We start from the raw sequence: 113,528 nt of genomic DNA on the forward strand, positions 1-113,528 counted from the left end.
TTGCCCGGAGCAGAGATGGCGAGGAAAGTGCATAGAGTCTGGTCACGACGAAGAACCGTGTGGCCACCCAGAGCTACGGGTGCGGCGGAATTGTTCGGATGCTTCCAACTCGGCGACTGTCGTCATGTAGGGGGTCGTGCTGCGCGGGCGGCTTCGCGGAGGAAGGGATCGGGGTCCGTCGACGTAGCTGAGCACTGTGATCTGCGAGCACGGCGGGTTGAGTCTGTCAAAGATCTCGAACAGTTCCCCTACCTCGCTGACGGTTGGTATTGCCGACATTCCCTATTGGGCGAGAGGATCGAAAACAAGCGGAACAACACTCTACGCGAAGCGACTGCCCTCGGTTTCTAAGATAGGCCGGGGGCAGCCTCTGTGTTCCAACGGTTGTATCAACTGATCTCGACACCTCCGCAGAATGTGACGAACAGCCATTTGACGAAGGCTGCGAAGGCCGATGGCGCACTCTAGATGCATGACGGCGACGAAGATCGTGCGGCGGATTCCACTCCCCACGCCCACGCTTCCGAAGTAGTTGCCGTGCAGCAGTTCACGCCCGGGTTTACCCGCGAGCGGGTGCCTGCCAGGCATTGATGCACCGAGAGAGGTTCACGATGCCCCGACGTTATCCGCCCGAGTTTCGCCGGAAAGTCCTCGATTTGTTGAAGTCAGGACGCACGGTCGCCGAGGTCGCCGCAGGTCTCGATGTCACCGAACAAACCATCTACAACTGGCGTAACCAGGAGCTCATCGATACCGGCCAGAAGCCGGGGCTGAGCTCGATCGAGAGCGCCGAACTCGCCGCCGCCCGTCGTCGTATCGCCGAGCTGGAGACTGAGCTCGCCATAGCCAAACGCTCCACGGAACTGCTGAAGTCGGTGGTGCTCCCAAAAGGCGGTTCGAAGCGATCGAAGTGATGGCCAAGGAAGGACTACCAGTACAGACCTCATGTCGCGTTCTGGAGGTGTCGGAGTCCGGCTTCTACGAGTGGCGCAATCGCCCACCCTCTGAACGCTCACTGCGACATGCCTGGCTGACCCAACTGATCACCGAGGTTCACACCGCCTCGCATGGCACCTACGGTGCGCGGCGCATCCACGCCGAACTCACCCTTGGCCACGGCATTGCCGTGGGACACGGCTGCATCGAAATGTTGATGAGAGTTGCTGGCGTGAAAGGACTTCCGGGAAACAAACGTGCACGTTCCAAGCATCAAACCCCGACCGCGAGCGATCTCGTCGACCGTAAATTCACCCGCGACGAGCCGAACAAGCTGTGGGTCACAGATATCACGGAACATCCCACCCGTGAAGGCAAAATATATTGCGCTGTTGTCCTGGATACGTTTTCGAGGCGAGTCGTCGGTTGGTCGATCGACAGCTCGCAGACTGCGACATTGGTGACAAACGCTCTGGGAATGGCCATTTCGAATCGAGGCCCAACGCCCGGTACTTTGATTCATTCCGACCATGGAGTGCAGTTCACATCGTGGGCATTCACCCGCCGGGCACACGACTCAGGACTGGTCCCGTCGATGGGATCGATCGGTGATTGCTATGACAACGCCGTGATCGAATCTTTCTGGGGCAGAATGCAAACCGAACTCTTGAGCCGGAAACGATGGAAAACGAGGATCGAATTGGCCAACGCCATGTTCGAGTATCTCGAGATCTTCCACAACCGGCAACGCCGGCACAGTGCCCTCGGGATGCTGACACCGATCGAGTTCGAGAACGTACACTTCACACGTCAACCCGTAGCCTGAAGTCAAATATGACGACTCCACGAAACTCGGGGAACATCAGGACCCCGAGTACAAGGGCATGGTCGAACGGCACAACGGTTACCTCGAGACCTCATTTCTGCCTGGCCGCCGGTTCGCTTCCCCCGAGGACTTCAACGACCAACTCGGAGACTGGCTCGAACGCGCCAACTCTCGGATGGTTCGCTCGGCCGGGGGACGGCCAATCGATCTGCTCGACACGGACTATTCAGCGATGCTTCCATTGCCGCCGGTGAACCCCGATCGGACTGCACCACCGAATCCGTTTGGCCCGTGACTATTACGTCAGGATGGACGCGGTCGACTATTCCGTCGACCCGCGAGTGATCGGCAGGTTCGTCGACGTCGCTGCATCACCGAACGAGGTGGTGGTCACCTGTGAGGGACAGGTCGTCGCGTCCCATAGGCGGTCCTGGGCGAAGCATGCCGTGGTCACCGATCCGGCTCACGTCGCGGCGGCCGCGCAGTTGCGGCAACAGTTCACCGCCGCTCTGCCTGACTACGACGCCCTCTTCGGGGTCGATTTCACTATTTCCACAACGAAAGCGAGAACGTAAGTGGCTACCTCCACCAATTCGAAGACCGCAACACCAACCAAACGGGCAGGGCCATCCGATGGGTTGCCGTCGATGATCGCCTACCTCACCCGCGTACTGAAAACGCCGACGATCGGAGCAACCTGGGAAGACCTCGCCGCCCAGGCGCGGGACGAGAACTGGTCCCACGCGGAATACCTCGCTGCGCTGCTGCAACGCCAGGTCGCTGACCGCGAATCAAAGGGTGCCATCATGCGGATCCGGACCGCCCATTTTCCGGCGGTGAAAACGCTCGAGGACTTCAACCTCGACCACCTGCCGTCATTACGTCGTGATGTGTTGGCGCACTTGGCTACCGGAACTTTCGTCGCGAAGGCAGAGAACGTGATTCTGCTCGGCCCGCCCGGCATCGGCAAAACACACATCGCGATCGGACTCGGCGTCAAAGCGACCCATGCTGGATACTCCGTCCTCTTCGACACGGCATCGAACTGGATTGCCCGCCTCGGTGCCGCGCATCATGCTGGGCGACTCGAAGCGGAACTGAAGAAGATTCGCCGCTACAAACTGATCATCATCGACGAGGTCGGTTACATTCCGTTCGATCAGGACGCGGCGAATTTGTTCTTCCAACTTGTCGCATCCCGATACGAGTTGGGTTCGATCATGGTCACCTCGAATCTGCCGTTCGGGAAAGCGCACATGTTCGCGCGAATCTGTGCGTAGTCGCGCCGAAGTTTCACGGGTTCGGCAGTCGGGTGGGGTCGACGAAGTCTGCCAGGTAGATCATGGCGGCCTCGGCGGTCATGCCGAATGCCGCGGCGACGAGCTTCGGATCCATGGTGTTGACCAGATCGATAAGGCGAGTGCAGCGGATCATCCGCGGGCCGAACCCGCAATCGTCGAGCACATGACTCAGATAGGCGACCGATGCGGGTGACCGTCCGGCCTTGGTCCCTTTGGTGACGATGACGTGCGGATTGGCGGTGCGCCAGGAGGCGCGCTGGGCCAAACAGCGCTGCACGATCGTCCAGCTCGCCGGGTCCATCGGGACCGGATGCGGTCGCTCGCCAAGCCTGACGGTCTGTCGAAGCGGATCGACATCGTCGCAGGTCAGCAGCCGGACTTCGCGACTGGAAGCGCCATGCAGCAAGGCGAGGATGCCGACCAGGGATTCATGCGGATGCACCAGCAGGTCGGTGGTCCACCGCTGGAACAACCGGCGTTGTTGCTCGAGAGTGAGCGTCCGGCCACGAAAACCCTTGGCTTCTTTCCTGTCCAGGCTCTTCGTCGGATCGACAAGGACCAGACGGTGACTGCGCGCGAATCGGAAAAACTGGCGCAGCACGGTGAGTCTTCGCTGGCGCGACTTCGGCAGGGAAACTAGGAACGCCTCGACGTCGCCGAGCTCGACGGTCGCCCAATCTTGTTTCCCGCGTTCACTGTTCAAGAACGAAGCGAAATCTCGAACGGCCGCCAGTGCGGCCTCTATGGTCGAATCGCTGCGGGGCAGTGTTCCGGCCCGGCGAGCACGGGCCTTGGCGGTAAGCATGAACTCGGCGAATCCTGCGATTGCCGGTCGCAGCGGTTCAGGGGCCGCTTCGATCCGCCGTTGCCGGCGGCCGGCGGCGAGTCGCTCGTTGTGGTCGGTCGGCATCGCCAGCCCGTGTTCGGTGAAGAAATCTTGCATCGATCTGGCCAGCGGACCCATGGAACGGCCTGAGCGGCGTGCCCTGTCGAGCAGGGACGGCGGATGATTGGAGTGCTCGTCGTCGAGCAGTCGCCCCAGCTCGGTGACCGCCACACACGCACGGCCTGGCGAATAGCCGTCGGCGAGACAGGTGATCAGGCCGGGCAGCCAATCCGGCGGGTCGGCAAGACGTGCTAGGAGATGTTCGCCGGCCACATGCGGCCGATCCGGATGGCGCTGCCAGCATCGCGAGCACATGCCGCGGCCGGCATGGCGACGCAACACGCCACAGGCGACGCAGACGCGCGGGGGCTTCTTCGAAGGGCGCGGCCTCGAACAGTGACCGCACCAGCCGGTGTCCACGCGCAGATACCCGGGTTTGCCGCACCGCGGACAGTCCTGTTGCCGAGCTTGCAGGTCGGCTTTGCGTTGGCAGCCCCGGCACAACACGGTCTCCGCGAAGCGGACCTTGTGACCGCACTGCGCGCACCGGCGGGAACAAATCACGCAACGACCTGTCTCGACGACCAGCACCCTACTGCGGCTGCAGTCAGGGCACGGCTGCTTGGCGGCCGCGTCCTTGGCGCGGGCGGTGCACCGGCAGCACAGGTCGCGGCCGATGATGCCCACCGGTCCGCCGCACTCGGCACAGTCACGCTGGCGTTTACCCATGTTCTGCAATGACTTCCAGGTCGAAGCGTCACATCGGCGGAAGCGAGCGGCCGCGGGCGTTGACGGCTTGGCGCTGCGTCGGCGCCGGTCGAATTGGCGGATCGGCAGGACGCTCGACGGGAGTGGCGTCGATCTCGAACAAGTCGTCCGGAGTGCATTGCAAGGCAGTGCACAACGCGATCAGCGTCGTCATCTTGATCTGGGTGGGTTCCTTGGTGAACAGCGCCGACACCGACGCCGCCGACATCTCCAGCCCGGCTTTGTCTGCCAGCAGCCTGCGCAGCTCGGTCCCGGTCCACACTTCGCGTTGGGCCGCGGCCATCCGCAGTCGCCACTTGATCCTCACGCTCGCTCGTCCTCTCCGCTGAGCTCGGCCAGGGTGGTGGTCACCGCGCGCCGATACGCGTCCTCGATGAAGGTCGCCGATGGCCGGACATACCGCATCGTCGATCCGACGGTCCAGTGACCCAGAAGCTGTTGGATCGCAACCAGATCCACGCCACGCTCATAGTTGTGGGTCGCGCACGCACGTCGCAGCGCATGCGGGCTGAACCGCTCCGAACGCGGGCGCCCTTCGAGCTCCATCAGATATCGCAGCCGGTTGCGGATCGTTCCACGATGCAGCGGCCCGCCGGACTCGTCGGCGAACAACACCGGCGAGTCCGGGAACTTGGGCCGCACGTCGGTCAGGAACCAGCGCAGCACCAGGTCCAGACCGTCGAGCATCGGAACCCATCGCGGCCGAGGACCGGACATCCTGGCGCCCTTACCGAAGCGGACATGAAGTTTGCCGAACGGACCACGATCGAAATGCACATCCGGAAGGTCGAGCAGCGCAGCCTCTTCCGAGCGCAGTCCGGCATGATAGAGCGTCCGGAACAGCGCGTAGTCCCGAGCTGCCGGCCCATATTTTCGGGCGGTGATGATGCGCGCCTTCATGAACTCGAAGAACTCCCGCACGCGCTCCGGAGTCGGAGGCGGCACCAGCGCCGGCGAATCGTCGCCGACATGGCGGGAGGCGTTGAACTCATCCACCGGACAGACCAGCTTCACCCCGAACACGGCCTCGATCTCGGCTGCCTTGCGAACCTGGAGGAACCAGTGGAATCCCTTGAAGATCTGCACATACTCCCGCCGAGTCGACGGAGCACGGCCCGCGACTGCGAGGCTGCCGACGACTCGGTCGATGTCCTCGGCGGTGACTTCCCACGCCGGCCGGCCCAGTGCCGTCAGCGTCCGCTCGAGTAGCCCGATGTCGTTGTCGATAGTGACTGGGCTGAAGCCCCGAGCTCGCCAGGACGCGACGAAGGCGTCCACGCAGTTGCGTTGGAACACAACAGGATCTGACTCGATCGACTCTATCGGAACGACGTTGCCCGGGATCAGCCGCAGACCTTCGGTCATCAGCACACCTTCTTCACACCTGAACGATTAAGGTAGCACCTAATATAGACCGCTCACAGCTTGAAGAAGGCTAGAACGCGAAAACATGCTGAAGTCCCAGCGAGCTGCGGGTTTCCACGGAGACGAACAAGTGCCAACCCCAGATCGGTGGGGTGAGACGTTCTCCGACGATGTCGTCGCGGCAGCGATGATCGATCGACTGGTGCATCATGCCGAGGTTCTCACGCTGACGGGTGATTCTTACCGGACTCGGCAACGACGTGAATTGCTCAGTAAGAACAACCGGGCTGGCAGCGACTAACCAAAGCCAGCGGGGTCAATTCCAATCCGTCGGTAAGGGGTCAATTCCAAGGTTCTGGCCCAATTTCCGTGATCGATTCTGAATACGTCAGTTGCTGAGGAGTATTCGTTTGCGGAGGAGGTCGAATCCGGCGCGCCCGTACATTTGCCGTTTGAGCATCTTGATAGTTACGTGGAATCTGAATTGTCAAGGACATGCTCGTCTGCGCTGGCTGACGGAAACGATCGGAAGCAGGGTGGCGGTCCCCGGAACCTCGATTTCGCGTGGCGTCGTGCCGGTCGGCGTCGGGACGTCGAGCAGCCGGTCGAGGAGGTTGTCGAGGGCGCGCTGACCGTCCTCGACGGCTGCGCGTTCGTCGTCGTTGAGTGGGATCGCGATGAGCATGCGCTGCAGGTTGTCCTTGGCTTCGAGCAGCTGTGCTTTGCCGGATGCCTTGGGGGCGTAGAAGTCACAGCGGGCGCACGCCATCCTGTGTGGGCATTGCTCGAAGAAAGTGTAGGTGCAATACCCGTGCCCGAGATCGTAGTACTGCCATGGTGTTTCATCTCCGACCGTATTGGAGGTGACGGCGTCGCGGTCTATGAGGACCTCGATGGTGCGGACGTTGCGGGAGAAGTACCCCGCGTCGGTGTAAGCCCGTGTCAGCGTGGTCGGGGTGATCTTCGCGTAGTACTGCGTCGATTGTGGAGAGCGGTGGCCAAGCCAGGCTTGCAGCTCGAACAGGGTCATAGGCTCTTTGGCGTTGTAGAGCTGGCTAGCGATCGTGGACCGGGCTCGGTGGCTGGTGATGCTGCCTCGGACGTCGACGGCCGGGACACCTGCCTTGCGGCAGAGCATCTGGATGACCGTGTTGTTGATGTAGGACAAGGAGACTCGGCGGGCGCGAAGGGCGAACAGCAGGTCGACTCGCTCGCCTGTGCGACGATCGTGAAACTGCGGTTGGGAGGGGCGCATCGCCTGCCAAGTGTCGAGGGCCTGGCCGAGGATCGGATCGACCGGCTTGGTGAACGCTGTGCCGGTCTTGTGCGTCGGAACATCGAGCAGGCAGACCGCATCACGTGCCAGGACCTGATCGGAGTTGCCGGAAAGGGATTTGTCGTCGTGCTGCCAGCGAATGCAGCCGACTCGCAGGCGGGCGATCTCATCGCTGCGCAGACCGGAAAACAACCAGGTCAGTGTGATCGCATGGACCAGTTCGAACGGGTAGAAGTGACCGGACCTCGTCTCGGGGAGATCGGCCCGCGACAAATTCAGTCCCGCCCACAGCAGCTTGGCTCAGATATCGTCGGCGATCACCCGAGGGTTCGGGCCGAGGAGTGCGGTGATGCTGCGTGGAGTGGCCAGTGCCCTCCCTGGATCGAAACGCCGTGGTAGCCATTCCCATTCCTGACAGTCGGTAAAGAACCTTCGGATCGACGACAGGTGAACATCTTTGGTCGAGGCCTGCAGAGGCTTACCCACGCGCTCTTCGAGTCCGGTGGTGCGGTGCACGTAGTCCCCGACGTTCATCCGGTCAACCGCGGCGACCCAGGCCGCACACGTCTGCCGCGTCCACGCAGCCGGATCGGCGGCATCGGGATGCTCGGCTGCGATCCAGCGGCCCACCTTGAGCAGACGTGACCGGACGTTGCCGCGTGCTCGCGGCGTCAATGTCGACGTCGCGTACCAGCGGTCGACCCACTGCTGCCAGATCTGCGCACCGCCGACTGCCCGAGCCGAGCGACGATCGTGGCTGCGTGGCGGAGGGGCACAGAATCCCAGAGCATTCACCGCCCGCTGCACGGCATGGACAGCGTTGAGTCGGGCCCCGCCGAGCAGTCCGTCATGGCGGACACGATCGAACACTTCGGTGCCGAGGTCCTCGAGATGTGGGCTGCTGTTGAGCAGGAACAGTTGACTGAGCACCATCGGCAGCAGTGTGTCGCCATCACGGCCGAGTCGATAGCCCCACTCGGCGAGAACTTCACGGAGCCGGTCGATTTCGCCGTTGACCCGGTCGCGACCAAAGATTCGCCACGACAGGGTGAGTCGTTGGAAGCTGCCGAGTCGGTGGAACTCGGTGAAGGAACCGAGCAGATAGGCGTGCGCGGCGAGGTACGGGCGGACCTCGTCGCCGGCCCAATCGGGTGTGTTCCGGCGGAACTCTGCCTGATCGCGGCCGAGTAGATGTATCCATTCTTCGGTGCTCCAACCCCAAAAGGTCTGCCCCACTTCGGCACAACGCGTCAGCAGCACTGCGATTGCATCGTCCATGGCGCGCCTCCGATGCGCAGTGGGCGGCGAATCCAGCCCTGCATTGACTGCCTCCAGCGGTCGCAGCAGCCGTCCGATCACACGCCAACCCGGCGCGGTCGGATCGTGATACTGCAGCCGCCGCAGGTTGCGGGCGCCGAGTTCACCGATGGCCCGGGACTCCTCCACGCGGACCGCAACAGTGGTATCGAATTCCTTCCCGACAATCGGTGAGCACCAACGAGATTCAGGATCAATATCGAAGTCGGACTTCAATATCGCGGTCACCGTGGTGTTCCTGCCGCCGCGAGCATCGCGATGCGTTGGGCGTGGATATGGTCCATGCTGCGGCCGAACTTGTCGGCGAGATCCCGCCCAGAGAGGTGGATATATCGCAGCGTCGAGTCAGTATGGCGATGCCCGGCGAAGGTCGCGATCGTATGCAATTCCCAACCCATCCGGGCCAGATCCGTCAGACACAGGTGCCGGGTTGTGTGGGTGGAAAATTTCGGAACATCGGCGGCAAGGGCGATCCGGCGCACCACTTTCGACCAGGTCCACAGGCTCAACGGTTGCGCATGGTTACGGCGGGACTCCGACAGGAACAGCGGTCCACGTGACCTGCTCAAACTTGCCCGGTGCACGAGATAGCCCGATAGCAGCACGCCGGTCGTAGCCGAGTACGGCACAATCCGCTCGAGCCGGTTCTTCGTCGTCTCCGCCCGGATTCTCAGGGTGCGGTGGGCGGGGTCGAGATCGTCGGTGCGCAGCGAGCACAGTTCCTCACGGCGCAATGCTGCGTCGTAGGCCAGGGCGAGCATCACCTTGTTTCGGACCGGTTCCGCGGCGGCGACTTCGAGGATGTCCGCCCACTGCTGTTCGGTGGGGATCCACGGCAGCTTCGTCAATCGGGGCACAAGCCCACGCTGGCGCCCACTGCCGCGCCGACCGGGCGTATATCGGCCCCGGCCAACGGGATTGGAGTCGCGGAGTCCCTCCTCCATGAGGTAGTCGTAGAACAGTCGCACCGACACCAGTCGCTGCTGGATCGTGGCATTCGCCAGCCCGGCACTGGAGTCGATGGACACGACGTTCGGGCCTCTGAGGCTGGGACGTTCGGTCAACTCCCGCACATAAATCCCGATATGGGCGCGGGTGGCGGTGAGCGGATCGACACTTTCCCGCTCACACACCTGCAGATACTCGGCAAGTCCCCGCGCGTAGGCGTCGATCGTTCGGGGAGCCCGCCCGAGATCGGTCCATAGCCGAAGCCAGTCGGTCGCCTGCGCATGCCGGCCCAGTACCGGCCACTTGTTCTCCAGTGTCACCGTGCCGCTCATATCGTCTCCTCAGTTCCGTGGTCAACCCCGAGGAGAACATGATCGTCCGCGTGGTCAGATTCCACAGAATGATTCGGTTCACGTGCCCTTCGACAGCACCGGAACTGTACGGCAGAGTCAGTCCATTCAGGACCGCAGCGTGGTCGGTGTCGAGCCCTCGGACGAAACGATGCAGCTGCGGCAGATCATCAGCCGAGACGGCCGCCATCCACGAGTTCAATTGTTTCCCAAGGCGTTCGGTGAGCATCTCCGCAAACGATGCGACATGTCCTGCAGTTGCTTCGAGATGTGGACAGCCGGCGAGAACCTGCTTGAGTCCGATCTGCTCGTCGTCGGTGAGGTTGTCGGGGTGACGCAACATCCAGGAAGTGATTCGTCGGACCTTCGGAATTTGTTTTCTGGCTGGCGCCGCGCCGATGGTGCGCAGCGGTTTCAAATAGTCGCGGACGGAGCTGTAGCTGCCGCGATACCCCAATGCTCGAAGTTCTTCGTAAAGTGCAGCGGCGGAGGTGCATCCGTCGTTGAAACGCTCGTGCAGGTGGACGGCGAACCTGTCCAGCATAGTTAGCCGGCCGGCCCGCGGCGCTCCCAACAATTCATCGACACTGCTTGCGTAGTAGAAACGGCGGACGGTCTCCCTAGCCAGTCCGAGTTGCCGTGCGATCGTTCTGATTCCTATGCCTTCGTTCTTGAGAGTTGTGACCGTCTCGAAGCGATTCTTCGTGCGAACGGCGAGTATCGAACTCTCCTGACGGGTGGCGTGTACCTGTTCGGCGGCCATCCTCAGTTGCTCCGACGCGGTGCGTTCGATCGAAGGTTCAGGCTCTAACTCGGACTCCTTCTTCAGGCAATGGTGATGGGCTGCAACAGTTTTCTCCACTGCTTCGGCGAGGTTGTGCCATAGGTGCCAGCGGTCGGCGACCTCGATCGCATCCGGCGCTCCAGCACGGGCGGCTTCGGCATACGCGCCGGCGCGATCACGGCAGATCACCTGTGTTCCCGGATGTTCGGTGAGCCATTTGGTAACTGTTTCGGCTTTCCGGTTGGCCAGAACATCGACCGGACGGTGAGTATCCATATCGATCAGAATTGTGCCGTACCGATGCCGCCGACGGAGAGCGAAGTCGTCGATGCCAAGCACCGTCACCACACCGGCTGGAGGGTCGGGCAACGCTCGGACCAGCCTCAACAAGGTAGAGCGTCCGACGGAAACTCCCAGCGTGGACGCCAACCTCGATCCGGCTCGTCCGGCCAGCGCAAGCGCGATCTTCTCGAGGATTTCGCGCAGCAGCGGAGTGGTTCGTGCGTAAGCCTTGGTCAGTCCGTCGATCTGCTCGACAAATGTGCGTCGGTCACAGCCGGTGTTCGAGCACAGAAACCGACGCACCTGCAAGACAACGTAACTTGATCGGTCAGCTATAGCGGTATCGGCGAGCGTGCGCTCGTAGCGACTGTGGACCCCCTTCGACGAAGCGTCGCACGTCGGACAGCTCGCCGAAGTCGACAACGGCGACGCCCGAATACGGACTCCACCGGCGGTCACATCTACCGAATCGATTTCGACACCCGCCAGATGCGGAAGGAGGGCACGCAGATCACAACAGTTCTCAGAACACCAGAACGATCATCTCTCGCCGATTTCTACTCCTGCCGGAACGACACGCGGCGCGAGGCAAGCCATCACGGAAAGTGGGCCAGAACCAATTCCAACCCGTCGTTGACACGATGGGCTGGACGCGAACAAGCTACACGACCTAGTGATGTAGAGCCCAATGAATCAGTCATCGCAGAAGGCAGTTTCGCTCAAGATCGACGTAGATCACCTGTGTCTGCGGGGACCGACACAGGTGATCGGCAAGTCCGTAAGCCGCCAAGAAGACCGCCGAATCTTGACTGGTCAGGGGCATTACGTCGACGATAGCAGGGTGCCCGGTGCGCTCTACGCACGATTCGTCCGTAGTCCGATTGCGCATGGCCGTCTGCTGTCGGTCGACACGCAAGCTGCTAAGTCTTCCCCTGGTGTGCATGGCGTCTTCACCGGCACCGACCTGAATCTGAGAAAGATCGTGCCTCCACTGACCACCCCGGGCGTGGTACGTCTGGGCCGACCGATTCTTCCGACCGATTCTTCCGACCGATTCTCAGGTGAGGCGTACGCAGTCGTCGTGGCGGAAAGCCAATACGAAGCCGAAGATGCTGCGCAAGCAGCTGCCGCGGCTTTGACGCAAAGAATTTGACGCAAAGAACGAGACCATCTCATCGTGGAGTAGGAGCGCCAGCGCCAATCGCGGCGCCTCTCGGCCCAATGGCCGATCAGTTGCCGGCGCGGTATCCGGAACGTCTGGGCCGCTACCGCTCTCGGGCGGCACCTGCCATGGCGGTGGCCGTACCTGGGTGTGGCGGGCCCTCGGCGACCCGGCCGCCGCCAACTTCTCGTCCCTCAAGTCGGGACCGCTACTCAAACACGAGGTGCTTTGGGAGACGGGAGCCGGCCTGGCAACCTCGATAGATCCTGCTCGTTTGTGGTTCTCATACTGAGCTCGCCGGCGGCTGGGCGGTCATTCTCCGGTGATACCGACCCAGCCTCAAGCGAATTCAGTTGCTACTCACCTGTGAAGGAACCCGGACGCTTCTCCAAGAACGCACTGATGGCCTCCTGGTGGTCGGCGGTGTGATGGGACAGCGCTTGCATAGCAGCGGACAACTCGAGCAAACTATCGAGACTCAGATGCTGGGATTCACGCAAAAGCTTTTTTGCCATCCGCACCGAGTTCGGCGGATTGACCGCCACGCGCTCGGCCAGCCCGCGCGCCTCGTCGAGCAGCTGCTCCGGGGCAACGACCCGGGAGACCAGCCCCCATTCCAGTGCAGTCGCCGCGTCGACGCGGTCCCCGGTCAACGTCATCTCGGCAGCGCGGGCCGCACCGATCGCGCGTGGCAGCAACCACGCTCCACCGTCCCCAGGAATAATGCCCAGCTTGACGAAGCTTTCTGCGAAGAAGGCCGTGTCGGAGGCGATCCGCATGTCACACATGAGCGCGAGATCGCAGCCGGCGCCCACTGCGGGGCCATTCACCGCCGCAATCAGGGGGACGTCGCAGTTGTACATCGCCCGAGGTATACGTTGAATTCCTTTCCGATAGCCCTCGCGCTGCTGGTGAGGCTTGCCTCCGAATAGCCCGCGGCCTTCCGCCATGTCCTTCACGTTACCGCCGGCCGAGAACGCGGAACCTGCGCCCGTCACGATGACTGCTCTGGTCTCATGGCTGGCATTGACAGCGGCCACGCACGCTACGAGCGCATCGATCACGTCCTCACCGGAGATCGGGTTGCGTTCTTCGGGCAGATTGATTGTCCAGGTCTCGATAACACCGTCGCGCTGGACGAGAACGGGATCATCCATGAAAGTTGCTCCTTGTGTGAAGGTCAATCAGTCACGATGACTGACTTATTAGTTGTCGGTCCCGACTTCGGCTGCCGTCCGCAGACCTGCAGTATCCATACGGCCGAGATCTCGGAATCAAGGACGGCAACGCCGACTGCGCCGTTTCCGCAACATTGATGGCTTCGACGAGTTTCGCGCGTACCCGACACATCCCGACCACGTGAGTTTTGCCGAGGAGTTCGTCTCGGCGATGGCTGAGACCTACTCATCGGTTCAGCTCGAATTCTCCACCTAGATCCAGGCCACAGTGGCAGCCCGCCGAGTTTGTTGTGGTGCCCTCCGCTCAGCAGGTGAGCGGAGGGCACCACATCCAGTTGATCGGGGGCGGCCGACGTTCAGTGAGAACCGAGGGTGGGTTCCGGCCTTTCGCGCGACCGAGGTGGCCGAACGAGAAGTCGGAGTCGCTCGCCGAACGTCGGTCAGGCCGGCTTCGAGGCTCGTTCGGTCAGAGTCTCACCGCCGATGGCCCAATCGTCCTTCGACACTTCTTCGATCGTCACCCAGACGCTTGCCGGTTTCGCTCCTGTCGCTTCCACGTATGCGGCGGTCAGCTTTTTCAATAGTTCACGCTTCGCTTCGGCGGATTGGCCGGGGGTCTGCGTCACATGCAACAGCGGCATAGCGTGCTCCTTGAGGGTTTCTGTTGGGAAAGGCACTCGACAAACAACTTCGCTAATCGAGATCAATTGATCGGCGGGAACCGTGCCACGGCTAAGGGTAACAGCCTTGAGTATCGATTAAAAGCGTTGGGGTGCAACGAGTTTCGTGTGTCGTGTCACTTTAGCTTGGAGTCAAGTAAGTGTCAGATAGCCATTCTTTATTGTGGATAAGATCATCTGTGTATGACCGCGTTAATGGCGCGTCGCCAGTACAGTGCCTGGAAGCCGAGCCCTCCGGGGCCTTCAGAGTTGATGGGCGAAAGCGCTCCGTACGAACATGAGTTGTTTGAGCAATTGTGAAACACCACTACGAGATTGGCGTGAATCTCTGATCGAACTCGATCGACGGCGCGAGTTCTGGGAGTCGACGGGCTCGGGCGGGTTCGTCTCACGGAGAAGCATGTGCTGCTGGAACCGGCTTCCGGCCGCTACTTCGAGCCTTCAGAGCATGCGGTGCTGCTCGGTGTCTTCGACGGGGACCACGAATGGGCGGTGCGGGGCGACGAAGGTTTCAATGATTGCTTACTTCCAGGCCGGTGCGATGGCTCGCTTGGATCGAGTTGGACAAGGCGTTCGCGCTGTGGGGTGGACCGCCGCTGGTGTTGCGGATGGACAACGGACCGGATTTCATATCCATTGTGCTGCAACAGTTCTGCCGGGATCGGATCGGTATCTCTTAGATCTCGCCAGGGACACCGTGGAACAACGGACACATCGAATCCTTATGCAACCGACTGCGGAAGGAATGCCTCAACCGCAATCACTGGACGAGTCTACTCGAAGCGACGGTCGTGATCGGAGACTTCAAGGACGACCGCAACAGTCGGCACCGACACTCATCGCTGGGCTACCTCACCCCGGCCGTGTGCGCTGCCCAATGCACCCACACCCACCAACCCGTGGGTTGCGAGATTGACTGAACTCACGCAACCGGACTCTAGAACACGGTGGTCCGACTATCGGGGACCTGCCATCGGTATGCCGTCCTCGGAACGCTCCCGAATGACGGAATTCACGGGTGTTGCTGCGCACCGGCGCTAGGACCACTAGGGCGGCGATCATGTCAGTGAAGCCCACCGGCCCTGCAAGCTCGCCGGTGGGGCCCGCATTGGGGAACAGTGTCAGGCGGTGCTCCCCTCGTCGAGTGATCGGCCCCGTTATTCCGGCAATGCCCCGGAGTCGCGTAGACACGCAACCTCGTTCTCGGAAAGTCCGAGCTCGGCGAGAACAGTGTTGGTGTCGGCGCCGCGGTGGCGAGGGCCGAATCGCACTGAACCGGGGGAGTCGGACAGCTTTACTGGTACGCCGACACCTCGGTACCCGTCGCATTCGATCACCATCTTTCGGTGCCGCACCTGCGGAAGGTTGAGTGCCTCTCCGACGTTGTTTACTGCCCCCGAGGGAACGCCGGCCAGTCGAAGTGCGGCGGCCAGGGCCTCGCGTTGCCAACCGCCGATGAGTCCGCCGAGGATCTTGCGCAGCTGTACTGTGTTCGCCATACGATCGGTATTCGTGGTGAACCGTGGGTCCTCGGCGAGCTCGGGCGCGTCCAACGCGGTGGCGAGCGACCGGAACTGTCGGTCGTTGCCGGCACCAATGAAGAACGGTCCGTCACTGCAGATGAACGTCTCGTAAGGGCAGATGGTGGGATGGGCGACGCCGGTGCGTTCCGGCGCGACGCCGGTAGCGAACCATTTGCCGGCGTGTGGGTGCAGGATCGACACCGCGTTGTCGAGGAGCGCGAGGTCGACAAGCTGCCCGCGTCCGGTCTCGCGCCGGACGTGCAGCGCCATGAGGATGCCGTTCATCGCATTGAGGCCGGTGATGATATCCACCAGCGGGATCCCGATTCGCATCGCCTCGCCGTCAGCTTCGCCGTTGATACTCATCAGCCCGGACAGTGCCTGAAGCACTGCGTCGTACCCCGGCGCGCCACCAAGCGGCCCGTCGGTACCGTACCCGGTGATCCGGCAGTGTACGAGACGCGGAAACTCCGCGGCGAGTACGTCGTCTCCCAGGCCCCACCTCTCGAGCGTCCCGGCCTTGAAATTCTCGATCACGACGTCGGCCTCGGCGAGCATTCGGCGCAGAAGTTGCTGTCCTTCTTCGATTCGTAGGTCGACGCTGATGTTGCGCTTGTTGCGGTTGAGCCCGTCGAAGTACGTGCTGTGGTCTTCTCTGACGAACGGCGGGCCCCAACCGCGGGTTTCGTCGCCGGCTGGTGGCTCTACTTTCGTTACGTCCGCACCGTGGTCAGCGAGCATCTGCCCGCACAGTGGTCCGGCGAGCACCCGAGACAGGTCGACGACGCGAATGTCTGTGAGCGCGCCAGTCCGCGGAGGCAGCGCGGCTGAATTGGAAGAGGCGTCCCAGGCGGCTGAATTGGAAGAGGCGTCCCAGACGTCGGCCGAAAGGGCGTTGACTGTCGAGTCGGTCATGGCTGCTCATTCTGGTGGGTATTGAAGGGTCGGGCCGGCCGAGGGGGAAGGTAAATCATGGAGCCTTTAGGCATACAATTGAACAGGGAGTGGGGTCGGAAGGCTCCGAGGCGACTAGACATAGATGGACCTGTATTCAAGATAGTAATCCAGCGCCTCAGGGCCGAATTCTCGCCCAATTCCGCTGTGCTTCACGCCACCAAAGGGGGAGCCGATGTCCATCGAATAATAATTGATCCCCATTGTGCCAGACCTGATACGTGACGCGATATCCAGGCCATGCTCGTGATCCTCAGTAAATACGACCCCGCCCAAACCGAAGGCGGTGTCATTTGCTATACGAACGGCCTCATCCTCGGACCTATACGGGATAACGGAGATGACAGGACCGAATATCTCCTCCTGTGCCAGTCGACTGTTATTGTCCACGCTTCCAAAAATAGTAGGCGAAACAAACCACCCTCGCGTTAGGCCATCAGGCGGTTCGGCGCCGCCACGGACAAGCTGGAATCCCTCAGACTCCCCAAGCCGGATATAGTTTCTAACTCGCTCTCGGTGTTGATCGCTCACCATCGGGCCCAAAGTGACCGTGTCGTCAAGCGGGTCCCCCATCACCAGATCATCCACATAGGCAGCCAGGACATCTAGAACTTCCCGGGAACGACCATGGGGAACCAAGATACGGGAGTTTGTGGTGCACGTCTGCCCCCCGTTCTTAAATATGGCGTCGTCGAGGCTCCTAGCGAAGACATCCAGATCCGCATCAGGGAGCACGACGGCCGCCGACTTGCCGCCGAGCTCAAGCGATACCCTCTTAAGGGACCGGCCTGCCACCTCGCCTATCGCCTGCCCTGCAGCCGTTGAACCGGTAAATGCAATCTTGTCCACACCCGGATGGGCGACAAGGGCCTCGCCCGCGCGAACGCCACCAGCAACAATGTTGAGGACTCCAGGCGGCAGACCTGCATCTTCGGCTGCTTCCCCGAGCACATAGGCGTCAAGTGCAGTTTCGGGGGCAGGTTTCAAAACGACAGTGCACCCAGCGGCGAGAGCAGGAGCGATCTTGGCCATAGCCAGCAACTGAGGATAGTTCCACGCAACGATTGCACCAACGACACCGACTGGTTCTCGCCGCACAATGGTGTGCCCCTTCTTGCTGGGACGGCGAGTCTCAAAAGTCCGTACCTCGGCGAGCTCTGCCATTGACCGCAGTATCGCTGCCGGGGCCGCAGCGTTACTGATAATCGATAAAGGCTTAATCATGCCATTCTGCTGACTGACCAAGCTCGCGGTGGATTCTCCTCGGCGCTCGAGGCTATCGGCGAACCGCCGCATAGCCTCGGCCCGTTCGTGCGGGGTGGAACGCCCCCAGGGGCCTTTGTCGAGTGCTGCCCGTGCGGCCAGAACAGCTTCGTCAATCTCCGAAGGACCACCCATTGCGGCAACGCCTAGCGGCCGCTCGGTTGCTGCTTCTGCAATAGTGAATAATTCTGGTTCGACAGCCTCTCGCCACTGTCCGTTAATATAGAACTTTCTGCGGTCGGCGCCACCGGCTGGGGGCATAATGTCACCTCTCCAAAATGGTCATATACCTTGTCTGCCAAGGTTTCTTGCGAAGAACAATTGCGGTCAATACACTGCCGCAGTCAAAAGAAGGGCAAAGCGTTGGAGCGTCTACAGTTGAAGCGAACGACTAGATGACTACTCGCCCCCATACCGATCGGTCCGTCTCGGGCCCTATCGAACTCCGTACGGACGACCCACATCTAGGAAGTCAGGCCCGCCAGGCTACTGTGCGACGCCACGTCGATTCACCTGCGCGGTGCGGACGGTGCCTTGTGACTTACCTTCACCGAACTGCTCAAGCGTGGTCGCATTGCAAAACATGTACAGCACATCCAGGTCCGATCCGCCAAACGTGCACGCAACAGCCCAGGCGTCAGGCACGAGAACGGAATCGGTGATCTCGCCGCCCTCCACAACGCGGTAGAAGCCGCTCTCCGGACCGTTGGTCAGGCCATTGCCAAACCAGACGCCGCCCTCGGTGTCTAGTGCAATCCCGTCAGGGTGCATGCTCTCATCGAGTTGCGCCCACACTCGGAAATTAGTCAAAGAACCATCGACGTTTACGTCAAAAGCATCGATCCGGTGACCGAAAGTCTCCGCGAGGAGCAAAGTTCGACCGTCCGCACTAAGAGCAGCTCCGTTCGGGAATATCACATCGCCTTCAACTTTGCTTACATTTCCCTCGGGTGTCACGTGGGCCAAAGTTGTTGCCTTCGGATCCTCAGCCCCAAGGTCAAAGCCAAAGTTACCAATGTAGGCATGTCCGGACGGCGATACCAGCATGTCGTTTGCCATTCCGCGGGCGATATGCGCGATATCGGCATACTCGCTGACGGATCCGTCGGACGAGATTCGCACAACCTCTTTCTTCGTCGGATCCAAGAGGACCACTAAGACCGATCCATCCTGCAGGAAACCAAGCCCGGACGGTGACTCTTCGAACGTCGCGAATGCAGTGTGGCTGCCGTCCTCTTCGAAAAGAAGAACGTGCTTGCCAAAAAAGTCGCTAGCCCATAGTCGACCATCGTGCCAGCGTGGCGCTTCGAGGTAGCCATGCCCACTTGATATTGTCTGCAGTGAATGGTTCTTCATTGCCTGTCCTTTCGGTGGTAGATATGGCGATTGCAGCTTCGAGTTAAACGCATCCTAGGCGCTAGTCAGGCCTCAAATTGCACCACGGTGTATTTCGCCGCGAACTCGGAGAGCAGCTCCTTTGCGCGAATATGAGCAGGATGCACGTCGTACTCGGCGTAGCCTGTTGGATCATGAAACGTAGCGGAAATCCCGTAGTCGCTACTCACGTCGCGCGAACTGACGTCTCTTCCATGCGCATAGGCATGTAGCAGCTCTGCACATTCGACAGACAGCTGATCAAGCGCTTCTGAAAACGCCGATATATTCGATTCGTCGATTGACTGCGTCCAGGTGATTGCTACCAGGTGATGGAAAGTCATGACACGGTCAGCCCGTCAGTGTAGCCGGACTCCTTCTCGGCCTGCCAGAATCCCATGTATGTCGGGTAGCCATTCAGGTACTGCAGCATTTGCATTTTCTTGCCCGGAATATTGCCCCCGTTGTACCAAGACTTCGTTCCATGGAATATCGCCTTGGCATCGGTCTCGTTGATGTGCTTAGTCCAAGCCTTGTCCGCGTCAACCGTCGATTCGAAACGGGTGAGTCCGTTCGACCGAAGGTATTCAAAAAGCTCGATCATGACCTCGCCTTGACGCTCGGCGTTCGTGGACCCGTTCCCAAAGGCAGCAGGACTCTGGGGGCCGTAGACGAAAATGGCGTTCGGGAAACCGGCTGTGACTGCTCCGAGGTACGCGTCTACGCCCTGGCTCCATTTGTCACGTAGAGTGACGCCATCCGCGTTCCGTACGTCGATCGAGGTTAGTGCGCCGGTGTTGTTGTCGAATCCTGTAGCGAGAACGATAATGTCAAACTCGCCGTGCTCGGCTCCGTCGGCTGTGCGGATCCCAGTTTCGGTGAATCCGACGATCGGGGTCTCTTTGCTGGAGACAAGCGAGACGTTCGTCTGATTCATCACCTCATAATAGTTTTGATGAAGGGCCGGCCGCTTGGCTCCGAATGGATGAGGGGCGACTTCTGGAGCCAGCAGCTCTGATTTGAGGGGGTCTTTGATCTGGGGCTTGATCTTGTTCTTCCAGAATTCATATGCCAGCGCATTTGTCTTCTCATTGAATAGATAGTCCGAGAAATTTCCCAGCCAGAATGCGAATCCGCCTTGATTCCACAGGCGCTCAAATACAGCATTGCGCTCTGCTTCAGGGGTTTCGACGCCGCTCCGGGGGTCAAAGTCGTAGTCGATCGCCGCGTGTGTTTCACGAGATTTCGCGGCGACGTCGGGCATTGTCTTCTTGATCGCAGCCTGTTCCTCGTCGTCGAAGTACTTCTGCTGCATGGGCAACGAAAGGTTAGGAGTGCGCTGGAAGACTGTGAGGTGGTCGACTACTGGGCCTGCTTCCTGCACAACCTGAACAGCGCTTGCGCCAGTTCCGATAATCGCGACGCGTTTCCCCGCCATATCCAGGTCGGATCGCCATCGTGCAGTGTGAACGAGTTCTCCTTGGTACGCATCCATATCTGGGATGGACGGTATGTAGGGCTCTGTAGTCGATCCTGTTGCGAACACCACGAACCTCGCCCGAAAAGCGGCCCCGTCCTGCGCTTCGAGCGTCCACATCCGCTGGTCTTCATCGAACGTGGCGCTCACAACTTTAGTGTTGAAGCGACTGTCCTTGCTCAGGTCCAGTTTGGAGTCAACATAATTGAAGTAGCTGCGCATCTCCTCATGATCGGGGAACCTTTGTGAGAAGTCCCAATCCTGCCAGAGGTATTCGTCGGTGAACTGATACACCTGTGCGTGACTGTCGACCCTTGCTCCCGGGTAGCGATTGAGGCTCCAAGCCCCGCCGAAGCCGCCACTAGCTTCAAGGAGGATCACAGAGAACCCTCGGTCTCGAAGATGGCGCAGTTGATAGATGCCACCGAAACCACCACCGACAACGATGACGTCATAGGTAGGTGTTTCGGCAGACTGTTCCAGGTCGTTCTTTGGAGCGTGGGTTGTGGTCATCGATTTGGACCTTTCGAACGCTGAGTTGGGGGAGGGTCGCCGCTCGCTGTAAGCCTCTGATTAGAGGGTGGAAGGTGCGGGAGGGGTGAGACCTGGAACGTGTGCTGCTGCGACCAAGGTCTCCGTTGGGTGTGGTGTACACCATAGATAGGAGGCTCGAATTACGCAACTAAAAATAAAAATTCATAATTACGAAATTTTTTGACTTCAATTTGCGTTTTGCTGCGTGACCGCGCGGCATGAAGGGGCTGTGGCTGGAGCGGCGAGCATGATGGTCAGGTACGCCTCGATCGTCTCGTAGGTGGAAGGCCGGCGGGCCTTCAGTGCGCATGTGGCGAGGTAGCAGAACTGGTCGACTTTCCGAGGGATTCGCATTCGCGACTGCCTTTCGGGACATCGCGGCCGGCTCGAGTGATGCATATGTTTGGCGACCTTGACGAATTGTTACGTTCATAGTGGTTCTGCCCGGTCGTCTACGTACGGTCGATCTAGGCGTTCGCGATCGGGCCGGTCGCGTTGGGTGCGCTGCTACTTTCAGTGCCACCACCCCGCGGTTACGCACGTCAGGGTCTGGCCCATCGAGTCGACTCCGCGGTGTTGCCTTCGGCGATAGTGTTACCATGCGACCGAAGTGGCCTTCCGGTTCCTTGGCCTGGAGAGTTGGGAGGCGACGATAAACGACAGCCCTGCTGGTGGGCGTTGATCGCGTTTCCGCGGGGAGCTGCCGGTCACGACGAGTTTGCTGCTCCGCTCGATTAGTTGATTAGTCGGGCGCACACCAGCGACTCTGAAGGTCTTCTCATCGATCTGATCGAACCCCCAGCGGCTAGTGCATCCCGGTCAGATCCGCCCACGGGTGCTCGCTGGAGTTGCCAGCGCGCCCGAATCCCGTACGCGCGGACCTGCGACTCCAACCCCAGTTCGAGTCGCATCTGATCATCGTCGATCCTGCCCTTGCCGCCGCGGTCAATATCGAGATCGGTATGAACGAACCCACTCGGTGTGAAGGGCAAAGAAACTGCTGCGGGAGTCCTAGCACTAGAGTCACTGCTCTCAAGCTGTCGGCCGCTCTGTGGGCACTCGCGCATCACGCCGAGGCCGACCGTGAGGCGCTGGCGGCGTTCGCGGGCAAGTATCAGGGGCATTGACACGAGGGATCGTGGTCGCCCTCCATGGTGTGAGAAGCTTCGAGCACCGGAATTCGCACGTAGTCGCGCCCCTAGCGGGTCAGCGAAAGCCCCACTCCTCGGCGTGCTGGAGGCAGATCCTAGCGAGCTCGTCGCGCCGCTCTACAATCTTCTCGCGAACGCCAACCACACCGAGTGTGGCTATGGTTCGGCCGCGTTCCCGGAGCGCTACCGACACGCCGTCACCACGTTCGACAGCCACGCCCGGGGCGGCACACACGCCGGTGGCCCGTAGCGCATCCAAGGAGTAGAGGAACTGCTCGATGTAGTCGGCGTCGGCCGCCGGGCGGGAGTTGAGGTATGCCCAGATGTCACGCTGCTCGCGGTCAGCCAATAGCAGCCACCCCGCGGACGTGCGCAGCAGGGAGCGCCGCAATCGGTTCTCCGCTAGGTACGCGTACTCCGGGTCGGAGGAGACGTGGTCGACGTAGAACAGGTCGTCGCCCACCGAGGTGGACAGCGCGATGGTCAGTCCAGCCTCGGCGTGCACTTGCTGAAGCTGTTCGTGACTTATCGACGTGACCGGGGGGCGTCCCGCGATGACGTTGAGCAGGTAGGGCGCTGTACCGAGGGTGTAGATACGGTCGCGTTCGTCGAGGTAGCCGACGGCGACGAGACCGTTGAGCAGCCCATGCACCGAACTCACCGGGGCGTTGAGAGCCTTTGCCACGGCCGTGAGGGTGAGACCGGCACCGGAGCGTGCGACGAGTTCGAGGATTGCTGCGACCCGGTCGATCATGCGATGGTGGGGACGCTCGGGAACTTGCTCGAAAGGTATGGCTCCGGCGGGCGGATGAGTGTCCGTCATTGCGACAGCGTAGCAACGACATCCCCACGCGCAGATTTCGTATATAGGTAATGAAATTCACTATTGTGTATCAATGGCATTTCTGGGAGACTTTCCAATTGATGAGGGGCATCCTCCGCGGCAGCGCGACCCGCGGTCTGGACTGCCCCTTGATTTGACTGTGCGCACTCCCTGAACAGCGGCACAGTCGACCCGATCGTCCGGGCGCCGCCCGGGCAGGACTCATCAGGAGGCTCCATGAGTTCGACTCTCGCGCCACCGACCACGGTGGCGACCGATGAGATGAACGCCCTGCGTGCCGAGGTGCGCGCGTTTCTCGCCGAGGAGGTTGCCGCCGGGCGTCTCGTACCCTGGGTCGACACCTGGCTCACCCGCTGGGACGAGGACTTCACCCGACGCCTCGCCGAACGCGGCTGGGTCGGGATGACGATCCCCACGGAGTTCGGTGGCCGTGGTCGAACCCACCTCGAGCGTTTCGTCGTCACTGAGGAACTGCTCTCCGTGGGCGCCCCCGTCGCCGCGCAGTGGGTTGCCGACCGACAGATCGCCCCCTCCCTGCTTCGCTACGGTACCGAGGAGCAGAAGCACCAGTATCTACCCCGCATCGCCGCCGGCGAGTGCTGTTTCGGTATCGGCATGTCCGAACCGGACTCCGGCTCCGACCTGGCCAGTGTCCGCACCAAGGGCGTTCAGGTCGACGGCGGCTGGCGGATCACCGGGACCAAGGTGTGGACCTCCGGGGCCCAACACGCGGAGGCGTTCATCGCCCTGTGCCGCACCGAACCGCTCGACATCTCGTACCGTCACGCGGGTCTGAGTCAGTTCATCGTCGACCTGCGCAGCGAGGGCGTCACCGTCCGGCCGATCGTCTCCCTCTCAGGGGACCATCACTTCAACGAGGTCGTCCTCGAGGACGTTTTTGTGGCGGACTCAATGGTCTTCGGCGCCCTCGGCAACGGGTGGGAACAGGTCAACTCCGAGCTCGCCTTCGAGCGTAGCGGCCCTGAACGGTTCCTCTCCTCGTTCCGCCTGTTCGCAGCGGAGATCGGTGCGATCTCCACAGGAGCCTTACCCGAGCGCAGCGACCTCGGCCGGACCGTGGCCCGGATGGCCGCACTGCACAACCTCAGCCAGAACATCGCCGGCGCGCTGCAGCGAGGTGAACCCGCCGACATCCCGGCAGCCCTCGTCAAGCTGCTCGGCACCGCCACCGAGGGTGACATCGTCGACGCCGTCTCCACCCGGTTCGGCGACGAGCTGGCGCCAGGTTTTGTCGGCACAAACGGCACCGCCGCGGTCGCCGAGATCCACGGCCTGCTGCGCGCGGGCCTCCACCAGCGCCCGGGCTTCACGCTCCGCGGCGGCACCAACGAGATTCTGCGCGGCGTCATCGCGCGGGGACTGGGGATGCGCTGATGACCACCACCACCACGACCGTCGACCTCTCAGTCGACGAGGACCTGCAGGCGATGCTCTCCGACGTCGTCTCCGGTTTCTCCGGCCCGGACGTCAGGCCCGACGCCGGCGCCGTGTGGTCGACACTGCGGGAGGTCGGCGTCGCCAGGCTCACCGCGCCCGAGGACGGCGGTGGCAGCGGAGCCGGCTGGGCCGAGGCCGCCGCGCTCCTGCGCACCGCGGCTGCCGCCGGGGTGGCCGTCCCGTACGCCGAGACTGACCTGCTGGCCGGGCCGCTCCGGCGCGCCGCCGGGATCGACGACTCGTCCGACTCCACCGCGACCGTCGCGCTGCTCGATTCCTCCGGGACCGCACATGGTGTCCAGTGGGCCGGTGCCACCTCCACTGTAGTGTGCGTGCGCCCCGCCGGCGATACCCACGAGCTCGCGGACGTGCCCACCGACCGGTTGACGATCACTTCCCTTGAGGGCATCTCGGTAGTGCCGGCCGGCTCTGTCATCGTCGGTGAGGGCATCTCCTGGTCACCTGTCCCCACGGCGGCCGTCGAGGCGTACGTCCTGCGCGGCGCGCTCGCCCGTGCAGTGCAGTGTGTCGGGGCAATGGACGGCATGCTCGCCTCGGCGATTGAGCACACCACTGCCCGCAGCCAGTTCGGTCGCGCCCTGGCAAAGTTCCAGTCCGTGCAGAACCTCGTCGTCGACATCGCCGCCGAGTCCGTGCTGGCCCGCGCTGCCGTGGACGCCGCGCTCGCCGACGCCCTCGGCGGCGAGCTGTCCCAGTTTCGCGTTGCGGTCGCGCGCAGCGTCGTTTCGCAGGCTCTGGCCGTGGCGGTGCGCAACGTCCATCAGGTGCACGGCGCGATCGGGACCACCCACGAGCACACCCTGCACCGGGTCACCCTTCCCGCCCTGCAGTGGCGTGGCGAGTTCGGGTCACCGGCGTTCTGGGAGGGGGTCCTCTCCCGCGTGGCCATCGTCGGCGGCATGGACGGCGTTTGGCCGATGGTCGTCGATGGCGCCTGCGTCGAGGGTGCCGCGAGCCGGTACCTCGAAGCCGTGATCGCAAGGTCCGTGTGATGCATACGGAACCGCCACGATCTCCTCCGCGGTCGAGCCTTCACCTCCCTGCTTGAGGTCGAATGCAGAAGCCGACCACAGTCGACAGTCCTACACAGCAACAGCGTTGGCACCAACACATGCGTTCCCGTGCATACCCCCAACCGGCGAGCATCTCGGAGGGGCGCGATGGACCAGGTGCGGTGGAAGCCTGTGCTGAACGCGTTTGCGAGCGAGTTCGTTGGCCGGGATCGGAGACTCACTGATGGAAACCAGCCGAATCATGAGCCTCATTTTTTTGCCGGGCGCACGTAAAGCTTTGCCCACGGGCGCTCGCACTTTGACACATTCGAGTCGGACTAGTGCTAGTGCGGTGCCTGGAAGCGGAGTCCTCCGGCGCCTTCAGAGTTGATGCGGAAAAGCACGCGGTATGAACATAAATTGTCTGAGCAATTCTGAAGCGCCATTACGATATTGGGAGTGAATCCATGATCGATCCCCATCGCGCCTGGCCGCCGCTTTCACGTGGTGGTCTCGACCGCGCCGCTGCACTGCGCGACGACACGGAGGCACTGCGGGAGGGGTGGCCGACGGCGCGACTTCTGCGAGTCAACGGGCTCGGGCAAGTTCGTCTCATGGAGAAGCATGTGCTGCTGGAACCGGCTTCCGACCGTTACTTCGAGCCTCCGGAGCACGCGGTGCTGCTCGGTGTCTTCGACGGGGACCACGAATGGGCAGTGCGGGGCGACGAAGGTTTCAATGATCGCTTACTTCCAAGCCGATGTAATGGCTCGCTTGGATCAAGAGGTGCTGTCGAGTTCGGCGACCTCCGTTCCCATGGTGCACTCCTCGATACCACCGACGCCGAAAGATGTGCCGTAGCTCTGGCACTGCTGAACTGGCACGACGACGCGGGCTTCTGTTCGCGCGATGGACATCCGACAACGATGGCATCGGCCGGATGGGTGCGGGTATGCACGAAATGCGGCCGTGAGGAGTATCCACGCACCGATCCTGCAGTAATTTGCCTGGTGCACGATGGCGCCGACCGAGTACTGCTTGCGCGCCAATCGATGTGGCCAACCCGGAGGTTTTCCATCCTGGCCGGATTCGTCGAGGCCGGGGAGTCACTGGAGAGTTGCGTGGCGCGGGAAGTCGCCGAAGAGGTCGGTCTCACGGTCTCCGATGTGCAGTACTTCGGGAGTCAGCCATGGCCATTCCCTCGATCGGCAATGCTCGGCTTCCACGCCGTGGCCGATCCGATGCAAAAGCTCGTCTTCGTGGACGGTGAGATCGCCGAAGCGATCTGGCTTACCCGTGCGGAGGTGCGTGCACTCCTGGCTGTGGGGGACTGGACGAGCCGTGCAGAGACTCAGCTGTTATTGCCCGGGCCGTCTCGATCGCACGAAGCATGCTCGAGGCCTGGGCTGCGGACGAGCCTGGATAGTGCAAACATTTGGATGGTGATCCGAGGGCGACAGGTGGGTTAGTTCCACCAGTGATGGAGGTTGTTGGGGCCTTCCAAGAGGAAGATTCCCACCTCACGGCGTGAGCTCGAACGCCGAGAAACATAACGCATAGTGTTGCCCTACGTCGAAGAAATCAGGGCAACTTCACCGCCATCTGTCGCTGCTGCGGCATCAGTTGAACAAGCGGCCGAGGCCTCTTCAGTGTCCCGCCGATCACTGCTGTATGGACGAAAATGTGACCCATGTAAATCGAACTGCTCTCGCCGGCAACGAAACCCGGCGTGGGCAATGGTCGTCGAGTGACTAATCCAACTGCGCATGGTCAAGCGCAAAATGGCAGTTACGGGACCGCGCGAGACCATAGCCGCCGTCAAAGCCTAAGCCGGCCACAAGGTAGTCGGAGAAACGCCGCATGGACCGTATCCGTGTTCGAGGAAGCTTGGTCGGATCGAGCATTGTCGTGCGAGCATCCATGCACGGGCTTCGTGGTGCCTGGGCGCATCTCCGCCACGCTCAGGGGATGTCTGCGAAAAGGAAAAGTAGGTGCACCGGCTTCATTCCGTATACAGGCAGGCGTCAGTTCGACGGGGCTGCTGAAGTTTGGTTTGATTCCCAACTTCTGAGGATTGAACTGCTCTTCGGCGTAATGAGACCTATGCCCAGGCCCAATCTCGCGGAGTTCTGCCGCGACGCGGTCACGGTCCCTTGCAAGAACGAAGCCCCGCTTTTCCAGATCGCGAAAGACTTCTGGCAGGTCACCGAGGTGGGAACCTCGATCGGGGTGCCGGTCACGGCCAGGTTGCGTACCAGCTAATACAGGGTACATCGGCTTATTGGCAAGTTGGCCTGCGAGAGATACGCCGCGACTCGGCGCAGTTCTTCGTTTTCCTGTTCTCGAGTAGGCCAATCGACGTTTCATCGAACGGATCTCGGAGGATGCGTCGTCAGTTGCGCAGGGCGGATGTCGTCCTCGTCGTGAGCTTTGTTGAGTCAACTGCGCAGTGCGACTTCACTACCGCCGCCAGCGCAACACTGCTGATGAGTTCATTCAGATTCTCACGAGGGTATGGGATTCGTGAGTCTTCCGGGGTGGTTGTTGGACTGGTCGATCATTGCACGATGCGGCAGGATCTTGCCCCGATTTGAGTTAGTAATGATTGACATATGGTTTGAATGCGTTCTACGCTACAAAGGAATCCCGGCGGTTTCCGTTCGTTGATAGATGAGTCTCAATGGACGTTTGAATCCCCATCCTTGATGTGCCTCGGCACTACACAGACAGGACGGTCATGACATGGCTCAGTTTGAGTTCATCGACTGGCAGGAGAACGGCACGACCGCGACTGTGTGGTTGAACCGACCTCCGGCGAACGCGGTAAACCAGGCGATGTACGTCGAGATGAAGGAGTTCTTCGACAACGTCGACGTGCACCTGCCGGAGGCGCGGGTCCTGGTCCTCGCCGGCCGGGGCAAGCACTTTTGCGGTGGCAATGACCTGGAGGAGTTCAAGACGCTGGATCCGGAGAACTCGCCGGCACGGATGAAGCAGGTGCGTGAGGCGTTCTTCGCCATCTACGACAGCACCAAGCCGGTCATCGCCGCGGTTCAAGGCGCTGCGGTCGGTACCGGGCTGGCCATCGCTGGTTCCTGCGACCTGGTGGTGGCCGCCGAGAGTGCCCGGTTCGCGCTGCCAGAGGTGAAGGTCGGTGTGATGGGTGGCGCCAAGCACCTGTCCCGGATGGTGCCCCAGGGTGTGGTCCGGCTGATGCACCTGAGTGGCGATCTGATTCCAGCGGCCAAGCTCCTCCAGTATGGGGGGATCGTGGATGTCGTTCCCGACGAGGAGCTGTATGCGAGGGCGCAGTCCTTGGCCGAGTCGCTGGCGCGGCACAGCCCGGCTGCTTTGCGGTTCGCCAAGCAGAGCCTGAACGCCATCGAGTACACGGACCTGAAGAGCGGCTACGAGTTTGAGCAGTCCTTGACGGGTGAGCTGTCGGGTTACGAGGACTCCAAGGAGGCGCTTAGCGCGTTCTTGGAGCGCCGCACGCCCGTGTACACGGGGCGGTGAACGTCGTGTCGACGGTGGAACTGGAGGGCTATCGTGTCCTGGCGCGGGAATGGCTGGCCGCGGCCGACGTTCCGCATGTGCCGCTGGACCTGGATGAGCGGTTCGCTGTGCTACGCGAGTGGCAGCACACGTTGTTCGACGCCGGTTGGATCGGTATCAGCTGGAGTCGGGAGGCCGGTGGACAGGGCCTGACGCCGATGCATCAACTGGTGTTCGCCGAGGAGTTGGCGCGGGCACGGGCGCCGATGCCGATCGGCCTGATCGGGCTCGATGTGGTCGGCCCGTCCATCGACCATCACGGTCAGTCGTGGCAGCGTGAAGAGCTGTTGCCCGCGCTGTTGTCCGGCGAGCACATCTGGTGTCAGGGATTCTCCGAACCGAATGCAGGCTCCGACCTCGCCTCGTTGCGGACCCGTGCGGTGATCGATGGCAACGACTTCGTGATCTCGGGCCAGAAGGTGTGGACGAGCTGGGCGCACAAGTCGCAGTGGTGCGCGTTGTTGGTGCGCACCGATCCGGGCGCTCACAAGAATGCCGGTATCAGCTATGTCCTGGTGGACATGAGCTCACCGGGGATCACTGTGCGTCCGCTGGAGCAGATGACCGGTGATCGCGAGTTCTGCGAGGTGTTCTTCGACGAGGTGCGGGTTCCGCGCCGGAATCTGGTCGGTGAGTTGAACCAGGGCTGGACGGTGGCCACGCACACGCTGGGCATAGAGCGGGCCGCCTACACGGTGCGCCGGCGCGTCGACTACGAGGTCGCGTTCGAGGATGCCGTGGCCGCCTTGCGGGAATCTGACCTGCCGGGGCCGGAGACTGCCCTCGGGCGGCGTGTTCGCGTGGCGCTCGGACGGGTGCAGATCGCGTTGCGAGTCTTGGGCGCCCAGACTCGCCAGACTGTCAAGCGTTTGGACGCAGGCGAGGTTCCGACTCCCGAGGACTCCGTGGACAAGTTGCTCCTCAACGGCATTGAGCAGACCGTGTTCGGGTCGATCGCCGAGCTGCTTGGCCCGTCGCGGGCGCTGTCGGGGTCGACGCCTCTCGGGCTGGAGGCCGACCGGTGGGTGCATGACCACCTCTACTCGCGGTCAGCCTCGATCTATGGGGGCACGTCGCAGGTCCAGCGCAACATCATCTCCGAGCGACTTTTAGGACTTCCCCGTGGCTGACAACGACACCATCGCCTACCTGGCGGCAACCGTCGACGACTTCCTGCGGTCCGTGTACGACGCTGATGCTCGCCGGCGCATCCTTTCGTCGCCCGACGAGCGTTCGAGCCTGGTTCCCGCTCTGGCTGAACTCGGCGTGTTTGCCGTGGTCTGGGGGGAGGAGCATGGTGGGCTCGGGCTTCCGCTCTCGGCATTGGGGCCGCTCTTCATCCAGTATGGCCGTCACCTTCTCGCCGGCCCGATGCTGGAGAACTCGCTCTTGCCCGGCGCCGTGTACGAGCATGCCTCCGCAGAGGGTCGCAAGCTTTTGGCGGACGCTGCGGAGAACGGGTCGGTGCTGGCGTTCCTCGATCCTGCCGTGACTGACCATTGGTCGGGACGATTCGGCTCGGTTACGAACGTGGACAGCAAGTTGTACGGGACGTTCGAGGCGGTTCGCTTCGGTAGTGAGGCGTTGGCCCTTCTTGTCGTGGCCGACCGGGGCGGCAACCCTGTGCTGCACCTGATCGAGCCGACAGCTCCGGGAGTGCGGATCGAGGCTGTCGGCAGCGCTGACCCGGCTGTAAACTTCAGCCGGGTCACGCTCGACGGGGCCGAAGGGGCTCCGGTGGGCGATGCGGCGACGGCGCCGGAAGTTCTGGCGCGAATTCGGCGGTGGAGCCGGGTGCTCATCGCTTGTGAGCTGAGTGGGATTGCCACCAGCTGCGTCGAGTTGGCGGTCGAGTACGCGAAACAGCGGGAGCAGTTCGGAAGGGTCATCGGCTCCTTCCAGGCGATCAAGCACATGCTGGCGGACATGCACACCGAGGCGGTCTCCCTGCACAACTTCTGTGAGGCCGTCGCCGGCGAGTTGGACGAACTACCCCACACCGAGGCTGAACTGAGCGCCGCGGCATTGAAGGCCCATGCCGCCACTGTCGCCGTCTCTGTCTGCGAAGGCGCGATCCAGGTACATGGGGGCATCGGCTTCACCGCGGAGGCCGACATCCACTGGTACTACAAGCGTGCGCTCGCGTTGCGGGCTTGGTACGGCGACAGTACGGAACTCGAGGAAGAAGTCGGAGCGCTCGTGCTGGACCAGGCGACGGCACGGACGGTCGAAAGGGTCTGAACGGTGGTCACCACACATCTGAACGCGGACTTCATCGCGGAGTCCACCGCATCGGAGGCTTGGCAGGGGAACTTTATCGACGCCTATCTGTCAGACGCTGCCCAGATGGTCCCCGACCGCACCGCTGTCGTCGACCGCGGACGAACGTGGACCTTCGCACAGTTCGACGCCATCGTCGACGCTCTCGGCGCGGCACTCCAGCGCCACGGCATCGGACACGGCGATGTCGTCTCGTGGCAGTTGCCGAACTGGGCCGAGGCGTGTGCGGTCCATCTTGCCGCGATTCGGATCGGCGCGATCAGCAATCCGATCATGCCGATCTTCCGGCACTCGGAGACGCGATTCATCCTGGAGCAGGCGAAGTCCAAGATCGCGTTCATCCCGGCGACGTTCCGCAACTTCGACTTCCCCGAGATGTTCGCGGAGATCTCGTCGGACTTGTCGGCGTTGCAGACGGTCGTGATCGTGGGCAAGGCGCAACGCGATCACGAGGTTCTCTTCGAGGACTTCCTCGACGGCTTCCACGGCAGCAAGCCGGCCTCGGTCCCTCGCGACGCCAACGACTTGGCGCTCTTGCTGTACACCTCCGGCACGACCTCGGCCCCGAAGGGTGCGTTGCACACGCACAACACGCTCGACTACGAGAACCGAAGCATTATCGAACTGCTCGGCCTGACCCAGGAAGACGTCGTGTTCATGCCATCTCCTGTAGGGCACATCACCGGCATCCTGTACGGCATCCAGATGCCGCCGATGCTGCGAAGCAGTGTCGTTCTGATGGACGTCTGGGAGCCCACGGCCGGCCTGGAACTGATCCAAGAACACCAGTGCACCTTCATGCTCGCGGCCACGCCGTTCCTATACGGGCTGGTCCACCACCAGTCGCTCGGCGAGTACGATGTCTCATCGCTGAGAAGCTTCCTGTGCGGAGGCGCAGATGTCCCGCCGGATCTGATCCTCAACGCCACGACCGCGTTGGACTGCATGGTCGCCCGGGTATACGGATCGACCGAGTATCCAACCGCCACAAGCGGCAGCGCCGGCGACCCGCTGGAGAAGCGCGCCAACACAGACGGCCGTGCCATCGGTCTGGCCCGCATCAGGATCGTCGATGAGCACGAGAACGACCTCGGCGAAGGCAAGGACGGCGAACTGCTCGCACGAGGGCCCGAGATGTTCGTCGGCTACCTCGACGCAGAGTTGAACAAGTCCGCGTTCACTGACGACGGCTGGTTCCGCACCGGAGATCTCGGCCGTATCGACGATGAGGGTCACCTGGAGATCACTGGCCGCAAGAAGGACATCATCATCCGCGGCGGCGAGAACCTCAGCGCGAAGGAGGTCGAGGACCACCTCTTCGCCCACCCGAGGGTTGCCGAGGTTGCCGTCGTGGGCTCACCCGATCCGGTGCTGGGCGAGCGGGTCTGCGCAGTCATCGTCCCCGAGCCGGATGCGACTGTGGAGCTCGCCGAACTCATCGAGTGGCTGCTTGAGCGCAAGATCGCCAAGCAGAAGCTTCCCGAGAGTCTGATCGTGCTCGACCAGATGCCCCGTACAGCTAGCGGAAAGATCCAGAAGTTCAGGCTGCGTGACCTAGCCAAGGACGGGGTCGAGCACGAGGCGTCCTCCTGAGCATCAGACGCGGGCGACTGCCCATCGACCATGTCCACCCTTCGATCAAGCCACCCCACCACCTAAACGACGGCCGTAGGTCGGCGTGGAACGGAATGTCATGTACGAGCACGAGCTGACCATTTTCTCCACGGGCCACCAGTTCCTGGAGGCTCCCGCTGGCGGGACGAAAGTTTGTGGGCCAGCGACTTCTTCGCCAAGACGGTCAAGCGTTTCGCAGCCGACGGCTCCTACCAGACCGTCGTAGAGGTCGAGGGCGCCCCCTCCGGCCTAGGCTTCCTCCCAGACGGCTCAGCGCTCGTGGTCTCCCAGGCCGACAAGTGCATCCTGAAGGTCTCGCCCGACGGCACACAGAGCATGCACGCGGACTTCAGCCAGTTCGCCGGAGGCATCGGCAACGACATGCTCGTCACCAAGGTCGGCCACGCCTACGTGGGCAACTTCGGGTTCGCGCTCGGTGAGGAAGACCCCAAGACGACCCGCCTGGTCCACGTCGATCCCAGCGGCAAGGGCCACCAAGTCGGCGGCGAGCTGCTCTTCCCCAACGGCATGGCGATTCAGAACGGCTCGGTCCTGCTCGTCGCCGAGACCTGGAACCACCGGATCACCGCGTTCGACATCGCCGCCGACGGCTCGCTGAGCAACCAGCGGGCTTGGGCGCAGCTCGACGGCGCCTACCACCCGGACGGTATCGCGCTCGACGCCGAAGGCGGCGTGTGGTTCGGCAATGCTCTGACCCTTGAGGAGGACAGCGGCTTCTACCGTGTAGTCGAAGGCGGCGAGATCACCGACAAGGTGAGCAACCCCGGCGCCTGGTCCGTCGCCTGTGCCTTCGGCGGCGACAACCTCGACACGCTCTACATGACCTGCAACACCACGACGCTGGAGGAGTTCCACGTCGGCAAGTCCTCGGCCGCGATCGCCACGGCCAAGGTCGGACGCAATGGCGCGCCTGCGGCCTGAGTGCGAGTATTCTTTTAGACTGAGCGGGGTCCCGGCAACCCTGTCGCGGCCCCTCGGCTGATCCCTCGGCTGATCCCTCCCCCGATGAGCGCCCTCGTAGTGATATCACCGTGTAGCAACGCTGCGCGGCCCCTGAGGTGTAGTACTGTTCTGCTCGGTCGGGCTGCAATGCGACGTGCGGCCGCCTGTCCGACCGGGAGGGCCGGGGAGTGTCTGAGAGGAGCCACGGGATGGGCGGTGCGTCTCCTGTAAAGGACTTGACGCGGCGTCCGCGCGACCGCGGGCTACAGATCGCTCTCAACGCGCGTGAGCTGTTCACCGCGCACGGCTATCACTCGGTCAGGATGGACCAGATCGCCGAAGCGAGCGGGATCACGGCACGAGCCCTCTATCGTCACTACGCCAACAAGCAGGCCCTCCTGTCCCACGTGATCCGTGAGGACCAACAGCGATTGGTGGCCGCCCTTGAGCAACTCGCGGCGGCCGACAGCCCCGGCAGCGTAGATGAACGTCTGTCGACGCTCGCTGAGGTAGGACTGGATAGTCGGCGTCTCTCGGTGCTGTGGCAGAGAGAGGCCCGACACCTCACCCGAGACGACTTCTCGTTAGTTCGCAATCGCACTCGGTGGATCGCCGAACAGGTGGGGATGCTGGTGGTGGCACCAGCGACCTCCGACCTCGACGACTTTGCCAGGGATGTCCGGAGTTGGTCGGTGGTCAGTATCCTGACCAGCCCTGCCTTTTACAACAGCGGCCTTTCTCGGGCCAAGCTCAAGAAGGTGCTCGTTGAGGCGTGCCAACGAGTCATCGTTGTCGCGGGCACTTCCCACCCGGACTCGGGCGTTCAACCGGTGTCGCATCCTCGAACCCCCGCCTCGCGCCGCGAGCAGCTCCTTACTGCCGCGGCGCGCGCCTTCCAGCGCAACGGATATGCCGGGACCAGTATCGACGACATCGGAGCCGAGGTCCGGGTAGTGGGCCCGGCGATCTACCGGTACTTCGACACCAAGGCCGCCATCCTCGTCGCGGTGACGAATCGCTTCTACGAGTGGCAAGCACTCGAGGTCGCCCGAGCTCTGCCTCGACCCGCGCGCGACGCTGACGTGTTCGACGCCCTGGTTGAGGGCTACGTCGAGCTGGCAGTGCGAGCTATCGACCTGTTGGCCGTTTCCTTGACGGAGAGCCACTACCTGCCCGAGGACGAGCGCGATCGGTTCGACCGCATCCGAGAAGAGAACACCCTCGAATGGCAACGCTGGATATCAGCGACACGTGACGATCTCGACGACGCAACAGCGTTGACCCTCGTCCACATCAGCAAGGGCATCATCCACGATCTTGTGCGTATCGCGCACCTGTACCGCGAGCCCACTTTCGCCTCCGAGCTCAAAACGGCCGTCAGGGCGGTCGTTCACGGCTAGATCCGTCCCGGGTCCACACATCGTGGCGCAGTGTGCTGCTTCGACGCCGATGCCTGCTGCACTCTGATCCGTCGAACCTGGTCACGTCTCGGGGTCCTGTCGCGCAGAGCGGCGGGTTCTCCGTCCTCGGATGTCACCGGCGACTCCCGCTCAGCGGGTGGTCAAGGTCGTGAGCCCCCCATGACATCTTGCCGATCGAAATTTTCGCCCGTTCGCCTTCAGTGTTAGTTATCATTTCCCAAAAGCGCACAACGCAACTGCGCTTGTGTGAAGACACACATTCGACGCTCGCCCGCTTCGCAGGCCTTTAGGAGTGTTATCTAGGGGCGTGATGCACGGTGCACTGCCCGCCTCGACTAGTTGGTGGGAACGACAATTTTGTTATTGATGCTTGACTTAAGTTCTCGGCCCATGTCACTCTTGTGACGTCAGACACGCCTCCATGAGTTATCGCTAGAGGACTTCCGGTATCTACCGGCGACAACCAACGAGCGCGACCCGCGAGCCAGCGGCCCGCCTTCTCCACGACCGCACCGCCGAAATGGCACCTCTTCGACCAAAGCGATCGAGCAGTCCACAACGGGCTGTGACGTCGCGAAAGGAACACCACGTGAACACCTTGCTCACCGATCCCCGCTCCGTGACCGAAGAGCTCGACGTCCTTGTCGTCGGCGGTGGCTTCGCAGGCGTCTACCAGCTCGAGCACCTTCGTTCCCGCGGCTTCGCCGTCAAGCTCTACGAGGCCGGCTCCGAGGCTGGCGGCGTCTGGCACTGGAACCAGTACCCCGGGGCGCGTGTCGACACCCCCGCCACCGCCTACCAGCTCTCCGACGAGCGGATCTGGAGCGAGTGGAACTGGTCGGAGGTCTACCCCGGACAAGAGGAGATTCAGGAGTACTTCCGCTTCGTCATCGACAATCTCGACCTGGCCAAGGACATGCGCTGCGACTCGCGCGTCGTCGCGGCACAGTTCGATGACAACAAGGACAAGTGGATCATCGAGACTCGTGACGAGAAGACCGGCGAGACCTTCCTGACCCGCGCGCGCTTCCTCCTGCCGATGCTTGGCACCGGGTCCAAGGCCCTCTATCCCAACATCCCCGGCCTCGACGACTTCAAGGGCGACTCGTTCCACACCTCGCACTGGCCCAAGGGGTACGACATGACCGGCAAGCGGGTCGCCGTCATCGGCACCGGCGCCAGCGGCGTCCAAGTCATCCAGACGATCGCTCCCGACGTTGGGCAGATGACGGTTTTCCAGCGGACGCCTCCGACCGCTCTGCCGATGAGCTCCCCCAAGCTCGACCGGGCCGCGAACGACGAGTTCCGTAAGACATACCCGGAGCGTTTCAAGTACCGTGAGACAACATTCTCTGGGATCGACTACGACGTGATCTACACCGCGACCGCCGAGATCTCCGACGAGGAATTTTACGCCAAGCTCGACGAGCTCTGGGACATGGGCGGCCTCCAGATCTGGCTCGGCGGCTACGCTGACATGTTCTTCAACCGCGAGGTGGGAGACAAAATCTACGCTTACTGGCGAGAGAGGACCCTGCCGCGCGTCAAGGACCCCAAGCTCGCCGAGAAGCTGATCCCCGAGACCCCGCCGTACCCGTTCGGCACCAAGCGCTGCCCGCTGGAGTACACCTACTACGACACGTTCAACCAGGACAACGTCGATCTGGTCGACGCCAAGGAGAACCCCATCGAGAAGGTCACCGAGAACGGCATCGTCACGGCCGACGGCACGCTGCATAAGTTCGACGTGATTGTCCTGGCGACCGGCTTCGACTCTTTCACCGGAGGTTTGACCGACATCGATATCCGCAGCACCAAGGGCGAGAGGTACAGCGACGTGTTCAAGAACGGCGTTCGCACGTTCCTTGGGCGCGCCACGGCCGGGTTCCCGAACATCCTGTACGTGTACGGCCCGCACAGCCCGTCGGCGTTCTGCAACGGCCCAACCTGCGCTGAGCTTGAGGGCGACTGGGTGATCAATGCCATCACCGACATGCGCGACAACAACCTGACTCGCATCGAGGCCACGCGCGAGGCCGAGGACGAGTGGCACGAGCACCTGGAGGGCCTGGCCAACGCCACGACCTTCATCATGGCGAACTCCTGGTACATGAACGCCAACGTGCCGGGCCAGAAGAAGGAGCTGCTGGCCTACCCCGGGGGCCTGTCCATGTACCTGGAGAAGTGTCGCGAGTCGGTGGAGAACGGGTACGCCGGTTTCGTGCTCTCTTGAGAGCGCGTCACTCAGTCACGGGGCGTCGCCATCGACCACCGAAGGCGACGGCCCTGGCCCCCACATCCCAAGGAGAAGGCCGATGTTGATTCACTGAGTGACCGTCAAGTTCAAGGACGCCGCGACGCCAGATCAAGTGACGGCGCCCGATGCGGCGCTCGCAGCCCTGCCAGGTCAGATCGACCTCATCCGCCGGACCCGCCACGGTCGAGATCTTGGCGAAAGGCCGACGAACGCCGACTACGCGCTGGTCTCCGAATTCGGCACCGCCGAAGACGTCAACACCTACCTCGAACACCCCGCACACCAAGCCGTGACCCGCGACCACCTGCTCCCACTGGCCGAATCGTGGCACAGCGTGGAGGTTGTCGGGTATGACGACTGAGCCGACAGCACGTCTTCGCCGGCCTCCGAGTCGGGTAGGACCACTCGTAACACGGAAGGTCAACCAGATGAATGGCACCCAGGCCGACGGCTGGCCAGGAGAGGACACACCCGTTGCGGTGGTCACAGGCGCTCGGCGAACGACAGACAGCGGCCCGTGGGCTCGGCCAGGCTGATCGGTGGCATCCCTCCAGCGTGACGGAACCAGCGGGACCCGACCGGCCACGACACGCCAACAGCCTCCGCCGCCTGCACCGTCGTCACGCCCGAGACGATCCGTCGCCAGAAGTCCCGCTGCATCGCACGCGACGGATCAGGCCGGACCGTTGACCGCATCGGCGGCCTCAACGCCCGATCAGCCGCCCACTGCCGCCGCGCACCCGAAGGCGCCTCCGGAATCTGCTTCCCGCCACGTCCCATCGTGCACCTCCGTGATCGAGGTGTTGCGACGACCGGTTGAATCCGCTTTGCGATCCTCGGTCGTTGTGATGAATGAGCCCCGACACATCCGTAATCCCTTCTCGGCATCGGGTCCAGATTGCGTGCTCAATGGCATCGAGCACCAGCGGTGTCGTCATCGTCGTCGCGGTTCGCCACCCGAGGATCCGCCGTGAATATGCGTCGATGACGAACGCGACGTACAGCCAACCTGACCATGTCGAAACGTAAGTAAGTCAGCTACCCACAACATGTTTGGCGCCACTGGGTTGAACTTTCGCTGCACGAGATCGTCTGCGCGACGGCCTTGTGCATCGGCGATGGTGGTGCGTTTGGTCTTGCCTCTTCGTGCTCCTTGGAGCTCGAGGACACCCATCAATCGTTCGACCGTGCACCGTGCCACTTCGATGCCCTGTCGACGCATTTCCAGCCACACCTTGCGTGCGCCGTAGACCGAGGAGTGCTCGGCGTGCACACGGCTGACCTCGGCTTCGAGTTCTTCGTCGCGCACGGACCGCCGAGACGCAGGACGGTTGCGGGCTTCGTAGTAGGTGAACGGCGCAATTGAGCAGCCGTGCTCGCTGAGCACCCTGCAGACATCGCATATGTTCAAAGTGTCAAGAAACCATGGCGTCCGCCGGTTCCGCACAGTGCGCGAACGCGACCGACGCATCGTAAAGTTCTCGACTGCACAGACAGTGGTGGAGCATGCCGATGTAGCGATTCGACAGATTCCGTGCAGCGGCAGTGTAGGTGTCACCGATGGCGCGTCGGCGATCGTAGTAGGCCCGTGCATCAGGAGAGTGCAGAATCAGCGGTAGCGCCCACAGGTATGCAGCGTGGTTGAGTCGTTTGTTTCGTACGATCCTGAGTCTGGTGCTCGATCTGGTTCCACTCGCGCGGGTCACCGGCGCCGTACCCGCGTAGGCTTTCAATCCGCGAGCTGTTGCGAAACGTGTTCGATCGTCACCGATTTCGCCCAGGATCCTGGCACCGAGAACGACGCCGAGTCCCGGGAAGCTCGTGAGTATGGGCGCGTCGGGGTGCTCCTCGAATGCTGAGGTAAGGGCCGCCTCCAATGACTTGACGTTCTCGGCAGTAGCCGTGAGTGCGCGTGCGTACGCATGAGCTTGTCGCCCCATCGCGATTTCCACCTGCAGTGGTTGGCGCAGGTGAGGGAGGCGGAGCCCTGCAACGATTTTGCGGGCCTCGACCTCGACGCCGCGTTTCCGCCCACCCTTCCGTAACGCCGCGGCGATGGTGGAGGGGCGCAGGTTTACTGCGGCGGCCGGGGTGGGTGCCAGTCGGAGTGCCTCGCGTGCACCCATCGTGGTCAGGTCGTCGAATGTTTCGAGAAATGCCGGAAAGTATTGACGGAGAAGGGAACGCGCCTTGCTGGCGATCTGTTGTCTATCCCAGATCGCGTCCTGATGGGCCCTGGCCAACACCTTGACAGATTGGGCTTGTTCACTGTCGTTCGGAAGCCGCCGATGATTGTCACGATCGGTGCGAAGGATATTGGCCAGCACCATTGCGTCTGCGGCGTCGCTTTTGGTTCGACTCGGCGAATAACGGTCCCGATACCTCGAGACGGACAACGGGTTGATTGCGAACACATCGGCGCCGGCGGCGCGAAGCGCCGAGACGAGCAGCCCTTGCGCCGTTTCGATAGCGACGGGCAGTCCGTCGAGTCCGCCCTTTCGTAGTTCGAGGATCAGTTCTACTAGTTGTATGAGGCACGGACGTTAGTTACGCGGTGCCGGCGGTAAGCGGCAGGCGGTCGTCCTCCGCGTGCTGAATGCGGTCGGTGATAATTATAGTGAATGTTCCACACCTCGACGGCAGTGCGCCGCTCGGCTTCGCTGATGTATTCGCGGGAGTACAGCAGTTCTTCGGCGAGGATGCGGTTGTAGCGCTCCACTTTCCCATTGTGTTTCGGCGTGTACGGCTTGATCCGGTAGTGCCGCGCTTCCCGCAGTGAAGCAGTGAAATCTGCTGCCCGATAGCATGATCCGTTGTCGGTGATCACGCGCTCGATCCGGGTGATGCCGTGCGCCGCGAAGAAGAGTCGGGCGTTGTTCATGAAATCGATGGCTGTCGCGGCAGTTTCGTTGTCTCTGGCCTCGGTGTACGCCAAACGGGTGTTGCCATCGATCGCGGAATGCAAATAGGTGTAGCCGACGCGGCCCTGCTTGTTCTTCGTTTTCCGACGTTGTGATCGTTTGGCCTGCTCGGAACCTCGCCCGTGGACGCGCCAACCTCCGCCGTCAGGGATGCGGCCGACCTTCTTCACGTCGACGTGCACCATCTGACCAGGCCGTTTCGCGGCGATGACCTGGGGTTTGCGGTTCGTTTCGCCGTTCGGGTCGATGAACCGGCGGCGATTGAGACCAAGATCCCGCAGGAGTTTCGTGACCGTCCGGCGAGCGATGACCGTTCCGTCCATTCGGAGTTCGAACGTGATGCGCGCGGCCGACCATTTCCGGGTCCGGCGCATCGCTTCGATCTCGGCCACGATCTCTGCGGCGGTGGCGGTGGGTTGATGGTTCGGTGCGCTGGATCTGTCTTGTAATCCCAGTTCACCGTATTTGCGGTACCGGTTGACCCACGTGGAGGCGCATTGTCGGGAGATGCCCATTTCGGCGGCGACGTGGGCGATCGGACGAGTGCGGCACCGCTCGATGAGTCGTCGTCTTCCCTCCACAGTCAGCGGAGCATTACGGTGTGTCACAGGGCTGGTCCCTTTGCTGTTGATGGTCTGTTTCGCAACTTCCATCCTGCCGCGAAGGGCCAGCCCGTCTACTTCAATCCAGCGTCAGCAACGTCCATACCCACAACAACTAGTCGGTCGAAGCCTGCGACGTCATCGCTGATGCGTTCGCTGATCAGCAGGCTTCCCCTGTCGTCGATCACCGCGACATCGTGATGCTTTTCCGCCCAATCGATTCCACACCACAGCTCAGCCATATCGTCAGTCTCCTGTCCTCGTCCGGGAGTGCGGCCGGCAAGCCGCACTGCGTTGATCGAACCGGGAAGGTCGACCAGCGCTCTAATGAACAGGCCTCAGGGGCCGCCATCGCATCGGCTGTCGCACGATCTCCCACCAGCGGATCGGTGTCACGCACTGCCGTCAGGACTGAACGTCCCGCTCGACGAAGTGATCACCTGCCCGCGGCTCGACACGTGACCCCGCTTTCGGCAGGGCCAGGATGGGGGTACCCGCGCCGACGCCGGCTACGGTCTGCCAAGGAAGAGTTCGAACTCGGATCGACTCGAGGAGTCCGGTGCCGGCACGGCTACCGATCTCATTAGATTGGCTCGACGCCGTACTCGCTTTTATATCGGTTGATGTAGTCGATGGTCACTTGTTGTTGCTGGTCGTGTCCTTGCCGACATGCGTTGCAGCCTCCACAGGAGATTCCGGGGTTGACGTAGACCCGGTCGCCGACGGCGACGTCGGTGACATGGCTACCGACTGCGGCGCCGACGCCGGCGGAGTCGAGACCGAAAATCGCGGGAAGCTGGGGCAGCGGAAGGTAGGGGAACCATTCGCTGAGGTTGCGAGCACGTTGTTCAGGTTCGGTACGACGTTGCATGCGTTGACCTGTACGAGGACGTCGGTTGCCCGGGGATCGGTAGATCCTCGATCGCCATCGGCTGGTTGATCTCGTGGAGGCGGGCGACGCGCATGGTTGTGTTCACGACGGGAACTCCTGGGTAAGTGTCGGTTCTGGCTGAGTGTGGGCATGCAGAGCGCTGGTGAGGCCGACAGGTCGGGGCCACACCAGCGCACGATCGGGGTCGGTGTGGGCTGAGGTCAGGCGGTGGCATCTGCCCTGATCGAGGTCAGGGCGGCGCGGATCTCGTCGACGGTGGCAATCTCGCCGAGCAGTCCGAGTGAATTGATGCTCGCATCGTGCGCTTCGGCGGTTGCAGCTGAGCACGCGTCGGCCACGGTCACCACGCGGTAACCGAGATCGCTGGCTACGCGGGCGGTTCCTTCCACGGAGGCATTGGTGGCGACACCGGTGAAAAGCAGCGTAGTGATGCCCTTCTTCCGCAAGATGGTGTCGAGTTCGTTCCCGACGAAGGCGCCGATTCGTTGGTGTGTGAAGACGATGTCCTCGCTGTGTGGTGTGAGGCGGGCGACGATTTCGGCGAGTTCGCTACCTTCTTTGAGGCAGCCGGATTGGGCGACTATTTCCAGTAGTGGTGAGTTGACCTCGAGGTCGGAGAAGTCCGGTTTCCAGGCGACTCGTGTGTAGATCACGGTGCCGTCGGCCTCGCGTACCGCATCGTTGACGGCGGCGACCTGGTCGATGATGCGGCGTTCTGCCACTTGCTGATAGAAGAAGTCCGCGAAGGCGCCGGTGGGTCCTACTACATCGCCTTGGCAGTGCACGGCCACGGCGGCGGTGGTGCGGGGGTCGAGTTTCATGGTGAAGCTCCTGCTGGTTGAGGGATGTCAGGTGTGGGCGAGGATGGAGTGGCCGATGTTGTCGATGTCGCGGGCAGCGGTGACGGGGTTGGACAGGAAGACCTGTTGGATGTCGACTCCGGCTTCGCGCATCAGCGCCGATTTTTCCCGCAATTGCGCGGGGGATCCGTAGAGGCACCAGTAGTCGACGAGTTCTTTGGTGATGATCGGGCGGTGTCGAGGATCGAGTCCTCGTAGGTACTTGGCCCACACGTCCAGGTAGTGCGGTTGGTTCGGAGCCTGCGGGTCGCCGAGGTACTGCTGAGCAGCGGTGAGGGAGGCATCGACGATGGGGTCGCCCAGTTGGTCGCGGTGCTGATCCATCAGCCCTGCGTTGGTGATACAGGAGCTGATCGGTCCCGAACCGAACCCCTTCGTGACACCGTCTTCCCAGGTCTCGCCGTTTTCGAGTTGGTAGAACCAAGACAGGGAAACGAGTTTGACCGATCCTGGGGCTCGGCCGGCGTCGGCAACTGCTTTGTCGAGGCGATTGCGAACGAGCTTAATCATCTCGACGTTCGGGCCCAGGCAGTAGACGACCGCGTCGGCATATTTGGCGGCTTCGGCGAGTCCGCGAGGACCGCCGGCAGCGACCCAGATCGGGATGTGGTCTTTGACATTGTAGAAACCGCTGTCCTTGTCGAGAAACTCCACTTCACGGGACTGGCCGAGCCAATTGTGTGTGGTTCGGCGCCCTGCCATCAATTCTCGTGAGACTTCGATGGAGTGAGAAAGCTCGGAGATCTTGGCGGTGCGGTTTCCCATGGATCGGAGTGCGTTGTTGGCGGTGCCGATGCCCAGGAATGTGCGACCCGGTGCGAGGGCGTTGAGCGTCGCCATGGAATTGGCGGTGACCGGGGCAATCCGGGTCAGCGGATTGGTGACCATGGTTCCGAGGGCGATGGTGCTTGTCTGCGAGGCAGCGAGTGCGAGGAATTGGTACGGGTCACTGAACAACAACGGGCCTTCGCCCACACCGAAGTGGGTGAAACCTAAATCCTCGGCCTGTTTCACCATCACGACCTGATCGATCTTGGCGCAGGTACCGATACAGAATTCCATGTCTTTTCTCCTTGCAGTGACCGCCGCTGGGTCGCCTGGTGTGCGATTCGTCCCGAAATGGATCTGGGCGATGTGTTTGTCGGCGTCGCAATTCCTTGACTGCCAGATCCAGTGAGCGTGTCCATATACCCGCCGCCGGTTCGACATACCCGCCGGTTCGACGGAAACTGACTCGAAGGCGTTCTGCCCTGCGCCTATGTGCTGGTCAAAGACCCATGCAACAGCTCATTGGAATGCTAGCGTTCCAGATGAAGGTATCTCACAGTGACTCAGACCACAAGTACTAGAATGCAAGTTGTTGTGCTGAGCACGGCAGAATGAGGGGGATCATGACCGGAACATCGACGAAAAGAGTGAATCGATGAGTGCCGACCAGGCAGGCCCTGCGCTGGGCAGTGAGGCGACCGCCCTCCTCGCCAGTGTCCGCACCTCGGGGGCTCGACTGTCTTCTGCGCTGTACGACATCCTCAAGAATCGTCTGCTCGAGGGGCGCTACCCTGCGGGGGAAAAGATCGTCGTGGAGGCCATCCGTCAGGAGTTCGGGGTCAGCAAGCAGCCTGTCATGGATGCTTTGCGGCGCTTGTCCAGTGACAAGCTCGTCTACATCGTTCCTCAGGTCGGTTGCGAGGTGGTCTCGTACACCCAACAAGAGGTGGAAGATTTCTACACCCTCTTCGGTGGCTTCGAGGGAACCATTGCAGCGGTCGCCGCTGCCCGCCGGACGCAATCGCAACTGCTGGAACTGGATCTGATCTCGGCCCGTGTCGATGCATTGATCGCCTCGCATGATCCTGTGGTCAGGGCCCACGGCTATCGAGTGCACAACCGTGAGTTTCATGCCGCCATTCATGCAATGGCGCACTCGCGGATCATGGAAGAGACCAGTCAGCGTATGTGGGACCTGTCGGATTTCCTGATCAATACCGCCGGCATCACCAATCCGTTGTCGAGCGCGTTACCGGAACGCCAGCACGATCACCACGTCATCACCGAGGCTATTCGAAACGGCGATGCCGAGGCGGCCAGGGTGGCGATGGAACATCACATCGTGGGCACGGTTGCGGTAATCCGCGACGAGTCGAGTGACTCCCTGACTGGATAACCGCTCCGGGCAACCCTTTTCGGCCCGCTCTCTGCGCACATGCGCAGAGAGCGGGCCGTTGTCATTGATGGCGGGCGTTCTTCGCGATCGCCGTTGTGGAGCGGATGAGGTGGGTTTCGTCCCCTGGTGCAGAGACTTGCATCACTTTTCACTCCGGAGTAGGTTCTCTGCTAGACGACTAGCATTCCAGTTGGATGCTTCTCTCCCGAAACTTCCAGAAGAAAGGAGCGGCCATGACGACCGCTTCGCGCAGGTTGCTCGATAGAGCACCGAAGTGCTTCCACCCGCAGATCGGGGAAGTCCGGCCGTGACCAACGCACCCGCTTCCTCGACGACCACCGATCGCCCGTCCCCATTACGGGTGGCGATGGCCAGCTTCATCGGCACCACGGTCGAGTACTACGACTTCTTCATCTACGGCACCGCAGCCGCACTGGTATTTCCCAAACTCTTCTTCCCGGACGTCTCTCCTGCGATCGGGGTACTTCTCTCCTTTGCGACGTTCGGAGTCGGCTTCCTTGCCCGACCGCTCGGAGGCGTCGTCTTCGGTCACTTCGGCGACCGAGTCGGCCGCAAGCAGATGCTGGTGATTTCGCTGGTCGGGATGGGCTCGGCAACAGTTCTGATGGGATTGCTGCCCAGCTACGCTCAAATCGGAATCGCAGCGCCGATCCTGCTCACGCTGTTGCGCTTGGTTCAAGGCTTTGCGGTCGGCGGCGAATGGGGCGGAGCGACGTTGATGGCCGTCGAACACGCTCCTACCTCGAGGAAAGGCTTCTTCGGGTCCTTCTCCCAGATGGGAGCGCCGGCCGGCACCAGTGTTGCCACTCTGGCGTTCTTCGCGGTCTCGCAATTGCCGGACGAGCAGTTCCTCAGCTGGGGTTGGCGACTGCCCTTTCTCTTCAGTGCGGTCCTGATCATCATCGGGTTGGTCATCCGACTGTCCTTGACCGAGAGCCCCGACTTCGCCGCGGTGAAGGCGCAAAGCGCAGTGGTGCGGATGCCGATCGCCGAAGCTTTCCGCAAACACTGGAAGGAAATTCTTCTCATCGCCGGGACCTACCTGTCCCAAGGAGTGTTCGCCTACATCTGCATGGCATACCTCGTCTCGTACGGCACCACCGTGGCAGGGATCAGTCGAACCTTCGCTCTCGCTGGAGTTTTCGTCGCCGGCATCGTTGCAGTCATCCTTTACCCGATCTTCGGCGCACTCTCCGACACTTTCGGTCGCAAGACGATGTATCTGCTCGGCGCTGTGGCCATGGGTGTAGTGATCGCTCCCGCGTTCGCACTGATCAACACCGGCAACCCATGGCTGTTCATGGCCGCGCAGGTACTGGTCTTCGGCATCGCGATGGCCCCGGCAGCCGGCGTGACCGGATCGCTGTTCACGATGGTTTTCGACGCAGACGTGCGATACAGCGGCGTCTCGATCGGCTACACCCTCTCGCAGGTCGTGGGCTCCGCATTCGCCCCGACCATCGCCACAGCCCTCTACGCCTCCACCGAGTCCAGCAACTCGATTGTCGTATACCTGCTGGTGGTGTCAGTGATCTCGATAGTTTCGGTGATCCTGCTCCCCGGCGGTTGGGGTCGCAAAGGTGCCGCCAGCCAACTCCTTCGTGACGAGGCAGGCTCAGCCCGGCCGGCCTCCGCGGTGACCACACTCCCGAACACGGACAGCGCAGAATCCCTGCGTGTCCTCGACAAGTGAATCGATGACAGATATGAGTGACCTCGACCCCACCTCCTACGACACCGACGTCGTGATCGTCGGACTCGGTCCCGCCGGTGGCACCGCGGCGCTCGCCCTGGCCACCTACGGCATCCGCGTACACGCCGTTTCGATGTTCCCGTGGGTGGCGAACTCGCCGCGCGCACACATCACCAACCAGCGCGCCGTCGAAGTACTGCGCGATCTCGGTGTCGAAGACGAGGCACGCAAATACGCGACGCCGTGGGATCAGATGGGCGACACGCTGTTCACCACGAGCTTGGCCGGTGAGGAGATCGTCCGGCTACAGACATGGGGAACGGGAGACGCCCGCCACGGGGACTACCAAAGCGGTAGCCCCTGCGCGATGCTCGACATTCCCCAGCCGCTGATGGAACCGGTCCTGATCAAGAACGCCGCCGAACGTGGCGCCATCATCAGCTTCAATACCGAATACCTTGGACACACCCAGGATGCAGACGGTGTGACCGTCCGTTTCCGTGATGTCCGCTCGGGTACCGAGTTCACCCAGCGAGCCCGCTTCCTGCTCGGCTTCGACGGAGCCCGATCGAAGATCGCCGACGAGCTCGAGCTTCCCTTCCAAGGAGAACTCGCCCGCGCAGGTACGGCATACATTCTTTTCAACGCGGATCTGAGCAAGTACGTCGCTCATCGGCCGAGCATCCTGCACTGGATCGTCAACTCGAAAGCCGGCTTCGGTGAGATCGGAATGGGCCTACTGAGGGCGGTTCAGCCCTGGAACCAATGGATCGCCGGCTGGGGATTCGACATGGCCGACGGACAGCCCGACCTATCCGATGATGCTGTCCTAGAGCAGATTCGAACACTCGTCGGTGATCCGAACCTGGACATCGAGATCGTGACGCGATCCTTCTGGTACGTCAACCAGCAGTACGCCGAGCACTACCAGTCCGGGCGGGTGTTCTGCGGCGGCGACGCCGTACACCGGCATCCACCGTCATCGGGGTTGGGATCGAATACTTCCCTGCAAGACGCCTTCAACCTGGCATGGAAGATCGCCTTCGTCGTCAAGGGATACGCGGGACGTGGACTGCTCGAATCCTATTCACCCGAACGCGTCCCCGTCGGAAAGCAGATCGTCGCCCGCGCCAACCAATCCCGCAAAGACTACGCCGGACTGCGCGAATGGTTCGACCACGACAGCGATGATCCGGTCGCCGCGGGCCTTGCGAAGCTCAAGGAACCGTCAGCCGAAGGTGTCGCCCTACGGGAGCGACTGTACGAGGCGCTGGAAATAAAGAACACCGAGTTCAACGCACACGGCGTCGAACTCAACCAGCGGTACTGCTCCACCGCGGTCATTCCTGATGCCGACGGCGTCGACGAAGTGTGGACACGAGACCGAGAGCTGTACCTGCAGAGCACAACCCGACCCGGCGCGAAGTTGCCCCATGCATGGTTGGTCGGTGTCGACGGCACCCGCATCTCGACCCTCGATGCCACCGGAAAAGGCATGATGACCCTGTTGACCGGAATTGGTGGTCAGGCATGGAAACGTGCCGCCGCCAAACTCGACATGCCGTTCCTGCGGACCGTCGTCGTCGGTGAACCCGGCACCATCGATCCCTACGGTTACTGGCGCAAGGTCCGCGACATCGACGAGGCCGGCGCCATTCTCGTCCGCCCCGACGGCCATGTCGCATGGCGGCACAGCACTGCGGTCTGGGACGACAGCGAAGCACTGGCCAATCTCGAGGATGCCCTCACCACGATCCTCGACCGCGCACCGGGCCGCAGCGAAGAGACTGCGAGTAGTACGCACGAACCGCAATACAGCACCCGAGCTGTGCCGATCACCGTCCCGCATACCACCGCGGAGGATGCAGTACCGGCCGCCGCGAACACCATGACTGTTGAAGGAGAGAACCGATGACCCACCCGTACACCAGCGTCTGGAACGATCTGAACCAGGTCGAGTTCAGTCAAGGCTTCATCCAAGCGGGCCCCTACCGGACCCGGTACCTTCACGCCGGCGACCCCACCAAACCGACTTTGATCCTGTTGCACGGCATCACCGGCCATGCCGAAGCGTACGTCCGCAACCTGCGATCGCACGCCGAGCACTTCAACGTCTGGGCTATCGATTTCATCGGCCACGGCTACTCCAGCAAGCCCGACCATCCCCTCGAGATCAAGCACTACATCGATCACGTGCTGGCGTTCATGGACGCGATCGGCACGGAGAAGGCTTCCTTCTCCGGCGAATCCCTAGGCGGTTGGGTCACAGCACAATTCGCTCACGACCACCCGGAGAAAGTTGAGCGGATCGTGCTCAACACCATGGGCGGTACGATGGCCAATCCTGCAGTGATGGAACGCCTCTACACCCTGTCGATGGAGGCCGCGAAAGATCCCAGTTGGGAGCGGGTCCGCGCCAGGCTCGAGTGGCTGATGGCCGACCCCACCATGGTCACCGACGACCTGATCCGTACCCGCCAGGCGATCTTCCAGCAGCCGGACTGGCTCAAGGCGTGCGAGGCAAACATGGCTTTGCAGGACCCGGACATTCGCAAGCGCAACATGATCACCGACGACACCTTGGACGCCATCACGGTGCCGGCGCTGGTGTTGTGGACCACCAAGGATCCCTCCGGCCCGGTCGACGAAGCCAAACGCATCGCCTCTCACATCCCACGCGCGAAACTCGCGATCATGGACAACTGCGGGCACTGGCCGCAATACGAAGACGCCGAGACGTTCAACAAACTTCACCTCGACTTCCTGCTCGACCGAGGCTGACGATCCGCGCGGGTACCTGCCACGCCGTACACGGTGGGTACCGGCGATCCGTCCCTGTCCCGAAATCTCCGACCCTTGCGCGCGAAGGCTTACGCACCCGCGAGAACCAGAAGGAAACAACGATGCCCGTAGCGCTGTGCACAATGTCGCACTCCCCTCTCATGGGACGAAACGACCCGGCCCAAAGTGTGATCGACGATGTGGACGCCGCATTCGACAGTGCGCGCGCATTCATCGCCGATTTCGCCCCTGACGTGGTGATGATCTTTGCTCCGGATCATTACAACGGGGTCTACTACGACCTGATGCCCCCGTTCTGCATCGGGGCCGCTGCACAATCCGTGGGTGACTACGGCACCGAGGCCGGCCCGCTGGCCGTCGACCGCGAGGCGGCCTATGCAGTGGCGCGGGAAGTGCTCGGCAGCGGTATCGATACCGCGTTCTCCGAACGGATGTACGTCGATCACGGCTTCGCGCAAGCTCTGCAGCTGTTGGTAGGATCGATCAGCGCAGTCCCCACCGTGCCGATCTTCATCAATTCCGTCGCCGAACCGCTCGGACCGGTCAGCCGCGTCCGGTTGCTCGGCAAAGCCGTCGGGCGAGCCGCTGTCAACCTCGACAAGCGAGTGCTGTTCGTGGGATCCGGTGGCCTATCGCATGATCCACCGGTACCGCAGTTCGCAACCGCCCCTGTCGGAGTGAAGGAGAAACTCATCGATGGCCGGAATCCAACTGAGGCCGAGCGCAACGCACGTGAACAGCGCGTCGTCGACGCCGGTCGTGACTTCGCTGCAGGTGTGGCCACGATTCAGCCACTGAACCCACAGTGGGATCGACACCTGCTCGACGTTCTCGCCTCCGGCGACCTCGCGCAGATCGATTCCTGGTCCAACGAATGGTTCGTCGAACAAGCCGGACACTCCTCCCACGAAGTTCGCACCTGGATCGCTGCGTACGCGGCTCTGAGCGCTGCCGGCCAATACCGCGTCACCTCGACTTTCTACCGAGAGATTCCCGAGTGGATCGCTGGATTCGGGATCACGACTGCTGTCTCGACAGACGGAGATTAGAGCTCGCGTATGGCGGCGCGAATACCGACCACAGCCGCGTCTTTCAGTAGTCGCCCTTGCAACGAAAGGGGTCCGCGGCCCCAATCGGAGACTCGACAATGGCATGATCCAGTACGTCGCCCGACGTCGATACTGGCGAATTATACTCTTGTGCAGGGTTTTTCAAGACGATCTCTCTGTCCGGAGGTTATTGCCGCTGCAACATCCGCCCTGCTCCCGAGACGATAGTGGGCACTACCGCGCAGTGCGGTAAGCGGCATCCATCCGCACCGGATACTCACCGGTGGTGGCCTGTCCGATCACGGCGACGGTGTCTTCGTCGAGAATGACCAGGCGGTCGTCGCCGGTGGCGGTGACGTAGACCCGGCGAAGTGCGGGAACGACGAGGACGCCGTGAACCTGGGAGGGGTTCGGGATTGTCCGGACGACCTGCTGGGTGTGGATGTCGATTTCGATGACCTCGCTGGCGCCGAGGTGGGCAATGAACAGCAGTCCATGCTGGGGGTCGAGGCTCTCGTAGTCAAAGCGTGAATTGTCGCCGGGGAGAGCGATTTCCGCGACCGGCTGCAGCGGCAGCGGGCTACTGCCTCGCGACGATGGCTCGGAGGAACAAGCGCCGATCAGGGTTGACGCCATGACGAGTGCGGGCAGCAGCCGGGCGGTCTCGGGCTGTTCCGCTTATCGGTGCGGGTGTCCATCCCTGTCCCTCTCACTTCGGGGTGGTCAGCGTCCGGCTGCAACGTGGGGGCCGAGATTGCCTCGCGCATCGTGGAGGGAAGGGTGACGCCATCCCCGACGGACCAGAAGTGCAGGCAGAGCAGGCGGACTGTTCGTCGAAGGCGTGGTTGTGGATCTCGACAACTCTTCGTCGTCTCGACGCCCGCCTGAACGACGGTCACTGTCAACGGCAATCACGGTTACAACGAAGTGTCCAGGGTGAATCGGCGGATTAGTCGATGACGAATGGACAAGGTGATGCAACAGTGGTTACATATTTGTTGTGGAACCAGAACCGGCACCCGGTAGCCACTCTGACGAGTGGGTGATGTTGGCGTATCGCATCCCCCGCGAACCGTCGACGCCGCGAATCACGGTGTGGCGCAAGCTCCGCAAATACGGGGTGTTCCAGCTCGCGGACGGGGTGGTGGTCCTGCCCGCGTCGGCGCGGACACGCGAGCAGTTCGACTGGATCACAGAGGAAGTCATCGAGTCCGGAGGTCAGGCGGAGGTCTGGACTGCCGCACCCACCACCGCCGACCAGCAGGACCGGATGCGGACGAAGTTGTCGGCGGATCGGGCCGCCGAATACGACGAACTTGCCGCCGCTGCGCAGGCTGCACGCTCTTTGCCTGATCGCGCCGCCCAGACCAAGAAGCTCACCCAGTTGCGGCGCCGTTTACGGGAGATCGACAAACGGACCTTCTTTCCTGTCTCTCAGCGCGACGGGGCGGAAGCGTCGATCAAAGCGTTAGCCGCGGTAGAGCCCGTGGAGGCGCAGGTGGCGCGATGAAATGGGCTACCCGCGCCGGGATCCACATCGACCGCGCCGCCAGTGCCTGGTTGATGCGCCGCAACGTCGACCTCGACGCCCAGTTCGTCTACCTCGACGACCCATACCAGATCCTCTCTGACGCAACGCCGTTCGATATTCGCGGGGTCGACCTCTCGCACCATCACGATGACTGCAGCTTCGAAACGATCCTGCGCCGTTACGAGATTGCCGACCCGGTGCTGTGGATCATCGCCGAAATCGTCCACGAAGCAGACATCGACGACGGCAAGTTCGACGCCCCGGAAGCCGCCAGCCTCGACACAGTCCTACGCGGGTTGTCTCTCACCTGTACCGACGATGAAACTCTCGCCGTGGCAACTCGAATCTTCAATGGGTTGTACGAGTTTCATCGTCAACGAGTCCTCAGCGGCCGCGAACCCTCCTGACGCGAGGTCGACTCACGCGGCCGTGCCCGATGAATCTTCTGCACTCACAGACCGCGGAGCCCGACATGACAGAGCAAGAGTCCACGCACGAATTCACCGCATCACCGGTCGCTGTGCGCCCCGGCGAAGGGACCTGATCCCCTTGCGCGTCGCCACGAAAGCGTGGTTCCTGATCTCCCTGCAAACCTTCGGCGGCCCCGCCGGGCAGATCGCCGTCATGCAACGCATGCTCGTCGACGACAAACGCTGGATCGGACAGAAACGCTTCCTGCATGCCTTGAACTACTGCATGCTGCTTGCCGGTCCTGAGGCGCAGCAACTCGCCATCTACACCGGTTGGCTTCTCAACGGCACCATTGGGGGTTGATCGCCGGAATCTTGTCCGTCCTGCCCGGGCCTGATCGTCATGCTCGGGTTGGCCGCCGTCTACGTCGCCTTCGGTGCCACCACCATCGTGTTGGCGATCTTCGCCGGCATCGCCCCCGCAGTATTGGCAGTGGTGGTGCAAGCCGTCACCCGCGTGTCCAAGCGTGCACTGACCAGGCCGTCTCACGTCGTGATCGCGGTATGCGCGTTTGTGGCGCTCGCGCTGTTCGCGGTTCCGTTTCCGATCGTCATCGCGGTTGCAGGGTTCGCGGGTTGGGTCATCGGGCGGCGTGGGGCGGTGCCGACACTGCCGCCGCCGACAACGACATCGACGAAAATCCGCCGCTCATCGCCGACGACGCCCTCCACACCGACGCACCCAGCCTGCGGCGGGCGGTCCTCGTGCTCGGTGCCGGTGTGATCGCCTGGGCGGTCCCGATGATCGCCGTCGTCGTGTTTACCGGCCGCGACAGTGTGTTCACCGAGCAGGGTGTGTTCTTCTCCGGCACCGTGCTGGTGACCTTCGGCGGGGCGTACGCGGTCCTCGCTTACGTCGCGCAACAAGCGGTACACACCTTCGGCTGGCTCACCTCCAGGGAGATGGTGCGAGGGCTGGGTCTGGCCGGAACCACACCGGGACCTTTGATCATGGTCGTCCAGTTAGTGGCGTTCCTCGGCGCTTACCGTAACCCCGGCGGCCTCGATCCCTGGGTGGCCGCGACCATCGGCGCTCTCCTGACCACGTGGGTCACATTCGTGCCGTCGTTCGTGTTCATCTTCCTCGGCGCTCCGTATGTCGAGCGGCTCCGCAACAACACCCACCTGACGGCGGCACTGAACGGGATTACCGCCGCTGTCAGGTGGGTGTGATCGCCAATCTCGCGTTCTACTTCGCTGTTCACACACTCTTCGTAGATTCCTCGATTGTAGTGTGGGGTCCACTGCACCTGACGGTGCCGGACGTCAGTAGTTTTCGTCCGCTCGCGCTGGTCATCGGCGCCCTTGCCGTAGTGATGATCTACCGTCTGAAGTGGTCCGTGCTCCGGACTCTCGGGGTATGCGCACTCCTCGGACTGGCAGCCGGGTTGGTCGGACTGCCCGTCACCTGAGTACACGACCTCGCACACGTGCAGCGATCTGTCGGATACTCAGCCGTTCACGTCGTAGATCGGCGACCTGAATACGTTCGTCTGCCAATAGGCATCGCGGACTGATGGCGCGGACGCGAGTCGGTCCAACGGAGCGACGGTCCGCACCAGTTGTCCGGCGCGATAAACCGAATAGCCGCGGGCCCAGTTGGTGCCGGACGCGCGGGATACTCCAACTTCGCGGGCGGCTGCGCGGATGCTCACCCCCGGCTTCGCAATTCCATGAAGCGGCGACGCTTGTCGGAGGGTGGGCGCCGGCCAGGCCCCTTCTTGACACGACGAGACTGAATCGCACCGGCGAGTCCGGAGACTTTGATGTGCCCTGGGTTCCACGGAGTCGACATAGCTGGTTTCAGGCAACTGGCTGATTCGTGTGATGATGCAATTCGTACTCTATCGGGGTGCGCATTCCGAGGCTCGAATGTCTACGTTGACGGTTGTGAAAGATCTCCAGATACTCGAAGATAGCGTTCGCCAGTTCAATCCGGGTACGCCACCGTTTTCGATTTAGAAGCGCGGTTTGCATTCTGCCCCAGAATGATTCGATTGTGGCGTTGTCGTAGCAGTCACCGACAGATCCCATGGAGGGGACGAGACCTGATTGTTTGGCTCGATCGGTGAATGCCCACGACGTGAATTGCACCCCGTGATCGGAGTGAATCACGGTTCCTTCGAGCGGTGCACGGTTGGAGATGGCCATCGAGAGCGCGTTGGTCACCAGCGCGGAGGTTTGACTGGAATCGATCGACCACCCCACGACCCGTCTTGAAAACGCATCCAGGACAACCGCGCAGAAAACCTTACCTTCACGAGTGCGATGTTCGGTGATATCAGTGACCCACAACCGATTTGGCTGTTCACGGGTGAACATCCGGTTGACCAGGTCGCCGGCTGTCGGTGTCTGATGTCGAGATTTCGGCCGTCTGGTCCCGGGTAGGCCTTTGATGCCGGCGCGCGACATCACGGCCTCGATTTGGTTGTGTCCGACGGACAGACCGAGTCCAAGGGTGAGCTCGGCGTGAATGCGCCTGGCGCCGTATGTACCGCGAGATGCGGCATGCACTGCGGTGATCTGTTCAAGTAGCCAGGTGTGCCGCAGAGCGCGTAGTGACGGTGGTCGGTTGCGCCATTCGTAGTACCCCGCTTCGGACACCTTCAGTAGGCGACAGGACGCCTGCACAGGTAGTCCTTCCGCGGCCATTGTCGCTATGGCCGCGAATCGCCTTTTGGGTCGTGTGGCTCTTTCAGCAGCTCACGGGACCGTTTCAGTATTGCGACTTCGTTCTCGAGTTCACGGATACGTCTTTTCGCCGAGGTGAGCTCGGATTGTTCGAGGCGTGAGAGTCCTGGTACCTGCCCCGTGTCGATCAGGTCCTGTTTGCGCCAACCGTAGATCGTCTGGTCGCTGACCTGGAGATCGTGGGCGATTTCCGCGATCGGCCGTCCTGCGGCGACCAGATCGAGGACCTTACGGCGAAATTCCTCGGGATATCTCTTCGGCATGGTCCTGCCTCCTTGGACAAGATCGTAGCCAGAAAACCAAGTTCACCGACTCGGCCAAACTGAATCGCCCTGGGTCTGATGGAGGCTCTGGCTATTTGATTTCAACCAAGGCCTGCTCACCCTGCTCAGTAGCGTAGAACGTCTTCTCGTACTCTGCTGGCGGGATGTCGCCACAGTGACCATGCAGCCGCCTGTGATTGTGCCAGTGCACCCACGACAGTGTCGCCAGTTCCACGTCGTCGATGCTGCGCCATGGACCAGGATGCGTTGGGCCGTAGATGAGTTCGTACTTGTAGTAGCCGTTCACGCTCTCGGCGAGAGCATTATCGTAGGAATCGCCCACGGTCCCGATCGACGGTATTGCACCGAGTTCGGCGAGCCGTTCGCCGTAGCGGACCGAGGTGAATTGACTGCCCGCATCGCTGTGGCAGCGCAGCCCGGTCAACCGTGTGCCGCGACTGAAGCGGGCCATCTCGATGGCGTCGAGCACTACCTGGGTGCGCATGTTCGCCGCGACGCGCCAGCCCACGATCATCCGAGAGTAAGCGTCGGTGATGAAGCAGACGTAGCCCATTCCCGCCCAGGTCGGGACGTGGGTGAGGTCGGTGACCCACAGTTGGTTCGGCTCAGTCGCAGTGAAATCCCGCCCAACCAGATCGGGGTGCCGATCCGCCCCGGCCGTTGCTCGGGTGGTACGCACCTTCTTCCCTCGCCGCACACCAGCGATCTGCTCGGCACGCATCAGCCGCGCGACCTGGTCACGGCCGACATCGATGCCCGATCTTCGGGCTGCTTTCCACAGCTTCCGCACCCCATATACCTGGTAATTCTCCTCCCACAACCCCCGCAGCGCCGGCCGCAACCGGCTATCGGAGACCGATCTAGCTGACGGCGGTCGGCTTTTGGTGGCGTAGTAGCTGCTCGGAGGTATCTGCAAGGCCTTGCAGATACGCTCGACCCCAAGCCTCCGACCCGCGATGACATCGCCGCGATTGGCATCGATGAACGCGGTCATCTCTTGTGCTGGCGGCCCTGCTCCGCCCCGAAGAAAGACGCCGCACGCTTCAATATCTCGTTGGCGCGCTGCAGTTCTCGGATTTCCTGCTCGAGTTGCTTGATCCGATCGGCCTCGGCGGTGCTCACTCCCACAGTCAGACCGTCATCGATATCGGCCTGCTTGACCCACGACCTGACGGACTCGACCCCGTAACCCAACTGCGAGGCAACCCGCGCTGTCGTCCCATGCTCGGTCCCCAACTCGGCCCGCAACGCCCGGACCATCCGCACCGCACCGGCCTTCTCCTCCGGCGAATACCGACGCGTCGTCGGCCTCCCTGACACCCGTTCATTCGGCATGCTTCCATCCTCGTTTCCAAGGCCAGAAGTCTCCACCGAACCCAGAGCGATTCAAACCGAGGGCACATCAAAGTCTTCGGACTCGCCGGGATGCTTCTATATCTGTCAAGACACCAAGATTGGGTGTGCGTTTTGACCATCGACAAAACGGATGATTCATCCTGCCGTCGCCAATATTTAGTAGTAGCGGAAGTCGCTGCCAGGTGCGCACGGCGATCAGACTGCGCTCACTGCCAGGACCGGCTAGCCCGATCCTCAAGTGCGCGGCGAGACGTTACGAAGTGAGCTTGGCCGGAAAACGGTCGAGCAAGGAGGTCACACCTTCGACCGCGGGCATCCATGAATTCGGCACAGGGCGGGCTGTAGCAACGCTGCGAGCAGCCTCTACGAAGTCGCGAGTCAATAGAGAATCGACGTCTGATCGCCAACCGATAGATAACGGCGTTGGTGGTATGCCGGTGACAGGAACGAACGCTAGTCCTGGCCGAGAATAGAACCGCTGCGTCGATGCTTGCGAGAACGCGACGCCCTTCTTCGACAAGATCGCTTCGAAACACTCGTCGACCGTTGAAACCTCGGCTCCGAGCCGAACGTCATGCCCATCGCGAGAGCTCAGTGCGAGCCAGAAGTCACGCCACTCGTCGGTACTGCGACGAGCAACGAATGGCTGACCTGTGAGATCCTCGACACTGATCGAATCATGTTGCGCAAGAGGGGAGTCCGAGCTAACGACCAGCACTCGCGGTTCGATGAAAAGGGTGTCGAGCGCGAGCCAGTCCGCAACGACGACGGGCGGCCTGATGAACGCTACGTCCACCGTGCCGTCGCCTAGTCCGACGTAGGGGTCGGAGAAGTCGAACGATTGCATTTCCACCTCGACATCCGGGTGCATCGAGCGAAATGCCGACAGGATGTCCGGGGTCAGCTCAGCGGCAGCATTCGCCTGGAATCCGATCACGAGATTGCTGCGCGCACTGCGGCCGACTTGCCGGGTGAGCGACGCAATGCGCTCGGCATCCGAGAGTAGCTGACGGCTTCCTTCCAAGAGCCTCGCCCCTGCCGGCGTCAGGGCCACATGACGGCTGTCACGAATGAACAGCGCTGTCCCCAGAGAGTGCTCAAGCTTTCGAATCTGAACACTCAGAGATGGTTGGGCGATATGGAGCCGTGCAGCCGCACGGCCGAAGTGCAGTTCCTCCGCCACCGCCACGAAGTACGACAGCGGCCTCAACTCCAGGGGTAAGCGCACATCGCCGATGCTATTCGGCCAGGTAGATGCACACCAATAGTTGTTTCCTATCGATCGGAAGGGTCATTGGTATTGGACGTACCCGTCGATTGTCGGTGTGATGGGTGTCATGTTCGCGACGGTGAAGCACTAGCAATCACCCTTCGATCATCCCCGTTCCAGAAATAATCCGGCACACAAGTCGACGAAGGAAAACAATGACTGCCACCATCACTCAGACCCCCCAGCAGTGGGCCGATGCGTTCGAGCAGGCCTCGGATCAGGATCCCGAAATCCAGGCGCACGGCAAGTACTTCACTTGTTCGTACCTCTTGGACATGGGCACACATACCTTCGTCGTCGAGATGACGACCGGCAAAGTACACGCCATCACGGTCGATCCCGGCCCCCTCGACCGCCCGTACCAGTTCGCCATCCGGGCCAGTGCCAAGACCTGGCAGGGGTTCGGCGTGCCAGTACCCGCGCCGATGTACCACGGGATCTGGGCTGCCTCATTCCAACGGGACATGAAGCTCGAAGGCGACGTGCTGGTTCTCATGCAGAACTTGCGGTGCGTGACACGCCAGATCGAACTGCTCCGCACTGTCGGTGTGCCGGTCTGATTCACCAGCGCCACCCAAACCAGTTCAAAATCTCCCCCCAACGAAGGAACCCTCGAGATGAGCAAGATTTCCCCGGTGACGGGACACTACGTCGACGTCGACGTCGACGGCCTGCTGTACAAGGTCTTCTACCTGGAGAACGGCACCGGTCAGCCCTTGGTGTGCCAGCACACCGCCGGGGCTCACAACCATCAGTGGCGCGGGCTGCTGGAAGACGAAGAGATCACCGCGAATTATCGCGTCATCGCCTACGACCTACCTCGACATGGAAAGTCCGATCCGCCGGAGAACACCGAGTGGTGGACCGAGGAATACAAACTCTCGGCTGACCACTACGCCAATTTCATCGTTGCACTCGTTGATGCGCTCGAACTCGAGAATCCGATCTTCATGGGATCCTCGTTCGGCGGCAACATCGCCCTGCAGCTTGCGCTGCGCAATCCGGATCGCTTCGCCGGCGTCATCCCTGTCGAAGGTGCCGACTACTCGCCTGGCTTCTACCTCGACTGGTGGCAGCACCCGCACGCGAACGCAGCGCAGGTGTGCGCCAGCGGCACGTGGGATCTCATGGCTCCCCAGTCACCGGAGGCAGATCGCTGGAAGACCTGGTTCTATTACACCCAGGGATCCGAAGCGTTCAAGGGCGACCTGCACTTCTACTCGGTCGATCACGATCTGCGCGACAAGCTCGATCAGATCGACGGCGATCGCTGCCCCGTCGTGATGTTGACCGGCGACTACGACTACCTGACCACGCCGGAAGACAGCGCCCGAACGGCCGCGCAAATCAAGAACGCGCAGTTCATCGAGATGAAAGACATCGGTCACTTCCCGATGAGCGAGAACCACGCAGTCTTCCGCACCTACCTCATCCAAGCGCTCGAGATTCTCCAGAAGAACGCAGCCACCGCTGCATCCGTCTGACCTGTCCAGTACATCAACGCGCTCGCCGGCCACCGCAACAAGGGGGTCGGCGAGCAGTTGTTTGTACACTTCGAAGAGGAATACCGATGAGCATTAAACACTTTCCATTCCTGATCGCCGGCGAGGCGACGACGACCGATAGCCGTATCGAGATCCGCAATCCATTCGACGGTCGGATTGTCGCAACTGTGTCCGAGGCGGATCCGGTGCACATCGAGTCCGCGATCGCAGCTGCCTCGGCGGTGGCCACCGAATTCGCGAGTACACCCGTGCATATCCGCGCAGACGCTCTTATACACATATCAACGCGTCTGAACGACCGCCACGAGGAGATTGCCCAGCTCATCTCAGCCGAATCCGGCAAGCCAATCAAGTGGGCGCGTGTCGAGGTTACCCGCGCCGCTACCACCTTCCGGTGGGCATCCGAGGAGGCCAGGCGCTGGAGTGGACACATGCAACGACTCGATACCGATGCAGGCTCGGACGGTCGTTTGGCTCTGGTTCACCGGGTCCCGCGCGGCCCCATCCTCGGGATCGCCCCGTTCAACTTTCCGCTCAACTTGGTCGCCCACAAAGTTGCGCCGGCGCTCGCCGTCGGTGCGCCGATCATCGTCAAGCCTGCGCCAGCGACACCGCTGTCGAGTCTGGTGCTCGGTGAGCTGCTGGCGGAAACGTCACTGCCAGAAGGCGCGTGGTCCGTGTTGACCGTCTCGAACGAAAAGGCTTCGGAGATGGTCCAGGATCCGCGTCTGCCGGTGGTCTCATTCACCGGTTCGGTTCCTGTGGGGTGGGCCATCCGCGATCGGGTGCCGCGAAAACACGTCACGCTCGAATTGGGAGGAAACGCCGCCGTCGTGGTGTGTGAAGACTGGTCCGATGAAGCCGGACAGGACTTCGCGGCCGAACGAATTGCGCGGTTCTCGATGTACCAAGCTGGTCAGTCCTGCATCGCTGTGCAGCGAGTATTCTTGCACGACAAGCACTACGAGAGCATGCGGCAACGGATACTGTCCTGGATCGGCATGTTGTCCACCGGTGCACCCGACGACGACGCTACCGATGTCGGTCCACTGATCGACGAGCGTGCTGCCGTGCGTGTGGAGCAGTGGATCGACGAGGCGGTGGCAGGCGGTGCGACCGTTCTCACCGGTGGCGGACGAGTGGGGGCCGTTGTCGAGCCCACCGTGATCGAGGACGCGCCCCGCGGCGCGCGGGTACTCGACGACGAAGTCTTCGGACCTGTCGTGGCGCTCTGCAAGGTCTCCTCGGACGAGGATGCGTTCGAGAAGGTCAATGAGTCTCGGTTCGGTTTGCAGGCAGGGGTTTTCACCTCAAACCTGCAGACCGCTTTTCGCGCCTCACGTGTTCTGAACGTCGGTGGAGTCATCGTCGGTGATGTCCCGAGCTACCGCGCCGATCAGATGCCGTACGGGGGCGTGAAGGACTCTGGGACAGGCAAAGAGGGAGTCCTTTCGGCAATGGAAGATCTCACTGAGGAGAAGGTGCTCGTTCTGACCGGCATCGACGTTCTGTAGAGCGGTGGTTGCCGTTGATCCACGCACGTGGTTCGTTCGTCCACGACATCAGCCGACGGCGTCTTCGCATGAACGCCTCAGATCATTTCTGCCGGTTTGGGGGCTCATCCCAATCGGGGGTGTAGGAGTTGGGGTCTGAAGCCGCCGGTCTCGAGCAGGCTTCGGGCGATGTAGTTGGTCAGGTTGCGGAACCCGAGTGCGGAGCCGCGCAGGTGTTCGAGCCGTCCGTTGAGCGCCTCGGTCGACCCGTTGCTGGTGCCGGGTCGTTCGAAGTAGGCGAGCACGTCAGCGGCTCGCTTCTTCAGGGTCCGGCCCAGGGTGGTGAGCTCGGTGAGCACCTTGGGGACGCCGGCGCTGAGGTCGGTGATCAGCTTCTCCATGAGCTCGCGGCCACGTTGCCGGTCCTCGTGGCGATAGGCGGCGATCATGCGCTGGTAGACACCCCAGGTCGCCTCGACCTCGACGTGAGCGTCATCAACGAACAGCGCGCGTAGCCTGTCGCTCTGCTTGTCGGTGAGCAGGTCCGCGCCGGTGTGCAGCGTGCGCCGCGACTTGTAGAGCGGGTCGTCCCTGAACCCACGGTGCCCGTGGATCGCGAGTTGGACCCGGCGCCGGCACCTGTCGAGGGCGTCACCGGCCAGGCGCACGACGTGGAAGGGATCCATCACCGTGACCGCGTCCGGGATCTCCTCTGCAGCGGCGGTCTTGAACCCGGTGAAGCCGTCCATCGCGACCACCTCGACCGCGTCACGGAAGGCGTCGTCGCGGTCGGCGAGCCAGGTCTTGAACGCCGCCTTCGACCGGCCCTCGACCATGTCCAGCAGCCTTGCTGGGCCGGCGCCATCGCGGACCGGGGTGAGGTCGATGATCACGGTGACGTACTTGTCGCCACGCCTGGTGTGGCGCCAGACGTGCTCATCGACGCCAATGACCTTCACGCCCTCAAACCGCGTGGGGTCGTTGATCAGCAGCCGCTTGCCCTCAGCCAGGACCGCGTTGTTGGCGGTGTCCCACGCGAGCCCGAGTCCCTCGGCGACACGGGCGACGGTGAGGTGTGCGACCACGATCCCTTCCAGCGCCCACCGCAGCCCGGTGCGCGAGAGCTTCGCGCGTGGCGGTGTTGTCAAGTTGTCTGGAGTACAGCAGTTTTGGGGTGCGGCAAGGCATCGCACGGGGAGGTCGGTCAGGGAGCGATGGTTTGTTCGGTGACCTGATCCCATACCTGGAATCGGATGGCCAGTTCGGTGCGGTGGTCGGTGGCAGCCATCCGGTGCCGGGGTGGGCGGAAGTGCGGCGAGATCCGGCTGAACACTGCGAGGAATCGTTGTGCTGAGCTGACAGTGCGGAAGCCCTTCATCGCTCGTTCACGTTGGCGGGTGGGTTGGTGGGAGTTCTCGCACCGATTGTTCAAGTATTTGTTTTGCCGGTGCTCAGTTGTCGACATCATCGTCCGGTGGGCAACACGATACGAAGCGAGCTTGTCGGTGATCAGCACCCGCGGCGGGCGAGCGTGCCGCTTCAGGAGTTTCTTGAAGAACCTGGTCGCCGCCTTGCCGTCCCGCTTCCCTTGGATCAGAATGTCGAGCACGTTTCCGTGCTGGTCCACCGCCCGCCACAAATACTTCTGCATGCCGCCGATCTTGATGAACACTTCGTCGAGATGCCACTTGTCACCTGGTCGGGGCACCTTTCGTCGAAGCCGGCGGGCGTACTCGGGCCCGAACCTCGCGCACCAGGTGCGGATCGTCTCGTACGTCACCTCGACCCCGCGCTCGGCCATCAGTAACTCGATGTCGCGGAACGAGAGGGTGAATCGGTGGTACAGCCACACACAGTGCGCGATGATCTCCCGCGGAAACCGGAACCCCTTGTACGTTGACGACACCCGTAGATCATCCCAGATCAGCGGATCTCAACAACTTGACAATGCCGCACAAGATGTAGTGGCGTGAAAGCGGGTCCTGGGGTGTGAGGATGAAGGTTCTTGACGCCTGATCCCCTCGCCGCCCAGGACCCAACTTGCAGCCTACCGAGCTTGTCGCCGATACCATCTGCCGAACCGTCGAACTCGGTGTCACCATCACCGGCGCCGCCATCGGCGAGGCCTTCACCCACATCGAATGCCGACCGGTTGTCGAAGATCCGATGTGCCCGTCCTGCGGTCATTGCGGCAAGCTCCGCGACCACGTCACCCGCACCCTCACCGACCTGCCTGTCGTCGGGCATCCCACCCGACTGCAGGTGCGGCTACCGAGGTTCGTCTGCGAGCAGGACAGCTGTGCGGTATCGGTGTTCCGCCAGCGCATAGACCGGGTCGCTGCTCCGAAAGCCTCCACTACCCGCCGCACCGCCCGCTGGATTCTCCATTGCCTGGCGGTCGAGAAAATGTCCGTCTCCGCGGTGGCGAAGGTACTGGGAGTGAGTTGGGACGTGGTCAACTCCCTCGCCCTGTCCACAGTGCACAACCTCGTTCACGCCCAGCCCGGGCATCTGGACAAGGTCCGAGTCCTCGGGGTGGACGAGCATAAATGGAAACATGTTCGCGGACAGGGTGATCCGAGTTTCGTAACTGTCATCGTCGATCTGACCCCGGTCATCGACGGGGCCGGCCCCGCCAGGCTGCTCGATATGGTTGCGGGTCGTTCCGCCGCTGCGCTCAGGACATGGCTCGGCGCGCGCGATCAGGCGTTTCGGGATCGGGTGAAGATCGTGTCGATGGACGGATTCACTGGCTACCACCGCGCCGCGAAGGACGTATTACCGCAGGCACGGACGGTGATGGATCCCTTCCACGTAGTGCACTTGGCTGCGGAAAAGTTGACCGTGTGCCGGCAGCGGATTCAGCAGGTCACACTCGGGCATCGCGGCCGCTCCGGTGACCCGCTCTACGGTATCAAAAGGGTTCTGCTCACCCGCAAGGTATTGCGCACCGACAAGCAGAAAGCGCGGCTCGAGGCTGTGTTCGCCGACGAACAGCACATCGACGTCGAAGTCACAGAACATCTCTACCAGGACCTGGTCGCAGCCTATTCCGACCCGGACAAGCGAACCGGGAAACTCACCATGTTCAAAACGCTCAAACGCATCAAATCCGGTGTACCGGCAGAGCTTGCGGAGTTGGCTCAGCTCGGTCGTAGTCTCTGGAAACGGAGGAAGGAGATCCTGGCATATTTCGATACCGGGGCCTCAAACGGTCCGGTCGAGGCGATCAACGGTCGGCTCGAACACCTTCGTGGTATTGCACTCGGATTCCGAAATCTCGACCACTACATCTTGCGGTCACTGATCCATTCCGGTCAGCTCCGGGAACGCATCAACGCACTCTAGAAACGGAAGAGCCCAGAAACCGATCAGGCGGCGGGCAGCACTCCTGGTGCTGGCTGTGTCGTCCAGAGATTCCTGTTGCGCCAGACGCGCGTTATTCGGCGGTGTGTCAGTAGGTATATCGCCGCGTTCCTGACAAGTGACGGAGAAGCGTAGTGTTCGGCCCTCGTTCCAGGCTGGCGCGGGTTGGTGGGGGACCGAGGATGTTCATCTCGATCATGCCGGCGGTGCGAAGCCTCGCGCCCGTAATTCGATGCCATTCTGCAGCGGTTGCGACGCGGATAGACGTTGGTGATCACTCCCCGCGAAGTGGCGAGATCGTGGTATCGGTCAACGGCTGATGTCGATACCGACCGGCTGTTCGATAACGCCCCTGCATCCGCTGCGGCAATCAACGAAACTGTCCCGGCGGTCGGTCAGTTCAGGCGGTGAACCGGCGTAGAACTCGAGCACGGTACCTGAATGTGCAGGTGGGCCCAAGGGGAGATTGCTCACGGCGCCCTCGATCCCTGTTTTCTCTGCCGCTCTAATTGTCGCTTATCTGCATTGGTTGGTATAGATTTACGACATCGGAACAGACAGCTGTGTGTGAGCACGTGGAGCCCGGGAGTGTGAATGACAACTGCCATGACCTCCTCATATGACGTCGGGCGGGCCTCTGCGCATCGGCGATCGCCGATCACGACCCCTGTCGCCTCCCGAGGTTGGTGGTGGCGGGTGACGCTCGATCTCGTCCTGGTGATCGTGATCGCCGGAATCTTGGGCGCAGTCGGGTCCGTCCTTGCCGGCCCGCTGACCGCAGTGGCGTTCGCCCTGGTCGCGGCGGCCTCATTCCGCGTAGTCCTGCAGGCGATCAACCCCTGAGCGCGACTGTGAAGGAGAAGACGATGCGCGCAGCACGATACGCACGAGCAACGGCCACCCGGCAGAAGTTGGTGATCGCGTGAGCCGGCACATGAAGGACGCCGAATACGCACAGGTCGCGGGCTTGCTGGAAGAGTTGGCTTCTCTGCCGGGAGACGACGCACGCTGCGAGCGTCTGCGCACGCAGATCATCGAACTATGTCTACCGCTGACTCGCCATATCGCCTTGCGGTATCGCGGCCGCGGACAAGCGCACGAAGATCTCGTCCAAGCGGCCAGCGTCGGTCTGGTCAGTGCGGTGAACCGTTTCGATCTGGCCAAGGGCAAAGACTTTCTCGCCTTCGCGATTCCCACGATGATGGGGGAGGTGCGTAAGCATTTCCGGGATCGTGGATGGGATGTGCGGGTGCCGCGCTCGTTGCAGGAAAACTGTCTTGCGCTCAACAAAGCACGCACCGCGCTCACGCAGGATCTCGGGCGTGAGCCGACGGTGCCGGAGCTGGCGAAAGAGCTCGGAGTCGAGCCCGCCGAGGTCGCGGAGATCGTTGCTGCCGGCGATTCCTATCATGCAGCGTCCCTCGATGCAGCCGCCGTCGGTGACGGTCGATCGATCGCAGATACGTTGGGGGAGTTCGATGCTGCCCTCGACGGCATCGACAATCAGGAAACGCTGCGGCCGGCGCTCCTCGCTCTGCCCGAGCGTGAGCGCATCATCGTGATTTACCGGTTCTTCGGGGAACTGACTCAGGCGGAGATCGCGGAGAAGATCGGAGTGTCGCAGATGCACGTCTCTCGGCTCCTCGCCCAAAGTCTCGCGAAACTGCGAGCCTCGTCTTCCTTTGCGCCCCGGCCGGTCGCGGTCGCAGCCTGACCTGACTGGGAAGAAAGGACGAGGATCGAATGCATTTCACTTTTCTCTACGACGGTGCTGCGCAGCGCACTGCTGAGTACCCGACCTTGGAGGAAGCTGTCCGGAGTATCGAGTTGGGGCAGGTGGATCGCACGCTCTGGAGCATTCAATACACCGATCGCGAGGGCGGAATTCGGGTCTACCGATTTCCCACGGACCGCGGAGTCGGTGGTGAATGACGAACGCGCAGTACTGAATACAGCAGTACTGACTTCAACAGGCCAGCTTTCAACACGCTGAGCTGTACTCGATAACCATTCCGGGGATTCGTCAGACGCAAGGCCCCAAGGCCCGTCCCCCTGGGCGCTTACGAATGCCAGCGGAAAGATCTGGGCCGCGGAGAGGGTAGCCGTCGGAGTCGGTGGAATGTGTCAGGGGTGATCGTTCTTGTCGTGCTGGGCGCGATGTATTCGCCGCGCGGGAACAGCTCTCAATGTACGGGTGCTACCGATCTGCCGGTGTCGCAGACGTATCAGACCAGCCGCGGCCGCGCTTGCGCGCGATCGCCCAGGCGACGGTGGGAGCCCACGCCCCTTGGGTCAGGCTCACGGCGATGCCGACGACGGCGATGAGCAGGATGGCCCACACGAACATGGCGCTGAAACTGGCGATAGGCCTCACGAGTAACTCCTCACATGTGTTGGCAGGTCAAGATTCCGTGGGGCGAGGTCGTCCGCTGCGGATCGCATCCCCGTGCGCGCCTTCCGTTGCGGCGTTCGGCTCTGTTTCGACTGCGGCATGACGTCGATTGGCTTTTTCGCGACGGGGCGATGTTTCGCTACTCGCAGGGATACGCCAAAGTTTCGGTGAGTCACCGTCTTCGGTGTTCGCGAGGGCGCGTAGTCCGTCGGCGTCTTGTTGGAGGGTGGTGACGAAGGGTGCTCGCGCGTTTTCGTCGAGGCCGTCGGGCAGGTTCGCTCCTTCGCTGACCGTTTTCGCGGTGTTGTCGAGGAATCGGGCGATCCGCAGGAGCAGTGGCCGGGGCATGGGAACGGTACCGGTGCGGGTGCTTGTGCGGGCGTCGGCGGCGATCATGCCCAGAGTCGACAGGTGGGACAAGCCGTCGGTCAGGGAGTGGTCTTCGAGATTGCCGTGAGCAACTTTCAGCGCTTCTGCCAGGGCGGCGATAGTCAGGCCGAGCGCGTTGGTGGGCATGGGGATGGTGCGTTCGAATTCGATCAGTCGTGCGCCGGGTGCCTCGTCGGAAATGGCCGCCGCGAGGGAGTTGGCGAAGATGGTGAGCTGTTCGTCGGTGAAGTGTCGTTGGGCGGTGCGCCGGGTGACGTGCATCAGGCGGGCGTAGTCGTCGAGTTTGTCGTTAAGAAGGACGCGGGCCTGGGAGTCGGTGATCGTCAGCCCCAGGCCGAGAAGCGTGCCCCGTAGTTGGGTTGTTCGGGTGTCGAGCCAGGTGCTGTTCGGACTCATATCTGGCTCCACTCTCTCGCGAGATCTTATACCGAGCATAGGCGTCGTTCGGCTTCGGACTTCGCCTCAGGGGCGGCGTCCGAATCCGCAGCGGGCTGATCATGTTCCTCGCCTGCAGCGGCGTACGGTCAGGTTCGTGACCCTTGTCGCCTGTGTTTGAGCGCAACGGCTCGCAGCCGTATCAACACACCCACGAGAAGTGTTGTGCAGCCTGTGAAGTGACCGCATCGACGTCGACGGGGCCGAGTGGATTGGACTGCGGGTCAGTTCGCAAGCTCCTTTTTCGGCTGTACTCGTTTCGTGTCTTCGGATCTGTTTTCGGAGGCCTCGAGGAGGATTGGTTATCGGCGACACACCGCGAGTCCCCGCTTCTCTCCACTGCATAATTTCGCGTGTCCTACGTTTCCAAAATCTGTGACCTGGGTAACAAACCCAGGGTTGATGAGGAGACAGTGATGGATGTAATCGTGTGGACCGAATCCGAGGAACGTCAGCGGTGGTGGCGACAGGTCATGGGCCTCGCACTCGCAATCGAGCGTTTCGAGGCGGAAGAACCGATCGCACGTGGTTTGTCCGCGACGTCGAGGATGCGCGTATCGGTCCGATCGATTCATGGCGTGACCGCTGCCTGAGTCCAGCTACCGGAACGCACGCGTCCGGAATGCGTCTGAGAATTCTGCCTTGCGTGGTGTGAGTGGCTAATTCGATGTCAGAGGGAGCAGTGGCGATGGTGAACGTGGTTCTGTTACTCGTGATGTTAGGTGTCGGTCTTACCGTGGTGATGTGCCTGGACTTCCAGTGGCTTCGTTCGTCCTCACGTGGCAAACGACACCGGCACCCTCGGCACGTACGTGTTGGCCTCGGGAAGCCGTAGTACCCCCCGGGGGAACCGTGCCGCCGATGGGCGATCGCGCTTCCGGTGGCCGGCGCCTACTCCTGCCGCAGCAGTCCCTCGGCATGCAGTCCCTCGGCATGCGGGATGCGGGAGTTCAGACTTCGTCGGGGCGTATCTGGTCCGGACGTTCGATGTTTCCGCGCCAGGCGCCTGTTTCCTGGTCGCGGGATTCGATGAACTCCTTGAAGCTCTCCATGTCCTTTTTGACTCTGTGGGTGAGGACTCCGAGTTTGTCGGCAACCTTTTCGACGAAGCCATCAGGGTCGATGTCCATCTGCGCTGTCACCCTGGTGTGCGAGTCGTCCAATCGGTGGAAGGTGATCACACCCGCATGATCGGGGCCTGCGTCCGATTTCCACGCAATGCGTTCGTCCGGGTGCTGTTCGGTGATGGTGGCGTCGAATTCCCGTGTTTGTCCGGCTATTTCGAGGATCCAATGTGTGTGCACATCGTCGATTTGTCGAATTTCCCGTACTCCGGACATGAAGTGGGGGAACGACTCGAATTGAGTCCACTGGTCGTAGGCGGTACAGATGGGGACGTTGACGTCAACGGATTCGGTCACGGTACTCATGACCTTCGAGCTACCCACTCAGCAAACTGATACACAACGCAGCAGTCGACGTGGAACCACGGGTCAGGTGTGTCTTCGCGTTCGCCCAGGTCGCAGCGCCGTCCGCAGAGCAAGAGTGAATTATCGGGTTGTGTCGATCGGTGTGACTGAATGGAATCAGGCTCGATCTCGGATGCGCTTCTTCCGGCACGGTCATGCGTGGTGTGCGGTGGCTGGTGCGCTGGTCCGTTCCGTGACTGTTCGTTTGGTTCGGTTGGCGATTGTGGTGACGAATGCTTCGAGGGGGCCGCGTCCGGTGGTGTATTTGACGAAGATGCCGATTGTGGTGGCGGCGAGTACTTGGAGGAGGTATCCGGTCCAGGCACTGTAGGTGTCGTAGTTCGAGTTGATGAACCAGATGTGCAGCACGTACAGCGTCAAGGTCATCGAGCCGGCCGCTGCCAAGGGCGTCATGACGAGGGTGGTCAGCTTTCCCAGTCGTGTGCCGGTGAGATGGCTGAGAAACAGCATTGCTCCGATGGCTGCCGTGGAGGAGCCGATGGTGCCGAGTAGGTCGAGCGGTGTGCTGCTGTGGGGGCCGTCGACGGCGAGCCACCACCATGTCGATCCGTGGACGGAGCCGTCGGCTCCGTAGGAGATGAGGTCGAGTACCTCTTGCCGTGGTAGGTCGCTGCCTGTGATGAGGTGGTCGAGTCCGCCGAGCCGAAAGATGAGGATTTCGGAGAGGATTCGTGAGGCGACTGCGAGCGCGGTGCCGAACATCAGGAGGGCGCCGGCCACGGTGGCAGATGTGAGTGTGAGTCGGCCGATGACGATTCCGGCGCAGATGTATGCCGTCCAGGGCAGGGCGGGGAATTCGCCGTTGAGGAGTAGTTCGGTTGCCCAGCGGGCGGGATGGTCGATGATGCCGGGCAGGGTGGGGTTGTCCAAACTTGGTGCGGGCAGTGTTGTTCCGAGCTTTTCGATGATGCCGGGCACGGCGACGGTGATCATTAGTGCGAGGGCGGCGAGGATGCGGGTGGGGAGGTAGACCAGGGGGATCGCGATGAGGAAGAGGATCGCGTAGTACGGCAGGATGACCACGGCGTATTCGGCGTCGGTGTAGCCCAGGAGTAAGCCGATGGCGCCGACTGCGGCTGCTCGTGCGGCCAGTGACGCCGCGGTAGCTCCCCGGACGCCGCGTTCGACTCGGGCTCGGCCGGTGGTGAACGCGATGCCGACTCCGGCCAGGACGGCGAACAACGCTGACGATCGACCTGCCGCGATGCTGTAGGACAGGGTCGGTGATCCGTCGTCGCTGACTGCGACGAGGGAGTGGACGGCCATCATGCCGAGCAATGCGATGCCGCGGGCGGCATCGATGCCGAGAAGGCGCTGTTTCGTTGCGGCGGGAAGGGCTTCGGTTGGTGCGAGCGGGCCGGCGGTCATCGGGTCATCACCGTGTTGATCAGGCGGTGACCCAGGTCGGTTGCCAGGTGTTCGGGTGCGTTCAATCCGTTGTCGTGGTACCAGGTTTCGTCTGCTTCGGGATGGGGTCCCACAACGCCGACGCGTCCGTGGCCGTAGTCGATTTTCAGTGCGGCGATGCTTCCGTTGCGGTACCGGGCGAGAATCTCGGCGTCACTGTCGTAGTACTGGCGGTAGTGCTCGTCGAGTGAGAAGTACGGTCCGTCCTGGAAGTACATCTCCTCGATATGCCCCCGCCACTCAATTTCGAGGACAGCGCCTTTCGTGTTGTGTAGCTCGGCACTGCGCAGGGCTACGTACTGGTCGGCGTCACCGGGGAGTAGTTCGAATCCGGGGCTGCGTCCGGCGAGGTAACCGCCGAGGCAGAATCCCAGGTATCGGCCGCCGCTGCGGACGAAGTGCTGGATTGCGGGTACGTGTCGGCGTAGGTGTGTGAATGCGTCGTCGAGGTCGCCGCCGCCGGGTTGGGCGTAGAGCGCGGCCGAGTGAAGGGTCGACTCGTCGATCTGCAGGTGCTCGTCGGGGCCGACGAAGTGTATGTCGAAGTTCCAGGGGCTCGAGGAGAGCAGGTTCGCGACGGCTTCGGGGCATCCGGGCAGCGATGCCGGTCCGCGGTAGACGAGTGCTCGCGGGTGGGGGCAGGTGCTGTAGGTGGTGCGTCGGCGGGTGGTGTTGCGGGCCAGCGATACCCATTTCATGCGGGTACTCCTTCGGTGGCGTGGAGGTCGGCGGGACTGTCGAAGCGGTTCGATGTCTGAGCGGGCAGCGTCGGGTGTGCGGGGGTGTCTGCGATGCGGATCGCTTCGGCGGGAATTCCGCGCCAACTCGTGTGCGGGGGAAGTTCTTCGCCCTTCATCACCAGTGACAAGGGGCGCAGGGAGGCGTGTTCGCCGACGATCGTGTCGTAGAGGACGATCGCGCGTGTCCCGATACTGGCCCCGTCTCTGATGGTGATGGTGGACATTTTCATCACGCGGTCCTCGAACAGGTGTGTCTGCAAGGATGCTTCGGTCCCGATGGTGGCGTCGTCGCCGACATGGACGAGGTCGAATTCGGTGAGGTATGTCGTTCCGAACCACACGCGTTTGCCGATGCTCGCACCGAACCATCGCAGGATCATCGGCAGGAACGGGGTGCCGACGAGCATTCCGACACCGATCGGGACGGCTGCGCTCTCGTAGAGTCCGGTGGCGAATTCGGAGCGGCGGACATATTTACTCCACAGTGGCTCGACGCGAGGTGTGTAGCGTCCGACGGTGTTGCGTTTGACGGCGGCGCAGAACCCGATCACCGCCAAGCTCGATGCCATCGCCACCAGCGGCGCGACCAGGGCCGGTACGGTGAGTTCGCGCCCGAATGCCAGCGAGGACAGAACCAGCAAATACAGGTAGAAACTCACTCCGAGAACGGTGGGTGGCAGTGTGGCGCGGAAGAATTCGATCACGTACCGATCGCGGATCACCTCCGGTGGAGGGGTGTAGGTGAGTTCGTCGTCGTAGTCGCCGCTGTCTTGACGGTTCGGCAGATAGATCGCCGGGGATCCGAGCCACGAGGTGCCGTCGGGGACACCGGTGACCGGCGGTACCGAGGCGACACCGATGAGCGCGTTGTCTCCGACATCTGTGCCGGCGGGAATGACGGCAGCGTTTCCGACGAAGGTGCGTTCACCTATACGTGTGGGTTGGAACATGATCCGGCCGTTGGCGAAGCTGGCGCTACCGACGCTGGCCATGTCGGCGACGAAGCTGCCGGGGCCGAGGGTGAGCATGTCCGGATCGATGTGCGCGACGGTGGACACTTCCGCCCCGCGGCCGATATCGGCCCCGAGGAGCCGCAACCACGGCGCGGTGTAGAGCGTGGCGTACAGCGAGTTCGTGAACAACAAACTGAACTCGAGCAACTTGTCGACCATCCACTTGCGGATCCCGAGACCGGAACGGGCGAGATGCATTCCGGCGGGCGCCGTGCGCAGCACGAGGTGTTTGTTGACGGCGACGAACACACAGACCGAGATCACGAAGATCGGCCCGCTCAGCAACGTCGCCACCAGCCCTGCCAGCACACCCCAGGTGAGCAGTGCACCCCACACCAGTGCGATACCCGGAACCATCAGGGCGATGGCACCTACTTCGAGCGCTGCCAGGCCGGCGATCGCCGCGGCGATGTGACGCATTTTCCAACGGGCGCGGACGCTGTCGGCGCGCATCATCGTCTCCACTGCAGGGTCCGCGTATTCGGCGGGCGCCGCGGGTGATCCCGCCCACCGCGCTTCTTGGGGCACGATGTGTCCGGACGGAAGCAGAGACTGATCACCGAGCACCGCGCGAGCCCCGACGATCGAGCCGGGTTCGAGGACGACGTTCGCACCGACGCAGGCACCGGGTTCGATGACGATCGTGTCGACCACGACCACCCCGGACTCCACGCGCCAGGGCCTGATCGTGGCGCCGTATCCGATGGAGGCGCCGGCACCGATCTCGACCAGGGTCGGCAACGAGATCGAGGACGTCGCGATGGTGGTGCGGTGACCGACCCGCGCACCGAGGATCCGGAGGTAGATCGACATCAGCGGTGATCCACTGACCACGGGCAACGCGCCCACCGCGAGCAGAAGGTCGAGCGTCCACAGCCGCAAATAGGTCGGTCCCCACAGCGTGTAGCGGCCGGGTGTGATTCCGGCGGCCAACGGACGTGCGGCGAGCACCGGAAGAAACCAGCGGACACCGAGGTACGTGAGCATGATGGCGGCCAACATCTCGAACAGCACCGGCACGGACACGAAACCGTCGTTCTTGGTATAGACGTACGAGACCGGAAGCGTGGTGATCAGCAGGAACAGATAGATCACCGCCAACTGGATACCGCCGGCGCGCGCGACGTCCGTATCCTCATGGGTGCGAGCGATATTCGCGGCGACCGTGGACCGAGAACCGGGCGTGGCCAATGCGGCGGCGGCCGAGCGAACGGTGGGATGGGAATACAGGTCGCGGATCGAGACGCTTGCGCCGATCCCACTCTCACGCAGAGCGGAGACGACTGTGGCGGCCAGCAACGAATGCCCACCGAGATCGTCGAAGAAATTCGCCTCGACCGACAACTCGTCCGCCGGGACCCCGAACGCGCGCGCCCAGATCTCGCGGATCTGCGCCTCGTGCTCGGTGCGCGGGGCGACGATCGGCCCTGTCGGCGCCGAGAAGCGTCGGCGGCTCGGATCCGGAAGCTTGGACCGATCGACTTTCCCGCTCGGCATCACCGGCAACGAGGAGATGACGTCGACGAAGGTGGGCACCATGTACGCCGGCAGTCGCTGCGAAAGTGCCTTCGCGAGTTCTCCGACCAGGTGTTCGCTCTCCGTCTGATCGGCGAGGACGATGTAGGCGCACAGCTCCGACGGTGTCGCATCGCCCGGTGTCGCCGCTGTGAGCGCTACGACAGCTTCGGCGACCGACGGATGTTCGAGGAGAACGCTCTCGATTTCACCGAGGTCGACACGGTGACCACGGATCTTGACCTCGGCGTCCGCGCGCCCCAGGTATTCGATGTCCCCGTCGGCGGTCCAGCGACCGAGATCACCTGTGCGGTACAGCTTTTGTCCCGCGGGTACGGAGAAGTGATCGATGAACCGATCTGCAGTCAGGTCGGGGCGCCCGACGTAGCCGCGGGCGACTCCGCGGCCGCCGATGCAGATCTCGCCGACCTCCCCGCGCGGTACCAACCCACCGAGCTCATCGAGGATGACCACGGAATATGTCGGCAGGGGCCGCCCGATCGTCACCGCTCGGCCGGGCCGAAGCTCACCCCACGTCGCGGTGACCGTGGCTTCGGTCGGTCCGTACGTGTTCAGGATCCTGCGCCCCGGCCGGGCCCAGCGTTCGACCAACTCACGCGGGCACGCTTCACCCCCGACCAGAAGATTGCGGATCGTGGGCAGATCGCGGGGGATCGTGGCGAGCAGAGTCGGCACGCAGTACAGCGTGGTCACGGCATTCTCGTCGAGGAAATCCGCCAGCTCGCCTCCGAGGCGGCGACTGTCCGTCGGCCCGGCGACGATCGTCGCCCCGCGAGCCCAGGTGGGCCAGATCTCCTCGATCGAGAAGTCGAAGGAAATCGTCATGCCCTGATAGACCCGATCGTCGGGTCGAACGTCGTACACGTCCGGGACCACGTCGAGGAAGTTGCAGATGCTCGACTGAGCAACCTCGACTCCTTTGGGGCGGCCACTCGAACCCGAGGTGTACAAGATGTAGCACGCGGGATCTGGATCCGATTGCGAATCCAGCACCGGCCGATGCCGGGCTTGGGTGTTCAACTCGTCTGTGGCTGCATCCAGCGAAAGGCACTCGACTGCGCAGTCTTCGGTCCTTGGTGTCAGCTCGGACGAGGTCAACACGAGCGTAACGGCGGCGTCCTCGACCACATAGGTCACCCGATCGGAGGGGGCGCCGGGGTCGATCGGCACGAATGTTGCTCCGGCCTTGAGGACACCCAACACGCTCACGTACGTCTCGACCGACCGATGCAGGAAAATCGCCACCCGTGAACCCACCCCGATACCGCGGCCGATCAACGCGTGTGCCAACTGATTCGACCGCTCCTCGAGTTGACGGTACGTGTACGCGACACCGCCACATTCGAGCGCAACAGCACCCGGAACCGCATCCGCACTGGCCTCGAAAACGTGATTCAACCGGCGCGGCCGCGACGACCGAAGACCGTGCCCGGTCCACGTGTCAGTCCACAAGGTGTGTTCCGGCATGAGATCCCTTTCGCGGGCTTCGCCCCGCCGCGCGGCGGCGTGCCGCTACCCCGACAACGCAGCGCCACTGCACGCTTGATAGTTCAACTAGCTGAGTGATTGCAGAGGGGAACGCTACGTCGTCACCGGCGAAAAAACTAGCTCTCGAATCAACCGAATCGGCCGAGTCCGACCATCCGATTCCTGGTGCCCCGGTGAAGCAGATTCGTCCCGATTGTCGGGAAATCGGCCCTGCCAGCAGAGTTACAGGTAATTCACAGGCAATGCGATCGGCAAACTATCGGAAAGTGACCAAACTTCCGGCAGCTCGCGGGATGTGACTTTAGTCCCATCACGGCAATTTGTGGCGCCGCTGACGACCGTGTGTCGGTCGATGCCCGTCGGCCTGGTGGAGAAATATGTCCCTTAACGTGCAGAGAATTCGCATCTTTTGTCCGAATTGGACCGGGGATGTAAAGGGTGTCGACTGAGTCCAAGGTCCCGGACGAAGTGCCATAGAAGACGGATGAACCTGCAGTGATCGAGGCTGTGGCAGCGCACCCAGTGCATTCAGTGGGTGCAAGCGCACAGCAACGGCAGGAAGCGGGCGCCCCGCCTCCCGTCGAGTGACCAGCCGGTCGACGGGCGCCCAACCATCACTGAACTCCGAAAGCTTCCTTTATGCAAGGCGATACCCGGGAGGTAGACATGCGTTCTACCGAGTTCTTCCCGGAGTTCAGCAACAGGGGCCGCTACACCCATCGCGATGAACGCACGGAATGAGGGTGTGATCCTCCGGTCTGAGACCAGGAGGTTTCGTCGGGATACCCACCGAACGGCGGCGAGGGCTGATGCGATGCAGCCGAAGACGAGTGCGGTATCGACTGCCGTGTCGATACTCTCACGCAGCCGCCTCCCGCGCGGGCGTGCGTCGAGCCGGAAGATGCGGTCACGAAGTGGGGGAAGCCTGAGACATGAGGGAAGGCTGAATTGTGGTTTCGAGTGTGGTGAGGCGTTCTTCGAGGGCGCCGGTGATCGCGAGAAGTCCGAGCAGAGCGGGTTCGGTGATGTCGGTGCCGTACTGCGCGTGCTCGAGCAGCGTGGTGCGCGGCAGTGAGCACATGGGAGCGTTGTCGCCCAGGGGCAGTTGGTCGAGTTTGGCGATCAGACGCTCGGCGGGGGAGGTCACAGCAGCTCCTGGGCGGGTGAATCAGACGAGCCGACGTCGACATGATCGTCTGGCCGGTAGTGCGAGGTGGCGCGCTGGAACCGAGGCGGAAAGCAGCGCACCACCGTCGGCGATGTTACCGGTGCAATGCTCTTAGGTCGTTGCGCGGGTTGGGATCCCGGCGCCGCGGCACGCGTGGGGTCCGCTGGGGCCGGTGTCTACCGCAATTGATTCGTCGTTGCGCCGGGGGTGAGAGGCCGCGCAGTGACCCACGATCGAGTCCTCTTATCGATGATCGGGTACCGGTGAATTCACCTGGTCAGCATCCTTGTGTATCGGCGAGCGGCAGAGTACTAGTGAGGGCAACACACGCCGGCGACGGTGCGGTACATGCGCCTTGCCACCTTCGGTAGTTATCACCCTTCCAGAAAGTAGCGAGGGGGCTGCGGGGAGCTCAGCGTCGTCGCCGCATTGGGCGGACGTTCCGTGCCGCCGGGCGCGGACGCGTGCCCGTGCGGTTTAGGGGAGGGTTCGGAACGACCCGGATCCGACGATGGCGTCGTCGGCTTCGAGGGTGTAGTTGTATTCCGTGTTCGGGGTGAGACTGGAAACGATGCTCAGCGTTCGTGGCCCGGTGCTGGTGGTGTAGTTGTACACGTAGAACGGGCCTTGGGTGGCGGTGACTCTGAAGGTTGTTCTCTTGGTTCCGGCGGGGATGGTGAGGGCCAGTTGTGCGCCGATCCTTGTCGGAGTGACCGTGTGATTCCAGACGTGCGGTGTCGGTGTCGTGGCGATAGGGGTGGCCGGCACCGTCGACGTTGCCGCCGGGGGTGTCGTTGTGGTGGACGCGGTTGTCACGGCTGCCGGGCTGGTCGTCGTGACCGGGGTAGGAGCAGCGGTGGTCGCGGTGGCGGTGGCGGTGGCGACGGGATTCTGAGGTATCGCTGAATGATCGTCGAGGTGGCGCGCTAGGACGGCGCCGAACCGTCCGGAGAGGTTGTGTCCGAGACCGGTCGGAGATTCGAGATCAACGGTGAAGCCTTGCGCGGCATACCATGCCGACCCCTTCTGGGCGTCCAGAAGAGCGTTGTACCCGTCGCTGACGGTGGTGCCGTTGTCGGCGCCGCCGGTGTACCAATGCAGGGGAAGATCGGCGATCAAGCTGCCGGCGAAAGGCTGGACCGGGACGCGGGGGGTGCCGCCGCCGCCGAAGACCACGGTGCCGCCGCCACCGAGTGTGCGCGAGTACTTCGGTAGGAAGAACTGGGTGATGAACTGGGCGCCGCCGCTGTAACCGACGAGCCATATGTCGTCCGTGTCGATGTCGTAGCCGGCTTTCAACTTCTCGAGTAGGTCGGCGACGAAGTCAGCGTTCGCGCTCCCGTTCTCCCACCACGTGATCTCGCCGGTGGAGTCCGGGGTGCGTACCGGGACGGTGATGTAACCGCGCGAGCGAGATTGCGCCACGATGCCCGACGAACCGCCGAGACTGTAGGACGAGGTGGGGTTCGCGAATTCGTAGGCCCCGTCGCCATGGAACTGCAGGACCACACCGGCGGCGTGATCCTGAGGAACGCCGGCGGCGTACACGTGATAGTTCGACGAGAGACCGTTCTCCGCTGTGAAGGTTTGAAAGGTCCGATCCGAATACGCCATTCCGGCGCCGTGGGTGCCCTCGGCAGAGGCCGTCGAAGGGCCCACGATCAGGGCGAGACCGCTCACTGTGGTCAGCACGGCCGTGGCCAGGACAGAAAGGACGGTCACGGCGGAGGCAGTCAGACCGGCTCGGGGCATCAGAGCTGCCTTTCTTCTCGACGAACGTGGGGTATTGCGCATCACTCCACCTTTGAGTGAGAACAATGCCATGCCCAGGGCCGATTGGTGGGTATTCTCCCTATCCTCCTGGGCGGTCAGGCAAGTGGGCGATCGGGATTTCGGGGCATATGGCGAACAGCTGAAACTCTGAGTGGCGCTGCGCGGAGTGTGGCTGCGGCGGTTTCTGGTGCGCGAGTGTGTTGGTGTGTGGTTCGGTGGCCATAGCAGCCTGCGGCGAGACATCACGGCAATCCAAGCGGTGAGGCGCGCGATCGTGGCCTTGCCGGCGTGCGATCTGTGAGCCGTCCGAGAGAAGGAGATAGCAGCAGAATGGTGCGGCAGTGTTCACTGTCTTGTGGCGCAGCCGTCGGCCCGAGTGATTTTCGGATTGCTCTCTATTGTATTGCGCTGCAGAGATTTCGAAGTATCTGCGTTGGGGTGATGTGACTTGGCTGGGTCTTCGCTGAATCTGTCTCATACCGAGCAGAGAAGTCCGCGATGCTTGCTGCTCCGACACCACGAGGTACGCCTTTGTGTGGCGTCTGCGGGATGCGCGCGATGCATCGTCGTGTTTTTCACAATTCTGCCAGCATCGGGAGGAGTGCGACGCCGGTGGAGGTGGTGATTCCGGCGGTGCCGGCGACGATGCCGAGTAAGGCTCGTAGTGATGCTGCTTCACTGTCGGCAACGGTGGACCGGGAGGTGGCGACGGCGCCGCAGATCGCCGCGGTGACACCCAGTACGAAGCTGAGTTCGATCAGCCAGAACGCCGAAATGGACAGTGCCCCTATGGTGATCGACGCGGTGGGTAGTCGTGAGGGTTGTTGCGTGTGAGCTTCGGTGCGATCGACGGAGGGGCACATGGGGCTTCCGGGATGGGGGTTGCGGGGGGATGGTGGCGGTCATGTTCCTCCTTAGTGGTCTAGGTGGCTGATGTCGTCACGAGGGCATAGTCCGGTATTTCACGTCTGAAGTTCGGTCGATTTGTCACTGTGACTCAGGTCGGGCGTCTACCCCTATGTGACACGTGCCTCAACCAAGTTAGCACTCTGCTGCTCCGAGTGCTAACTAATTGCGTGAAGTAAACGTAGATGGGCTGCTATTGGGTGAGATGCCCGATCGTCAGTCCGCCGGCCGTGTGCGGTCGTCACGGTTGCTGGGCGGGAAATGTGATCAGGAGGCTGAGCCGATGCGGTGCACGCGGGGGACGGATCGGGTTGATCTTCGTTATCGAGTCCGGCCCCGGCGCGAACGTACTCGTGAAAACGTGATGCCTGCCGGGGCCGGGAAGCGAGCGCGTTGCTGGCAGGATTGCTCGTGGTGGTCGAGAGGTTCGGCCAGGAAACGGGAAGGAAGGTCAGGTTATGGCGCGCGGCACCGTGAAGTGGTTCAACGGGGAAAAAGGGTTCGGGTTCATCTCTCACGACGATGGCAGTGGGGATGTCTTCGTGCACTATTCGGGTATTGCCGGGTCGGGGTACAAGTCTCTCGAAGAGGGGCAGTTCGTGGAGTTCGAGATCGGGGACGGTGCGAAGGGTCCTCAGGCTGTCGACGTTCGGGCCCTGTGAGGTAGGTGGCCGGGGCGGGGGAGTGTCCGGCTCCCGCCTGCCCGGGGCCGAGGTGCGTTGTGGTGACACTGGACCGGCGACCAAGCGCGGCAACTGGAGCGAGAACGCGAGGTATCCGCCACTGGTTTCCGCGTGCGATTCCCGCCGTCTTGCTGCCTGGCATTGCGGTTCGGGTGTGGAAGTACGGAATGCTCCTATCAGGACTGCGGTCCGCAGCTCTCTCTCTTGTGTATGGGGCGCAGGTGGTTCGGGCGTGTGTGTTTGCTCGTCGTGCATCTGCCTACGGAGTGGACGCGTGTATGTGTAATCGGTCGGCGGAGGATGAGATGAACCGCATCCTCGAAGACGGGGTGAGGTCAGCTCCGCTGGGTGGATGCCCTGCAAGGCCTGATCGTCGAGATCCTCGACGGCCTCGGCCTCGGCGCCGTCGCCGATCAGATCGGCGACGAGCTCGTCAACGTCGTTCCGCTGCTGTCGCAGGCGAATTCCGGGGTATACGAGCGTGTATCCCTGTATGCAGGTTGTCCTGTTCTGGGCGGGTAGCGTGATCGGTGGTGAGCGCATGCCCCGCGATCGTGTCGCCGAGTTCACGGCGACCGGGACGGTCGCAGATCTTCACACGGCGCTCGGCGCCGTCGTCGCCCGATTGCCGGTCTGGGTCGAGGTCACGGTTACCGACGGTGTCCCGGATCGGGCAGCGGTTGGATCGTCTTGCGCCGCGGCGTTCGCGACTGCGTGAGCCCGTCGCGTGATCCGGGCAGCGCCCCGGCGGGCGCAGGGTCGTAAGAGCGCTCAACCATTGGACGGTGCCCTCAACATGGCGGCACAAGTCCGAGCTTCCCCGACCTCACCAGATCGCTTCTGACCTGGTTGTGGACGCGAAGCCGTCTGCAAGTTGCCGCTGGATTCCTTGCTGATATCGAAGAGCTTGCTGTCCGCGCTGTTCGGCGTCCACAGAGTCGAAGGGGGGTGCGGCATAGCCAAGTGTGTATTCGATGGTCGCTTCTATTGGGTCTGTCCAGAAAACGGTGTAATTGATTGGTTTCTAACTACTTTCGTCCGGCAGACAGCCGTCCGTCGAACGTTATCTCGAAGGCATTCAGTGCTGCCTTCCATCGGTTGGACCAGCGCCTGCGGGCGGTGCCTTTGGGATCGAGGCTCATGATGGCCAGATACACGCATTTCAAGGCCGCGGCCTCGGTCGGAAAGTGTCCACGGGCCTTGACAGCCCTGCGGATTCGAGCGTTGACACTCTCGATGGCGTTGGTCGTGTAAATGACCTGCCGGATGGCGTTGTCGAATTGTAGGAACGGCACGAACTCAGCCCAGGCGTTAGTCCAGAGCCTGATGATCGCGGGATAGCGTTTCTCCCATTTGTCACTGAACTCTGCGAATCGGTCGAGCGCGGCCTGCTCCGACGGCGCCGTGTAGACGGGTTTGAGGTCCTTGGCGATCTCGGACCAGCCCTTGCGGGAGGCATAGGCGTAGGTGTTACGGAGAAGATGGACCACACAAGTCTGCACGATGGTCTGTGGCCACACTTGCTCGATCGAGTCGGGTAGATGCTTGAGACGATCGCACACGACGATCAGAACATCCTGCACACCACGGTTTTTCAGCTCGGACAACACCCGAAGCCAGTACTTCGCTCCCTCCCCGTCGCCGTGCTCACCGACCCACAATCCGAGGATGTCGCGGGTGCCGTCGACAGTCACCCCCATCGCGACGTAGATCGGCCGGTTGGCGACGTTGCCCTCGCGGATCTTGACGTGGATGCAGTCGATGAACAACACCGGGTACACAGGATCCAACGGCCGGTTCTGCCACTCGGCCATGCCTTCCATCACCCGCTCGGTGATCGTCGAGATCGTCTGCTTGGACACATCAGCTCCGTACACCTCGGCCAGGTGTGCAGCGATCTCACCGGTCGTCAAACCCCTTGGCCGACAATGAGATCACCATGTCCTCCACGCCTGAGAGCCGACGCTGCCGCTTGGCCACGATCTTCGGCTCGAAGGAGGAATCCCGGTCACGGGGCACCTCGAGTTCGACCGGGCCGGCCTCGGTCAACACGTTCTTGGTGCGTCTGCCGTTGCGGGAGTTGCCGCTGCCCCTGCCTGCCGGGTCGCTCTTGCCGTATCCGAGGTGGTCGTCCATCTCGCCTTCGAGCGCGGACTCCACGACTAGCTTGGTCAGCTTCGACAGCAATCCACCATCTCCGGTCAACTGCAGCCCTTCGGCTCGCGCCTGCTCGACCAGCTCTTTGAGCCGCGCATCGCTGATACCCGGCTGAGCCGAGTTCGTCTCTGTCTCACGTTCAATCACGTCAGTCATAGTGGCGTATCTCCTTTCAGAGTTACACCGTTGTTCTTACAGTCCCGTCCGAGATCGGCAGCAGCACACCAGAATAAAATAGGGGGCGTGTCGTCTCTGTTGTCGGACGATGATTCGGACTGCAAAAGGGAAGTGACACTGGAGGAGACCGCGAGCCACTCTCCGGCACAACGCCCAGTCGCAGGCTTTCTACAACCGCAAACGAGCCGAGGGAAAACGTCACACACAGGCAATTCTCGCGTTGGCACGACGGAGACTGAACGTGTTGTGGGCGATGCTCCGCGACAACGCGACGTATCAACCTGGACCGACTACCGCTGCGGCTGCGTGAGCGCCCTAGTAAGTATCGCGCAGCGCGGTAGATGTTTGTGCGCGGGCGAGTGTGGCTCGTAGCGCTGAGAATCTACGGTGTGGAGACATCGACTGGGCCCGCTATGGTTTCTGGTGATGGACCGGCCGTCGATGCTGCCTGCACCCGAGGCCACCGCCGGCTGAAGGAGACAATACTGTGCTGCATCTGCGTGTCATCTCGCCGAGTGAGCGGACCGGAGATGTGTTGAACATGTTGGCCGCTGAACCTGGGGCTACTCATGTGACTCTTGCGCTCAGAGCCGCTGTCGATCCGCCGGGAGATGTGATCGAGGCCGATGTAGCCCGCGCATGCGCGAACGATGTGCTTGCCGCGTTGACTGCTCTGGACCTGGTGAGGGCTGGCGGTATTTCGTTCGAGCCGGCGGGAACCATGCTGTCCTTCTCCGCAGAACGGGCGGACACTGCGGCCCCGAGAAGACCCGACGAGACAGTGGTGTGGGAGCAGTTGCTCGGTCAGGTGCGCGAAGGTGCCCGACTGACTCCGGCGTTCCTGGCATTCCTGGTGATCGCGTTTTTGCTGTCAGCGGTCGGTGTTGCCACGGCGTCGCCACTGACCTTGGTCGGTGCGATGGTGGTGGGGCCGGAGTTCCGGCCGCTGGCAGCGCTTTCAGTGGGTTTGGTACGTCGAGATAGAGGGCTCGTGCGGAATTCGATTCGTACCCTCGCGATCTCGTTTCCGGCCGCGATGGCCCTCACCGGCCTGGCTACCTTGCTGTGGATTCGTCTGGGCTGGGTCGGAATCGGCGATGTCGAGAACGCCCGCGCATTCGACTTCATCTACGAGGTGGGGCCGTTCTCCCTGGTGGTGGCACTGCTGGCGGGAGCGGCTGGCATGCTGGCAACGGTCACCTCTACCTCTACGGTCCTGGTGGGGGTGTTCATCTCGGTAACGACGGTGCCAGCTGCGGGATTGGCGGTCGTTGCGGTCTTCGCAGGTAAGTGGAATGTCGTGCTGAGCTCGCTGGCTCAACTAGGTGTCAATCTGATCGGCATCGTGCTCGCTGGAGTAGTTGTGCTGCTGCTGTTCTCGTTGCCCCGATCCGGTCGCCAATGGAAATCAGTCACACGCCGGGACGCCAGGCCGGGCACAGCGCCGTAGGCACTTAACTCCCAAAGACCACTGCCGGAACTGGACTTCCAAGGCTTCAGACTGATAGCCGTCTTTCGGATCGCTGGGAGTGTCTGGGCCAACAAACGTCGCGACAAACAGATCCGGCCCGTCACTGATCGGTCCAACGTGAGGAGTAATTGCAGATGATTGCGGGTGGCTGGATCTGGTTTCTGCCGTTGCCGTGGGAATGGCGGCTAGCGCTGTCGAAGGCAATCCCATGCGAACTCGGCGGTACGGGGTGCCGTTTGGCCTTCTGACCGGCACATGACGAAGCCGCCGGCACCCGGAGAGGTGTCCAGCGGCTTCACAAGGGTCGGTGCCCGCCTTGCGCCTCTCGGCAAGTGGCCGCTCGAAGCGGCAGTTCTTTCGGTGGTACCCGGGGCAAAGAACTTCAGCACCGACAGCCTCTACAACGAACGCCAGCCCCCGGTTATTCCGCCGGTCAGCGCTCTGTCCGAGATCGGCAGCAACACGCCAGAATAAGACAGGGGACGTGTCGTCACTACTGGTCAGAGGCAGATTCGTTACCCTTTCTCCGGTCGATTGGAGAGATGCGTCATCGCCGACTTTTCGTATCGGAGTGCAGGTGAACCACTTTGGGGGATGTGAGCTGCATACTGCGTGTGTGAGTGATCGCTTCGATGAAGAGTTGGCGATGTTGACCGATGTCCGCCGCTACCTCCGCTCGGTGGAGGTGACGGAGTTGTCGATCTCGACGTCGGTCATTGATCGAGTTCTCGACGAACGCAACGACTCCAGGGCTGGCAGGGCGGACGAGCCGCGGTGCTGATCGCGGCCGCCGAGCGTCGTGAACTGTTGGCATGCCTGGCTAGTTCGGTGCCTGCACGGCGCAAGCGTCCAGACGGGAACCGGGACGTATGCAACGGGAGGGGACGTGTCATCTTGCCTGTTCAAGCCACATTATCGACGAAGTACGGGAGCCTGCTCGATTCGTACCCGGCCGTTAGGCGAGAGGCCGACAGCTCTTGAGGTCGCTTGGTTATGATGTGTCAGCACTGCGGTCAGGGCCGCTCGGCGGGAAGCTGGTCACTATTCCGATCCCGACGGACCCTCGCGGGGCACCAGCCGGCCTGTTGACCGGGGCCGGCGCCCCAATCTTCTGGTTCACAGCTGCCGGGAATCTCGACACTCATTCCGGTTGCTGTTCTCCTCATCGCTACCCGCATCATGGTCGACATTTTTACGGTCTGACCTGCACAGACGGCACGTCCCAGCGAAGCCCTCACGCCGCTCCTTGCGACTCCTGCGAAAGCCGACCTGTAGACCGCTCTACACTACTCCTGTAGAGTGCTCTACAGGAGCTTTTGTCGGGTGCAGTCCGCTCACGCCGATCTCGCGGCGCTCCTGAACCCCGAGATGCACGTCTCCGAGTCCTACTGCTCGGGCACCGTTTGCGCCGCACTGGAGGTATGAAGATGGATCTTCGAGACTGGGCAGGCGACGCCTGGGCAGAGTTGGACGCAACGAAACAGGCACGTCTCGTGCGCGCGGCAGAGTCGATCGACGAACGCTACCCGGACCCGGACGACCAACCGGAGCGCGATGCGGCGCTCTCGACTGCCGTGCAATACGTGCTGCGGGAGACAACCGCCGCCGAGGTGCGCGAGCGACTCAATCGCGCCCGTGTTGAGGCAATGGAAGCACTGGCCGCAGCGCAGCAGTTCGCCGTGATGGCGATCGAGGACGGCGGCGCGGAAGCGACGACCGCCCGGGAAGTAGGAGTGGATCGGATGACGGTCCGCTCATGGCTCGGCAAAACACGCTGATGTCAGTCAGCGGTGGTTGGCTGGCGTGCACAGCCAGATGTTTGAGTCAGGGACGAGAAAACGCTCCCCTCGACACACCAGTACATTCGGCCGGATGCTGACTGACCGCGCTCTCCTGGCTGCCCGCATCCGCGAAGCGCACCACCTCGAACTTCCCTCGTTCACCACCGGCAGCGGCGTCGACACCTCGAGCACCGTGGTGGCCGAAGCGCTCGCGACCGAGAACGTCACCCTCACTGCCGTGATCACCTCACGGCGATTCGACGCCCCGCCTCGACGATGGGACCCGGCCGCTTCCGGGACCGCCGTCACGGTGACCGTGACAAGCAGCGACAGCGGGTCAGGCGCTCGCCGGCACGTGGGACTGACGGAGCCGGAAGCATGGGCACGAGCAATGTTCGCCGAGTTCGACGAAGACGACCGGCAGCGGATCTACCTTCTCTGTGGCAAAGACTCGGACGCCGGACGCCCCGAGCATGGTGTGGCCGTGTACCGCTTTTACCTCGGTCAGGGCGCGGTGCCGATCCGTGTGGGCCTCGTTATCTCATGCGAGTCGGTCAGGTGCTGCGCTAGGTCACGCAACTGAGAACTGAGAACTGAGAACTGAGAAAGGTGAACGTGCGATGGACTTTCCGCTGATCTGGTGGCTTCTACCCGCCGTCCTGATCCCGGGGGACATTCGGGTGTGGATCCGAGACAACGCCCCATGCTGGCGGCGCGGCTATTGCCGCTAGTCTGTAAAGGAGGCCGCACCGCGGTGTGCCCTCTGAAATTCGGTACAGGTGCGCTGATCGCAGGCGTGTACACCGCCAGCGTGGCTCCGTTCAGTGCTCGACAGTCTTTTTGAGCCATTCCCGTGCCGGGGTAAAGAGTCTTTGGGTGGCGTCGTCGAAAATTCGGAGGCTGGTCCTTCCTGGCCACTCGTTGGGTAGGAGTGAGGCAGGTAGTCCTGGGTCGAGAAGGGGGATCACGCGCCATTCGTCGAGCAGGAAGACAAAGCGAGCGAAGGTCTCTGCCGAGACGTTCGCATCGTGCTCGAGTTGAGTGGCTTGGTTTTTGATGAACTCGAGATGGCGGGAGCGGATGTCTTCAAGGTCCCACCATTGAGCGGCGGTAGTAATCAGGTCTGTCGGTGCGGAGATATCGGTTGCCGCAAATGTCGTGACGTACATGTCGAGATTCAAAGCACTTACAATGGCATCGACCTCGGCAGTGTGATAGTCGGGACAAATCAAGAGCCCGGCGGTGACGGTACCGCACCCTATCGCGGTCAATCGCCGGCGAAGTCTATGCCGTGATGCGCGTTCGGGTTCGGGGATGCTGAACGAGATGATTCGCCATGGCTCGTCAGATTGCATCTGCCGGAAGTTGAACACTCGCGAGAACCCACGCACGAGCATGTCCTCTGCTTCGTCTGTAAGACGATAACCGGCTCGACCGTTGTTGTTCTCAGAGCGCAGGATGCCTTTAGTCTTGAGTCGATTCACCGCTGTCCTCGTCGATTGCGAAGAGATGCCCAGCGTTGACATGATTTCCGTGAAATTCGAGATCGAGATCCAGCCGCCTTGTTGCAGAACAAAGGCGCCGAGCACTGTCCTGGACAGTGATGTGACAGTGCCGGGCCGTGATTCGAAGTCGTCGAGTATGGCACTCGGTACGGCCACCCGATTGTCGATCGGATCCAGTGTTTCCTGATCTGTCACATTTACCTCCTGAGAGATTCTCCGCTTGTCGGTTCGAACCCGAGAAGGTTGTTTGTTGCACGTGTTGTGCATTGGGATCTTCCTAAGACCATACCGCGCAATGGGTTCGGAGTTGGGCGCCGTCGTAAGTGAGCCGGTTTGCATCACTCTATATCTCGTTACAACAACGTAATATATCAATAATCTAACTGACGTCGTAGAAGTGACATACTATCGCAACAGTCGTCCACGAAAGGCTCGGTTCATGGGTCCCAATCTCGACGCGCAGTACAGATGTGATGTGCCAGGCGATGTGACAACGCCTTCCATGTGCTTGTCCGCTCCCGGCTGGATCGACGATCAGCGTGTTGCTCGTCGGTCCATGGCGGCGCTATTGGGATGCGCTGCGCGGGAAGTGATCGCGACTGACACAGACGTTGCCAATGCGACTCCAGTCATAAGTGAGTTCTACTGTGCTGTGCCTCCACGACGAGGCGTGCTGGTGGAGTGGACATCTCGTGAATCTGTCACGGATGCCGCCGGGACGGTTCTGCGATCCCATGGGTACGACGCTGCGCGATTCCTCGCACGCGTGCATCCGCGGTGTGGCGAGAATGCTCTGCGTTCCGGTGACCTGGCGGACTTCCTGGTCCGGTACGGTCACGAGTACTCGACCGTCATTTTCGCTGTCGGACTTGATGTCTGCGCGGATCTGTCCGAGATATCCGAAATTGTCGCGATCTCTCACGGCGCTGGGTGTATGGTCGGCCTGGATCTCACGCAGGTGGTTGCAGTTGCGCCTTTGGCGTTGAGCGACTGGAATCCGGACTTCGCGTTGTGGCATACAGACCACGGACTCGGCTCATGTTCGTCGAACGAGATCGGCGTGTACGTCAACAAACGTCATCTGCCATCGGATTCCATCGAGAATCGGTGGTTGCACTCGACGCGACCACATTGGATACAGTCCGGATTTCGTGCACACCTCGAAAATATAGCGTCTACCGGCCTCGGTACTGCCGGAGCTGGACCAACTGGCGCACCTGAACTCGGTTAGCCCGGTTCGCCACGCTCCTATCTGCCAACGCAGCACTCCTCCTCGAAAGCGAAACCATGAATCAGAAGCAGTTTGTCGCGTCTATCGCGCTCGCCGCAGGACTCGTATTGACCGGATGCTCCTCCGAAGCCGCGCAACCCGATTCGGCTGGGCTAGAGGACGTCGCATTCGATCAGACACTGCACGACAGTCTGCCCCAACGGATTCGAGATGCGGGGACGATTTCGATCGGTTCGTTGTGGGAGACCCCGCCCTACATCGGTGTGGAAGCGTCGAACAGCAGCGTACCGATCGGCATCGTCCCGGACCTCGGCAGCGCCGTCGGCAAGATCCTCGGTGTGGACGTGGACTGGAAGAACCTTCAGTGGCCGGCCCAGCTCCCGGGGCTGCAGAGTGGAAATGTTGATGTGCTCTGGGGTCAGATCAGTGACGGCGCAGAGCGTGAAAGGTCGGTCGCCGATATCGTCGGGACGTTCCAGGATCCTATCGGCGTGCTGTTGCCGGCGGGAAATCCGAAGGAAATAACAAGACTCGCAGAAGCATGCGGAGCTCGGATCGCCGTTCCCCTCGGTGGACAACAACAAGCTGCCGTCGCTGCAAACAGTGAGAGTTCCTGTGCTGCGCAGGGTAAGCCGAAGATCGAAGCGGTCGAGTTCCCTTCTGCACAGGCAGCGCTCGTTGCACTCAGGGCCGGTTCGGTCGACGGCTGGATGGACAGCAGCGCGTCGTTGAACGCCTTTGTCGAGCAAACTTCAGGCGCTTTCATGACGGTGATCCTGCCGGCCGAGGAAGTGGATCCGTACATCGAAACCATAACCGGCGCTGCAGTGTCGAAGTCGAATCCGGAACTGTCGCAAGCACTGCTCGCAGCAATGCACAGTCTTGTCGAGTCAGGAAAATACCAGGAAGTTCTCGACGACTGGAATGCCGGCGTCTCAGCATTGCCGTTGGATCGCATGAAGATCAACCTGTATTCCGGCACACCTGCCGGGCAGACGCGGTGAGGTGACGATGACGACACGAACAAGTCAGGTGAGCGACATGAGTACTGACATCGGCGCAGGCAGTGTGTCCAGCACGGACCCCAGTGCCGGGCGTATGCCGCCGGTGCCCAACGAGGTCGTGCCAGTGCGCCACTACGGTCGAATGGGCGGTGCTGTCGTAGTCGGGGCACTGGCCCTGTGGGTGGTCTACGGTTTTGCGACGAATCCGAACATCAAGTGGTCCGTTGTGGGTGAATTTGTCTTCAACGCATCAATTCTGAAGGGGTTGCTCACAACACTGGAAATGACCGCATTAGCTATGGTCATCTCATTGTTCGGGGCCGTGGTCGTGGCAGTGATGCGATTGTCGCCGAGCAGAATAATCTCGGGAGTTGCTACCGCGTATGTCTTCGTCTTTCGCGGTGTACCCTTGATTCTCCTGCTCATTTTCCTCGGCAATCTCGGTCTGTTCGTCAAGTCGATCGTGATCGGCATTCCTTTCACCGATGTCGTCTTTGTCGACATGCCGTCGTCGGAACTGATCACGCCGTTCACTGCGTCGGTTCTCGGCCTGTCGCTGGCGGGATCGGCGTACATGGGCGAAGTTGTCCGAGGTGGCATGCTCGGTGTCGGGAAGGGGCAGCGTGAGGCCGCGAAGGCGCTCGGTGTCAGCCCGTTCAAGTCCACCAGGATGATCGTTCTCCCGCAGGCGATGAGGATCATCGTTCCGCCGCTGGGCAACGAATTGATCGGAATGCTCAAGTCCACTGCCATTGTGTCTGTGATCGCCGGAGGCGATATTCTGACTGTGGCACAGAGTATTTCGGGATCCAACTATCGCACCATCGAACTCTTGCTGGTTGCGGCTATCTGGTACTTCGCAGTTCTGGCGGTTGTGTCGGCCGTTCAGTATCTGCTCGAGAAGAGAATTGCGGAGCGTTGACATGGATCCAGTAATCGACATCGAATACCCGATGATCGGAATACGGAACGTCTCCAAGTTCTACGGCGACGTGCAGGTGCTTTTCGACGTCGACCTCGAGATAGCTGCCGGTCGGACGGTATGCATCGTCGGTCCTTCCGGTTCAGGGAAGAGCACATTGCTGCGATGTATGAATAATCTCGAGGAAGTGCAGTCCGGACAGATCCGCGTAGACGGTGAACTCGTCGGATATCGAGAAGTCAACGGAAAGCTCTACGAACTTCGCGAGCGCGAAGCGAGGCTCAAGCGGATGGGCATCGGAATGGTGTTCCAACACTTCAATCTCTTCCCACATTTGACCGCGGTAGAGAATACTTCGTTCGCCCCGATCCAGGTCAAGGGTGAGAAGCGTAGCGACGCAGAGTCTTACGCTTACGAACTGTTGGAGCGTGTTGGGCTTGCGGGCCGGGAGAAACTGTATCCGTCGCAACTATCCGGTGGACAGCAGCAGCGGGTGGCGATCGCGCGCGCCATGGCGATGCGTCCGAAAGTCATGTTGTTCGACGAACCGACGAGCGCGCTCGATCCCGAACTGGTCGGCGAAGTCCTCGCGGTGATGAAGGACCTGGCAGATTCCGGAATGACGATGGTTGTGGTGACTCACGAGATGGGATTCGCACGCGAGGCCGCCGACGAGGTTGTGTTCATGGACCGCGGCCGGATAGTGGAACAAGGCGCTCCCGAGCAGGTGCTCGGTCGGCCCGAAAATGAACGTACACAGGCTTTTCTGTCGGCGGTGCTGCGGTGAACGCGGCGCCGGGCTCGACGATGCATACGAACAAGGAGACCAAGACGATGAACAGTGATCTACTCGATGATATGCGGATCTCGGAACCGAGCTCTGCGCAGGCAGTGACAAGCAATGTCGCGGGTGTGATCGACGTGATTGCCGAGGAAGCCGCCGAGTCCGAGCGCCGTGGCAGGATCACCGATCGAACGGTGCGGGCGATGCGTTCTGCCGGAATGTTCCAGATGACCTTTCCCTCGCGAGTCGGAGGGTTGGAGATGACTCTCGAGGATCAAGTGCGCGTCGTGTCTGCCATTGCCCGAGTGGATGGTGGAAGTGCTTGGAATGTAGGTGTTCTGAACGCAACCGGTATCTACGCGGGAAGGCTCGGCGATGAGGGTTATGCCGATCTCTATCCTGATCGAGATCGGCCCACCAGCGGTGCATTTCATCCGAAGGGAGTGGCCGAGAAGGTCTCCGGAGGCTACATGGTTACGGGGAAATGGGATTGGGGAAGCGGAAGCTATGTGGCCGATCACATCATCGGGGGCGCGAATGTTGTTGCCAACGGTGAGCCGGTGTTGCGGCCGAGTGGCAAGCCGGCGGTCGTCGGACTGTGGCTGCCACGCGAGGCGATTGAACACGCGGACAACTGGCACACGATTGGGGTCCGAGGGTCGGGGAGCTCGTCGTACTCGATCGACAAGCCGGTATTCGTGCCGGAAAAATGGTCGTTCGATCGCGAAGCCCTCGCAGACCCGACTGCTGATCCGTTGAACAAACATGTCACGTTGGCATTCTTCGGTCTTACCGGAGTGGCAATCGGATTAGCCCAAGCAGCATTGGATCTCGCTGTGCAAGCGGTGCGCCGTAAGTCCGGAAAAGGCGCCATTGACCTCGTTTCCAAACGCGCAATCGGACAGGTGGCCGCCGACATCGACACGATGTACTCGAGCGTGCTGGATATCGCTCGCCGCTCTGACGACATCCTTTTCGGCACTACGCGCACGTTGACACCTCTCGAGGAGATGCGGTTGACCATATGCAACGTGACAGCGGGTGAGACACTTCGCCGGACCATCGACACGTGCGTAGACCTCTACGGTTCGGCGTTCGTCTTCGACGGCGACCCAATGCAGCGAGTGTTGCGTGACTCGACGGTTGCGCTGACCCATGCCGGTGCAAAGCGGAATCAATGGACCACCTTGGCCGAACTTGCCCTCGCGGATCCTGTCGGTTTGACACTGGCGGATTCCGAAGTGTTCGCCGGCGGACACTGATGCAACCAACCGTTCGAGTGATGGTCGATCGTGCCGACAACCCTCGGTGTGCACTCGCAGTGGGGGACTTCTTCGACGTTGTAGGTAGCACGATCGAGATGCCGCAGAATAAGCCGTTCTGCGCCTACGCCATCGCAGCAGTCATACCGGTGTTGTCTTCGCGGCTGAGTGACCTGCCCGAAGACGACTGGCTCGAACGCAAGCCGTGGATCTGCTGCCCCGACCCGGATGACGGAGTGGTCATGCGACTCGATCGGCTAGATCGAACAAAGTGTGGCGGAGAACTCGATGACTGAACGGCGAATCAGATGCACGGTCGAGAGAATGAACTACTCGGCGTGCGGACTCGAGATAGGTGACTATTTCGAGGTTGGTACCGACGGAGTCACGCTCCCTCCGGGAAAGAAGTTCTGTTACTTCGCTATTGCTGCCGCACTACCGATATTGAACGGACCGATCGGCTGCAACGACGTCGACGGGTGGCTGGACTCCGGACCGCGAGTGGCCTGTCCTGATCCCCCGAGAACCTGATCATGCGCATGCACTCATACGACGCGAGAGGAACGGACCATGGAGCCTCGAAGTAGCACAACCTTCAGTGTACGAGCAGGTGGAGACCCTCGCCGGATGGCCGCGCTTGCCGTACATGCAGAGGCGATGGGGTTCGACCAGATCTGGACCGGAAACGACATCTTCGGTGAACCAGGCTTGATTGCGCTCACTGCCATGCTCTCGGCCACCGACTCCATCCGCGTCGGATCTGCGGTCATTGATCCGGTGTCCATTCACCCTGTTCAGATCGCTCAATTCTCTTCGGGTCTACAGACATTCTCGGACAATCGATTCCTTTTGGGCCTCGGTGCAGGATCTCAGGTGTTCTTCGACTGGGCGGGTATCGCACCCGCGGCCCCCGTCACTCGAACGCGTACTGCGCTGCGGGCCGTTCAAGCGCTTACCCGAGGCGAGAGCCCAGTAGGATTGGGCAAAGGATTCGAGGACTGGACTGATCAGGCAGTTCTACGCCAACCAGTCGAGGTTCCGATCTACATCGGAGCCATGGGTCCGAAAATGTTGACCATGACGGGGCGATACGCCGATGGGGCGCTGCCCTTGTGCCTTCCTCCGCGCCAGGTGTTCGATGCGCGCGACCAGATAATGGCAGGTGCCACCGCCGCCGGGCGAAATGGTGAAGAACTGGACATCGCAGCGTGCCTGTGGTGTTCGATCGATGACGAGGCCGATCGCGCGCGATGGATACTCGCCGAACATATTGCCCTGTACAGTGGTTCGCTCTCGACAGAGGTTTTGGAAAGGCATGGATTTGATCCGGAGGAGTTCGTCCACACGCAGAAACTGATGCTGGACGGAAACAAATCCGACGCGATCAAGACCGTACTCACATCATCGACGATGTTGGAACTCGGAATCGCCGGGGGCGTCGACGACGTGATCGATCAATGCGGTGAGCTGATGAATGCAGGAGTTCGGCACCTTTCTTTCGGTCCGCCGATGGGCGCCGACATTGCCCGTGCCATGACGCTTCTGGGCGAGAAGGCAATTCCGGTTCTTCGCCGCGAAATATCTTGAAATCAAGGATTGCTTTGTGTCATACATGAGATGGAAAGAGGCTGACGAATGACCGTTGTCGTTTCCGGTTCGATACGAATCGATCCCGCCAAGATAGATGAACTTGTTTATGCTGCAACAGAGTTCCAGGAAAAGTGCAGGTCCGAGAAAGGTTGTGTCGACTACACGCTTTCATGGGATGTGTCGGGTAATGGAGTGCTCCGACTGTACGAAGAATGGGACAGCGCCGAAGCATCTTCGGTGCACGGCACGCAACCGCATGTCGAGTTGTGGGCGTCGAGGGTCGCGGCAGCGGCACTTGAAGCCCCGCACTTCGCTCGTCACGACTTCTAATCGTGTCTGCACATGCACCCGTGTCGCCGGTCGCACTCGTCGCCGGTGCAACTGGACTGCTCGGGCGCCGGATTGTCGAGGTTTTTCAGGACGCGGGTATGCGGGTTGCCGTGCAGTATCGCGGGAACCGAGCAGTTGCAGATGAATTGGTGATGCGGAACCACACTTCAGTGTCTGTTCGATGCGAACTCACGGACCCGCGCTCTATAGACGAGATGTACACGACGATAGAGTCGAAGCTTGGTCCAGTCTCGATCGTGGTGAACACTGCGCATCCGAGCGGCCTCGATGTGGGGCCTGTGTCGATGGCTGATTCGAGTGTATTCGAGCATCACTTGGACGGGCTCCGGGCACACCACTTGATCTGTTCGCGTGCAATGCCCGGTATGCGAGCACAGAGGTGGGGTCGCATCGTTTACATTTCCGGGGCTTCGACTGCGCGTCCGGTGTCGGGCTTCGGCGCATTCGCAGTGGCCAAGTCTGCGGCCACAACGCTCACCAAATACATGGCAGTCGAAGAAGCAAGGCACGGCATCACGGCAAACGTGATTGCTCCCGGCCGCATCGAAGAGTCGGCGCAGATCTTGGACGAACGATTGACGGCCGAGGCACAGCGATTGCTTGCGCGGGCCGTCCTCGGAAGGCTTGACACCCCGGACGATATCGCCGCAATGGTCAAGGCGTTGGTAGACCCTGGCTTGGCGTCCTTGACAGGGCAGACGGTGTGGATGGCAGGCGGGGAGATCATCGGGTGACGCCGACCCACGGTACCGTAAATTCGTAGAGAGATGGACACGATGGATGTAGGTCTTGAGAGTGGTTTCGACACAGCAACCTTGCGGTCGGTGTTCGGTACCTTCCCCACCGGCGTTGTGGCCGTTGCGGCGCATGTCGATGGCGTTCCCACGGGTTTCGCCGCGAGCAGTTTCGTCTCGGTGTCGCTCGACCCGCCACTCGTCTCGTTCTGCGTACAGAACACGTCGGCGACTTGGACGCTGTTAAAGAATTGCAGGTCGCTCGGGATCAGTGTGTTAGGCGAAACTCACGAAGCGGTAGCCAGAGCGCTCGCGGGACGGGCAGAGAACAGGTTCACCGATCTGACCGTGTCGTCCGGACACGGTGGCCCAATCTTCGTAGACGGTGCCAGCGCATGGCTCGAAGTGTCGATCGAAGAGTTGATTCCGGCGGGAGACCACACCATCGCTCTGATGAGAGTCGATGGTGTGGCTTCGCACGATCAAGAGCCGATCGTATTTCACCGCAGCACATTTCGCAGTCTGAAGGGATCGAGCTAGTCAGAGCAAGCGAGAGTCGATCTCGGCTGCAACCCTTGCCCAGATTTCCGATGTGGGATCGATGATGTCGAAGTGCCCTCCGGGGCCTTCGACGTGCGTCGTCACATCGGTGGTTCCTTCGGCCGAGTCGGAGAAGCTACGACTGATCTCCAGCAGATCCGAGTCATCCGATACGCCGCACGCGATGAGGTGCGCACACCCGATCGGCAAGCGTGCAATAGGGGAGGAATCGTCGTATATCGCCGAATGCTCGGCGTATCTGCCACCTACCGCGGAAGACACGGCGCCCTCGCTGAGCCAGCGCTCGTCGGCTGTTCGCAAATCGAGCACTCCAGCGAGGGAAACAGTGAGGGCCGGCCGGACGGTATTCGAGCCGGAGTCTGCGGCAAGACGTAGCACAAGCTGCCCACCGGCAGAATGGCCTACTGTCACAATGCGATCGAGATCCAGATTCCATTCCTGATACACAGACTGCAGAGTCTGCAGCGACTGGGAAATATCCGATGTCATCGCGTACCAATTGTGCTCGTCCGGCCTGCGGTACTCCACGTTCCACGTGGCGTAGCCGCGCCTGGTCAAGTCGACGGCCAGGGCATCCATCAGGTCGTATTGCCATCGAGCCCGCCAGTATCCACCGTGCACCAACACGGCTACGGGAAACGGACCGGAGCCAGCCGGGATGCGCAGCACCGCGCACTGATCGGGATGGTCTCCGTACGAAATGTCGATGCCACGATGAAACTTATGATGATAGACGCTTTCGACAGCAAAGTGAATGCCGTCGATACCCCGGCCTCGAATATGGTGTCGCACACCGGGGGACCGATCAGGCGCGCATTCTCCGAAATCGACGCGCACCACGCCGTCGAATACACTCGCGTCGAACCGCTGTCCTACGCCGGGAACCACGATCAGATCGCCGGCGTAGGACAGTGCAGCGGCCGTCGACTGAAGATCGTCGGTGACAACGAATCTTCCTGTGAGGTTGCGCGATTCGAGTGACTTCGTTGCCAGTTCCTCGATTGTTCCGCGATGAACGATGGCGTCGGCAGAGACGGCGATATTGATAGTCGTCGACGAGTCTCCGGGGGCACCATCGTGTTGCGTGTCTGGACGCGGTGAATCCTGCATGACTTATTACACCGACAAGGTGATTCGCGGTGACCACCGGGCATGCCGAGTGCCCGCTATGCCGTCCCGGACCAGGCTCAGCCGAGGCGGAGGGCCATCGGTACGCCCTGTGGGAGGTTTGCGGTTGCCCGCCGCGAACTGTGGTGGCCACACAGCGCCAGGGCCGACGTAACCTTGTTCCGCTGCGGCGTGGAGTGTCCACTGTGGGTTGTAGAGGTGGCTCCGTCCGATAGCGACAAGATCGGCGCGACCTGCGAGTAGGACTGAATTGACATCGTCATGGGACGAGATCGCACCGACTGCGATGACGGCCGTTCCAAACTTCGTTCCGATCTTGTTGCGTATACGGTCTGCGAACGGTGTCTGATAGCTACGTCCGTACTCCGGCGTCTCATTTTTGACGACCTGACCGGTGGATACGTTGATCAGGTCGACTCCGCGCTCGGCGAAGGCTGTCGCGATGGCGACTGCGTCGTCGATATCGTTGCCGCCGTCGGCCCAGTCGGTTGCGGAGATGCGAACGGAGATCGGGCGCTCCGCCGGCCAGACCCTGCGTACGGCGTCGAAGATGCGCAGTGGGAAGCGTAGACGGTTTGCTGCGGAACCTCCGAATTCGTCGGTCCGGGTGTTCGAGAGCGGAGAGAGGAAAGACGACAGTAAATAGCCGTGTGCGCAGTGCAATTCGAGCAGGTCGAACCCCGCGCGAGCCGCTGATTCTGCTGCTGCGACGAATGCTGCCTCGATAGTGTCAAGTTGATCGTGGTCGAGTTCTGTCGGCGTCTGATTGGCAGCGCTGTACGGGATGGGTGAGGCACTCACCACGTTCCAGTTGCCCTCATCCAGGGGCGAATCGATGCCGTCCCACATGAACTTGGTGGAACCCTTTCGGCCTGAATGTCCAAGCTGCACTCCGATTTTGGCGGCAGAGTGGGCGTGGACGAAGTCAACAATACGTGTCCATGATCGTTCTTGTTCGTCGGTGTACAGGCCTGTGCAGCCAGGCGTGATGCGACCGTTCTCGCTGACGCACACCATTTCGGTCATGACCACGGCCGGCCCGCCCATGGCTTTGGAACCAAGGTGGGCGAGGTGGAAATCGCCGGGAACGCCGTCGATGGCGGAGTACATGTCCATCGATGAGACCAGGATGCGATTGTTGAGTTCAAGTTCACCGAGTTTGAACGGCTGAAACATCGGCGGACAGGTCGAACCGTGTGAGCCGGCGAACCAGTCGTCGGCGGCAGCGACGAACTCTGGGTCGCGCAGCTTCAGGTTGTCGTAGGTGATTCGTCGGCTGCGCGTCATAATATTGAAGGCGAACTGGCGTGGCTCCTGGTCGACGTACTGTGCGATGTTCTCGAACCATTCGAGGCTGGCCTGGGCAGCACGTTGGACCGAGACTACGACGGGTTTCCGTTCTGATTCATATGCATCCAATGCGCTTGCCACAGAAGTGTTTTCGTGCAGGCAAGCGGCCAGCGCGAGTGCGTCTTCCATTGCAAGTTTGGTGCCCGAGCCGATGGAGAAATGTGCGGTATGCGCGGCGTCGCCGAGGATGACGACGTTTCCGTCGTGCCAGTGTTCGTTGCGGACGGTGGTGAAGTTGATCCACCGCGAATTGTTGGACAAGATCTGATGTTCGCCCAGCACGTCGGCAAACAGCTCGCGGATCATGTCGATGGACTTCTCGTCACTCTCTCCCGGTGCGAAGTCCTGTGCTGCGTACTCCGCGAATCCAGCCCTGTTCCAGACATCTTCGTGCATCTCGACGATGAAGGTGCTTCCGTCATCTCCGTAGGGGTATCCGTGGATCTGCATCACTCCGTGGGGTGTCTCGGCGATGTAGAACTTGAATGCCTCGAAGACCTTGTCGGTGCCGAGCCACATGTACTTGCTCTCGCGCCGGTCCAGCGAAGGGCGGAAGGTGCCTGCGTACCGGGTGCGTACGGCGGAGTTCAGACCGTCAGCGGCAAGGACCAGATCGTGGCTGCGACGCAGTTCGTCGACATCGGGCGCCGGCGTCGAGAAGTGCACGTCGACGCCGAGTTCGATTGCTCGTTCCTGAAGAATAGCCAGCAGCACTTTGCGTGACATCGCGGCGAAACCCTGGCCGCCTGCGGTATGTACCGTACCGCGGTAGTGGACGTCGATGTCGTCCCACCGAGCAAAGTATCGGGCCATCCGTTCGAAGATCACCGGATCCGCGTTTTCTATTGCTCCGAGGGTTTCGTCACTGAAGACGACGCCAAAGCCAAAGGTATCGTCGGCGGCATTGCGTTCCCACACGGTGACGTCGTGTGCCGGGTTCAGTTGTTTGACCAGTGCTGAGAAGTACAACCCTCCCGGTCCGCCACCCACTACTGCGATTCGCATTCTTCTCCTTGATGATTGGTATGACACACTTGCTCGATATTTCGACCACAGTTGACTGAACAACGGTGAATCGTGTTCACACGGCGAGCGCGGCTCGCACGCTTGCCGGCCAGGGAGTGGATGTCCCCGAGGACGTGCTCGTGTGCGCTACCGTCAACGTCCCGTCGGCTACTGGACCGGTTTGGCTAATTACCTCGAATCGATATGTGAGCGAACTTGTGCCCATTCGTTCGACGGTCAAGGTAGTGGTGACGACATCGCCGAACCACACTCGCCCGCGATACGTAGCGGAGTAGGCGACCCGTGGTATCACTCCGAAGAGATCTGCGTGGTTGATCGAGCGTAGAAGTATAGCCTCGGCAGCTTCGACCCAGCGGATGACAGTCGAATGATGGTAGTGGCCGGCTGCGTCGGTATCGGACCATTCGACACGTGAATTCACTGTGGCTGCAGAGGGTTTGTGACTGTTCATGAAAGAACCCTGACGTGTTCGTGCAGCCGGAATCGCTGGATCTTTCCGCTGTCTGTGCGCGGCAACGCCTGCTCGAAGGTGATGCTGCGCGGGTACTTGTACGGCGCCGCAATCGACTTCACGAAGTTTTGAATCTCGACCTTCAACGCATCGTCTCCGATGATCCCTGGTGCAAGCACGATCGCCGCGTGCACGATCATGCCGCGGGCCTCGTTCGGGATTCCGATCACGGCAGATTCGACAACGGCCGGATGCTGGTCGATCGCGAACTCGACCTCGGGTGCGGCAATGTTGTATCCCGAGCTGACGATCATGTCGTCACTGCGAGCCTGATACCAGAAGTATCCGTCGGCATCGTGTACGAACGTATCTCCCGTGATGTTCCAGCCGTCGCGAACGTACACGCTCTGTCGATCATCGGCTAGATAGCGGCAACCGGTTGGACCCTTGACTGCGAGAAATCCCGCCGTGCCGGCTGGAACCGGATTGCCCGCAGCATCTTGAACGCGAGCTTCGAAGCCTGGCACTGCTTTCCCCGTTGCCCCGGGGCGGATATCGTCATCGGATGCTGCGATGAAAACGTGCAGCATCTCGGTAGCGCCGATACCGTCGATCAGTTTCAGTCCGGTGCGCTCGTGAAATTGTTGCCACACCACTTCAGGAAGGTGTTCACCTGCAGATACGCAGCGGCGGAGGGTTGCCAAATCGGCTTCTGCTCCTGCCGACATGATCGCCCGATATGCAGTCGGTGCGGTGAACAGCACACTGACGTTGTGCCTGCGGACCATCGCGGCAAGCTCTGCGGGAGAGGCTTTTTCGATCAACAAGGTGGCGGCGCCGACACGCAGTGGAAATATCACGAGCCCGCCCAGCCCGAACGTGAATGCCAGTGGCGGGGTACCGGTGAAGATGTCGTCAGGTGTCGGTTTCAGCACGTGGAGGGAGAACGTGTCGGCGTTGGCCAGTACGTCTCGGTGAAAGTGCATGGTCGCTTTGGGAATTCCGGTGGTTCCGGATGTCGGTGCGAGCAGGACTACGTCGTCAGCTGCGGTGTCGACGTTCGTGAACTCTTCCGACTTGGAGGCACTCACCATCTGAAGGTCGGTAGGTGAAGTAGATCCGAAAGTCAGGACGTGCGCCGTGCCAGCGATATCGACGAGTTCATCGCTGAATCGGTGATCGCACAGCACGAGTGAGGGTTTGGTAATTTCTACGATCTTGGCGACCTCTGGTGCTCGGAGCATCGGCATCGTAGTGACGACTACTCCGCCGGCTTTGACCACGGCGAACCAGCAGGCCACGAGCCAGGGGTTGTTGGGACCTCGGAGGAGTACTCGTTGACCGGGTACGAGCCCGTAGTCTTCGGCCAGTACGCGGGCAATCTGGTTGGCGCGACTAAGCAGTTCACCGTACGTCCATGTTTCGGATGCGGTCAGCAGGCACGGTTTGCCCGGTCCGACGATCGCGACCATGTCGTCGAGAAGTGCCGTGGCGCAGTTGAGGCGTTCGCTGTACTGGAGGGATGGGAGTTCGAAGCGGAACTCAGGCCAGCTGTGTTCCGGTGGCAGATTGTCCCGGCAGTAAGTGTCGACGTGGGCCGACGGTGACAGAGGCATGTTCGACCTTTCGAAGGTGATGCTCGATAAAAGCAGTATGCATAGTTTGTGACGCCGAGTCGATAGGCGACATAAATAATTAACGCGATAGTTGCATGGCACCGTGCGGGAGCGGCTCTATACGGTGTGTGTATGTCGAGTGGGGAAGTGCGTTCAGGTCAGCGTCACAACGAGGTGCTGGAGAGTGGTGGTGTCGCGGCGGCATCGGAGATTCAACCGCGGCAACTGATCGTCACGATCTTCGGCTTGTATGCACGCGGGGAAAGCAACTGGTTGTCGGTCGCAGCAGTGGTGAAGTTGATGGCAGACCTGGGTGTCGAAGGCCCCGCTGTTCGATCCTCGATATCACGACTCAAGAGGCGTGACGTGTTGATCAGCAGTCGATTTGAGGGCTCGGCCGGGTACTCATTGTCGCAGCACAGCCTGAATGTCGTCAACGAAGGTGACGCTCGAATCTTCGATCGTCGACGCGCAACGGTGGACGATGGTTGGTTGTTGGTGGTGTTTTCGGTGCCGGAATCGGAGAGGGAGAAGCGGCACGCGCTGCGGACTGCGCTGACGGCACTGGGATTTGGAACCGCAGCGCCAGGAGTATGGATCGCGCCGGGAAACATCGAGCGTGAAACACGCGACATGCTCGACAGGCGAGGTCTGTCGTCGTATGTCGACATTTTCCGGTCCGAGCATGTGGCCTTCGGGGACCTGCGATCAAAAGTCAGGGCGTGGTGGAGTCTGGATGAACTGTCCGAACTCTACGGCGATTTCGTTCGCCGCTACCGTAGTGTGGTGACTCTACTGGACGAGGGCAGAGTCTCGTCTACCGTCGCGTTCGAGCATTACGTACCGATGTTGACGGCTTGGCGGAGGCTGCCCTACCTTGATCCGGGGTTGCCGCTGTCTTTACTTCCGCAGGGGTGGACCGGCATGACTGCCGAAGAGCTGTTCGCCGAGCTGAACCGAAGTTTGAGCGGTCCCGCCCGCGAACATGCACTTTCGGTCATTCATAGCTGAACGGCAGGTTTATCGTCACCGGATGTCATACGTGTGCGACAGCTTGGATTTCGATCAGGGCTTCCCGCTGCCATAGTGAGGTGACGCCGATTCCTGCCATGGCGGGATACTCGGTACCTGCCAATTCGCGCCAGATGGCGCCAATTTCGCGACCGTGTGCCTGGTACTCCGGGATGTCGAGCAGGTAAATGGTGACGTCCACCAGATCGGCGGGCTGCCCGCCTGCAGCATCGAGTGCGGTCAGCACGTTGGTCATAGCCTGCCGAAATTGTTCGACGATGCCACCCTCGACGATCTTCCCCGAGTGGTCCAGTGCGGTTTGTCCCGCCAGGTATACGGCATTGCCCGCTCGCACCGCATGGGAGAAACCGGACGCCTTGCCCAGAGTGGATGGATTGATTCGCTCGATAGTCACGCGTATCTGGTCCTTTCGTTGTGGTATCCGCTGACACGTCAAAGATATGCTGTTACATTCATGATCGTAATTGAAGCGACATACTTTTGCGTCACAACTGAGGAAAGGACGTCGATTCCGTGAGATTTTCGACAATTCGCACAAACGACGGTGGCACCAGTGCAGCAGTGTGGCGCTGCGATTCCTGGGAGTTGGTGGATACGACCGACGTGGGCGAGTTGTTAGCTTCTGATCGGATGGACGAGGTACTGGCGAACCCCGTCGGCGAACTGAGTGAAGACGTCGTGAGCTTTGCGCCATTGGTCCTTTCGTCCGGAAAAATTATCTGCTGCGGACATAATTACCGTGCACACATCGCCGAAATGGGCCGCGAGGCACCGCAATTCCCGACTTTGTTCGCCAAATTCGCCGATACCCTCGTCGGCGCACAGGACAGCATCGATCTTCATCCCTCAGTGTCGAAGCTGGACTGGGAAGCAGAACTCGCGGTCATTGTCGGATCGACACTCCGTGATGCGAATCGAAACGAGGCGCTCGCCGGTATCGCCGGGTACACAGTCGCCAACGACATCTCGGCCCGTGACTGGCAAAACAGAACTCCACAGTGGTTGCAGGGCAAGGCTTTCGATTCCACCACACCGCTCGGTCCAATGCTGGTGACCCCGGACGAATTCGACCCTCGATCAGGAGCGCCGATCACCTGCTCGGTGAACGGAGAAATGCAGCAGCGCGGTTCGACCGACGACCTGGTATTCGACCCGGCCGACCTGCTTTCCTACATCAGCATGTTCACCACCTTGCGCCCCGGCGACGTGGTCTTGACAGGAACGCCGAGCGGAGTCGGTGCTGCCGCATCACCACCTCGGTTCCTGCAGGTGGGAGACGTCGTCGAGACAACGATCGAGGGAATCGGCATGCTGCACAACACTATCGAACAGCGAACAGCGCGAGAAAGGAATATGACATGACAACAGCGACCGGTAGGGCAGTTCCGGTGGTAACCCGCAAAGGGAACGAAGCGGCCGACACCGGCCAATCCGGCGGTGCGGTCCGAGTTTCCGGAGTGAGTGTCGAACACAGTCCGGCAACCAAGATCTGGTTCGGCAAGGTCACCAACGAGCCCGGATACCGCTCGCTGCCACACCATCACGGCGAAGCCGAAACTGGCGGCTACGTCCTGACCGGCATTGCACGTATCTACTTCGGCAAGGACTTCTCGGAATATGTCGACATGTCCGAGGGCGACTTCGTGTTCGTGCCGCCCTGGATGCCTCATGTCGAGGTGAATATGAGCACCACCGAGGAATTGGTGTGGCTCACGGCAAGAACTCCGGACAACATCGTTGTCAATCTTCCCGACGTGGACGATTCAACACTGGAAGGGTATACACACAGATGACCGCAGCGCAGAGCAGCGCCGAGCTGCTGAAGTCCCTTTCCCTCGACACTCGCGGTACAGACGTATTCACCGGTCGACACCAGGTGATTCCATCCGAACGTGCGTACGGAGGGGAAATTGTCTCCCAGGCGGTTACCGCCTGTATGAAGACTGTCGACGCCGACAGGTCGATTCATTCCTTTCACGGTTACTTCCTTCGGCCAGGAGACGTCCACGCCGAGACCGTGTGGTCGGTGGACCGTGTTCGCGACGGCCGCGGATTCTCGGCACGTGCCGTGAGCGGTGTGCAGAACGGCAAGGTCGTCTTCAACGGCCAGTCGTCATTTCACGTACCTACGGCAGGCGTCAGCCATCACGATGTGATGCCGGCCGATCTTCCACGGCCCGAGGATCTTCCGACGGCGGCAGACGTTCTCGGGGATTCAACGGTCCGAGACGCCAGCTACTGGGCGAATGATCGGAACTTCGACATTCGACACTCTCCGTCGCCGGTCTACGTGAACGCAAATGGTGAGCGGACCCGTCGACAAGTGGTGTGGCTCAAGGCATATGACCGACTGCCCGACGATCCGGATCTGCACCGAGCTGCTTTGGCGTATCTGTGTGACTACACACTTCTCGAACCAGTTTTGCGTAACAACGGAGTCGCGTGGGCTGACGACGGTGTAATGACAGCAAGTCTCGACCATGCGATGTGGTGGCACTCCGACGGTCGGGTCGACGAATGGATCGCACTCGTGCAGGAATCGCCTGCAGCCTCACGTGGCCTCGGACTGGCCCACGGAAAGATCTATTCGCGCACAGGAGACTTGCTGGCCAGCGTGATGCAAGAAGGTCTGGTCAGCTTGCCCGCGACGTGACGGGCTGACGACTTCCCAGTGTCACTACTCGACGAACAGCGACGCGCAACGCACAGCGCGTCGCTGTATATCGTTTCTGTGGCGGTCGCACGGAATATGAAATATGATGAGCGTCAGTACGGTGATTTCACAGGTTTCAGCATCAGCCCTCCACATCAAGGAACATCATGAGTGTCGAAGCGAATATGCGGGCGATCGAAAAGAACATCGTCACCGATTTCAGTAAGCGGATGAGTTACGGGTCCTACCTCGATCTGGACACTCTGCTCAGCGCGCAGAATCCGGTCAGTACTCCCGAGCATCACGACGAGTTGCTTTTCATCATCCAGCATCAAACAACGGAGCTGTGGCTGAAGCTGGTCCTGCACGAAATGTTGGCTGCACGCGGGGCGTTCGACGCCGACGATATCGGTGCCGCACTTAAATGCGTTGCACGCGTCAAGCACATTCAGAAGACGCTCACCGAGCAATGGTCAGTGCTGGCGACGCTCACGCCCACGGAGTATTCACAGTTCCGTGAGTTCCTCGGCAATTCGTCAGGATTTCAGTCGTACCAGTATCGTGCAGTGGAGTTTGCACTCGGAAACAAGAATTCAGGAATGCTGGCTGTATTCGAGTCCGATCCTACTGCCCACGAACTCCTTTCAGGGCTACTGGGGGAGCCGAGCTTGTACGACGCGTTCTGGCGGTGCCTAGCCCGTCGTGGGTTCGACGTCCCGGAGTCGGCACTGGAGAGAAATGTCAGTGAGGCGTATACGTTCAATGCCGACTTGATGCCGCTCGTCAAGTTCGTCTACGAAAACAACACCGAGCACTGGTCGGTGTACGAGGCATTCGAAGAGTTCGTCGACCTCGAAGAGAACTTTCAGCTCTGGCGATTCCGACACATGCGCACTGTATTGCGCACAATCGGGATGAAATCCGGCACCGGAGGATCGAGCGGCGTCGGATTTCTGCAGAAGGCGCTCGAACTTTCCTTCTTCCCCGAATTATTCGCTGTCAGAACGGAGATCGGCCGATGATCACATCCACATCCTTCGAGGCACGGGCCGGTGCACTCGATGCCGTCGATACGCTCAGAGGGTACCGAGATTTGTTCGTAGGATCGGACGATCCCACAATCCGCGCCTACCTTGACGGCAACTCGCTGGGACGGCCCACAAAAGCGAGCGCAGAGCGCATTTCGACCTTCGTCACGCAGAGTTGGGGAGGTCGCCTGATTCGAGGCTGGGACGAAGGGTGGTACGAACTACCGGTAACCCTGGGAAATGCGCTGGGTGCGACGGTACTGGGAGCCGCCGCTGGTCAAACCACTATCGGCGACTCCACCACAGTTCTTTTATACAAGTTGGCCAGGGGCGCAATCGCTCTGCGACCTGGGAGAACGGAAATTGTTGTCGACCGCGACAACTTTCCCACTGATCGCTATCTGCTCGAGTCCATTGCGGTCGAACTCGGCATGACGCTGCGGTGGATCGAGTCCGACGCTCGAAGTGGTGTAACCGCTGAGAAGCTTGCTGCGGTGGTATCGAACAAGACTGCTCTCGTCGTGCTCAGCCATGTTGCGTACAGGTCGGGTTTCTTGCTCGACGCTGCGCATCTCGCGCGCATCTTGCGCTCGGCCGGCGCAATGTTGCTTCTCGATCTGTGCCACACCGTGGGAACCGTTCCGATCGAATTAGATTCGTGGGGAGTAGATCTCGCGGTCGGATGTACCTACAAATACCTGAACGGTGGACCCGGGTCTCCGGCTTTCGCCTACGTCCGTTCCGATTTGCATAGTGAATTCGAGCAGCCGATCTGGGGGTGGATGGGCCGCAAGGATGCTTTCGAGATGGAACAAGGCTATGTACCCGCTGACGGTATTCGGAGAGTTATCAGTGGAACACCGCCCATTCTGGGAATGCTTGCGATGCAAGACATGCTGGGACTTATCGACGAAGTCGGGATAGAGGCGATTCGTGCGAAGTCGATCGCATTGACGGAGTTCGCACTCGAACTTGTTCGCGACTTGCTGGTTCCGCTCGGCGTCGAGATCGCCAGCCCGGAGGATTCGCGTTGGCGCGGTGGACATATCACGATCGATCATTCGGACTTCAAGGCTATAACGGCACAGTTGTGGGAGCAGGGTGTCATTCCTGACTTCCGTACGCCGAACGGTATTCGGTTGGGTCTCAGTCCCCTCAGTACGAGTTTTGCCGAGGTCTATGTCGGGGTGCTCGCGATCCGCGACGCCCTTGCCGAATAACCAAGTCGCGCAAGGGCGTCGCGATTCATTGGGGTGGCAGTGACGCGCTGCCACACGAAGGCTATATGGGAAAGGCAGCAACAACTCCATGGCGCAGACATTGACGCTTGGTTACAAAGCATCGGCGGAGCAGTTCACGCCTCGGGACCTCGTCGAACTCGGTGTTCTTGCCGAACAGTGTGGGATGGACTCGGCAACGGTCAGTGACCACTTTCAGCCATGGCGTCATCAGGGGGACACGCTCCGTTCTCCCTCGCTTGGATGACCGCTGTCGGTGAACGCACGAGGACCATTCAATTAGGCACATCCGTTCTGACTCCAACCTTCCGCTACAACCCAGCGGTGGTCGCGCAAGCATTTGCAACGATGGCATGCCTCTATCCGGGACGGATTATGCTCGGCGTGGGTTCCGGAGAGGCACTCAACGAGATCGCCACCGGTTACACCGGCGAATGGCCACAGTTCTCGGAGCGTTATGCCCGCTTGCGCGAGTCGGTTCGGTTGATGCGTGAGCTCTGGCTTGGCGGCCGTGTGGACTTTAACGGTGACTATTACACGACCAAAGGCGCTTCTATGTACGACGTTCCGGGCGAGGGTATCCCAATTTACATCGCGGCCGGTGGTCCAGTCGTCGCCCGATATGCAGGTCGTGCAGGAGATGGATTCATCTGTACTTCGGGGAAGGGAATGGACCTTTACAGCGACAAGCTCTTGCCTGCAGTTGAGGAAGGCGCGCGTACCAGTGGCCGCGACGCTGCTGCAATCGACAAAATGATCGAGATCAAGATTTCGTACGATACCGACCCTGATCAAGCATTGGAGAACTGCCGTTTCTGGGCCCCGCTTTCGCTGACTGCCGAGCAGAAGCATTCCATCGAGGATCCCGTCGAGATGGAACGGGCAGCTGACGAGCTCCCGATCGAGCAGGTTGCCAAGCGGTGGATTGTCGCCTCCGACCCCGATGACGCTGTCGAGAAGGTGAAGGAGTACATCGACGTCGGTTTTAACCATCTGGTCTTCCATGCGCCCGGTCACGACCAGCAGCGGTTTCTCGAACTATTCGAGCGCGATCTTGCGCCGAGACTTCGCCGGATCGGTTAGTCCCTGTCTTGAGAATTGTCGGCACAGAGGGCTATTGGTGTTCATGTCGCTACCGAAATTCTCGCATTGCTGGTGGGCTCGACGATCTCGTCGAGCCCACCAGCAATGCATTCGGTCAAAAAGCGGTCGAGGCGTATCCGTGCGCCGCTGCAACGCTCTCGGAGAACAACTCTCCGTTGTGGGTACTCAAGCCCGAAGCGAATCCAGGAACCGACGTGACGGCCTCCCGCCACCCATGGTCCGCGAGGGCGACGACATAGGGAAGTGTTGCGTTTGTGAGGGCATAGGTCGACGTCCGCGGCACCGCACCAGGCATGTTGGCGACACAGTAAAATAGAGAATCGTGGACTTGGTACGTCGGATCGGCGTGTGTCGTCGGGTGTGAATCCGCGAAGCACCCGCCCTGATCGATTGCGATGTCCACGAGGACCGAACCTGGTTTCATGCGGGCTACCAGCGAGTTGGAGACGAGTGTTGGTGCCTTGGCTCCCGGGATCAGAACGGCGCCGATGACCAGATCGGCATCGAGGACGGCCGCCTCGAGTTCCAGGCTGTTGGAAATGACGGTCTTTACCTGGCCGCGGTACAGATCGTCGATTTCGCGCAGTCGAGCGATCGAAAGATCGAGGACGGTGACATCGGCCTGCATTCCGTGCGCCACCGCGATCGCGTTCTTGCCCGAAACGCCAGCGCCGATCACGACAACCTTGGCAGGTCGGACTCCCGGGACGCCACCCATCAGCACTCCGCGTCCACCGCCGTGGCGCATCAGGTGATAGGCGCCGGCCTGAGGGGCAAGCCTGCCAGCCACTTCGCTCATCGGGGCAAGAAGTGGCAGGGAACCATCTGCGCCGACTACGGTCTCGTACGCGATGGATGTCGTCTTCGAGTTGAGCAGTGCATCAGTACATTCCCTGGATGCCGCCAGATGAAGGTAGGTGAAGATGACCTGGTTAGGGCGCAGGTGCGAATACTCCTCTGCAATAGGTTCTTTGACCTTGAGTAACAAGTCTGCTTCGGTCCAGATTTGAGTTGCGGAGTCGAGAATCTGGGCACCGGAGGCCTTGAAGTCCTCGTCGGTAAACGAGGAACCGGTACCCGCGCCGGTTTCGATGACGACGTCGTGCCCGCGGCTGACCAGTTCGTGCACGCCTGCGGGGCTGATGGCAACCCGGTACTCGTGGTTCTTGATTTCGCGGGGTATTCCGACCTTCATGAGTATCTCCAAACGGGTCTGTTCTATATTCGATGTTCTCGCTCTAATGATGAAGTTTGTCCGGCATATTCGCTTGCTCAGTGAACATAATTCTTAAGGACCCGTCGATGGATCGTGAAAATTCTCCAAAGAGTCGTCAAGTGGCTGCTTCGCTGAAGAATGTTCGGCCACCCTTTCGTTTGGATTCCGTGGATCGTGTTCTTCTCGAACAACTTTCGATCAATGCACGGATTCCCAACAATGCCCTGGCGGCAATAGCGGGAATTGCACCGTCCACCTGCCTCGGCCGAGTTCGGACCCTGATCGAGTCCGGCGTGATTCGTGGGTTCCATGCCGACATCGATCCTGCCGCGCTTGGTAAGGATCTCCAGGCGATGATCGCCGTGCGCCTGCTGTCTGAAGCACGCTCGGGACTGGCCGAACTCGGCGAAGACTTCGCTGGTCTCGATGCGGTCCTCAACGTCTATTTCGTTGCCGGCGTTGACGACTACTTGATCCATGTCGCGACCGCGGGATCAGCGGAATTGCGGGACTTCGTAGTCGAAAACCTCAGTGCCCACCCAGCTGTCGCGGCTACAGAAACGATTCTGATCTTCGAACACGTCCGCCCGCTTGGAGGCTCGGTATAGAGAGGGCAGCCGCAAACGATCGCTGCAACGCATCCGCCGATTCTGAGGGAGCGCTGTTGCCAACGTCTCGTTGTCAGGAAAGGGCGAGGCCGCGTCTCGACACGCTGCTCCGCAGAGTTTGCCGACCGCCTCGCGTACCAGAGGTAGGAGAAGTTGCTGATCATGGTTCTCGCGCTTGGGAGACGACGAACTGGCGCAGCGTCCCATGAGCAAAAACCTTGCCCAAGGGTAAGCAAGAACTTCGGTGACGCGTTGTTCCGAGCACGCGGTGCTCAGCTGCCTGGAGTCGTGCATTGGAAAGGTGGATTCTGTTGCCGACGGTTGAAAACTGGTTCTGGCCCACTTTCCGTTTGCGCCGTGAGGCGCTGTGATTCGAGTGGAGGTGAGAGACCTTCGCCGCCGGTCTGTCGTAGCAGGTCGGTGGAGCTGAGGGCAGCCTGATCCGGTGATGCCGGGGAGGGTAGGAGCAGCCCTGACAACGCCGGGACGTGGCCAGTACTGCCAGATGGTGCGGGTCCGGCAAGTGAGATGGAGAGGAGTACGCGAGGAACCAGCGTCATTACGTCCCTCAATGGGCCACCTGCTCGAACCTGGCGGATCGGGGCAGGATGCGGAGCGCACCCACCGAGATCGGTGCGGAACTTCTGGGTTGGTTTATGGAAGCCGGCCGGGAGGCCACGAGGAAGGTCTACGGCGTACTCGTGGCGATGCCGCAGGGACACAGCTGGACTCCTACTTCGTCGAGCGAATCACAGTGAACACGGGAACCGCCTGTCACGGCTCCCGACCTGACGGGTAGCCAGCTCGCCGGGCCGGGATAGACGCATCGACCGTCGAACGTGTCGGGTGGGGCGGAGTCGCCGTAGTAGTCCGAGGCCGGGAAAGGCCGGCCACATAGCGAAGGGCGGCAGCGGTTTTGAGAAGGGCGGATACTGTAATGCCGGAAGATGCGCCACCGAACGGTGACGCCACGTCAGAGTCGGTCCCTGCGGGACCTTCTCGGCGGGTATCTTCAGATGCAGGCCAAGCTTCACTGTTGGGCGGCGGCCGATCCCGGCCGCCGGTTCGACGACCTGTTCAACCTTGTGCACGACCCGGCGACGCTGATCGTGGCGTTCGACCGGGTCGCGGGCAATCGCGGAGCAATGACTCCTGGCGTCGACGGCATTACTGTCGCCGACGTCGAGGAACACGTCGGGATTCCGGGGTTTCTTCGCTGGGTGAGTGTGTCTCGCTGGCTGTTCTCTGTTGGGTGGAGGCTATGCCAGTTCATACAAAATTTTGTATACTCGTGGGGTGAAGAAGATCCAGTTCGTGGGGACCGCATTGGAGGATCTTCGTGGTTTCCCCGATGCGGTTCGTCGTCAGTGTGGTTATCAGTTGGACCGTGTTCAGCAGGGGTCGAACCGACGGACTGGAAGTCGATGGTCGGTGTGGGTTCTGGTGTGCGGGAGATCCGGGTACGTGATGGGTCGGGAGCGTTCCGTGTCATCTACGTGGCGAAGTTCGCGGACCGGGTAGTTGTGCTGCATTGCTTCCAGAAGAAGTCGCAGAAGACGTCGGCGGCGGACTTGGCTACCGCGAGGAAGCGGTACCAGCAGGTGATAGCGGATGGCGGGAAGGGTGAGTGGTGATGAGCGATGAAATCTATGGCAGCGTGTGGGATGCGATCGAGGACACTGCGCAGGAGGCGGAGAACATGCGGTTGCGGTCGAGTCTGCTGATTGCGTTGTCTCGGCGCATCGAGACCGAGGGATGGACTCAGATGGATGCGGCGGCCCGGCTTGGTGTGACTCAGCCGCGGGTGTCGGATTTGATTCGAGGAAAGATCGACCTGTTCAGTCTTGATGCGTTGGTCAACATGGTGTCGGCTGCCGGACTTCATGTCGATATGACGGTGAGCGCTGCCGCGTAAGGGCGCCGACGAAGCGCTGGAATCTGTTTGGTCTCAGGCCCGACCCGTACCCGATTTCCGGGGTGCGGGCCAGGTGCTGTGCGGAAGTGTTGTGACCTGATGGCACTTCCCTGGGGTGTTTTGGGGGCTCTCCGCATCTGAGCGGGGCGTGTGCTGATTTCATGCTGCTGGTCTCTGCCCTCGGGTGAGGGCGATGTGGACCATGATGCGCCTTCGGTAGTTGTCCATGTTGGTGAAGCCGCATCCGACACGCTTGGTTTGCTTGATGATCCGGTTGAAGCCCTCGGTGCGGGCGTTGGTCACGTCCTCGGTGAGCGCGACGAGCACCGCTGGCCACCAGGTGTCGATCGTGGTCGCTAGGCGGCTGGTTTCCTCCATGTCGGCGCGGGCGGCGGCGTCGTAGAAGTCGTACAGCCTGCGCCGGATCTGGTGCGGCTGGTGTTCGGCCAGCAGCAGGCGCAGGCGTTCCTTGACGGCATGCGCGGCGGCGATCTCGTTGGTCGGATCCTCGGCGGCGAGGGCGGCGTTGAACCGGGCCTTTTGCTTGACGGTGAGGTGCTCGTAGCCGGTGAGCAGCAGTTGCCGGCTGGCCCAGACTTTGTCGGTGGCGGTGCCGCGGCGGCCGTGCAGTTGCCGGGTGATCCGTTGACGGACCTGGGTGACCATGAGGTTGGCGAGGGCGACGAGATGCCACTTGTCGACTGCGATCCGCGCGTCCGGCAGGGCGGTGCGGATCCCGCCCGCGTACGGCGCGGACGGGTCGATCACGACCAGGTCGATGCCGGCCCGGAACGCGGGTGTCTGCAGCGCGAGCCAGTCGATCACGCACGCCCCGGAGCGTCCCGGGGTCAGCCCGAGAAGGTGCCCGGGCAGGGTGGGGTCGGCGTTGACGAACGAGGTCATCCACGGGTTCGACCGTGTCCAGCCGGCCTCTTCGAGCACCCAGCGCACCGACCGGGCGCGGGTCTCGTCGATGCCGAGCACGCGGGTGGGTTCCGGCTCGGGCAGCCACTGGTTGGCCAGTGCGATGAGCGCCCGGTGCGCGGTCGACCACGCCACCTGGTACTCGCTAGCGACCTCGCTGACGGCGCGGTTGCCCGACGCGATCGCCGAACCGATCTTCTCTCGTAGCCGGGTCGTGAGCCGCGACCGTGCCGGCACAGCGCGGGACTGCTGCGTGAATGTCGCTGTCCCACAGGCCGGTTCGCGGCACACCAAGGGCCGTTTGAGCCACCAAAGATCGGTTCTTTGGCCGGAGGCAGGCAAGTCCTTGACTCGAACCAGTGGCCGCTCCTTGATCCTTGAGGTGAGCACCCCGCACTCGGGGCAGGCGCCCTCCGGGTCGATGACCTCGATGACGACACGCACCGTGTCGGCATCGATTCGTTCGAGCTGCAGGACGGTGAACTCGTCCTCCAGCCCGAGCAGCACTGACGTACCCTCGTTCATGCTCGTGGCCTCGCTGTTGTCGCGTTGTGAGAGACCAACAGCATGTCGGGGCC

The 113,528-nt window shown here is 61.5% G+C and carries 95 protein-coding genes and 16 pseudogenes; 63 read left to right on the forward strand and 48 right to left on the reverse strand.

The window, feature by feature from the left end; all coding sequences use genetic code 11:
- Positions 1 to 611: 611 nt before the first annotated feature.
- The 3 genes and pseudogenes from EHW12_RS33945 to istB all read left to right on the forward strand — a co-directional run bounded on the left by EHW12_RS33945 (position 612) and on the right by istB (position 3,042).
- A pseudogene (locus EHW12_RS33945) lies at positions 612 to 1,762 on the forward strand (IS3 family transposase).
- A 37-nt stretch (positions 1,763 to 1,799) separates the two neighbouring features.
- A pseudogene (locus tag EHW12_RS33950) lies at positions 1,800 to 2,337 on the forward strand (IS21 family transposase); the annotation flags it as partial.
- The gene (istB, locus tag EHW12_RS33955) at positions 2,338 to 3,042 is read left to right on the forward strand and encodes an IS21-like element helper ATPase IstB (protein ID WP_125053532.1); all 705 of its coding nucleotides are present in this window, start codon (positions 2,338 to 2,340) and stop codon (positions 3,040 to 3,042) included.
- A 13-nt stretch (positions 3,043 to 3,055) separates the two neighbouring features.
- Here the strand turns inward: istB and EHW12_RS33960 are convergent, their stop codons facing one another.
- A complete protein-coding gene (locus EHW12_RS33960) occupies positions 3,056 to 4,222 on the reverse strand; it encodes a site-specific integrase (RefSeq protein WP_003943392.1) in 1,167 nt (388 codons plus the stop codon).
- Positions 4,223 to 4,345: 123 nt separating this feature from the next.
- On the opposite strand from EHW12_RS33960, the gene EHW12_RS35760 reads away from it, so the two are divergent.
- Positions 4,346 to 4,690 (forward strand): hypothetical protein, encoded by a 345-nt coding sequence (locus EHW12_RS35760; RefSeq protein ID WP_073513720.1) that lies wholly within the window; start codon positions 4,346 to 4,348, stop codon positions 4,688 to 4,690.
- A gap of 16 nt (positions 4,691 to 4,706) precedes the next feature.
- Here EHW12_RS35760 and EHW12_RS33965 read toward each other — a convergent pair whose 3' ends face one another.
- Together EHW12_RS33965 and EHW12_RS33970 are read right to left on the reverse strand one after the other, a co-directional pair.
- On the reverse strand, positions 4,707 to 5,024 hold the full coding sequence (locus EHW12_RS33965; RefSeq protein WP_064445096.1) for a helix-turn-helix transcriptional regulator: 318 nt from the start codon (positions 5,022 to 5,024) through the stop codon (positions 4,707 to 4,709).
- Positions 5,021 to 6,082 (reverse strand): site-specific integrase, encoded by a 1,062-nt coding sequence (locus tag EHW12_RS33970; RefSeq protein WP_064445106.1) that lies wholly within the window; start codon positions 6,080 to 6,082, stop codon positions 5,021 to 5,023. Before EHW12_RS33970 ends, EHW12_RS33965 begins: the two co-directional genes overlap by 4 nt.
- 145 nt (positions 6,083 to 6,227) lie before the next feature.
- Between EHW12_RS33970 and EHW12_RS33975 the strand changes: the two are divergent.
- Positions 6,228 to 6,383, forward strand: a pseudogene (locus tag EHW12_RS33975) (ATP-binding protein); the annotation flags it as partial.
- Positions 6,384 to 6,569: 186 nt separating this feature from the next.
- Here EHW12_RS33975 and EHW12_RS35765 read toward each other — a convergent pair.
- From EHW12_RS35765 to EHW12_RS33990, 4 genes are read right to left on the reverse strand one after another with little or no spacing between them, the layout of a single operon-like run.
- Complete coding sequence (locus tag EHW12_RS35765; protein ID WP_241199250.1) at positions 6,570 to 7,631, reverse strand: tyrosine-type recombinase/integrase; 1,062 nt, start codon at positions 7,629 to 7,631, stop codon at positions 6,570 to 6,572.
- Positions 7,632 to 7,658: 27 nt separating this feature from the next.
- Positions 7,659 to 8,903, reverse strand: coding sequence for a hypothetical protein (locus tag EHW12_RS35770; RefSeq protein WP_241199251.1), 1,245 nt, complete (start codon positions 8,901 to 8,903; stop codon positions 7,659 to 7,661).
- Complete coding sequence (locus EHW12_RS33985) at positions 8,900 to 9,916, reverse strand: tyrosine-type recombinase/integrase (RefSeq protein WP_241199267.1); 1,017 nt, start codon at positions 9,914 to 9,916, stop codon at positions 8,900 to 8,902. The genes EHW12_RS35770 and EHW12_RS33985 overlap by 4 nt, the downstream gene beginning before the upstream one ends.
- The gene (locus EHW12_RS33990; RefSeq protein ID WP_241199252.1) at positions 9,801 to 11,498 is read right to left on the reverse strand and encodes an ISL3 family transposase; all 1,698 of its coding nucleotides are present in this window, start codon (positions 11,496 to 11,498) and stop codon (positions 9,801 to 9,803) included. The genes EHW12_RS33985 and EHW12_RS33990 overlap by 116 nt, the downstream gene beginning before the upstream one ends.
- Before the next feature lie 229 nt (positions 11,499 to 11,727).
- Between EHW12_RS33990 and EHW12_RS33995 the strand changes: the two genes are divergently transcribed.
- A complete protein-coding gene (locus EHW12_RS33995; RefSeq protein ID WP_125053538.1) occupies positions 11,728 to 12,192 on the forward strand; it encodes a hypothetical protein in 465 nt (154 codons plus the stop codon).
- 365 nt (positions 12,193 to 12,557) lie between these two features.
- Here EHW12_RS33995 and EHW12_RS34000 read toward each other — a convergent pair whose 3' ends face one another.
- From EHW12_RS34000 to EHW12_RS34050, 8 genes are all read right to left on the reverse strand, one after another.
- Positions 12,558 to 13,358: a crotonase/enoyl-CoA hydratase family protein gene (locus tag EHW12_RS34000; RefSeq protein WP_054828456.1), complete on the reverse strand. Its 801-nt coding sequence runs from the start codon at positions 13,356 to 13,358 to the stop codon at positions 12,558 to 12,560.
- A 461-nt stretch (positions 13,359 to 13,819) separates the two neighbouring features.
- Complete coding sequence (locus tag EHW12_RS34005; RefSeq protein ID WP_054828455.1) at positions 13,820 to 14,020, reverse strand: 4-oxalocrotonate tautomerase family protein; 201 nt, start codon at positions 14,018 to 14,020, stop codon at positions 13,820 to 13,822.
- A 1,196-nt stretch (positions 14,021 to 15,216) separates the two neighbouring features.
- The gene (locus tag EHW12_RS34020) at positions 15,217 to 16,497 is read right to left on the reverse strand and encodes a CoA transferase (RefSeq protein WP_125053542.1); all 1,281 of its coding nucleotides are present in this window, start codon (positions 16,495 to 16,497) and stop codon (positions 15,217 to 15,219) included.
- 114 nt (positions 16,498 to 16,611) lie between these two features.
- The gene (locus EHW12_RS34025; RefSeq protein ID WP_125053544.1) at positions 16,612 to 18,060 is read right to left on the reverse strand and encodes an aldehyde dehydrogenase; all 1,449 of its coding nucleotides are present in this window, start codon (positions 18,058 to 18,060) and stop codon (positions 16,612 to 16,614) included.
- Between the two features lie 225 nt (positions 18,061 to 18,285).
- Positions 18,286 to 19,155, reverse strand: coding sequence for an SMP-30/gluconolactonase/LRE family protein (locus tag EHW12_RS34030; protein ID WP_058036912.1), 870 nt, complete (start codon positions 19,153 to 19,155; stop codon positions 18,286 to 18,288).
- 65 nt (positions 19,156 to 19,220) lie between these two features.
- On the reverse strand, positions 19,221 to 19,517 hold the full coding sequence (locus EHW12_RS34035; protein WP_054828475.1) for a Dabb family protein: 297 nt from the start codon (positions 19,515 to 19,517) through the stop codon (positions 19,221 to 19,223).
- A complete protein-coding gene (locus tag EHW12_RS34040) occupies positions 19,514 to 21,163 on the reverse strand; it encodes an NAD(P)/FAD-dependent oxidoreductase (RefSeq protein ID WP_125053546.1) in 1,650 nt (549 codons plus the stop codon). The genes EHW12_RS34035 and EHW12_RS34040 overlap by 4 nt, the downstream gene beginning before the upstream one ends.
- 1,227 nt (positions 21,164 to 22,390) lie before the next feature.
- Positions 22,391 to 23,158 carry a helix-turn-helix domain-containing protein gene (locus tag EHW12_RS34050; protein WP_054828477.1) on the reverse strand — a complete coding sequence of 256 codons (768 nt, stop codon included), beginning with the start codon at positions 23,156 to 23,158 and terminating at the stop codon, positions 22,391 to 22,393.
- A 237-nt stretch (positions 23,159 to 23,395) separates the two neighbouring features.
- Between EHW12_RS34050 and EHW12_RS34055 the strand changes: the two genes are divergently transcribed.
- From EHW12_RS34055 to EHW12_RS34105, 12 genes and pseudogenes are all read left to right on the forward strand, one after another.
- Positions 23,396 to 24,574 carry an acyl-CoA dehydrogenase family protein gene (locus tag EHW12_RS34055; RefSeq protein WP_058036917.1) on the forward strand — a complete coding sequence of 393 codons (1,179 nt, stop codon included), beginning with the start codon at positions 23,396 to 23,398 and terminating at the stop codon, positions 24,572 to 24,574.
- Positions 24,574 to 25,650, forward strand: coding sequence for an acyl-CoA dehydrogenase family protein (locus EHW12_RS34060; protein WP_058036918.1), 1,077 nt, complete (start codon positions 24,574 to 24,576; stop codon positions 25,648 to 25,650). The genes EHW12_RS34055 and EHW12_RS34060 overlap by 1 nt, the downstream gene beginning before the upstream one ends.
- Before the next feature lie 467 nt (positions 25,651 to 26,117).
- A pseudogene (gene nudC, locus EHW12_RS34065) lies at positions 26,118 to 27,076 on the forward strand (NAD(+) diphosphatase).
- 677 nt (positions 27,077 to 27,753) lie between these two features.
- Entirely contained in the window at positions 27,754 to 27,912 is a 159-nt protein-coding gene (locus tag EHW12_RS34935; RefSeq protein ID WP_164490686.1) for a hypothetical protein, read from the forward strand.
- A gap of 480 nt (positions 27,913 to 28,392) precedes the next feature.
- Positions 28,393 to 29,166, forward strand: coding sequence for an enoyl-CoA hydratase-related protein (locus tag EHW12_RS34070; RefSeq protein ID WP_054828403.1), 774 nt, complete (start codon positions 28,393 to 28,395; stop codon positions 29,164 to 29,166).
- A gap of 5 nt (positions 29,167 to 29,171) precedes the next feature.
- Positions 29,172 to 30,335 carry an acyl-CoA dehydrogenase family protein gene (locus EHW12_RS34075; RefSeq protein ID WP_206434870.1) on the forward strand — a complete coding sequence of 388 codons (1,164 nt, stop codon included), beginning with the start codon at positions 29,172 to 29,174 and terminating at the stop codon, positions 30,333 to 30,335.
- On the forward strand, positions 30,328 to 31,446 hold the full coding sequence (locus tag EHW12_RS34080) for an acyl-CoA dehydrogenase family protein (RefSeq protein ID WP_125053549.1): 1,119 nt from the start codon (positions 30,328 to 30,330) through the stop codon (positions 31,444 to 31,446). The genes EHW12_RS34075 and EHW12_RS34080 overlap by 8 nt, the downstream gene beginning before the upstream one ends.
- 3 nt (positions 31,447 to 31,449) lie before the next feature.
- On the forward strand, positions 31,450 to 33,078 hold the full coding sequence (locus EHW12_RS34085) for an AMP-binding protein (protein ID WP_241199253.1): 1,629 nt from the start codon (positions 31,450 to 31,452) through the stop codon (positions 33,076 to 33,078).
- 174 nt (positions 33,079 to 33,252) lie between these two features.
- A complete protein-coding gene (locus tag EHW12_RS34090) occupies positions 33,253 to 34,041 on the forward strand; it encodes an SMP-30/gluconolactonase/LRE family protein (protein WP_241199254.1) in 789 nt (262 codons plus the stop codon).
- Positions 34,042 to 34,271: 230 nt separating this feature from the next.
- Positions 34,272 to 35,462 carry a TetR/AcrR family transcriptional regulator gene (locus EHW12_RS34095; protein ID WP_054828406.1) on the forward strand — a complete coding sequence of 397 codons (1,191 nt, stop codon included), beginning with the start codon at positions 34,272 to 34,274 and terminating at the stop codon, positions 35,460 to 35,462.
- A 610-nt stretch (positions 35,463 to 36,072) separates the two neighbouring features.
- On the forward strand, positions 36,073 to 37,716 hold the full coding sequence (locus tag EHW12_RS34100) for an NAD(P)/FAD-dependent oxidoreductase (RefSeq protein WP_241199255.1): 1,644 nt from the start codon (positions 36,073 to 36,075) through the stop codon (positions 37,714 to 37,716).
- A gap of 97 nt (positions 37,717 to 37,813) precedes the next feature.
- Positions 37,814 to 38,101: a Dabb family protein gene (locus tag EHW12_RS34105; RefSeq protein WP_054828407.1), complete on the forward strand. Its 288-nt coding sequence runs from the start codon at positions 37,814 to 37,816 to the stop codon at positions 38,099 to 38,101.
- A gap of 128 nt (positions 38,102 to 38,229) precedes the next feature.
- Here the strand turns inward: EHW12_RS34105 and EHW12_RS34110 are convergent.
- From EHW12_RS34110 to EHW12_RS34150, 8 genes and pseudogenes are all read right to left on the reverse strand, one after another.
- Positions 38,230 to 38,520 (reverse strand): annotated as a pseudogene (locus tag EHW12_RS34110) (IS30 family transposase); the annotation flags it as partial.
- A 47-nt stretch (positions 38,521 to 38,567) separates the two neighbouring features.
- A pseudogene (locus EHW12_RS34120) lies at positions 38,568 to 39,136 on the reverse strand (IS3 family transposase); the annotation flags it as partial.
- 19 nt (positions 39,137 to 39,155) lie between these two features.
- Positions 39,156 to 40,271, reverse strand: a complete 1,116-nt coding sequence (locus EHW12_RS34125) for an IS110 family transposase (RefSeq protein WP_346774243.1) — start codon at positions 40,269 to 40,271, stop codon at positions 39,156 to 39,158.
- Positions 40,262 to 41,269 carry an IS481 family transposase gene (locus EHW12_RS34130; RefSeq protein ID WP_125050654.1) on the reverse strand — a complete coding sequence of 336 codons (1,008 nt, stop codon included), beginning with the start codon at positions 41,267 to 41,269 and terminating at the stop codon, positions 40,262 to 40,264. Before EHW12_RS34130 ends, EHW12_RS34125 begins: the two co-directional genes overlap by 10 nt.
- 107 nt (positions 41,270 to 41,376) lie before the next feature.
- Positions 41,377 to 41,505 (reverse strand): annotated as a pseudogene (locus tag EHW12_RS34135) (transposase); the annotation flags it as partial.
- 407 nt (positions 41,506 to 41,912) lie between these two features.
- Positions 41,913 to 42,240, reverse strand: a pseudogene (locus EHW12_RS34140) (alcohol dehydrogenase catalytic domain-containing protein); the annotation flags it as partial.
- Positions 42,241 to 42,355: 115 nt separating this feature from the next.
- A complete protein-coding gene (locus tag EHW12_RS34145; protein WP_058036925.1) occupies positions 42,356 to 42,976 on the reverse strand; it encodes a cysteine hydrolase in 621 nt (206 codons plus the stop codon).
- A 27-nt stretch (positions 42,977 to 43,003) separates the two neighbouring features.
- Positions 43,004 to 44,077, reverse strand: a complete 1,074-nt coding sequence (locus tag EHW12_RS34150) for an LLM class flavin-dependent oxidoreductase (RefSeq protein WP_058036926.1) — start codon at positions 44,075 to 44,077, stop codon at positions 43,004 to 43,006.
- Between the two features lie 361 nt (positions 44,078 to 44,438).
- On the opposite strand from EHW12_RS34150, the gene EHW12_RS34155 reads away from it, so the two are divergent.
- From EHW12_RS34155 to EHW12_RS34175, 5 genes are all read left to right on the forward strand, one after another.
- Entirely contained in the window at positions 44,439 to 45,179 is a 741-nt protein-coding gene (locus EHW12_RS34155; RefSeq protein WP_054828449.1) for a GntR family transcriptional regulator, read from the forward strand.
- Between the two features lie 367 nt (positions 45,180 to 45,546).
- Positions 45,547 to 46,893 (forward strand): MFS transporter, encoded by a 1,347-nt coding sequence (locus tag EHW12_RS34160; RefSeq protein WP_125053653.1) that lies wholly within the window; start codon positions 45,547 to 45,549, stop codon positions 46,891 to 46,893.
- Positions 46,894 to 46,897: 4 nt separating this feature from the next.
- Positions 46,898 to 48,808, forward strand: a complete 1,911-nt coding sequence (locus EHW12_RS34165) for an FAD-dependent monooxygenase (protein WP_058036927.1) — start codon at positions 46,898 to 46,900, stop codon at positions 48,806 to 48,808.
- Positions 48,805 to 49,674 carry an alpha/beta hydrolase gene (locus EHW12_RS34170; RefSeq protein ID WP_058036928.1) on the forward strand — a complete coding sequence of 290 codons (870 nt, stop codon included), beginning with the start codon at positions 48,805 to 48,807 and terminating at the stop codon, positions 49,672 to 49,674. Before EHW12_RS34165 ends, EHW12_RS34170 begins: the two co-directional genes overlap by 4 nt.
- Before the next feature lie 122 nt (positions 49,675 to 49,796).
- The gene (locus tag EHW12_RS34175) at positions 49,797 to 50,744 is read left to right on the forward strand and encodes a 3-carboxyethylcatechol 2,3-dioxygenase (protein WP_054828355.1); all 948 of its coding nucleotides are present in this window, start codon (positions 49,797 to 49,799) and stop codon (positions 50,742 to 50,744) included.
- Positions 50,745 to 50,978: 234 nt separating this feature from the next.
- Here EHW12_RS34175 and EHW12_RS34180 read toward each other — a convergent pair whose 3' ends face one another.
- Positions 50,979 to 51,380 (reverse strand): hypothetical protein, encoded by a 402-nt coding sequence (locus EHW12_RS34180; protein WP_241199256.1) that lies wholly within the window; start codon positions 51,378 to 51,380, stop codon positions 50,979 to 50,981.
- A gap of 364 nt (positions 51,381 to 51,744) precedes the next feature.
- Between EHW12_RS34180 and EHW12_RS34185 the strand changes: the two genes are divergently transcribed.
- From EHW12_RS34185 to EHW12_RS34195, 3 genes and pseudogenes are all read left to right on the forward strand, one after another.
- Complete coding sequence (locus EHW12_RS34185; RefSeq protein WP_125053559.1) at positions 51,745 to 52,254, forward strand: Chromate resistance protein ChrB; 510 nt, start codon at positions 51,745 to 51,747, stop codon at positions 52,252 to 52,254.
- Positions 52,251 to 52,682 (forward strand): chromate resistance protein ChrB domain-containing protein, encoded by a 432-nt coding sequence (locus EHW12_RS34190; RefSeq protein WP_125053561.1) that lies wholly within the window; start codon positions 52,251 to 52,253, stop codon positions 52,680 to 52,682. Before EHW12_RS34185 ends, EHW12_RS34190 begins: the two co-directional genes overlap by 4 nt.
- Positions 52,683 to 52,782: 100 nt before the next feature.
- A pseudogene (locus EHW12_RS34195) lies at positions 52,783 to 54,157 on the forward strand (chromate transporter).
- A 4-nt stretch (positions 54,158 to 54,161) separates the two neighbouring features.
- Here the strand turns inward: EHW12_RS34195 and EHW12_RS34200 are convergent.
- The 4 genes and pseudogenes from EHW12_RS34200 to EHW12_RS34215 form a co-directional block, all read right to left on the reverse strand.
- Positions 54,162 to 54,420, reverse strand: a pseudogene (locus EHW12_RS34200) (IS30 family transposase); the annotation flags it as partial.
- Between the two features lie 128 nt (positions 54,421 to 54,548).
- Positions 54,549 to 55,699 (reverse strand): annotated as a pseudogene (locus tag EHW12_RS34205) (IS3 family transposase).
- A 91-nt stretch (positions 55,700 to 55,790) separates the two neighbouring features.
- A protein-coding gene (locus EHW12_RS34210) for an IS3 family transposase (protein WP_241199257.1) occupies positions 55,791 to 57,055 on the reverse strand; the annotation gives its coding sequence in 2 pieces (ribosomal slippage) (positions 55,791 to 56,752 and positions 56,752 to 57,055; 1,266 coding nt in all).
- Between the two features lie 274 nt (positions 57,056 to 57,329).
- Positions 57,330 to 58,304 carry a LysR substrate-binding domain-containing protein gene (locus EHW12_RS34215; protein ID WP_125053563.1) on the reverse strand — a complete coding sequence of 325 codons (975 nt, stop codon included), beginning with the start codon at positions 58,302 to 58,304 and terminating at the stop codon, positions 57,330 to 57,332.
- Positions 58,305 to 58,501: 197 nt separating this feature from the next.
- Here EHW12_RS34215 and EHW12_RS34220 point away from each other — a divergent pair, with 197 nt between their 5' ends.
- The 3 genes from EHW12_RS34220 (at position 58,502) to EHW12_RS34230 (ending at position 61,365) form a co-directional block, all read left to right on the forward strand.
- Complete coding sequence (locus EHW12_RS34220; protein WP_003941837.1) at positions 58,502 to 58,906, forward strand: hypothetical protein; 405 nt, start codon at positions 58,502 to 58,504, stop codon at positions 58,904 to 58,906.
- A gap of 57 nt (positions 58,907 to 58,963) precedes the next feature.
- A complete protein-coding gene (locus tag EHW12_RS34225) occupies positions 58,964 to 59,830 on the forward strand; it encodes an alpha/beta hydrolase (protein WP_003941838.1) in 867 nt (288 codons plus the stop codon).
- An 86-nt stretch (positions 59,831 to 59,916) separates the two neighbouring features.
- Complete coding sequence (locus EHW12_RS34230; protein WP_125053566.1) at positions 59,917 to 61,365, forward strand: aldehyde dehydrogenase family protein; 1,449 nt, start codon at positions 59,917 to 59,919, stop codon at positions 61,363 to 61,365.
- A gap of 104 nt (positions 61,366 to 61,469) precedes the next feature.
- Here the strand turns inward: EHW12_RS34230 and EHW12_RS34235 are convergent.
- Positions 61,470 to 62,480: pseudogene (locus EHW12_RS34235) on the reverse strand (ISL3-like element ISPfr2 family transposase); the annotation flags it as partial.
- A 68-nt stretch (positions 62,481 to 62,548) separates the two neighbouring features.
- On the reverse strand, positions 62,549 to 63,250 hold the full coding sequence (locus EHW12_RS34240) for an IS6 family transposase (protein WP_125053568.1): 702 nt from the start codon (positions 63,248 to 63,250) through the stop codon (positions 62,549 to 62,551).
- Positions 63,251 to 63,384: 134 nt separating this feature from the next.
- Between EHW12_RS34240 and EHW12_RS34245 the strand changes: the two genes are divergently transcribed.
- From EHW12_RS34245 to EHW12_RS34260, 4 genes are all read left to right on the forward strand, one after another.
- Entirely contained in the window at positions 63,385 to 64,692 is a 1,308-nt protein-coding gene (locus EHW12_RS34245) for an ISL3 family transposase (RefSeq protein ID WP_102999582.1), read from the forward strand.
- A gap of 612 nt (positions 64,693 to 65,304) precedes the next feature.
- Positions 65,305 to 65,553 carry a hypothetical protein gene (locus EHW12_RS34250; protein ID WP_125053570.1) on the forward strand — a complete coding sequence of 83 codons (249 nt, stop codon included), beginning with the start codon at positions 65,305 to 65,307 and terminating at the stop codon, positions 65,551 to 65,553.
- A gap of 91 nt (positions 65,554 to 65,644) precedes the next feature.
- The gene (locus EHW12_RS34255; protein ID WP_125053655.1) at positions 65,645 to 66,424 is read left to right on the forward strand and encodes a SigB/SigF/SigG family RNA polymerase sigma factor; all 780 of its coding nucleotides are present in this window, start codon (positions 65,645 to 65,647) and stop codon (positions 66,422 to 66,424) included.
- 29 nt (positions 66,425 to 66,453) lie between these two features.
- On the forward strand, positions 66,454 to 66,642 hold the full coding sequence (locus tag EHW12_RS34260) for a hypothetical protein (RefSeq protein WP_042926415.1): 189 nt from the start codon (positions 66,454 to 66,456) through the stop codon (positions 66,640 to 66,642).
- A 265-nt stretch (positions 66,643 to 66,907) separates the two neighbouring features.
- Here the strand turns inward: EHW12_RS34260 and EHW12_RS34265 are convergent, their stop codons facing one another.
- On the reverse strand, positions 66,908 to 67,084 hold the full coding sequence (locus EHW12_RS34265) for a hypothetical protein (RefSeq protein ID WP_241199258.1): 177 nt from the start codon (positions 67,082 to 67,084) through the stop codon (positions 66,908 to 66,910).
- A gap of 27 nt (positions 67,085 to 67,111) precedes the next feature.
- Positions 67,112 to 67,888: a hypothetical protein gene (locus EHW12_RS34270; protein WP_125053572.1), complete on the reverse strand. Its 777-nt coding sequence runs from the start codon at positions 67,886 to 67,888 to the stop codon at positions 67,112 to 67,114.
- A gap of 455 nt (positions 67,889 to 68,343) precedes the next feature.
- On the opposite strand from EHW12_RS34270, the gene EHW12_RS34940 reads away from it, so the two are divergent.
- On the forward strand, positions 68,344 to 68,520 hold the full coding sequence (locus EHW12_RS34940) for a hypothetical protein (RefSeq protein ID WP_164490688.1): 177 nt from the start codon (positions 68,344 to 68,346) through the stop codon (positions 68,518 to 68,520).
- 357 nt (positions 68,521 to 68,877) lie between these two features.
- On the opposite strand, the gene EHW12_RS34275 is transcribed toward EHW12_RS34940, so the two are convergent.
- The 7 genes from EHW12_RS34275 to EHW12_RS34305 form a co-directional block, all read right to left on the reverse strand.
- Entirely contained in the window at positions 68,878 to 69,357 is a 480-nt protein-coding gene (locus tag EHW12_RS34275; RefSeq protein WP_125053574.1) for an SRPBCC family protein, read from the reverse strand.
- Positions 69,358 to 69,549: 192 nt separating this feature from the next.
- On the reverse strand, positions 69,550 to 70,785 hold the full coding sequence (locus EHW12_RS34280; protein ID WP_125053576.1) for a heparan-alpha-glucosaminide N-acetyltransferase domain-containing protein: 1,236 nt from the start codon (positions 70,783 to 70,785) through the stop codon (positions 69,550 to 69,552).
- On the reverse strand, positions 70,782 to 71,522 hold the full coding sequence (locus tag EHW12_RS34285) for a BPL-N domain-containing protein (protein ID WP_125053578.1): 741 nt from the start codon (positions 71,520 to 71,522) through the stop codon (positions 70,782 to 70,784). The genes EHW12_RS34280 and EHW12_RS34285 overlap by 4 nt, the downstream gene beginning before the upstream one ends.
- Positions 71,519 to 75,580 carry a Pls/PosA family non-ribosomal peptide synthetase gene (locus EHW12_RS34290; RefSeq protein WP_125053580.1) on the reverse strand — a complete coding sequence of 1,354 codons (4,062 nt, stop codon included), beginning with the start codon at positions 75,578 to 75,580 and terminating at the stop codon, positions 71,519 to 71,521. Before EHW12_RS34290 ends, EHW12_RS34285 begins: the two co-directional genes overlap by 4 nt.
- 928 nt (positions 75,581 to 76,508) lie before the next feature.
- A complete protein-coding gene (locus EHW12_RS34295; protein WP_125053582.1) occupies positions 76,509 to 76,748 on the reverse strand; it encodes a hypothetical protein in 240 nt (79 codons plus the stop codon).
- Positions 76,749 to 77,246: 498 nt separating this feature from the next.
- Complete coding sequence (locus tag EHW12_RS34300; protein WP_125053584.1) at positions 77,247 to 78,563, reverse strand: hypothetical protein; 1,317 nt, start codon at positions 78,561 to 78,563, stop codon at positions 77,247 to 77,249.
- 554 nt (positions 78,564 to 79,117) lie between these two features.
- The gene (locus tag EHW12_RS34305) at positions 79,118 to 79,405 is read right to left on the reverse strand and encodes a hypothetical protein (RefSeq protein WP_241199259.1); all 288 of its coding nucleotides are present in this window, start codon (positions 79,403 to 79,405) and stop codon (positions 79,118 to 79,120) included.
- A 501-nt stretch (positions 79,406 to 79,906) separates the two neighbouring features.
- Here EHW12_RS34305 and EHW12_RS34310 point away from each other — a divergent pair.
- From EHW12_RS34310 to EHW12_RS34320, 3 genes are all read left to right on the forward strand, one after another.
- Positions 79,907 to 80,110: a cold-shock protein gene (locus EHW12_RS34310; RefSeq protein ID WP_125053586.1), complete on the forward strand. Its 204-nt coding sequence runs from the start codon at positions 79,907 to 79,909 to the stop codon at positions 80,108 to 80,110.
- Between the two features lie 369 nt (positions 80,111 to 80,479).
- Positions 80,480 to 80,653 carry a hypothetical protein gene (locus tag EHW12_RS34315; protein WP_164490689.1) on the forward strand — a complete coding sequence of 58 codons (174 nt, stop codon included), beginning with the start codon at positions 80,480 to 80,482 and terminating at the stop codon, positions 80,651 to 80,653.
- A 19-nt stretch (positions 80,654 to 80,672) separates the two neighbouring features.
- Positions 80,673 to 80,849 (forward strand): hypothetical protein, encoded by a 177-nt coding sequence (locus EHW12_RS34320; RefSeq protein WP_164490660.1) that lies wholly within the window; start codon positions 80,673 to 80,675, stop codon positions 80,847 to 80,849.
- 310 nt (positions 80,850 to 81,159) lie between these two features.
- On the opposite strand, the pseudogene EHW12_RS34325 reads toward EHW12_RS34320, so the two are convergent.
- A pseudogene (locus tag EHW12_RS34325) lies at positions 81,160 to 82,444 on the reverse strand (IS256 family transposase).
- 154 nt (positions 82,445 to 82,598) lie between these two features.
- On the opposite strand from EHW12_RS34325, the pseudogene EHW12_RS34330 reads away from it, so the two are divergent.
- The 6 genes and pseudogenes from EHW12_RS34330 to EHW12_RS34350 form a co-directional block, all read left to right on the forward strand.
- A pseudogene (locus EHW12_RS34330) lies at positions 82,599 to 82,775 on the forward strand (IS110 family transposase); the annotation flags it as partial.
- A 177-nt stretch (positions 82,776 to 82,952) separates the two neighbouring features.
- Positions 82,953 to 83,915, forward strand: coding sequence for a DUF389 domain-containing protein (locus EHW12_RS34335; RefSeq protein ID WP_125053592.1), 963 nt, complete (start codon positions 82,953 to 82,955; stop codon positions 83,913 to 83,915).
- A gap of 276 nt (positions 83,916 to 84,191) precedes the next feature.
- Positions 84,192 to 84,410, forward strand: coding sequence for a hypothetical protein (locus EHW12_RS34340; RefSeq protein ID WP_125053594.1), 219 nt, complete (start codon positions 84,192 to 84,194; stop codon positions 84,408 to 84,410).
- Between the two features lie 142 nt (positions 84,411 to 84,552).
- Positions 84,553 to 84,717 (forward strand): hypothetical protein, encoded by a 165-nt coding sequence (locus tag EHW12_RS34945; RefSeq protein ID WP_164490661.1) that lies wholly within the window; start codon positions 84,553 to 84,555, stop codon positions 84,715 to 84,717.
- A 646-nt stretch (positions 84,718 to 85,363) separates the two neighbouring features.
- A complete protein-coding gene (locus tag EHW12_RS34345; protein WP_125053595.1) occupies positions 85,364 to 85,714 on the forward strand; it encodes a hypothetical protein in 351 nt (116 codons plus the stop codon).
- A 94-nt stretch (positions 85,715 to 85,808) separates the two neighbouring features.
- Positions 85,809 to 86,300, forward strand: a complete 492-nt coding sequence (locus EHW12_RS34350) for a hypothetical protein (protein ID WP_064445065.1) — start codon at positions 85,809 to 85,811, stop codon at positions 86,298 to 86,300.
- 238 nt (positions 86,301 to 86,538) lie between these two features.
- Here the strand turns inward: EHW12_RS34350 and EHW12_RS34355 are convergent, their stop codons facing one another.
- Positions 86,539 to 87,417: a PaaX family transcriptional regulator C-terminal domain-containing protein gene (locus EHW12_RS34355; RefSeq protein ID WP_241199260.1), complete on the reverse strand. Its 879-nt coding sequence runs from the start codon at positions 87,415 to 87,417 to the stop codon at positions 86,539 to 86,541.
- Between the two features lie 1,092 nt (positions 87,418 to 88,509).
- Here EHW12_RS34355 and EHW12_RS34360 point away from each other — a divergent pair.
- Genes EHW12_RS34360 through EHW12_RS34405 form a run of 10 tightly spaced genes read left to right on the forward strand, consistent with a single transcriptional unit; the run spans position 88,510 to position 95,640 of the window.
- The gene (locus EHW12_RS34360) at positions 88,510 to 89,457 is read left to right on the forward strand and encodes a transporter substrate-binding domain-containing protein (protein WP_064445063.1); all 948 of its coding nucleotides are present in this window, start codon (positions 88,510 to 88,512) and stop codon (positions 89,455 to 89,457) included.
- 37 nt (positions 89,458 to 89,494) lie between these two features.
- Positions 89,495 to 90,379, forward strand: coding sequence for an amino acid ABC transporter permease (locus EHW12_RS34365; RefSeq protein ID WP_164490690.1), 885 nt, complete (start codon positions 89,495 to 89,497; stop codon positions 90,377 to 90,379).
- 31 nt (positions 90,380 to 90,410) lie between these two features.
- Complete coding sequence (locus EHW12_RS34370) at positions 90,411 to 91,166, forward strand: amino acid ABC transporter ATP-binding protein (protein WP_064445077.1); 756 nt, start codon at positions 90,411 to 90,413, stop codon at positions 91,164 to 91,166.
- Positions 91,163 to 92,425 carry an acyl-CoA dehydrogenase family protein gene (locus EHW12_RS34375; RefSeq protein ID WP_125053599.1) on the forward strand — a complete coding sequence of 421 codons (1,263 nt, stop codon included), beginning with the start codon at positions 91,163 to 91,165 and terminating at the stop codon, positions 92,423 to 92,425. The genes EHW12_RS34370 and EHW12_RS34375 overlap by 4 nt, the downstream gene beginning before the upstream one ends.
- A gap of 20 nt (positions 92,426 to 92,445) precedes the next feature.
- Positions 92,446 to 92,721: a TIGR04076 family protein gene (locus EHW12_RS34380; protein ID WP_202970111.1), complete on the forward strand. Its 276-nt coding sequence runs from the start codon at positions 92,446 to 92,448 to the stop codon at positions 92,719 to 92,721.
- The gene (locus EHW12_RS34385) at positions 92,714 to 92,956 is read left to right on the forward strand and encodes a TIGR04076 family protein (RefSeq protein WP_125053601.1); all 243 of its coding nucleotides are present in this window, start codon (positions 92,714 to 92,716) and stop codon (positions 92,954 to 92,956) included. Before EHW12_RS34380 ends, EHW12_RS34385 begins: the two co-directional genes overlap by 8 nt.
- A 39-nt stretch (positions 92,957 to 92,995) precedes the next feature.
- Entirely contained in the window at positions 92,996 to 94,012 is a 1,017-nt protein-coding gene (locus EHW12_RS34390) for an LLM class flavin-dependent oxidoreductase (protein ID WP_082920786.1), read from the forward strand.
- Positions 94,013 to 94,060: 48 nt separating this feature from the next.
- Entirely contained in the window at positions 94,061 to 94,345 is a 285-nt protein-coding gene (locus EHW12_RS34395) for an antibiotic biosynthesis monooxygenase (RefSeq protein ID WP_064445058.1), read from the forward strand.
- Positions 94,346 to 94,365: 20 nt separating this feature from the next.
- A complete protein-coding gene (locus EHW12_RS34400) occupies positions 94,366 to 95,100 on the forward strand; it encodes an SDR family oxidoreductase (protein WP_238592784.1) in 735 nt (244 codons plus the stop codon).
- A 42-nt stretch (positions 95,101 to 95,142) separates the two neighbouring features.
- Complete coding sequence (locus EHW12_RS34405) at positions 95,143 to 95,640, forward strand: flavin reductase family protein (RefSeq protein ID WP_125053603.1); 498 nt, start codon at positions 95,143 to 95,145, stop codon at positions 95,638 to 95,640.
- Here EHW12_RS34405 and EHW12_RS34410 read toward each other — a convergent pair whose 3' ends face one another.
- The 4 genes from EHW12_RS34410 to EHW12_RS34425 form a co-directional block, all read right to left on the reverse strand.
- A complete protein-coding gene (locus tag EHW12_RS34410; RefSeq protein WP_125053605.1) occupies positions 95,641 to 96,771 on the reverse strand; it encodes an alpha/beta hydrolase in 1,131 nt (376 codons plus the stop codon).
- Positions 96,772 to 96,777: 6 nt separating this feature from the next.
- Positions 96,778 to 99,144 carry a bifunctional salicylyl-CoA 5-hydroxylase/oxidoreductase gene (locus EHW12_RS34415; RefSeq protein WP_125053607.1) on the reverse strand — a complete coding sequence of 789 codons (2,367 nt, stop codon included), beginning with the start codon at positions 99,142 to 99,144 and terminating at the stop codon, positions 96,778 to 96,780.
- A gap of 76 nt (positions 99,145 to 99,220) precedes the next feature.
- Complete coding sequence (locus tag EHW12_RS34420; protein ID WP_125053609.1) at positions 99,221 to 99,616, reverse strand: thioesterase family protein; 396 nt, start codon at positions 99,614 to 99,616, stop codon at positions 99,221 to 99,223.
- The gene (locus EHW12_RS34425; RefSeq protein ID WP_125053611.1) at positions 99,613 to 101,232 is read right to left on the reverse strand and encodes an AMP-binding protein; all 1,620 of its coding nucleotides are present in this window, start codon (positions 101,230 to 101,232) and stop codon (positions 99,613 to 99,615) included. Before EHW12_RS34425 ends, EHW12_RS34420 begins: the two co-directional genes overlap by 4 nt.
- 132 nt (positions 101,233 to 101,364) lie before the next feature.
- On the opposite strand from EHW12_RS34425, the gene EHW12_RS34430 reads away from it, so the two are divergent.
- Positions 101,365 to 102,243: a PaaX family transcriptional regulator C-terminal domain-containing protein gene (locus EHW12_RS34430; RefSeq protein WP_082920783.1), complete on the forward strand. Its 879-nt coding sequence runs from the start codon at positions 101,365 to 101,367 to the stop codon at positions 102,241 to 102,243.
- Between the two features lie 25 nt (positions 102,244 to 102,268).
- Here EHW12_RS34430 and EHW12_RS34435 read toward each other — a convergent pair whose 3' ends face one another.
- Entirely contained in the window at positions 102,269 to 102,658 is a 390-nt protein-coding gene (locus EHW12_RS34435; protein ID WP_064445051.1) for a RidA family protein, read from the reverse strand.
- A 119-nt stretch (positions 102,659 to 102,777) separates the two neighbouring features.
- Here EHW12_RS34435 and EHW12_RS34440 point away from each other — a divergent pair, with 119 nt between their 5' ends.
- The 6 genes and pseudogenes from EHW12_RS34440 (at position 102,778) to fgd (ending at position 108,266) form a co-directional block, all read left to right on the forward strand.
- On the forward strand, positions 102,778 to 103,626 hold the full coding sequence (locus EHW12_RS34440) for a fumarylacetoacetate hydrolase family protein (RefSeq protein WP_064445050.1): 849 nt from the start codon (positions 102,778 to 102,780) through the stop codon (positions 103,624 to 103,626).
- Positions 103,623 to 104,057 carry a cupin domain-containing protein gene (locus EHW12_RS34445; protein ID WP_064445049.1) on the forward strand — a complete coding sequence of 145 codons (435 nt, stop codon included), beginning with the start codon at positions 103,623 to 103,625 and terminating at the stop codon, positions 104,055 to 104,057. Before EHW12_RS34440 ends, EHW12_RS34445 begins: the two co-directional genes overlap by 4 nt.
- Positions 104,054 to 104,917: an acyl-CoA thioesterase domain-containing protein gene (locus tag EHW12_RS34450; protein WP_125053613.1), complete on the forward strand. Its 864-nt coding sequence runs from the start codon at positions 104,054 to 104,056 to the stop codon at positions 104,915 to 104,917. Before EHW12_RS34445 ends, EHW12_RS34450 begins: the two co-directional genes overlap by 4 nt.
- Positions 104,918 to 105,084: 167 nt before the next feature.
- Positions 105,085 to 105,939 (forward strand): tryptophan 2,3-dioxygenase family protein, encoded by an 855-nt coding sequence (locus EHW12_RS34455; RefSeq protein WP_064445048.1) that lies wholly within the window; start codon positions 105,085 to 105,087, stop codon positions 105,937 to 105,939.
- Entirely contained in the window at positions 105,936 to 107,165 is a 1,230-nt protein-coding gene (locus EHW12_RS34460) for an aminotransferase class V-fold PLP-dependent enzyme (protein ID WP_125053615.1), read from the forward strand. The genes EHW12_RS34455 and EHW12_RS34460 overlap by 4 nt, the downstream gene beginning before the upstream one ends.
- An 88-nt stretch (positions 107,166 to 107,253) precedes the next feature.
- Positions 107,254 to 108,266: pseudogene (gene fgd / locus EHW12_RS34465) on the forward strand (glucose-6-phosphate dehydrogenase (coenzyme-F420)).
- Between the two features lie 115 nt (positions 108,267 to 108,381).
- Here fgd and ald read toward each other — a convergent pair.
- The gene (gene ald, locus EHW12_RS34470; protein WP_064445045.1) at positions 108,382 to 109,482 is read right to left on the reverse strand and encodes an alanine dehydrogenase; all 1,101 of its coding nucleotides are present in this window, start codon (positions 109,480 to 109,482) and stop codon (positions 108,382 to 108,384) included.
- Between the two features lie 107 nt (positions 109,483 to 109,589).
- On the opposite strand from ald, the gene EHW12_RS34475 reads away from it, so the two are divergent.
- The 3 genes and pseudogenes from EHW12_RS34475 to EHW12_RS34490 all read left to right on the forward strand — a co-directional run bounded on the left by EHW12_RS34475 (position 109,590) and on the right by EHW12_RS34490 (position 112,026).
- Positions 109,590 to 110,111 (forward strand): Lrp/AsnC family transcriptional regulator, encoded by a 522-nt coding sequence (locus EHW12_RS34475; protein ID WP_064445044.1) that lies wholly within the window; start codon positions 109,590 to 109,592, stop codon positions 110,109 to 110,111.
- A 1,296-nt stretch (positions 110,112 to 111,407) separates the two neighbouring features.
- Positions 111,408 to 111,745: pseudogene (locus EHW12_RS34485) on the forward strand (type II toxin-antitoxin system RelE/ParE family toxin).
- Positions 111,745 to 112,026 (forward strand): XRE family transcriptional regulator, encoded by a 282-nt coding sequence (locus EHW12_RS34490; RefSeq protein ID WP_064445074.1) that lies wholly within the window; start codon positions 111,745 to 111,747, stop codon positions 112,024 to 112,026. Before EHW12_RS34485 ends, EHW12_RS34490 begins: the two are co-directional and overlap by 1 nt.
- Before the next feature lie 159 nt (positions 112,027 to 112,185).
- Here the strand turns inward: EHW12_RS34490 and EHW12_RS34495 are convergent.
- A partial coding sequence (locus EHW12_RS34495; RefSeq protein WP_206434871.1) for an ISL3 family transposase occupies positions 112,186 to 113,528 on the reverse strand: 1,343 nt, incomplete at its 5' end.

It is taken from the genome of Rhodococcus sp. NJ-530 (assembly GCF_003860625.1).
GTDB classification, from domain to species: Bacteria; Actinomycetota; Actinomycetes; order Mycobacteriales; family Mycobacteriaceae; genus Rhodococcus_F; species Rhodococcus_F qingshengii.

Bases quoted from the DNA above. Each gene is read 5' to 3' on its own strand.
- EHW12_RS33970 (WP_064445106.1), bottom strand. From the start codon at position 6,082: ATGACCGAAGGTCTGCGGCTGATCCCGGGCAACGTCGTTCCGATAGAG.
- EHW12_RS33995 (WP_125053538.1), top strand. From the start codon at position 11,728: ATGAATCAGTCATCGCAGAAGGCAGTTTCGCTCAAGATCGACGTAGAT.
- EHW12_RS34000 (WP_054828456.1), bottom strand. From the start codon at position 13,358: ATGGATGATCCCGTTCTCGTCCAGCGCGACGGTGTTATCGAGACCTGG.
- EHW12_RS34005 (WP_054828455.1), bottom strand. From the start codon at position 14,020: ATGCCGCTGTTGCATGTGACGCAGACCCCCGGCCAATCCGCCGAAGCG.
- EHW12_RS34020 (WP_125053542.1), bottom strand. From the start codon at position 16,497: ATGACCGACTCGACAGTCAACGCCCTTTCGGCCGACGTCTGGGACGCC.
- EHW12_RS34025 (WP_125053544.1), bottom strand. From the start codon at position 18,060: ATGCCCCCAGCCGGTGGCGCCGACCGCAGAAAGTTCTATATTAACGGA.
- EHW12_RS34030 (WP_058036912.1), bottom strand. From the start codon at position 19,155: ATGAAGAACCATTCACTGCAGACAATATCAAGTGGGCATGGCTACCTC.
- EHW12_RS34035 (WP_054828475.1), bottom strand. From the start codon at position 19,517: ATGACTTTCCATCACCTGGTAGCAATCACCTGGACGCAGTCAATCGAC.
- EHW12_RS34040 (WP_125053546.1), bottom strand. From the start codon at position 21,163: ATGACCACAACCCACGCTCCAAAGAACGACCTGGAACAGTCTGCCGAA.
- EHW12_RS34050 (WP_054828477.1), bottom strand. From the start codon at position 23,158: ATGACGGACACTCATCCGCCCGCCGGAGCCATACCTTTCGAGCAAGTT.
- EHW12_RS34055 (WP_058036917.1), top strand. From the start codon at position 23,396: ATGAGTTCGACTCTCGCGCCACCGACCACGGTGGCGACCGATGAGATG.
- EHW12_RS34060 (WP_058036918.1), top strand. From the start codon at position 24,574: ATGACCACCACCACCACGACCGTCGACCTCTCAGTCGACGAGGACCTG.
- EHW12_RS34935 (WP_164490686.1), top strand. From the start codon at position 27,754: ATGCCCAGGCCCAATCTCGCGGAGTTCTGCCGCGACGCGGTCACGGTC.
- EHW12_RS34070 (WP_054828403.1), top strand. From the start codon at position 28,393: ATGGCTCAGTTTGAGTTCATCGACTGGCAGGAGAACGGCACGACCGCG.
- EHW12_RS34095 (WP_054828406.1), top strand. From the start codon at position 34,272: ATGGGCGGTGCGTCTCCTGTAAAGGACTTGACGCGGCGTCCGCGCGAC.
- EHW12_RS34145 (WP_058036925.1), bottom strand. From the start codon at position 42,976: ATGAAACTCGACCCCCGCACCACCGCCGCCGTGGCCGTGCACTGCCAA.
- EHW12_RS34150 (WP_058036926.1), bottom strand. From the start codon at position 44,077: ATGGAATTCTGTATCGGTACCTGCGCCAAGATCGATCAGGTCGTGATG.
- EHW12_RS34155 (WP_054828449.1), top strand. From the start codon at position 44,439: ATGAGTGCCGACCAGGCAGGCCCTGCGCTGGGCAGTGAGGCGACCGCC.
- EHW12_RS34160 (WP_125053653.1), top strand. From the start codon at position 45,547: ATGGCCAGCTTCATCGGCACCACGGTCGAGTACTACGACTTCTTCATC.
- EHW12_RS34165 (WP_058036927.1), top strand. From the start codon at position 46,898: ATGACAGATATGAGTGACCTCGACCCCACCTCCTACGACACCGACGTC.
- EHW12_RS34170 (WP_058036928.1), top strand. From the start codon at position 48,805: ATGACCCACCCGTACACCAGCGTCTGGAACGATCTGAACCAGGTCGAG.
- EHW12_RS34175 (WP_054828355.1), top strand. From the start codon at position 49,797: ATGCCCGTAGCGCTGTGCACAATGTCGCACTCCCCTCTCATGGGACGA.
- EHW12_RS34180 (WP_241199256.1), bottom strand. From the start codon at position 51,380: ATGGCGTCAACCCTGATCGGCGCTTGTTCCTCCGAGCCATCGTCGCGA.
- EHW12_RS34190 (WP_125053561.1), top strand. From the start codon at position 52,251: ATGAAATGGGCTACCCGCGCCGGGATCCACATCGACCGCGCCGCCAGT.
- EHW12_RS34220 (WP_003941837.1), top strand. From the start codon at position 58,502: ATGACTGCCACCATCACTCAGACCCCCCAGCAGTGGGCCGATGCGTTC.
- EHW12_RS34225 (WP_003941838.1), top strand. From the start codon at position 58,964: ATGAGCAAGATTTCCCCGGTGACGGGACACTACGTCGACGTCGACGTC.
- EHW12_RS34230 (WP_125053566.1), top strand. From the start codon at position 59,917: ATGAGCATTAAACACTTTCCATTCCTGATCGCCGGCGAGGCGACGACG.
- EHW12_RS34250 (WP_125053570.1), top strand. From the start codon at position 65,305: ATGACAACTGCCATGACCTCCTCATATGACGTCGGGCGGGCCTCTGCG.
- EHW12_RS34255 (WP_125053655.1), top strand. From the start codon at position 65,645: ATGAAGGACGCCGAATACGCACAGGTCGCGGGCTTGCTGGAAGAGTTG.
- EHW12_RS34260 (WP_042926415.1), top strand. From the start codon at position 66,454: ATGCATTTCACTTTTCTCTACGACGGTGCTGCGCAGCGCACTGCTGAG.
- EHW12_RS34270 (WP_125053572.1), bottom strand. From the start codon at position 67,888: ATGAGTCCGAACAGCACCTGGCTCGACACCCGAACAACCCAACTACGG.
- EHW12_RS34940 (WP_164490688.1), top strand. From the start codon at position 68,344: ATGGATGTAATCGTGTGGACCGAATCCGAGGAACGTCAGCGGTGGTGG.
- EHW12_RS34275 (WP_125053574.1), bottom strand. From the start codon at position 69,357: ATGAGTACCGTGACCGAATCCGTTGACGTCAACGTCCCCATCTGTACC.
- EHW12_RS34280 (WP_125053576.1), bottom strand. From the start codon at position 70,785: ATGACCGCCGGCCCGCTCGCACCAACCGAAGCCCTTCCCGCCGCAACG.
- EHW12_RS34285 (WP_125053578.1), bottom strand. From the start codon at position 71,522: ATGAAATGGGTATCGCTGGCCCGCAACACCACCCGCCGACGCACCACC.
- EHW12_RS34290 (WP_125053580.1), bottom strand. From the start codon at position 75,580: ATGCCGGAACACACCTTGTGGACTGACACGTGGACCGGGCACGGTCTT.
- EHW12_RS34300 (WP_125053584.1), bottom strand. From the start codon at position 78,563: ATGCGCAATACCCCACGTTCGTCGAGAAGAAAGGCAGCTCTGATGCCC.
- EHW12_RS34305 (WP_241199259.1), bottom strand. From the start codon at position 79,405: ATGTGCCCCTCCGTCGATCGCACCGAAGCTCACACGCAACAACCCTCA.
- EHW12_RS34310 (WP_125053586.1), top strand. From the start codon at position 79,907: ATGGCGCGCGGCACCGTGAAGTGGTTCAACGGGGAAAAAGGGTTCGGG.
- EHW12_RS34320 (WP_164490660.1), top strand. From the start codon at position 80,673: ATGCCCCGCGATCGTGTCGCCGAGTTCACGGCGACCGGGACGGTCGCA.
- EHW12_RS34340 (WP_125053594.1), top strand. From the start codon at position 84,192: ATGACGAAGCCGCCGGCACCCGGAGAGGTGTCCAGCGGCTTCACAAGG.
- EHW12_RS34345 (WP_125053595.1), top strand. From the start codon at position 85,364: ATGGATCTTCGAGACTGGGCAGGCGACGCCTGGGCAGAGTTGGACGCA.
- EHW12_RS34350 (WP_064445065.1), top strand. From the start codon at position 85,809: ATGCTGACTGACCGCGCTCTCCTGGCTGCCCGCATCCGCGAAGCGCAC.
- EHW12_RS34360 (WP_064445063.1), top strand. From the start codon at position 88,510: ATGAATCAGAAGCAGTTTGTCGCGTCTATCGCGCTCGCCGCAGGACTC.
- EHW12_RS34365 (WP_164490690.1), top strand. From the start codon at position 89,495: ATGAGTACTGACATCGGCGCAGGCAGTGTGTCCAGCACGGACCCCAGT.
- EHW12_RS34370 (WP_064445077.1), top strand. From the start codon at position 90,411: ATGATCGGAATACGGAACGTCTCCAAGTTCTACGGCGACGTGCAGGTG.
- EHW12_RS34380 (WP_202970111.1), top strand. From the start codon at position 92,446: ATGGTCGATCGTGCCGACAACCCTCGGTGTGCACTCGCAGTGGGGGAC.
- EHW12_RS34385 (WP_125053601.1), top strand. From the start codon at position 92,714: ATGACTGAACGGCGAATCAGATGCACGGTCGAGAGAATGAACTACTCG.
- EHW12_RS34390 (WP_082920786.1), top strand. From the start codon at position 92,996: ATGGAGCCTCGAAGTAGCACAACCTTCAGTGTACGAGCAGGTGGAGAC.
- EHW12_RS34395 (WP_064445058.1), top strand. From the start codon at position 94,061: ATGACCGTTGTCGTTTCCGGTTCGATACGAATCGATCCCGCCAAGATA.
- EHW12_RS34405 (WP_125053603.1), top strand. From the start codon at position 95,143: ATGGATGTAGGTCTTGAGAGTGGTTTCGACACAGCAACCTTGCGGTCG.
- EHW12_RS34410 (WP_125053605.1), bottom strand. From the start codon at position 96,771: ATGCAGGATTCACCGCGTCCAGACACGCAACACGATGGTGCCCCCGGA.
- EHW12_RS34415 (WP_125053607.1), bottom strand. From the start codon at position 99,144: ATGCGAATCGCAGTAGTGGGTGGCGGACCGGGAGGGTTGTACTTCTCA.
- EHW12_RS34420 (WP_125053609.1), bottom strand. From the start codon at position 99,616: ATGAACAGTCACAAACCCTCTGCAGCCACAGTGAATTCACGTGTCGAA.
- EHW12_RS34425 (WP_125053611.1), bottom strand. From the start codon at position 101,232: ATGCCTCTGTCACCGTCGGCCCACGTCGACACTTACTGCCGGGACAAT.
- EHW12_RS34430 (WP_082920783.1), top strand. From the start codon at position 101,365: ATGTCGAGTGGGGAAGTGCGTTCAGGTCAGCGTCACAACGAGGTGCTG.
- EHW12_RS34445 (WP_064445049.1), top strand. From the start codon at position 103,623: ATGACAACAGCGACCGGTAGGGCAGTTCCGGTGGTAACCCGCAAAGGG.
- EHW12_RS34450 (WP_125053613.1), top strand. From the start codon at position 104,054: ATGACCGCAGCGCAGAGCAGCGCCGAGCTGCTGAAGTCCCTTTCCCTC.
- EHW12_RS34455 (WP_064445048.1), top strand. From the start codon at position 105,085: ATGAGTGTCGAAGCGAATATGCGGGCGATCGAAAAGAACATCGTCACC.
- EHW12_RS34460 (WP_125053615.1), top strand. From the start codon at position 105,936: ATGATCACATCCACATCCTTCGAGGCACGGGCCGGTGCACTCGATGCC.
- ald (WP_064445045.1), bottom strand. From the start codon at position 109,482: ATGAAGGTCGGAATACCCCGCGAAATCAAGAACCACGAGTACCGGGTT.
- EHW12_RS34475 (WP_064445044.1), top strand. From the start codon at position 109,590: ATGGATCGTGAAAATTCTCCAAAGAGTCGTCAAGTGGCTGCTTCGCTG.
- EHW12_RS34490 (WP_064445074.1), top strand. From the start codon at position 111,745: ATGAGCGATGAAATCTATGGCAGCGTGTGGGATGCGATCGAGGACACT.